The organism is Vibrio sp. 3-2(1) (assembly GCF_963887575.1).
Taxonomy (GTDB): domain Bacteria; phylum Pseudomonadota; class Gammaproteobacteria; order Enterobacterales; family Vibrionaceae; genus Vibrio; species Vibrio anguillarum.
In genome coordinates this window covers 1-106,356 of sequence record NZ_CAWPGB010000066.1, presented here as the reverse complement: position 1 = coordinate 106,356, position 106,356 = coordinate 1, and the positions used below count along the sequence as shown (strand labels likewise).

91 protein-coding genes, 1 tRNA gene and 2 pseudogenes are annotated in these 106,356 nt (G+C 43.7%); 36 read left to right on the top strand and 58 right to left on the bottom strand.

Annotated elements, in window-relative coordinates; all coding sequences use genetic code 11:
* Nucleotides 1-1,624 precede the first annotated feature (1,624 nt).
* The 12 genes from AACQ79_RS18340 to AACQ79_RS18285 all read right to left on the bottom strand — a co-directional run bounded on the left by AACQ79_RS18340 (nucleotide 1,625) and on the right by AACQ79_RS18285 (nucleotide 11,915).
* Nucleotides 1,625-1,945, bottom strand: a complete 321-nt coding sequence (locus AACQ79_RS18340; RefSeq protein WP_170899511.1) for a hypothetical protein — start codon at nucleotides 1,943-1,945, stop codon at nucleotides 1,625-1,627.
* A 148-nt stretch (nucleotides 1,946-2,093) separates the two neighbouring features.
* Nucleotides 2,094-2,900: a DUF5677 domain-containing protein gene (locus tag AACQ79_RS18335; protein WP_170899510.1), complete on the bottom strand. Its 807-nt coding sequence runs from the start codon at nucleotides 2,898-2,900 to the stop codon at nucleotides 2,094-2,096.
* 133 nt (nucleotides 2,901-3,033) lie between these two features.
* A complete protein-coding gene (locus AACQ79_RS18330; RefSeq protein ID WP_170889259.1) occupies nucleotides 3,034-3,612 on the bottom strand; it encodes a DJ-1/PfpI family protein in 579 nt (192 codons plus the stop codon).
* A 139-nt stretch (nucleotides 3,613-3,751) separates the two neighbouring features.
* Nucleotides 3,752-4,168: a VOC family protein gene (locus AACQ79_RS18325; protein WP_017045395.1), complete on the bottom strand. Its 417-nt coding sequence runs from the start codon at nucleotides 4,166-4,168 to the stop codon at nucleotides 3,752-3,754.
* 150 nt (nucleotides 4,169-4,318) lie between these two features.
* Nucleotides 4,319-4,828, bottom strand: coding sequence for a ClbS/DfsB family four-helix bundle protein (locus AACQ79_RS18320; RefSeq protein ID WP_094128444.1), 510 nt, complete (start codon nucleotides 4,826-4,828; stop codon nucleotides 4,319-4,321).
* A gap of 663 nt (nucleotides 4,829-5,491) precedes the next feature.
* Nucleotides 5,492-6,040 carry a hypothetical protein gene (locus tag AACQ79_RS18315; RefSeq protein WP_249339217.1) on the bottom strand — a complete coding sequence of 183 codons (549 nt, stop codon included), beginning with the start codon at nucleotides 6,038-6,040 and terminating at the stop codon, nucleotides 5,492-5,494.
* Nucleotides 6,041-6,774: 734 nt separating this feature from the next.
* Entirely contained in the window at nucleotides 6,775-7,401 is a 627-nt protein-coding gene (locus tag AACQ79_RS18310; RefSeq protein ID WP_170899509.1) for a DUF2971 domain-containing protein, read from the bottom strand.
* Nucleotides 7,402-7,537: 136 nt separating this feature from the next.
* Nucleotides 7,538-8,032 (bottom strand): hypothetical protein, encoded by a 495-nt coding sequence (locus AACQ79_RS18305; protein WP_170899508.1) that lies wholly within the window; start codon nucleotides 8,030-8,032, stop codon nucleotides 7,538-7,540.
* Between the two features lie 1,195 nt (nucleotides 8,033-9,227).
* Entirely contained in the window at nucleotides 9,228-9,926 is a 699-nt protein-coding gene (locus AACQ79_RS18300; protein WP_170899507.1) for a hypothetical protein, read from the bottom strand.
* Nucleotides 9,927-9,967: 41 nt separating this feature from the next.
* Nucleotides 9,968-10,429: a hypothetical protein gene (locus tag AACQ79_RS18295; protein WP_170899506.1), complete on the bottom strand. Its 462-nt coding sequence runs from the start codon at nucleotides 10,427-10,429 to the stop codon at nucleotides 9,968-9,970.
* A 134-nt stretch (nucleotides 10,430-10,563) separates the two neighbouring features.
* Complete coding sequence (locus AACQ79_RS18290) at nucleotides 10,564-11,097, bottom strand: shikimate kinase (protein WP_170899505.1); 534 nt, start codon at nucleotides 11,095-11,097, stop codon at nucleotides 10,564-10,566.
* Between the two features lie 146 nt (nucleotides 11,098-11,243).
* Nucleotides 11,244-11,915, bottom strand: coding sequence for a hypothetical protein (locus tag AACQ79_RS18285; protein WP_170899504.1), 672 nt, complete (start codon nucleotides 11,913-11,915; stop codon nucleotides 11,244-11,246).
* 244 nt (nucleotides 11,916-12,159) lie between these two features.
* Between AACQ79_RS18285 and AACQ79_RS18280 the strand changes: the two are divergent.
* Nucleotides 12,160-13,122 (top strand): annotated as a pseudogene (locus AACQ79_RS18280) (integron integrase).
* A 70-nt stretch (nucleotides 13,123-13,192) separates the two neighbouring features.
* Here the strand turns inward: AACQ79_RS18280 and rplT are convergent.
* From rplT to AACQ79_RS18255, 5 genes are all read right to left on the bottom strand, one after another.
* Complete coding sequence (rplT, locus tag AACQ79_RS18275) at nucleotides 13,193-13,546, bottom strand: 50S ribosomal protein L20 (RefSeq protein ID WP_010319590.1); 354 nt, start codon at nucleotides 13,544-13,546, stop codon at nucleotides 13,193-13,195.
* Between the two features lie 41 nt (nucleotides 13,547-13,587).
* Nucleotides 13,588-13,782 (bottom strand): 50S ribosomal protein L35, encoded by a 195-nt coding sequence (gene rpmI / locus AACQ79_RS18270; protein WP_010319591.1) that lies wholly within the window; start codon nucleotides 13,780-13,782, stop codon nucleotides 13,588-13,590.
* Nucleotides 13,783-13,885: 103 nt separating this feature from the next.
* The gene (gene infC / locus AACQ79_RS18265; RefSeq protein ID WP_080569453.1) at nucleotides 13,886-14,437 is read right to left on the bottom strand and encodes a translation initiation factor IF-3; all 552 of its coding nucleotides are present in this window, start codon (nucleotides 14,435-14,437) and stop codon (nucleotides 13,886-13,888) included.
* Nucleotides 14,438-14,440: 3 nt separating this feature from the next.
* The gene (gene thrS, locus AACQ79_RS18260; protein ID WP_010319593.1) at nucleotides 14,441-16,369 is read right to left on the bottom strand and encodes a threonine--tRNA ligase; all 1,929 of its coding nucleotides are present in this window, start codon (nucleotides 16,367-16,369) and stop codon (nucleotides 14,441-14,443) included.
* 213 nt (nucleotides 16,370-16,582) lie between these two features.
* Nucleotides 16,583-18,595 (bottom strand): DEAD/DEAH box helicase, encoded by a 2,013-nt coding sequence (locus tag AACQ79_RS18255; RefSeq protein WP_170899503.1) that lies wholly within the window; start codon nucleotides 18,593-18,595, stop codon nucleotides 16,583-16,585.
* 362 nt (nucleotides 18,596-18,957) lie between these two features.
* Here AACQ79_RS18255 and rnb point away from each other — a divergent pair, with 362 nt between their 5' ends.
* Nucleotides 18,958-20,967, top strand: a complete 2,010-nt coding sequence (gene rnb, locus AACQ79_RS18250; RefSeq protein ID WP_170899502.1) for an exoribonuclease II — start codon at nucleotides 18,958-18,960, stop codon at nucleotides 20,965-20,967.
* 61 nt (nucleotides 20,968-21,028) lie between these two features.
* Here the strand turns inward: rnb and AACQ79_RS18245 are convergent, their stop codons facing one another.
* Nucleotides 21,029-21,379 (bottom strand): DUF3024 domain-containing protein, encoded by a 351-nt coding sequence (locus AACQ79_RS18245; protein WP_026027345.1) that lies wholly within the window; start codon nucleotides 21,377-21,379, stop codon nucleotides 21,029-21,031.
* 174 nt (nucleotides 21,380-21,553) lie between these two features.
* Between AACQ79_RS18245 and AACQ79_RS18240 the strand changes: the two genes are divergently transcribed.
* The gene (locus AACQ79_RS18240; RefSeq protein WP_170899501.1) at nucleotides 21,554-22,375 is read left to right on the top strand and encodes a phosphate ABC transporter substrate-binding protein; all 822 of its coding nucleotides are present in this window, start codon (nucleotides 21,554-21,556) and stop codon (nucleotides 22,373-22,375) included.
* 53 nt (nucleotides 22,376-22,428) lie between these two features.
* On the opposite strand, the gene AACQ79_RS18235 is transcribed toward AACQ79_RS18240, so the two are convergent.
* Entirely contained in the window at nucleotides 22,429-23,106 is a 678-nt protein-coding gene (locus AACQ79_RS18235; protein ID WP_013868538.1) for a MaoC family dehydratase, read from the bottom strand.
* Between the two features lie 315 nt (nucleotides 23,107-23,421).
* Here AACQ79_RS18235 and AACQ79_RS18230 point away from each other — a divergent pair.
* Nucleotides 23,422-23,512, top strand: a tRNA-Ser gene (locus AACQ79_RS18230).
* Nucleotides 23,513-23,701: 189 nt separating this feature from the next.
* Here the strand turns inward: AACQ79_RS18230 and AACQ79_RS18225 are convergent.
* Nucleotides 23,702-24,244: a GNAT family N-acetyltransferase gene (locus AACQ79_RS18225; RefSeq protein WP_013868537.1), complete on the bottom strand. Its 543-nt coding sequence runs from the start codon at nucleotides 24,242-24,244 to the stop codon at nucleotides 23,702-23,704.
* 174 nt (nucleotides 24,245-24,418) lie between these two features.
* Between AACQ79_RS18225 and AACQ79_RS18220 the strand changes: the two genes are divergently transcribed.
* Nucleotides 24,419-25,546: an acyl-CoA desaturase gene (locus AACQ79_RS18220; RefSeq protein WP_017050757.1), complete on the top strand. Its 1,128-nt coding sequence runs from the start codon at nucleotides 24,419-24,421 to the stop codon at nucleotides 25,544-25,546.
* Nucleotides 25,547-25,843: 297 nt separating this feature from the next.
* Complete coding sequence (dcuC, locus tag AACQ79_RS18215) at nucleotides 25,844-27,211, top strand: anaerobic C4-dicarboxylate transporter DcuC (RefSeq protein ID WP_170899500.1); 1,368 nt, start codon at nucleotides 25,844-25,846, stop codon at nucleotides 27,209-27,211.
* Nucleotides 27,212-27,278: 67 nt separating this feature from the next.
* Here dcuC and AACQ79_RS18210 read toward each other — a convergent pair whose 3' ends face one another.
* Both AACQ79_RS18210 and narQ read right to left on the bottom strand, forming a co-directional pair.
* Nucleotides 27,279-27,911 (bottom strand): response regulator, encoded by a 633-nt coding sequence (locus AACQ79_RS18210; protein ID WP_013868534.1) that lies wholly within the window; start codon nucleotides 27,909-27,911, stop codon nucleotides 27,279-27,281.
* Nucleotides 27,898-29,622 (bottom strand): nitrate/nitrite two-component system sensor histidine kinase NarQ, encoded by a 1,725-nt coding sequence (narQ, locus tag AACQ79_RS18205; protein ID WP_094131740.1) that lies wholly within the window; start codon nucleotides 29,620-29,622, stop codon nucleotides 27,898-27,900. The genes AACQ79_RS18210 and narQ overlap by 14 nt, the downstream gene beginning before the upstream one ends.
* A 215-nt stretch (nucleotides 29,623-29,837) precedes the next feature.
* Here narQ and napF point away from each other — a divergent pair, with 215 nt between their 5' ends.
* From napF to AACQ79_RS18175, 6 genes are all read left to right on the top strand, one after another.
* Entirely contained in the window at nucleotides 29,838-30,332 is a 495-nt protein-coding gene (gene napF, locus AACQ79_RS18200; protein ID WP_017045373.1) for a ferredoxin-type protein NapF, read from the top strand.
* Between the two features lie 2 nt (nucleotides 30,333-30,334).
* Entirely contained in the window at nucleotides 30,335-30,640 is a 306-nt protein-coding gene (locus AACQ79_RS18195; RefSeq protein WP_013868531.1) for a chaperone NapD, read from the top strand.
* Nucleotides 30,637-33,126, top strand: a complete 2,490-nt coding sequence (napA, locus tag AACQ79_RS18190; protein WP_170899499.1) for a periplasmic nitrate reductase subunit alpha — start codon at nucleotides 30,637-30,639, stop codon at nucleotides 33,124-33,126. The genes AACQ79_RS18195 and napA overlap by 4 nt, the downstream gene beginning before the upstream one ends.
* A 72-nt stretch (nucleotides 33,127-33,198) precedes the next feature.
* Nucleotides 33,199-33,654: a nitrate reductase cytochrome c-type subunit gene (locus AACQ79_RS18185; protein WP_170899498.1), complete on the top strand. Its 456-nt coding sequence runs from the start codon at nucleotides 33,199-33,201 to the stop codon at nucleotides 33,652-33,654.
* Nucleotides 33,655-33,686: 32 nt separating this feature from the next.
* Nucleotides 33,687-34,265 (top strand): NapC/NirT family cytochrome c, encoded by a 579-nt coding sequence (locus AACQ79_RS18180; protein ID WP_017050038.1) that lies wholly within the window; start codon nucleotides 33,687-33,689, stop codon nucleotides 34,263-34,265.
* Nucleotides 34,266-34,277: 12 nt separating this feature from the next.
* Nucleotides 34,278-34,412: a TIGR02808 family protein gene (locus AACQ79_RS18175; protein ID WP_013868527.1), complete on the top strand. Its 135-nt coding sequence runs from the start codon at nucleotides 34,278-34,280 to the stop codon at nucleotides 34,410-34,412.
* Nucleotides 34,413-34,512: 100 nt separating this feature from the next.
* Here the strand turns inward: AACQ79_RS18175 and secF are convergent, their stop codons facing one another.
* The 9 genes from secF to AACQ79_RS18130 all read right to left on the bottom strand — a co-directional run bounded on the left by secF (nucleotide 34,513) and on the right by AACQ79_RS18130 (nucleotide 44,977).
* Complete coding sequence (gene secF, locus AACQ79_RS18170; RefSeq protein ID WP_017045371.1) at nucleotides 34,513-35,415, bottom strand: protein translocase subunit SecF; 903 nt, start codon at nucleotides 35,413-35,415, stop codon at nucleotides 34,513-34,515.
* A 2-nt stretch (nucleotides 35,416-35,417) separates the two neighbouring features.
* Nucleotides 35,418-37,256, bottom strand: a complete 1,839-nt coding sequence (secD, locus tag AACQ79_RS18165) for a protein translocase subunit SecD (RefSeq protein ID WP_170899497.1) — start codon at nucleotides 37,254-37,256, stop codon at nucleotides 35,418-35,420.
* A 97-nt stretch (nucleotides 37,257-37,353) separates the two neighbouring features.
* The gene (locus tag AACQ79_RS18160) at nucleotides 37,354-37,857 is read right to left on the bottom strand and encodes a hypothetical protein (RefSeq protein WP_019281633.1); all 504 of its coding nucleotides are present in this window, start codon (nucleotides 37,855-37,857) and stop codon (nucleotides 37,354-37,356) included.
* 92 nt (nucleotides 37,858-37,949) lie between these two features.
* Nucleotides 37,950-38,627, bottom strand: coding sequence for an SH3 domain-containing protein (locus AACQ79_RS18155; RefSeq protein WP_249339215.1), 678 nt, complete (start codon nucleotides 38,625-38,627; stop codon nucleotides 37,950-37,952).
* A 186-nt stretch (nucleotides 38,628-38,813) separates the two neighbouring features.
* Entirely contained in the window at nucleotides 38,814-39,614 is an 801-nt protein-coding gene (locus AACQ79_RS18150) for a TrmB family transcriptional regulator (RefSeq protein ID WP_029189831.1), read from the bottom strand.
* 208 nt (nucleotides 39,615-39,822) lie between these two features.
* Complete coding sequence (locus AACQ79_RS18145; protein WP_170899495.1) at nucleotides 39,823-41,607, bottom strand: glycoside hydrolase family 13 protein; 1,785 nt, start codon at nucleotides 41,605-41,607, stop codon at nucleotides 39,823-39,825.
* Between the two features lie 18 nt (nucleotides 41,608-41,625).
* Nucleotides 41,626-42,459 carry a sugar ABC transporter permease gene (locus AACQ79_RS18140; protein ID WP_013868520.1) on the bottom strand — a complete coding sequence of 278 codons (834 nt, stop codon included), beginning with the start codon at nucleotides 42,457-42,459 and terminating at the stop codon, nucleotides 41,626-41,628.
* 2 nt (nucleotides 42,460-42,461) lie between these two features.
* Complete coding sequence (locus tag AACQ79_RS18135) at nucleotides 42,462-43,745, bottom strand: carbohydrate ABC transporter permease (protein ID WP_047691248.1); 1,284 nt, start codon at nucleotides 43,743-43,745, stop codon at nucleotides 42,462-42,464.
* 2 nt (nucleotides 43,746-43,747) lie between these two features.
* Nucleotides 43,748-44,977 carry a sugar ABC transporter substrate-binding protein gene (locus AACQ79_RS18130; protein WP_013868518.1) on the bottom strand — a complete coding sequence of 410 codons (1,230 nt, stop codon included), beginning with the start codon at nucleotides 44,975-44,977 and terminating at the stop codon, nucleotides 43,748-43,750.
* A 408-nt stretch (nucleotides 44,978-45,385) separates the two neighbouring features.
* On the opposite strand from AACQ79_RS18130, the gene AACQ79_RS18125 reads away from it, so the two are divergent.
* From AACQ79_RS18125 to AACQ79_RS18105, 5 genes are read left to right on the top strand one after another with little or no spacing between them, the layout of a single operon-like run.
* Nucleotides 45,386-46,420: a porin gene (locus AACQ79_RS18125; RefSeq protein ID WP_047691245.1), complete on the top strand. Its 1,035-nt coding sequence runs from the start codon at nucleotides 45,386-45,388 to the stop codon at nucleotides 46,418-46,420.
* Nucleotides 46,421-46,439: 19 nt separating this feature from the next.
* A complete protein-coding gene (locus AACQ79_RS18120; protein ID WP_094125752.1) occupies nucleotides 46,440-47,450 on the top strand; it encodes a UDP-3-O-(3-hydroxymyristoyl)glucosamine N-acyltransferase in 1,011 nt (336 codons plus the stop codon).
* A 46-nt stretch (nucleotides 47,451-47,496) separates the two neighbouring features.
* Nucleotides 47,497-47,979: a glycosidase gene (locus AACQ79_RS18115; protein WP_047691240.1), complete on the top strand. Its 483-nt coding sequence runs from the start codon at nucleotides 47,497-47,499 to the stop codon at nucleotides 47,977-47,979.
* Nucleotides 47,980-48,011: 32 nt separating this feature from the next.
* Nucleotides 48,012-49,139, top strand: coding sequence for an ABC transporter ATP-binding protein (locus AACQ79_RS18110; RefSeq protein WP_115340076.1), 1,128 nt, complete (start codon nucleotides 48,012-48,014; stop codon nucleotides 49,137-49,139).
* Between the two features lie 40 nt (nucleotides 49,140-49,179).
* Nucleotides 49,180-51,153 (top strand): alpha-amylase family glycosyl hydrolase, encoded by a 1,974-nt coding sequence (locus tag AACQ79_RS18105; protein WP_115340075.1) that lies wholly within the window; start codon nucleotides 49,180-49,182, stop codon nucleotides 51,151-51,153.
* Between the two features lie 104 nt (nucleotides 51,154-51,257).
* On the opposite strand, the gene AACQ79_RS18100 is transcribed toward AACQ79_RS18105, so the two are convergent.
* From AACQ79_RS18100 to srlA (AACQ79_RS18060), 9 genes are all read right to left on the bottom strand, one after another.
* Nucleotides 51,258-51,614 carry a PTS glucitol/sorbitol transporter subunit IIA gene (locus AACQ79_RS18100; protein ID WP_013868513.1) on the bottom strand — a complete coding sequence of 119 codons (357 nt, stop codon included), beginning with the start codon at nucleotides 51,612-51,614 and terminating at the stop codon, nucleotides 51,258-51,260.
* A gap of 6 nt (nucleotides 51,615-51,620) precedes the next feature.
* Entirely contained in the window at nucleotides 51,621-52,592 is a 972-nt protein-coding gene (gene srlE / locus AACQ79_RS18095; RefSeq protein WP_272870524.1) for a PTS glucitol/sorbitol transporter subunit IIB, read from the bottom strand.
* Nucleotides 52,589-53,152 (bottom strand): PTS glucitol/sorbitol transporter subunit IIC, encoded by a 564-nt coding sequence (gene srlA / locus AACQ79_RS18090; protein ID WP_017045367.1) that lies wholly within the window; start codon nucleotides 53,150-53,152, stop codon nucleotides 52,589-52,591. Before srlA (AACQ79_RS18090) ends, srlE (AACQ79_RS18095) begins: the two co-directional genes overlap by 4 nt.
* Before the next feature lie 192 nt (nucleotides 53,153-53,344).
* Nucleotides 53,345-54,121 (bottom strand): glucitol operon DNA-binding transcriptional repressor SrlR, encoded by a 777-nt coding sequence (srlR, locus tag AACQ79_RS18085; protein WP_013868510.1) that lies wholly within the window; start codon nucleotides 54,119-54,121, stop codon nucleotides 53,345-53,347.
* Nucleotides 54,122-54,203: 82 nt separating this feature from the next.
* Nucleotides 54,204-54,560: a transcriptional regulator GutM gene (locus AACQ79_RS18080; RefSeq protein WP_013868509.1), complete on the bottom strand. Its 357-nt coding sequence runs from the start codon at nucleotides 54,558-54,560 to the stop codon at nucleotides 54,204-54,206.
* Nucleotides 54,561-54,655: 95 nt separating this feature from the next.
* Nucleotides 54,656-55,435, bottom strand: a complete 780-nt coding sequence (gene srlD, locus AACQ79_RS18075; protein WP_013868508.1) for a sorbitol-6-phosphate dehydrogenase — start codon at nucleotides 55,433-55,435, stop codon at nucleotides 54,656-54,658.
* 58 nt (nucleotides 55,436-55,493) lie between these two features.
* A complete protein-coding gene (locus AACQ79_RS18070) occupies nucleotides 55,494-55,856 on the bottom strand; it encodes a PTS glucitol/sorbitol transporter subunit IIA (protein WP_064626695.1) in 363 nt (120 codons plus the stop codon).
* A 12-nt stretch (nucleotides 55,857-55,868) separates the two neighbouring features.
* Complete coding sequence (gene srlE / locus AACQ79_RS18065; RefSeq protein ID WP_019281637.1) at nucleotides 55,869-56,861, bottom strand: PTS glucitol/sorbitol transporter subunit IIB; 993 nt, start codon at nucleotides 56,859-56,861, stop codon at nucleotides 55,869-55,871.
* A gap of 13 nt (nucleotides 56,862-56,874) precedes the next feature.
* Nucleotides 56,875-57,423, bottom strand: a complete 549-nt coding sequence (gene srlA, locus AACQ79_RS18060) for a PTS glucitol/sorbitol transporter subunit IIC (RefSeq protein ID WP_038148604.1) — start codon at nucleotides 57,421-57,423, stop codon at nucleotides 56,875-56,877.
* Between the two features lie 673 nt (nucleotides 57,424-58,096).
* Here srlA (AACQ79_RS18060) and AACQ79_RS18055 point away from each other — a divergent pair.
* Nucleotides 58,097-58,441 (top strand): helix-turn-helix domain-containing protein, encoded by a 345-nt coding sequence (locus AACQ79_RS18055; RefSeq protein WP_026027796.1) that lies wholly within the window; start codon nucleotides 58,097-58,099, stop codon nucleotides 58,439-58,441.
* On the opposite strand, the gene AACQ79_RS18050 is transcribed toward AACQ79_RS18055, so the two are convergent.
* The 3 genes from AACQ79_RS18050 to AACQ79_RS18040 are packed head-to-tail and all read right to left on the bottom strand — an operon-like array spanning nucleotide 58,442 to nucleotide 61,961.
* Nucleotides 58,442-59,170 (bottom strand): hypothetical protein, encoded by a 729-nt coding sequence (locus AACQ79_RS18050; RefSeq protein WP_094164809.1) that lies wholly within the window; start codon nucleotides 59,168-59,170, stop codon nucleotides 58,442-58,444.
* On the bottom strand, nucleotides 59,167-61,098 hold the full coding sequence (locus AACQ79_RS18045; protein ID WP_094164810.1) for a lipase family protein: 1,932 nt from the start codon (nucleotides 61,096-61,098) through the stop codon (nucleotides 59,167-59,169). The genes AACQ79_RS18050 and AACQ79_RS18045 overlap by 4 nt, the downstream gene beginning before the upstream one ends.
* 2 nt (nucleotides 61,099-61,100) lie before the next feature.
* Nucleotides 61,101-61,961, bottom strand: coding sequence for a DUF4123 domain-containing protein (locus AACQ79_RS18040; protein ID WP_094164816.1), 861 nt, complete (start codon nucleotides 61,959-61,961; stop codon nucleotides 61,101-61,103).
* Nucleotides 61,962-62,470: 509 nt separating this feature from the next.
* On the opposite strand from AACQ79_RS18040, the gene ylqF reads away from it, so the two are divergent.
* The 6 genes from ylqF (at nucleotide 62,471) to AACQ79_RS18010 (ending at nucleotide 69,273) form a co-directional block, all read left to right on the top strand.
* Entirely contained in the window at nucleotides 62,471-63,415 is a 945-nt protein-coding gene (ylqF, locus tag AACQ79_RS18035; RefSeq protein WP_013868498.1) for a ribosome biogenesis GTPase YlqF, read from the top strand.
* Nucleotides 63,416-63,639: 224 nt separating this feature from the next.
* Entirely contained in the window at nucleotides 63,640-64,785 is a 1,146-nt protein-coding gene (locus tag AACQ79_RS18030) for an efflux RND transporter periplasmic adaptor subunit (protein ID WP_013868497.1), read from the top strand.
* Complete coding sequence (locus tag AACQ79_RS18025; RefSeq protein ID WP_094124340.1) at nucleotides 64,775-66,061, top strand: TolC family protein; 1,287 nt, start codon at nucleotides 64,775-64,777, stop codon at nucleotides 66,059-66,061. The genes AACQ79_RS18030 and AACQ79_RS18025 overlap by 11 nt, the downstream gene beginning before the upstream one ends.
* Nucleotides 66,058-67,275: an ABC transporter permease gene (locus AACQ79_RS18020; protein ID WP_170899494.1), complete on the top strand. Its 1,218-nt coding sequence runs from the start codon at nucleotides 66,058-66,060 to the stop codon at nucleotides 67,273-67,275. Before AACQ79_RS18025 ends, AACQ79_RS18020 begins: the two co-directional genes overlap by 4 nt.
* A 2-nt stretch (nucleotides 67,276-67,277) precedes the next feature.
* A complete protein-coding gene (locus AACQ79_RS18015) occupies nucleotides 67,278-68,561 on the top strand; it encodes an ABC transporter permease (protein WP_170899493.1) in 1,284 nt (427 codons plus the stop codon).
* Nucleotides 68,554-69,273 carry an ABC transporter ATP-binding protein gene (locus AACQ79_RS18010; protein WP_017045357.1) on the top strand — a complete coding sequence of 240 codons (720 nt, stop codon included), beginning with the start codon at nucleotides 68,554-68,556 and terminating at the stop codon, nucleotides 69,271-69,273. Before AACQ79_RS18015 ends, AACQ79_RS18010 begins: the two co-directional genes overlap by 8 nt.
* A 117-nt stretch (nucleotides 69,274-69,390) precedes the next feature.
* Here the strand turns inward: AACQ79_RS18010 and AACQ79_RS18005 are convergent, their stop codons facing one another.
* Complete coding sequence (locus AACQ79_RS18005; protein WP_010320211.1) at nucleotides 69,391-70,377, bottom strand: CobW family GTP-binding protein; 987 nt, start codon at nucleotides 70,375-70,377, stop codon at nucleotides 69,391-69,393.
* Between the two features lie 491 nt (nucleotides 70,378-70,868).
* Here AACQ79_RS18005 and clcA point away from each other — a divergent pair, with 491 nt between their 5' ends.
* From clcA to cqsA, 3 genes are all read left to right on the top strand, one after another.
* Nucleotides 70,869-72,266 carry a H(+)/Cl(-) exchange transporter ClcA gene (gene clcA / locus AACQ79_RS18000; protein ID WP_013868492.1) on the top strand — a complete coding sequence of 466 codons (1,398 nt, stop codon included), beginning with the start codon at nucleotides 70,869-70,871 and terminating at the stop codon, nucleotides 72,264-72,266.
* Nucleotides 72,267-72,414: 148 nt separating this feature from the next.
* Nucleotides 72,415-73,389, top strand: coding sequence for a TDT family transporter (locus AACQ79_RS17995; RefSeq protein ID WP_013868491.1), 975 nt, complete (start codon nucleotides 72,415-72,417; stop codon nucleotides 73,387-73,389).
* Between the two features lie 199 nt (nucleotides 73,390-73,588).
* Complete coding sequence (cqsA, locus tag AACQ79_RS17990; RefSeq protein WP_017050024.1) at nucleotides 73,589-74,770, top strand: alpha-hydroxyketone-type quorum-sensing autoinducer synthase; 1,182 nt, start codon at nucleotides 73,589-73,591, stop codon at nucleotides 74,768-74,770.
* Between the two features lie 86 nt (nucleotides 74,771-74,856).
* On the opposite strand, the gene AACQ79_RS17985 is transcribed toward cqsA, so the two are convergent.
* From AACQ79_RS17985 to cra, 4 genes are all read right to left on the bottom strand, one after another.
* Nucleotides 74,857-76,908 (bottom strand): ATP-binding response regulator, encoded by a 2,052-nt coding sequence (locus AACQ79_RS17985; RefSeq protein ID WP_170899492.1) that lies wholly within the window; start codon nucleotides 76,906-76,908, stop codon nucleotides 74,857-74,859.
* Nucleotides 76,909-77,046: 138 nt separating this feature from the next.
* On the bottom strand, nucleotides 77,047-80,088 hold the full coding sequence (locus AACQ79_RS17980) for an SbcC/MukB-like Walker B domain-containing protein (RefSeq protein ID WP_170899491.1): 3,042 nt from the start codon (nucleotides 80,086-80,088) through the stop codon (nucleotides 77,047-77,049).
* Nucleotides 80,088-81,230: an exonuclease SbcCD subunit D gene (locus AACQ79_RS17975; protein WP_170899490.1), complete on the bottom strand. Its 1,143-nt coding sequence runs from the start codon at nucleotides 81,228-81,230 to the stop codon at nucleotides 80,088-80,090. Before AACQ79_RS17975 ends, AACQ79_RS17980 begins: the two co-directional genes overlap by 1 nt.
* A gap of 142 nt (nucleotides 81,231-81,372) precedes the next feature.
* Nucleotides 81,373-82,503 (bottom strand): catabolite repressor/activator, encoded by a 1,131-nt coding sequence (gene cra, locus AACQ79_RS17970; RefSeq protein ID WP_170899489.1) that lies wholly within the window; start codon nucleotides 82,501-82,503, stop codon nucleotides 81,373-81,375.
* Between the two features lie 223 nt (nucleotides 82,504-82,726).
* On the opposite strand from cra, the gene fruB reads away from it, so the two are divergent.
* The 6 genes and pseudogenes from fruB to AACQ79_RS17940 form a co-directional block, all read left to right on the top strand.
* Nucleotides 82,727-83,869, top strand: coding sequence for a fused PTS fructose transporter subunit IIA/HPr protein (gene fruB, locus AACQ79_RS17965; protein ID WP_115340062.1), 1,143 nt, complete (start codon nucleotides 82,727-82,729; stop codon nucleotides 83,867-83,869).
* Between the two features lie 10 nt (nucleotides 83,870-83,879).
* The gene (gene pfkB, locus AACQ79_RS17960) at nucleotides 83,880-84,833 is read left to right on the top strand and encodes a 1-phosphofructokinase (protein ID WP_013868484.1); all 954 of its coding nucleotides are present in this window, start codon (nucleotides 83,880-83,882) and stop codon (nucleotides 84,831-84,833) included.
* 18 nt (nucleotides 84,834-84,851) lie between these two features.
* Nucleotides 84,852-86,594: a PTS fructose transporter subunit IIBC gene (gene fruA, locus AACQ79_RS17955; RefSeq protein ID WP_170899488.1), complete on the top strand. Its 1,743-nt coding sequence runs from the start codon at nucleotides 84,852-84,854 to the stop codon at nucleotides 86,592-86,594.
* A gap of 141 nt (nucleotides 86,595-86,735) precedes the next feature.
* Entirely contained in the window at nucleotides 86,736-87,113 is a 378-nt protein-coding gene (locus tag AACQ79_RS17950; protein ID WP_234912201.1) for a hypothetical protein, read from the top strand.
* Between the two features lie 53 nt (nucleotides 87,114-87,166).
* Complete coding sequence (locus AACQ79_RS17945) at nucleotides 87,167-87,850, top strand: DedA family protein (RefSeq protein WP_026028609.1); 684 nt, start codon at nucleotides 87,167-87,169, stop codon at nucleotides 87,848-87,850.
* Nucleotides 87,851-88,135: 285 nt separating this feature from the next.
* Nucleotides 88,136-90,673 (top strand): annotated as a pseudogene (locus AACQ79_RS17940) (M16 family metallopeptidase); the annotation flags it as partial.
* 75 nt (nucleotides 90,674-90,748) lie between these two features.
* On the opposite strand, the gene AACQ79_RS17935 reads toward AACQ79_RS17940, so the two are convergent.
* From AACQ79_RS17935 to AACQ79_RS17920, 4 genes are all read right to left on the bottom strand, one after another.
* A complete protein-coding gene (locus tag AACQ79_RS17935) occupies nucleotides 90,749-91,843 on the bottom strand; it encodes a S1 family peptidase (protein ID WP_170899487.1) in 1,095 nt (364 codons plus the stop codon).
* Between the two features lie 128 nt (nucleotides 91,844-91,971).
* A complete protein-coding gene (locus tag AACQ79_RS17930) occupies nucleotides 91,972-92,958 on the bottom strand; it encodes a trypsin-like serine protease (protein WP_094126800.1) in 987 nt (328 codons plus the stop codon).
* Nucleotides 92,959-93,035: 77 nt separating this feature from the next.
* Nucleotides 93,036-94,169 carry a glycine cleavage system aminomethyltransferase GcvT gene (gene gcvT, locus AACQ79_RS17925; protein ID WP_170899486.1) on the bottom strand — a complete coding sequence of 378 codons (1,134 nt, stop codon included), beginning with the start codon at nucleotides 94,167-94,169 and terminating at the stop codon, nucleotides 93,036-93,038.
* 291 nt (nucleotides 94,170-94,460) lie between these two features.
* On the bottom strand, nucleotides 94,461-95,084 hold the full coding sequence (locus AACQ79_RS17920) for a helix-turn-helix domain-containing protein (protein ID WP_010320321.1): 624 nt from the start codon (nucleotides 95,082-95,084) through the stop codon (nucleotides 94,461-94,463).
* 392 nt (nucleotides 95,085-95,476) lie between these two features.
* Here AACQ79_RS17920 and AACQ79_RS17915 point away from each other — a divergent pair, with 392 nt between their 5' ends.
* The 3 genes from AACQ79_RS17915 (at nucleotide 95,477) to gcvP (ending at nucleotide 100,183) form a co-directional block, all read left to right on the top strand.
* Complete coding sequence (locus tag AACQ79_RS17915) at nucleotides 95,477-96,784, top strand: serine hydroxymethyltransferase (RefSeq protein ID WP_088729426.1); 1,308 nt, start codon at nucleotides 95,477-95,479, stop codon at nucleotides 96,782-96,784.
* A 57-nt stretch (nucleotides 96,785-96,841) separates the two neighbouring features.
* Complete coding sequence (gene gcvH, locus AACQ79_RS17910; protein WP_013868476.1) at nucleotides 96,842-97,222, top strand: glycine cleavage system protein GcvH; 381 nt, start codon at nucleotides 96,842-96,844, stop codon at nucleotides 97,220-97,222.
* A gap of 81 nt (nucleotides 97,223-97,303) precedes the next feature.
* A complete protein-coding gene (gene gcvP, locus AACQ79_RS17905; protein WP_170899485.1) occupies nucleotides 97,304-100,183 on the top strand; it encodes an aminomethyl-transferring glycine dehydrogenase in 2,880 nt (959 codons plus the stop codon).
* Between the two features lie 163 nt (nucleotides 100,184-100,346).
* Here gcvP and AACQ79_RS17900 read toward each other — a convergent pair whose 3' ends face one another.
* The 6 genes from AACQ79_RS17900 to AACQ79_RS17875 all read right to left on the bottom strand — a co-directional run bounded on the left by AACQ79_RS17900 (nucleotide 100,347) and on the right by AACQ79_RS17875 (nucleotide 106,078).
* Nucleotides 100,347-100,775, bottom strand: a complete 429-nt coding sequence (locus AACQ79_RS17900) for an N-acetyltransferase (protein ID WP_017049057.1) — start codon at nucleotides 100,773-100,775, stop codon at nucleotides 100,347-100,349.
* A gap of 84 nt (nucleotides 100,776-100,859) precedes the next feature.
* Nucleotides 100,860-101,720 carry an AraC family transcriptional regulator gene (locus tag AACQ79_RS17895; protein WP_017049058.1) on the bottom strand — a complete coding sequence of 287 codons (861 nt, stop codon included), beginning with the start codon at nucleotides 101,718-101,720 and terminating at the stop codon, nucleotides 100,860-100,862.
* A gap of 78 nt (nucleotides 101,721-101,798) precedes the next feature.
* The gene (locus AACQ79_RS17890) at nucleotides 101,799-102,617 is read right to left on the bottom strand and encodes a GNAT family N-acetyltransferase (RefSeq protein WP_017050940.1); all 819 of its coding nucleotides are present in this window, start codon (nucleotides 102,615-102,617) and stop codon (nucleotides 101,799-101,801) included.
* Nucleotides 102,618-102,847: 230 nt separating this feature from the next.
* Nucleotides 102,848-103,444 carry a tyrosine-type recombinase/integrase gene (locus tag AACQ79_RS17885; protein WP_017050941.1) on the bottom strand — a complete coding sequence of 199 codons (597 nt, stop codon included), beginning with the start codon at nucleotides 103,442-103,444 and terminating at the stop codon, nucleotides 102,848-102,850.
* Between the two features lie 247 nt (nucleotides 103,445-103,691).
* The gene (locus tag AACQ79_RS17880; protein ID WP_170899484.1) at nucleotides 103,692-103,877 is read right to left on the bottom strand and encodes a hypothetical protein; all 186 of its coding nucleotides are present in this window, start codon (nucleotides 103,875-103,877) and stop codon (nucleotides 103,692-103,694) included.
* Nucleotides 103,877-106,078, bottom strand: a complete 2,202-nt coding sequence (locus tag AACQ79_RS17875; RefSeq protein WP_170899483.1) for an AAA family ATPase — start codon at nucleotides 106,076-106,078, stop codon at nucleotides 103,877-103,879. Before AACQ79_RS17875 ends, AACQ79_RS17880 begins: the two co-directional genes overlap by 1 nt.
* Nucleotides 106,079-106,356: the final 278 nt, after the last annotated feature.

The following is a 106,356-nucleotide window of genomic DNA, read 5'->3' as shown; positions in this document are numbered from 1 at the left end:
GAATTTACTGCTCAATTTCAACTCGATTTAGCTGATAAAAACTCACCTTGCCTAACGCCCGGCTAAGGGGTTGACAACGCACCGCCGAACTTAAAAAACACACCGTAAACACTGAACTTCAATTTTGCCCTAAAGTCGCCAAGCGTTGGCAATCCCTCTTGAGCCGTTTGTTAGGCCAACCAATTGACACCGACACTTTCACAACCAAAGAACGAGCTTTTTTGTAAACTTGAAACAAACTAACCGATTCATTTATAAACCAAAACGCTAAATCAGCAAAGAAACAAAAAACTCAAATTGAGCGATTTGGAAGAAAAGTGACGAGCGTAGCATGCTCGGCGGACGTTTGGATGCTGAAGGTTATTTTGCCGATGGATTCACAGCGAAAAGCAACCCAACGCGATCAAGAAACAACAAATATGTGATGATTATTCATTGCTTAACTTAAGCCAGAAAACATGGAATTTACCGTTCAATTCCAACTCGATTTAGCTGATAAAAACTCACCTTGCCTAACGCCCGGCTAAGGGGTTGACAACGCACCGCCGAACTCAAAAAACACACCGTAAACACTGAACTTCAATTTTGAACTAAAGTCGCCACGCGTTGACAATCCCTCTTGAGCCGTTTGTTAGGCCAACCAATTGACACCGACACTTTCACAACCAAAGAACGAGATTTTTTGTGAATTTTAAACCAACTAACCGATTCATTTATAAACCAAAATGCTAAATCAGCAAAGAAACAAAAAACTCAAATTGAGCGGTTTGGAAGAAAAGTGACGAGCGTAGCATGCTCGGCGGACGTTTGGATGCTGAAGGTTATTTCACCGATGAATTTACAACGCTAAACAACCTAACGCGATCAAGAAACAGCAAATATGTGATGATTATTTATTACTTAAATTCAGCCATGAAAACATGAAATTTACTGTTCAATTTCAACTCGATTTAGCTGATAAAAACTCACCTTGCCTAACGCCCGGCTAAGGGGTTGACAACGCACCGCCGAACTTAAAAAAACACACCGTAAACCCTGAACTTCAATTTTGCGCTAAAGTCGCCACGCGTTGGCAATCCCTCTTGAGCCGTTTGTTATGCAAATTCAATAAGATAAATCGACTTTACACGACCAAAAGCCACAATTGCAATGGTTGAGTGATTCAAGAATCAACCCAAGCCAGAGCCGTGATAAATAAGCCGCCAAAACAAAGTCCACCTTTCAGCGACAAACCAAGCTTTTGAATCAGACAAACTCAACGAGCGAAAACTTCAGCAAAAGCAAAATGCTCGATTAACGTGCCCTTTCCACACTTTGCACCCGCTAAATTGACAACGCACCAACGCTAAAACTGATTGAGGCAAACAAAGAAATTTGCCTGTTTTACGGTTTGAGTTAACCACGAATTTGAGGGTAAAAATGCTCATTTGCCGACAACACAAAACCAATGGCCGGAGAAATCCAAAAGATTGAACCCCTAAATTTACCTGAGTTGCATAACGCCCAATTAAGGGGTGAGCAACGCTACCACCCAAACCTAAAGCATTGTGCCATAAACACTATATTTGAAGTAGAAGCAAAAATGCCAAGCGTTGGGAATCCCTCTTAAATTGTTTGTTATAACTCAGTATTCTGACTGCAATTTCTTATGTAGCTTCAATATATCCGCCGCAATTTTGCTCGCTGTTTTATTTTGGATCTTAGTCATTGTATGAGCGACAGCACCTTCAACCATTTTGCCTTCAAAGTTAGTTCTAGGACCACTTTTAGTCATACGTTCTTGTATTGATCGCCAGTCACCAAGCAACTCTTCGGGAAAGTGAATATCTAAAAGACTTGAAGTCGCCTCATTGGCACTAAGCAAGCGACTTCTCGCATCACCAGCTCCAATACACAACTCTTCTACTGCATCATCAATACGACCTTTAACATATTGGTATTTCATGTATAAATTTCCTCGGAACTTGAATGAGTTATAACGCCCGCTTAAGGGGCAGCCAACGCTACTACTAACTTAACGCATAACACCGTAATCACAAAAACCAACGCATAATATAAATGCCACGCGTTGGCTGTCCCTCTTGAAGCGTTTGTTAGGCATCTTTTACCGCTAAACTCTGGTTATCTTGTTTGAATTTTACAATTTTCATATACGTCAACATATACTGTTTATCACCTGTGCAAATAGCATCCCTAATGTGGTCGATAAAATCATAAAGAACAGCACGCCATTGGAGCGAACTACAATTGAACACATTTTGAGCAATCATTGTTGTTGTCAAAATAGAATTGTGAATTACAGCAATTTGTGAGGGGAATTTATCTACAGATTCAATTCCGGTAATAGTGAAAAAATCTTGTTGCCCGTCATTTGACATCGGATGAACATGTATAGATGCAAGGTCATAACCAAATTTATATAAGAAATCCATTCCTATATCCTTTGCAACACTTTCTGCCTTCGGGCGATTCCATTTAGGTTTTGCTCTTTGTACGGACTTTACCTTTGCAGCAAAATTGTCATTAAAACAATACACTTGGGATGTTTGTTCAATTGGAAATCTCTTGTCACTTTTTGCTAAGTTGTGCGCTTGAAATTGCCTATATGTAGACCAATCATCAAATAACTCAAATTCATCGTGTTTAGCAATGTGCTCTAAATGAAAAAATCGGTCCATTTGTGCTCGATAAATAGCCCAACAATCTTGATAATTTTCGATTTCCCATAAAGCAAAAATGCCCTTCAAGCTCATAGATGTTTTGGCAAGAAAGTTACGCAATATTGTATCTTTGACACTTAAATCGGGTTCTTTTGCGAATTCAAAAAGTAGCATGCCGCACATAGTTACTAAAGCATCTTTAACATCGTTATATTCTTCAATCGTTCTGTATTGGTCCATATAATTTCCTGATGCCTAACGCCCGGCTAAGGGGTTGACAACGCACCGCCGAACTCAAAAAACACACTTAAACACTGAACTGCAATTTTGCACTAAAGTAGCCACGCGTTGGCAATCCCTCTTGAGCCGTTTGTTATGTGCATTTTTGCCAGTTGTACTCCATTTGATGGGCAACTAACTCAGCATGGCTTTGACTATGAAACTTTGATACCAAGAACAAACTCATATCAATGCCCGCAGATATACCACCCGACGTGGTGTATTTGCTTGTTGTTACCCAACGTTTGTCTTCCACAGCGACTAAGTCAGGAAACCGTTGTTTCAGCTCAGATATATCCTCCCAATGAGTCGTAACAGCAAGTCCTTTCAGCAAACCCGCATTAGCTAATATGAATGCTCCGGTACAAACTGATGCAATATGTTTAGCGTGCTTATCCACTGATGCAACCCAATGAAGCACATTGGTCTTATTCATTTCGTTCGTATGGATACCACCAACAACGATTAATAGGTCAATTTGAGGGTGATGCAGGAACGAATAGTCGGGTAAAACAGTAAAACCACCTCTGGCTTTCACTGGTTCCAAGTTTTCTGAAACTAAAAATACATTCCAGCTTTCTGCACCTAATCGTTTAGCTGTACTGAAAACTTCGAAAGGTCCTGAAAAATCGAGAACTTCGGCCCCATCGTAAATATAAATACCAATGTCCATTAGTGCCTCCATGCACATAACGCCCGCTTAAGGGGCAGACAACGCTACTACCAACTTACCGCATAACACCGTAACCACCGAAACCAACGCATAGTAAAAATGCCACGCGTTGGCTGTCCCTCTTGAAGCGTTTGTTATGCTACCTTTTTGCCATTGGATGGCTTGGATTCAATTGAAGAAGATCCCACAAGTTTCCATACAAGTCTTCAAACACTGCTACCGTTCCATAGTCTTCTTCTGTTGGCTCGCGGACGAAGTTAATACCAATCGATTTCATACGCTTAAAGTCACGCCAGAAATCATCGGTATTTAGGAACAGGAATACTCGACCGCCTGCTTGATTCCCAATGAAATCATGCTGCTCTGGCTTCGAGGCTCTGGCAAGTAATAACGTAACACCATGAGAATTTGGTGGAGCCACAACCACCCAACGTTTGTCTTGTTCAGGTTGATGAGTATCTTCAATAAGTTCAAATTTGAGTTTGTTTACATAAAAATCAATGGCTTCATCATAATCTTTTACAACTAAAGCAATATGGACAATGTTCTGTTTCATAGTATTCCTTATTGAAGATTTCGATTGGTAGCATAACGCCCGCTTAAGGGGCAGACAACGCTACTACCAACTTACCGCATAACACCGTAACCACACAAACCAACGCATAGTAAAAATGCCGCGCGTTGGCTGTCCCTCTTGAAGCGTTTGTTATGTGAATTCTCGATTGAAACGCCGAACTTTTGTACGCACATTTTTCATAGGTGATGACGTATTAAACTGAATCATGCGCCCCAAAGTCCATTGTTCATACCACGCAACACCATATAAGTCATGATTACTTAAGCTTGAAATGAGTAAAAGTATCTCGTTAACCGTAGACTCAAGTTCAATGAGTAAATCATTGTATTTCCACTCACGATACTCTTCGTGGAAACTTTCAGCGAGTGAACCTAATTGGTTCCATTTATAACCAGTTTCCGGGAAATCTACATGTTGGTGTCGAGATCTTAGCTGATGCCATTTAAGAACCAGTTTTCCCCAACCAATCAAGTAGGCTACTGTATCACTAACACTAATGACTGTACCTTTGACGTTTCCCTCTACTCCAGATTTGCGAGCTTTACTTTCCGGAATTGAACGATAGTCAGCCATGAGTTTCGGAAATATTGAGTTTATAGCTAACTCTAATTCATCCTTATTTTTTGGCACAGAAGACATTTTGATCTCCATTCACATAACGCCCGGCTAAGGGGTTGACAACGCACCGCCGAACTTAAAAAACACACTTAAACACTGAACTGCAATTTTGCACTAAAGTCGCCACGCGTTGGCAATCCCTCTTGAGCCGTTTGTTATGCAAATTCAATGAGATAAACTGAATTTACACGACCAAAAGCCACAATTGCAATGGTTGAGTGATTCAAGAATCAACCCAAGCAAGAACTGCGATAAATAAGCCGCCAAAACAAAGTTCACCTTTCAACAACAAACCAAGCTTTTGAATCAGGAAAACTCAACAAGCAAGACTTTCAGAAAATGCGAAATGCTCGATTAACTTGCCCTTTCCACACTTTGCGCCCGCTAAATTCACAACAAACCAGCACCAAAACTCATTGAGGCAAACAAAGAACCTTGCCTGTTTTACGGTTTGAGTTAACCACGAATCTGAGGGTAAAAATGCTCATTTGCCGACAATACAAAACGAATGGCCGGAAAAATCCCAAAAGATTGAATCCCTAAATTTACCTGAGTTGCATAACGCCCGGCTAAGGGGTTGACAACGCACCACCGAACTTAAAAACACACCGTAAACACTGAACTTCAATTTTGCACCAAAGTCGCCATGCGTTGGCAATCCCTCTTGAGCCGTTTGTTATGGCACTATTTATTGAGTAGATACTCTACTTTATTTAATAACGCTGAATATCTCTTTAGAGTATCACTAACCCCAAAATTGATGAGCCATGAATCTTTTGACGGCACGTCGTCTCCCATGTAGCTAACACCAAAATCAGCCTGAGGATCTTGTAATAACAACCCACGATTGAAAAATTCTTGCACATATGCATATATTTCATCAACTTCGAATTCAAAATTGGCCTCATTGTAATTATGACTTCCAACCGAATATATCGGATAGACTAATTCATAACTAATCGGCCTCAACGCACACAGTTTCATAAAGAGTTTAATTTTTCGATCACTTAAGCCCTTTGTACACAATACAAATCGCTCAATTTGTACATTTGTAAATAAAAATTGAGGATCAGATAAGAAAAGTAATGAATAAGCCCCTAGTATAATTTCACTTGGTGTTTCTGTTACAGCTAAAGCAAAATCAGCTGCCAATTTTTGCCCTTCTTTACTTAAACACTTATTTTTAAACTCTACTCTCTCTTTTTCCGTCATTCGTTCAGTATTTAATTGCACACTCGTTAAAAAACTTTCAACTCTAAATTGTTAGTATTCAAACCTAGCGTTTTTTAAAATTGAAAACAAATCAATAACCAAACTAACCTCAGAAGAGCAAGCCGCAATTATTTTCTTCATTAATACCACCAAACCTTTTGATTACCGGTGCCATAACGCCCGGCTAAGGGGTTGACAACGCACCGCCGAACTCAAAAAAACATACTTTAAACACTGAACTTCAATTTTGCACCAAAGTCGCCATGCGTTGGCAATCCCTCTTGAGCCGTTTGTTAGGCCAACCAATTGACACCTGCACTTTCAAAACTAAAGAACAAGGCTTCTTTGCAAACCAAAACAAACTAACCGATTCATTTATAAACCAAAATGCTGAATCAGCAAAGAAACAAAAAAACTCAAATTGAGCGATTTGGAAGAAAAGTGACGAGCGTAGCATGCTCGGCGGACGTTTGGATGCTGAAGGTTATTTTGCCGATGAATTCACAGCGAAAAGCAACCCAACGCGATCAAGAAACAACAAATATGTGATGATGATTTATTGCTTAAGTTCAGCCATGAGAACATGGAATTTACCGTTCAATTTCAACTCGATTTAGCTGATAAAAACTCACTTTGCCTAACGCCCGCTTAAGGGGCAGCCAACGCTACTACTAAGCTTCCGCATAACACCGTAATCACATAAACCAACGCATAGTAAAAATGCTGCGCGTTGGCTGTCCCTCTTGAAGCGTTTGTTAGGCGAACTCGTCATAAGCTTGGTTTCGTACGATATTGAAGGATTTAAACGCAGCCCTAGCTTTGAAAATTTCAACGCCAACATCATCTCCAATAGATTCAATAACCTGTCGACGAGTAGCCTTGGAACAAGCTCCAATGATGACCTGTTTTAATTTAATATCAGAGCTAAACGGTGCGTAATACAAACCATCTTCTCTAGTATTTAGCTCAACAAACACTCTATATTCTTCTTCATATGACCAATGTGCAAACTTTGTTGTTAGAAGCTCAAGCATATCCGCTTCAGTGAAGCCATTCGGATACTCGATACGTTCATCAACGTAATTTACTTTACTTAGCAAGCGATCAGGAATATCAAAACCTAGACAAATACCTTTATGACTATCAGCATAATGTGCCCATTGAACAGGGTTACGCCAGTTCCGACTAAAGCATATTAACCCTTTAGATTTTGCTAATTGATTTTTGGTCTTTTTCATAGCCTTGCGAAGAACAGGATCGGCTAAGTTCATCCCCAAAAACTCAAATGGATCGTTCAGGCGATTTAGTTCTGATACTTTTAGCCTCTTTTCACGCAAATCTTTATACGCAAATTCTGTACTTAAAAAATGATAAACTCTCATCACTCTACCCTTGTTCGCCTAACGCCCTGTTAAGGTGTGAGCAACGCAATACCGAAGCCACCGCATACTACCTTAAACACTAATCGCAACGCATAGTAAAAATGCCACGCGTTGCGAATCACTCTTAAACAGTTTGTTATGTGATTTTTACTCCAGATACTTCCGAAATGAAATACAAGTCATCTTCAGAGAAGTCTGTAAACGAACCTGCATTTTTTGAGAATACTGAGTTTTGGGTTATCTCATTAGTAAGCTCAATGAGCTTACCTAAGCATTCTTTAGCATCCTCGCAGTTCAGATGAAACATGTTCATAAGATCGGTAGTAAACGCTAAAGTGGTTACTTCACCATGCTTGAAGCTATCTTTGATAGAAACAGTTGCTAGCCGCTCAAGCGGATTTACTGAAATGACGGGCTCATCAATGTTCCCACACCATCTAACTTCTCCATAAAAACCAGCAACCGGATTATCAATAATCGATGCAAACAACTCCGTAATAAATTCTTTTGTTGGCTCTCGATCTTGAATTCTTGCCAACGCACCAACTAAAAATGGAAAAGTAAGTCCGTACACCCCTCTTCCAGAGTCTTTCCATTGTTTTACTAATTGGAACCAAACTTCGTTATTCAATTCTGACCTCTTACTTAATAAATCACATAACACCCAATTAAGTGGTGAACAACGCACTGACCAAGTCGCCGCATTGCACCGTAAAACACTTTACTCAACGCATAGTAAAACTGCCACGCGTTGAGAATCCACTTGAATTGTTTGTTATGCAAATTCAATAAGATAAGCTGACTTTACTCGATCAAAAACCATAATTGCAATGGTTGAGTGATTAAAGAATCAACCCAAGCAAAAGCCGTGATAAATAAGCCGCAAAAATGAAGTCTGCCTTTCAGCGACAAACTAGGCTTTTGAGCCAAACAAACTCAACGAGCAAAGCCTTCAACAAATACAAAATGATCGATTAACTTGCTCTTTCCACACTTTGCGCCTACTAAATTGACAACACGCCAACGCTAAAACCGATTGAGGCAAACAAAGAAATTTGTCTGTTTTACGGTTTGAGTTAACCACGAATTTGAGGGTAAAAATGCTCATTTGCCGACAGCTCAAAACGAATGGCCGGAGAAATCCCAAAAGATTGAACCCCTAAATTTACCTGAGTTGCATAACGCCCGGCTAAGGGGTTGACAACGCACCGCCGAACTTAAAAAAACACACTGTAAACACTGAACTTCAATTTTGCACTAAAGTCGCCAAGCGTTGGCAATCCCTCTTGAGCCGTTTGTTATGCAAATTCAATGAGATAAACCGAATTTATACGACCAAAAGCCACGATTGCAATGGTTGAGTGATTCAAGAATCAACCCAAGCAAGAACTGTGATAAATAAGCCGCCAAAACAAAGTCCACCTTTCAACAACAAACCAAGCTTTTGAATGAGACAAACTCAACAAGCAAGACTTTCAGCAAGTAGAAAGGCTCGATAAACTTTCACTTTCCACACTTTGCGCACGCTGAATTGCCAAGAAACCAGCACCAAAACTGATTGAGGCAAACAAAGAAGTTTGTCTGTTTTACGGCTTGAGTGAACCACGAATTTTAGGGTAAAAATGCTCATTTGCCGACAACTCAAAACGAATGGCCGGAGAAACCTAAAAAGATTGAACCCCTAAATTTACCTGAGTTGCATAACGCCCAATTAAGGTGTGAAGCACGCTACCACAAAACTCAATTTGAACACCGTAAACACTGAACTAGACCCAAACCAAAATTGCCGAGCGTGCTGAATCACTCTTAAATTGTTTGTTAGGGCTCTAGTTGAAGTCTAACGATGGAATTGTAAACAGCACGGATTTCATATGCCCGATTGTGCCTTCTTGCTTTTCCTTACGTTCACCTGTTCTTTCCCACGTAAAATAGTTAACCATAAAGTCTTCGTCATCAGATATTTCTGTCACAATACATCGTTTATCCCTCGGATGTTCAACCACAGCGGTGTGATTTAACTCCAAGACCTCGCGATCAACCCTCTGGCACAAAGACCCAAAGTATATCTCGTTCTCTACGTGATCACAGACAGCAAAGTTACTTCCACAAATCGAGCACTTACCAACCGTTTCAATAAAGCCGGGACTATTAAATAATGCCCAACCTGGAAACACGGCTTCCTCGATGGAAAGAAGTTGACTCTGAAAGTTGATTATTCCTTCATATTCTTTAGTTTTTAAAGCAACTGAAGTGTACTCTTGAGCATCTATTAGATGCGACCATGATTTTTGAAAGTCTTCGTCTTTTAATGTTACCCACATAAGTAAAACGGAGCGCAACCCATTAACAACACATTGCATATGGAAAAATTCATTAGCCATTTCTTCACTGCCAAATTCAATAGCCTGTGCTTTATACCCTTTAATGCTGCTAATAAAATGATCACACTCGCTGATCTTTTCGTTTTGCAGCTTTTTAGAGCGTGTAAAAAAACTTAATCGAGCACAAGAATCTACGAAATCCATAAATGACTCGCTTACGGATTCAAATGAAATTCTATCTCTTTTCATTGTCCTTTTTTCACCACTTCTAAAATCGACTGTTCTAGTCTTTCAATGCCCTGAATATCGCCTTCATAAGAAATTTCAGTAGTTTTTGAGGACTTAGTTTCTTTATAAAGAACCTTTAACTTAACAATTGGCTCATCAGTTTTGCCTTTGAAAAAATCAGTTAGATAATTAGAGACTACTCCACATAAGACAGACACCAAAGCACTATTCCCTGACAGTAACGATGATGTAATCAAAATCATTGGACCAAACCATTCTCCAGAACGCTGTTCGACCAGCGTTTTAGGCTCGGAGAATAATTCAATATCAATGTTTCTTCGAGCATACTTCCAAAACGATAACGCTGTAGAAGAGTAATTATGCAAGTCACTTTCATTTGAGCTGACAGGTAATACTGTCACCACGTTTTCATTGAAATCAATTTTCATGATCTCTGTAGTTTCAATTTTTATACTCAATTTGACCTCCTGAGCCCTAACGCCCGCTTAAGGGGCAGACAACGCTACTACCAAGCTTCCGCATAACACCGTAAACACAAAAACCAACGCATAGTAAAAATGCCGCGCGTTGGCTGTCCCTCTTGAAGCGTTTGTTATGTGCGTAGCCCATCAATGAACGCCCTAGCCTTTTTAGGGCTAGTTACCCTAACGAACTTTATGTGGCTGTACCTCGGGTCATTCAGTAACTCTTTGTAACGAATACGATTTGTTTTATACGTTTTCAACGTCCAGAGAATAATCGAATCTTTGCTAAGAAACGACTTTTTGAATGACTCGACATTACCTGCTTTACCCCAAAGTTCCTGTTTAGTCACAATACGAGTTAACGCTCGTTTCACAGCTTGGAATAGCGTCCTAGGAAAGGAATAGTCCACCCAAATGATGGTGTCGGCCCTAACCCACTTGATTCCGGCCGTCCGGTTATAGTTGCCATCAAGTACCCATTGTTCGCCATTTAGACTCTCAGTTAGATTTGCGAAGAACTCTTCATCTGTAGACTCTTGCCAATTTGGCTTCCAAAATATCGCATCCATTTCCAAGTATGGGTATTTGAGCTTATTCGCAAGTTGGCGACTGAAAGTACTTTTACCACTACCACTTGTACCTATTACATTAATTCTTTTCATCACCAAACCTGATTTTTTTCCCTAGCACATAACGCCCTGTTAAGGTGTGAGCAACGCAATACCGAAGCTCACGCATACCACCTTAAACACTAAACGCAACGCATAGTAAAAATGCCACGCGTTGCGAATCACTCTTAAACAGTTTGTTAGTTTTTGTCCATTTCGATACGTGAACGAAGCTTTTTTACGTCCGCATCTAGTTGGTTAAAGAAATCTTCCATTTCTTGGTATGTTTCAACAGCGAGCTTATTATAGACTCTAGATAGCTGTTCTTGGGTAATATTAGGATCATCACCATCTCCAACACTATAACCTTCCGTCATATCTGCTTCTTTAATATACTCAGCAGCGTTCATTCGAAGAAATGAAAACTTTTGTTCAAGTTCATTTGAGATATACAGCTGATTTTCGATAACCAACTTTCGCAATGAGGAGTAAATTGAGTAGTATGCATTTCCCCAATCTTCAGTTGTCTCAGTTACGAAATCTTCATTCATCTTGGTAGTATAAGCATTTTTTATTTTCAATAACTCGAGGTAAGTTGACACTCTATTCTTAAAGAAACCTTGGTACACTTCCAAGGATATTCCATTAAACTCTTCTCTATTTTTCAATTCCGCATCAGCTTTAGTTTTAAAGCTAGAAAGTGCGAATTCAGACTCGGATTTAAGTGCTAACAACTCCGCGTCATACTTTGCTGCAGTTTGCTTTGAGATTCGATCTAACCAAATTTTTCCTAAAAAGTGAGCAAAGCCCGCAATAACGACCGAAGCACCACCAAGTGATGCTAATACTGAACCAATCAATTCCCAATACATTCTGATATTTCCTTAAAACTAACGCTATCTATACAACAAAATGCGACCTAATTTACCATGCTACCGCCACTTATCATGAACTTTGATAATTAGAAATCTATCATATAAATCTTTTTTATCAGATTGTTAGTTGAATAAAAACTGCGTCAGACTTCACATTAGACGACTTTATGTAACTTAGTTTGTTGACTAAACCAAAAACAACAATACTGTATATAAAAACAGGCAATTTTGTTGGGAAAATATGAAATCACAATTTATTTTAAGCATTAAAGAGTATATGCAAGCGCGACACTATGCAAAGAAAACTATAGAGGCATATTTGCACTGGATAACACGATTCATCTACTTCAATAACAAAACACATCCAATGAGAATGGGTAGTAAAGAAGTTGAGATGTTTTTAACTGACTTAGCTGTTAATGGGAAAGTAGCCGCGAAAACACAAGCGTTAGCGCTTAACTCTCTCCATTTTCTGTACCGTGAAATCATTAAAGAACCGCTATCAATTAGCATGAATTTCAAGAAATCTCAACTTGCTCAGAAATTACCAGTAGTGATGACAAGAACTGAAATTAAGCGGTTTTTAGAACATATTGAGCCACGATATCAATTGCAAATTATGCTCTTATACGGATCAGGGCTGCGGCTGATGGAATGTGTCAGACTCCGAATACAGGATATTGATTTAGATTATGGTGCGGTTCGGGTATGGCAAGGAAAAGGAGGAAAAAACCGCACCGTCACACTTGCTAAGGAGCTTTATCCACAACTAGCTGAGCAACAAGCATTAGCTAAGCGTTACTATGATAAAGATATGCAAACCAAAGGTTATGGAGGAGTCTGGTTACCCAATGCGTTGCGAGAAAAATATCCTTCAGCTCCTTATGAGTTTAATTGGCACTACTTGTTTCCATCTAATTTACTTACCTTAGATGAGAATAGTGGGTTGAAACGAAGGCACCATATTAATGAGTCGGCATTGTAGCGAGCAGTTCGGAAAACCGCTCATGATGCTGAGATACAAAAGTCAGTTTCATGCCATACGCTAAGGCATAGCTTTGCGACACACTTGCTAGAAGCGGGAGCGGACATTAGAACAGTACAAGAACAATTAGGGCATAGTGATGTAAAAACCACTCAGATTTACACTCACGTACTGGATAGAGGCGCCAGCGGTGTATTAAGCCCACTGTCGCGCTTATAAAGCTTATAAATAAGCGCAATAAAAAAGGAGAGCATACTTGCCCTCCTTTTCTTAAACCTTCACTGCTAAATTAAAGAGCAGTTTTTGCTTTTTCAACAAGCACTGCAAATGCAGCTTTGTCGAATACCGCGATATCAGCAAGGATCTTACGATCGATCTCAATAGATGCTTTCTTAAGACCGTTAATGAAACGGCTGTAAGATAGACCATTTTGACGAGATGCTGCGTTAATACGCGCAATCCATAGCTGACGGAACTGACGCTTTTTAGTGCGACGGTCACGGTAAGCGTATTGACCAGCTTTGGTTACAGCTTGGAAAGCTACGCGGTAAACACGTGAACGTGCTCCGTAGTAACCTTTAGCTTGTTTTAGAACTTTCTTATGACGTGCACGAGCTTGTACACCACGTTTTACGCGAGGCATTATGCTTCTCCTAAACTAAACGATAAATAAACTAAAAAGAATTAAGCGTATGGCAACATGCGCATAACACCAGCCACTTCACATTTTGGAAGGATTGAGTTAGGGCGTAGTTGACGCTTGTTCTTAGTAGTACGCTTAGTCAGGATATGACGTTTTGTAGCGTGCTTAAATTTAATACCGCCAGCAGTTTTCTTAAAACGCTTAGCTGCACCTTTGTTGGTTTTCATCTTAGGCATGATGAATAACTCCGCATTGTAGTAGTTTAAATAACATGTAATTAGGGCGAATAACACCCCACCGTCTTTCAACGGCGAGGTCTCATTACTTGTAAGCCGTTAATTACTTCTTTTTAGGGGCAAGCATCATGATCATCTGGCGTGCTTCAATTCGACTCGGGAAAGACTCAACTACTGCAATTTCAGCAGTATCCTCTTTCAAACGATGAAGAACATCAACACCGATGTCTTGGTGCGCCATCTCACGGCCACGGAAGCGAATAGTAACTTTCACTTTGTTGCCTTCTTCTAGGAAACGGGTCAGGTTGCGTAGTTTTACCTGATAGTCTCCAATATCAGTCCCAGGACGGAATTTAATTTCCTTAATCTGGATCTGTTTTTGCTTCTTCTTCTGCTCTTTAGCAGTCTTGCTCTTTTCAAAGAGGAACTTGCCATAGTCCATCACACGACAAACTGGTGGCTCGGCGTTAGGGCTGATCTCTACAAGATCCATACCAGCTTCTACAGCAGCTTCTAATGCTTCGTTGATTGATACAACACCAACGGATTCACCATCTGCGCCAGTTAAACGAACTTCACGAACGCCACGAATTTCACCGTTTAAACGGTGCTGGTTTGGTTTGGCCGGCTGTTGGCCACGTCTTCCGCCTTTAATAGTTTATTCCTCCAGATTGAGCTTACGGCTAGAAACCTCGGCTTGGATATACGCAATAAAGTCATCCAATTTAAATTTACCTAAGTCCTTGCCCCTGCGGGTACGTACTGCGATCTCTCCGGCTTCCATCTCTTGGTCACCACAAACAAGCATATACGGTACACGCTTTAAAGTGTGTTCGCGGATTTTAAAGCCAATCTTCTCATTTCTCAAGTCTGCTTTGGCTCTAATTCCACATTTTTGTAGTTTTTGTGCTACTTCCTGAGCGTAAACTGACTGTTTATCAGTAATGTTCATAATTACCGCTTGTTCCGGCGCTAACCACGTAGGGAAGAAACCTGCATACTCTTCGATAAGGATACCGATAAAGCGCTCAAGTGAACCCAAAATTGCACGGTGAATCATAACCGGAACAAGACGCTCGTTACTTTCGCCAACATATGTCGCGCCTAAACGAGCAGGTAAATTGAAATCCAGCTGCACTGTACCACATTGCCACGCACGATCTAAGCAATCATGCAAAGTAAATTCAATTTTAGGGCCGTAGAATGCGCCTTCACCTTCTTGAATTTCAAATGGGATATCCATTGCCTGCAGTGAAAGCTTTAATGCTTCTTCCGATTTATCCCAAATTTCATCACTACCAACACGTTTTTCTGGGCGTGTAGACAGTTTAACAACGATGTTATCAAAACCGAACGTCGTGTAGGTGTCGTAGACCATCTTGATACAAGATGTCACTTCTTGTTGAATTTGATCTTCGGTACAGAAAATATGGGCGTCATCTTGAGTAAAGCCACGAACACGCATAATACCATGTAATGAACCTGATGGCTCATTGCGGTGGCAAGATCCAAACTCAGCCATACGCAATGGCAGATCACGGTATGATTTCAAACCTTGATTAAATATTTGAACGTGGCCTGGGCAGTTCATCGGTTTAATTGCGTATTCACGGTTTTCAGATGACGTCGTGAACATGGCATCCGCATATTTATCCCAGTGACCAGAACGCTCCCATAGAACTCTGTCCATCATTAATGGACCTTTTACTTCTTGGTAATCGTACTCACTGAGTTTTTGGCGAATGAACACTTCAAGATCACGGAATATAGACCAACCGTTATGGTGCCAGAATACCATCCCTGGAGCTTCTTGCTGCATATGGAATAGATCGAGCTGCTTACCAATTTTACGATGGTCACGTTTAGCCGCTTCTTCTAAACGCGTTAGATGGGCTTGAAGTGCTTTCTTGTCATGGAATGCCGTACCATAGATGCGCTGTAGCATCTTGTTATCGCTGTTACCACGCCAGTACGCGCCAGCGATGCTAAGCAGGGTAAAGTGTTGGCAGAAGCTCATGTTAGGTACGTGAGGGCCACGACACATATCAATGTATTCTTCATGATGGTATAGACCCGGTCTGTCATCACGAGCCACGTTCTGATCCAAGATTTCCATCTTGTATGTTTCACCGCGAGCTTCAAAAGCATCACGGGCTTCCTGCCAACTGACTTTCTTTTTGACAACTTGATATTTTGTCTTAGCAAGCTCTTTCATGCGCTTTTCGATTTGCTCTAAATCATCTTGCGTGAGTGATTGCTCAAGATCGATATCATAGTAGAAGCCGCTATCGATCGTCGGACCAATCGCCATTTTGGCTTGTGGATAAAGTTGCTTTAATGCATGGCCAAGTAAGTGCGCACAAGAGTGGCGTACGATCTCTAAACCATCAACTTCATCTTTTGTCGTTATAATTTCAAGGCTAGCATCATTTTCGATAAGATCGCACGCATCGACGCGCACACCATCGACACGGCCTGCGATCGTTGCTTTTGCAAGACCAGGGCCGATAGAAGCTGCAACTTCCATTGTCGATACAGGGTGTTCAAAATGACGTTGACTGCCGTCAGGAAGAGTAATAATAGGCATGTATAATCCTTACAGTGGTGTTGCATACCAAGCAACACGTGTTGAGTTTGATTGAAAATAACCCATCGAAGCTCACTCGGTAACACGAATACCGGAACTTCAATGAAGCGAAGATTTTAACTAGCTCACGCTAGAAATGCAAAGATCGAATTATATAAATCAAAAGAAAAAGCCCATGATAAATATCACGGGCTTTGGAGTTTCAATAATTGATTATGTTTCAACGCGACGAGGACGACTTAACGTACCCGCATTGGCATTGGCACTAGCATTGCCGTGACCACGTTCACCACGGAAGTTACCACGATGGTCGCCACCACGGTTGCGGTCAAAACGACGCTCACCATCACGACCAGTCGCCGCTGCACCGTCACGGTTGCCACGGAAGCCACCTTCACGGCCACCACGACCTGCGCCAGCAGCAGGAGCACCGCCTTCACGATTACGGAAGCCACCGTTTCCGCCTTCACGACGGGCACCACCACCGTTACCACCTTCACGACGACCACGAGACTCGCGGAAGTCATCAAAGTCACATACAACGGCACCGACTTCTTTTTGGCGAATACGCAGTTTACGCAATTTGCCTTCAACATCTGAAGACATTGATTTAGGAAGCTGTACGAATGTATGGCCTTGAGCAAGTTTAATTGCACCAATTGAACCTTTGGTTAAACCAAGTTCATTAGCTAAAGCACCAACGATGTCTTTCACTTGCACGCCTTGCTCACGGCCGACTTGTAACTGATAAGTATCCCAGTCATTGCTCGCAGTACCATATTCGCGGCGACCTTCGCGTCCATCACGGCTATCGCGACCGCCTTCACGACGTTCACCACGCTCACTACCCTCTTTACGATCACGACGACGTGATTTTTCACGCTCGATCGCGTCGACCATTGGATCTGGGCCGACATAGAACAGTGGACGATTGCCTTGTTGGCGCTTCAGTAAAATGGCCGCCAGTGTTGTGGCATCAATCTCTAGGCTTTGTTGAAGTTTTTCAATGAGCTCAACAAATTTGTCTAAAGCAGTATGACCTTTGTCAGCTTCTAGCTCTGCACCCAGTTTGATGAGACGAGCTTCAGCAACTTTGTCACGCATTGGAAGTTGAATCTCTTCCATTTGAGAACGAGTTACGCGCTCAATCGTACGCAACATACGAATTTGGTTTGTGCGAACTAGAAGGATCGCTTTACCTTTGCGTCCAGCACGGCCAGTACGGCCAATACGGTGGATGTATGATTCTACATCGAATGGGATATCATAGTTGAACACGTGTGTAATACGTGGAACATCAAGACCACGAGCAACAACGTCTGTCGCAACAAGAATGTCGATTACACCCTGTTTGATATGATCAACCGTGCGCTCACGCAGTGATTGCGGAATATCACCATGAAGCGCTGCCGCTTTAAAGCCACGAGATAATAACCAATCAGCTAAACGCTCGGTATCTTGACGAGTACGTACAAAGACGATTGACGCATCGGTTTCTTCTGTTTCAAGAAGACGAGCCATCGCTTCATCTTTTTCAACACCTTTAACAACCCAATATTGCTGCTCTACTTTCGCAACAGTTTGGTTTGAACCTGCTACGTCAACACGAGCTGGATCACGTAGGTAACGGTCAACAATCGTCTTCACCATAGGAGGCATAGTCGCAGAGAACAGCACGCGTTGAGCGGTGCCAGGTGCTTGTTCCATGATCCAAGTTACGTCATCAACGAAGCCCATTTTGAGCATTTCGTCAGCTTCATCAAGGACGAAGGTATGACATTCGTCTAAATGAAGGCGATCACGAGTGATCAAATCTTTTACACGACCAGGTGTGCCAACCACAATATGAGCACCATTTTTCAGAGCGCGCATTTGGTCAACAATAGAAGCACCGCCATAGATCTCAAGTACTTTAAGGCCTTGAATCTTTTGGCCAAGGTTTTTGATTTCTGCCGCAACTTGGATAGCAAGTTCACGAGTTGGTGCCATCACAATTGCTTGTGGCTTGTGTTGAGAAAGGTTTAATTTGTTCAGTAGAGGTAGAGAAAACGCAGCCGTTTTACCTGTACCTGTTTGTGCTTTACCTAGCGCATCTCTTCCTTCAAGAAGAAATGGAATAGCAGCAGCTTGGATAGGAGTTGGAGAAACGAAACCCATTTCATTTAGAGCAGAAAGGATTGAGTCGTTTAGGGCTAATTCACTAAATTGAATTACAGAGTCTTGCATGGAGATCCCACTAGATTAATTAACAAAAGGTCCCACGTGCTCTACCAATTCCAATACCGATCCATTAAAAAGAGCTGAGTTCCGTTCAGATGCGGATAAGTCTTAAAACGCATCAAGCCGCTAGGGACATATAAGGGACGCGGATTATTCCCTAAAAGCATAAAAAAAGCTAGTAAAAATTGAATTACATCACAAAAATTCGTCATAAATGACCATTAAGCTCATTAATTCACCCAAAACGAACACAGAAGCTGCGTTTACAGCGCACTGTTAAAGCAGACTAGCAAAAATAACGCTTTCGGTAGTAATCATCCCGCTCAATGATTATAGTGTGCCCAATCGCATTTGTTAGAAAAAGAAACATGTTTCAAGATAATCCGCTCCTTGCTCAACTCAAGCAACAAATCCAAGAGAACTTGCCTAAGAAAGAAGGCACGATAAAAGCCACTGAAAAAGGCTTCGGCTTTTTAGAAGTTGACAGCAAGAACAGCTTCTTTATTCCGCCTCCGTATATGAAGAAATGCCTACACGGAGATAAAGTGGTGGCCATCATTCGCACCGAGAATGAGAAAGAAGTGGCTGAGCCTCAAGAGCTGCTTGAGCCTTCATTAACTCGCTTCATTGGCCGTGTAAAGCTGTACAAAGGTAAGCTGAATGTCACGCCTGATAACCCACAACTAAAAAGGCAATCGCTGAAAGCCAAGGTGCAAAAAGGATTAAACCCTGAACATTTCTCTGAAGGTGATTGGGTTGTTGCACAGCTTATTAACCATCCACTGAAAGACGATAGCGGTTTTATGGTTGAAATCACCCATAAAATTACGGATGCCAACGATAAGATTGCACCTTGGTGGGTGACTTTAGCTGAAAATGACCTGCCTAACAGTGAGCCGGCTGGTATTGAACATTGGCAGCTCAAAGATGATGCCGACCTACAACGCATCGATATGACCCACCTTCCTTTCGTGACCATCGATGGGGCATCAACTAAAGATATGGATGATGCACTGTTCGCCCAAAGAACCGAGAACGGTGACTTCACATTAACCATTGCCATTGCAGACCCAACCGCATACATCACGCCAGATGACGAGATGGACAGTGTCGCGCGTGAGCGGGGTTTCACTATTTATCTCCCTGGCCGCAATATCCCAATGTTGCCACGTGATTTAGCCGATGATTTGTGTTCGTTGATGGAAAATGAAGTTCGCCCTGCCCTTTGCTGTACCGTAACAGTGACTAAAGAAGGTGTGATTGGCGATGACATTACCTTTTTTGCGGCCAACATTAAATCGCATGCTCGATTGGTTTATGATCATGTATCAGATTGGTTAGAGACGGGCACTTCTGCCGATTGGCAACCAAGTGACCAAATCGCTTCCGTTGTGCGTGATTTGTATGATTTTTCATTAGCGCGCGCACAATGGCGCGAAACATACGCGGTCGTGTTTCCTGATCACCCTGATTATCGATTTGAACTGAGTGAAGACAACGACGTAGTGGCAATTCATGCGGATCTTCGCCGTAGTGCTAACCGTCTTGTTGAGGAAGCGATGATAACCGCGAATATCTGTGCGGGAAAAACGCTCAAAGCGCATTTTGGCCAAGGCGTGTTCAATACGCACGCGGGGTTCAAACCCGAAAAAATTGCCGATGTTGTCGAATTAGTCAACCCAACGGGTGAGCTTGAATACACTGCCGATAACTTAGCGACTCTAGAAGGCTTTGCCTCTTTACGTCGCTGGTTATGTAAGCAAGAGACCCGCTATCTGGATAATCGTATCCGCAAGTATCAAGCTTACAGTGAAATAGGAAACCAACCTCTTCCGCATTACGCAATGGGTTTGGATATCTATGCCACTTGGACTTCTCCTATCCGTAAATATGGCGATATGATCAACCATCGTATGTTGAAAGCACATATTTTAAACAAAGAGCCCGTACAAACACCGGATGGAACCGTTGGTGAAGAGTTGGCACTACACCGCAAACACCACAAAATGGCCGAACGTAACGTAGGCGACTGGCTCTATGCTAGAACGCTAGTAAACGAACCGAGCAAAGGCACCCGTTTTACGGCTGAAATTTTTGATATCAATCGAGCTGGCATGCGCGTACGTCTTTTGGAAAATGGCGCAGCCGCATTCATTCCTGGTTCTTTAATCTTAGACAACAAAGAACGTATTGAATGTAATGCGGAAAGTGGAACGCTGCTTGTCGATAAAGAAGTCGTCTTTAAGCTCGGTGATACGCTCGAAGTCGTGCTCGCAGAAGTGAATATGGAAAACCGCAGTCTGATTGCAAAACCGACTCAGGTTTTCGAACCGTTACCTATACCTTCAGAAGCTAATACCACTATCCAAGGGGAGTGATTTTAGCAGCATAGACATTTCTATCAGGCATTCTTCGGAGTGCCTTTTTATTGCTTATTGATCACCAAAAGTAAGATTTAGGATCTTTTTCAATTTCGCGGATCAACGCCGTCAAATCCGTTGTTTTAGGGAGAAAAGGATACGGCAACCAATCTTCAATTTCTTTATCGGGATCCGTATTGGGAATATACAGCGCCCATTTAGCTTCTTCCCAAATCACTTTCGCCACGATACTTGAATAGTCGCAATGCGTTGAATCTAATTTGTAATGGTGTTTGATGAAGTGCACACCGTTAACGATCGGCTCAAAACAGGATTTGCCTAATTCAACAGACACACTTTGGTTACGATTATGGCAAACAAGCTCTGCTCTTCGTTCTAGTTGACGTTGCAACAAATTCACTACCGCCATTTTACCCTCGCTCAAACACGGCTTCCTGACATCTCGACTATAGCTGACTTCGCTTATCTCTGATATGAAAAACCGTAAGGCTACAAACCACTTACCTTTGTGGTTCACAAAAGTGTCATCTATACGACATATTATGGTGGCTCAATTTTTCTAAATAACCATATTGGAGCCACTATGTTTCGAGTCGCGCTTGCTACACTGCTTTCAACTTTGCTACATACCCAGTTTGTCTTCGCAAGCGAAGTTAATATTTCTGGCTCGACCTCGGTCGCTAGGATCATGGAAGTATTCGCCGAGGACTACAATACCGCACACCCTGAAACTTATATCGCGGTTCAAGCCGTAGGTTCGAGTGCTGGCATCACATTACTGAAAAAAGGTGTCGCAGATATCGCTATGAGCTCGCGCTACCTCACAGAAAGTGAGCAAGATGAGACGATGAGCACCCTACCGATTGCCTATGATGGGTTGGCTGTTGTAATCAATCGCTTAAACAGTATTGAAAATCTGACTCGTGAGCAGTTATTTGAGATTTATAAAGGGAAAATAACCAACTGGAAACAAGTCGGTGGTGCTGATCAAAAAATCGCAGTTGTGACCAGAGAAGCATCATCAGGTTCCCGCTATAGCTTTGAAAGCTTATTAGGCCTGACTCGTGTGATTAATGATCGCTTAGTGTCAGACATCAGTTCCAATAACTTAGTGGTCAATAGCAATAGTATGGTTAAAACACTGATTAACCATAACCCTCAAGCGATCGGTTTCATCTCTACGGGATCGGTAGATAAATCGATTAAAGCGATAAAATTTGAGGGAGTAGAAGCCACTGCAAAAAATATTGTCACTCATGAATATAAACTTTCTATGCCATTTTTAGTGGTCTATTACCCTGAAAAAATCACTAAAGAGACTCAAGCTTTCATTGCATCTTTAAAGTCAGCGGAAGCAAAGGCTCGCATAGAAGAATATGGTTATATTCCTTTGAAAAACAAATAAACACAAAAAAGGAGAGTGATCGACTCTCCTGTTTCTATGTCATTTTTCTAAAGTTAAAAATGGAGTTGGATCACTGACACCACGACACAGCCCGGGCGACGAATACCTTCAATCTCAACTTTAATTTCTCTCTCGATCTCCAAACCTTTTTTGATTGGCGTAACTTTCAATAGAGTACTAATCGCTCTTACTCGGTTTCCTGATTTCACTGGATACGGGAAACGAACTTCATTTAACCCGATATTCACCACCATTTTTGCGGTCGGAAATATTGGTTTGTCAGGATCAACGCTATCCGTCAATTTAGGTAACAAGGCCAAGGTCAAAAAGCCGTGCGCAATTGTGGTCCTAAATGGAGAATCAACTTCCGCTTTTTGAGGGTCGGTATGAATCCACTGCATATCCTCAGTTACTTGACCAAACTGGTTAATGCGCTCTTGATCAACCACCAGCCATTTACCCGTATGAATAACTTCACCAATCTGAGTCTGGAGCTGTTTATACAGACGTTGCGCTTCAGGTTTGAGTATCAAGGGTTCGGCAATAGGAGCATCTTCATTCACTGCTGGTTGGTGAAAATCTCTAACCCAAGAAAACAACTGGCGACTGTTTGTTTTATGTAGAAGCTCGCCCCAGTACTCACGTACTGAAGGTGATACCCACTGCATAAGCTCAGAGGAGTACTTGTTCATTGAATCGCCACGATGCTTAAAAAGATTCTCGACTTTCATCTAAACCTCGGTGATTAGTTAGAATGCCCTTGGATTGAGGTAATTTTGAAGTACTTCACACTTAGCTGCAAACACTTTCGAGCGTACAACCGTTCCCTGAAACACACAAATTACATATAAATCAATCAAATAAAAATAAAACACCATTTTATTAGATAACTAGGTTGTAGAGTATATAGCTCATAAAATCAAGGGAAGCGGTAAAAACAGTGCTTTACTGTAACTGAAAACGTTATTGCGGTTAGCCAAACCGAGTCGATGACTCAACTTATTGCTTTACAATATTATGGTGGCTATCTATTATGCGCACCATACGGAGAGATGGCTGAGTGGTTTAAAGCACCGGTCTTGAAAACCGGCGATGGTTAATAGCTATCCTAGGGTTCAAATCCCTATCTCTCCGCCAAATATCAAGAAAAAGCCTTTGATTATCAGAGGCTTTTTCTATTTATAGCATTTGGAAACTTTAGATGATTAAAAACTCATGTGTCTGGAAGATGCAATCATGTTTGGTCATCGCCTCTTCCTCAATACATCAAGAACGAATCACACGAATACCGATAGGTAAGAAGACATAGCCCGCGCACTATGCATTTCAATCAACCGTAGAAGAGACCGAAGCCAGCAAATCTGTTGGGCTGGTCCAAGTATAAACCCACTCTTTAATATCTTGCCCACAGGGAGACCGCCATAAACGCTCTCCTTTAGGTCGACCAGCTAAGTAGTCGTAAAATTCGATGGCTTGCTTATTGTCTGCCATCACTTCCAAATACACACCGCTATTAGGGAAATACTGCTCAAACCATGCCGCCATCTCTTGAATCAACTGGCGACCAATCCCCCTTCCTCGATAATTTTCATCAATGTGCAGAGACTCGATAATGCTGCCTTTGTCAAAATCGTGGTTACCAAAGGCGCAGATAAACCCACACAGCAGCCCCCCCTCTTCAATCAGTAGGACATGTTGATTAAATGGTGGATTGATTAAGCGAGTTTGCCAAATCAGTAAACGGTCTTCTAGAACGTCGTTATCAAGGTACTCTTTGCCTAATATGCCTTGGTAGTGAGTTCGCCAACTTTGAGCGTGTAGCTGAGCAATTCTTTCAAAATCGCAATATTCAGCTGCTTTTATTTCCATATTCTAGTCCTTATTACTTCCTGTAAGGATTAACATCGTCTTTCATACTATTCGGTTCAAATAGAAAAGCAAAATATACTAGTCACAATCCCTTAAAAGAATCATTAAACCTCTTTGACTTACAGTTGTTCGCTGATATTCTAGCGAACAACTGTAAGCTCAAGGACTTTAATCATGGAATCGGCATCAAAACCACCACTTATTTGGATAAACATCGTCATTTTTAGCTTCAGCTTGGGCTTAGCGACGATTGCAGCCCCTTTGTATGGATGGCAATTTGGCTACGGCATGGAGCATTGGCTTTGGTTGATGATTTGTTTTTCCTTTTGCAACCTTTCCATTACCGCGGGCTATCACCGTTTATGGTCACATAAAGCCTATGAAGCACATTGGGCACTGAGATTATTGTTTGCATTAGGTGGGGCGTTTGCACTGCAAAACAGTGCGCTACATTGGTCTTCTGATCACCGAGTTCATCACAAGCATGTAGACAATAATGACAAAGATCCTTATTCAGCCAAACGTGGATTCTGGTTTTCACACATAGGTTGGATGCTGCGTCACTACAATAAAACCACGTACGATGACTACTCCAACTGCCGTGACCTGCAAAAAGATAAGATCGTCATGTGGCAGCATAAGTATTATGTGCCTTTGGCACTCGCAATGAACTTGGGCGTTCCTCTGATCCTTGGTTTTATTTATCACGATATACTGGGCATGTTACTGATCGTGGGTGCGCTGCGTTTAGTGCTCAATCATCACACGACATTTTTCATCAATTCGCTGGCTCATATATGGGGTAGCCAGCCTTATACTGATAAAAATACAGCCCGCGATAACGGTATTTTGGCTTTCTTCACTTTTGGCGAGGGCTACCACAATTATCACCATATTTTTGAAAACGATTATCGTAATGGGATTTATTGGTGGCAATACGACCCAACAAAATGGCTGATCAAGCTGTGCTCGTGGCTTGGGTTGGCTGGTAAACTGCGCACTTCGCCTCCCCTTAAGGTAGAAAAAGCGAAAGCGTTAATGGCATTAAGCCATGCGCAAAAACAGATCGCCGCGTTACCCAATCAGCAACTCGTTATGGCCAGCATACAACGTGAATTTGACGCTTTAGTCATGCAGTTGCAAGAGTATTATGAATTAAAGAAACAGCTGATCGAAAGTAAAAAAAACAATATGGTTCGTAGATATGAACACTCCCTATTGATGCTGCGCTATCGACAAGTGAAGCAACAATTAGCACTACAAAAATCCAATTGGCAGCTTATTGTGCGTCAGTACTCCTAAATTCATACTTTACAGATTTGATGAAGCCATGCCTTAAGTGGCTTCATTTTTCTTAGCTTAAATTATCCCCCCCTCTAACAGAACTTCTAGCCGCATATTTGCTAAATGAATAGTTAGAACGACTAAAACATATTCAAAGTTAAAGAATTTTCAACTAGGTTATCAATTGATAATTTTATTGTTTTAGATCATCTAAAGCTCAACTTGCTCTCGTGCTACAGCATTCTTTTCGGTAAATTCCTTGTCATAAATTGATACACGTTTTTGCAATATTGTTCATAATTTCAGGAGACTTAAATGCTAGAGCTTTTAATTGGCTTGGCGGTAACAGTAGCGGTGGGTTATTTCATTGTTAAAGGTTACAAGCCAGCCGGTGTGTTACTCACCGCAGGTATCGTTTTACTGCTATTAACTGGTGCACTTGGCTATTCAGTGCTGCCAGCCAAAGTACCCTCAACCGGTAACACAGTAACGGATGCACTCGAATTCGTGAAATACATGTTGCGTTACAGTGGTGGCGGTTTAGGCATGCAAATTATGTTGCTGTGTGGTTTTGCTTCGTACATGACACACATCAGCGCCAACAATGTGGTTGTAAAACAGTTTTCTAAACCTCTTTCGGTTATTACATCCCCTTATATCTTGCTGGTTGCTGCTTACATTGTGGCGTGTTTGATGTCTTTAGCGGTGAGCTCAGCAACGGGTCTTGGCGTACTGTTGATGGCCACTTTATTTCCGATGATGGTAGCGATGGGGATCTCTCGTCCGGCCGCAGTTGCGGTATGTGCATCTCCTGCTGCGATCATCCTTTCCCCGACATCCGGTGATGTGGTTATTGCGGCGGAAAAATCAGGCCTACCTTTACACGTTTTTGCCGTGGAAACGGTTCTTCCTGTTTCGATCTGCGCCATTATCGTCATGGCGATCGCGGCCTTCTTCTGGAACAAGTATCTCGATAAGAAAGATAATACACCGATGGAAAAAATCGATGTTTCCGCCATCGAAGTAAAAGCACCGGCTTACTATGCGGCTCTTCCATTCTTACCTATTGTGGGTGTGTTCTTATTCAACGGAGAAACCATTCAAGGTTTGAGCCTTGATATTTACACCATTGTGGTCGGATCCATCTTCATCGGTGCATTGGTTGACTTCGTGACGAAGCGTTTTAAAGGAAAAGAGACGTTAGAAGATCTAGAATCGTGCTACGCAGGCATGGCCGAAGCATTCAAAGGCGTGGTCATGTTGTTGGTTGCTGCGGGCGTATTCGCACAAGGTTTGATGTCGATTGGGGCGATTGATAACCTGCTTCATCTTGCAGAAACCGCAGGCGCAGGCGGCATAGCCTTGATGCTGATTTTGACAGGCCTTACCGTAGCAGCCGCTATTGCGACGGGTTCAGGCAACGCTCCGTTCTACGCCTTTGTTGAGTTAGCGCCATCGTTGGCGGCTAAATTGGGCGTGAATCCAGCCTTTCTCATTATCCCGATGCTGCAAGCTTCAAACCTTGGGCGCACCATTTCACCAGTATCAGGCGTCGTTGTAGCAACAGCTGGTATGGGCCATATCAGTCCATTTGAAGTGGTAAAACGCACTTCCGTTCCTGTCATCCTCGGTTTAATCACTGTCATTATTGGTACAGTAATCCTTGTACCGATGACAGCATAACGTTGACAAACAATCAGGGCGTTCAACAGGACGCCCTTTTTTTCAAACCGCTATTTCCAAATAGGTGTTATTTACTCTCGCTATAGCGTTCCAAGTATAAAATCGTTGCTGCCGTGCGCGATGGGACGCGTAGCTTCTTCAGTAAACTCTTCATGTGCACCTTTACTGTCGACTCAGAAATGAACAAACGATCCGCAATTTGTTTATTCCGATACCCTTTCGCGACCTCTTTTAAAATCTGAGTTTCACGGTCGGTTAATGCCTCAAAAAGATCTTCATGCGTATGACGTTCGGCGAGGTACTGAGTAACAAACTCGCTGTACGCTTTTACACCCGTTGCGGCCTGTCTAAGCAGTTCCACCAGCTCATCTGGTTCTGTATCTTTAAGAAGGTAACCATCAGCCCCCGCTTTCACCATAGCTTCAATATCGAGCGCACTGTCTGATACGGTTAAAATAACGATGGTAGCGGTTGATTCATCGGCACGAAGCGCTGTTAACGTATCGAGCCCTGACATGCCTTTCATATTCAAATCAAGCAGAATGAGATCCGGCTCGATATCATGCGCCAAAGCAATGGCTTCACTGCCGTTACAAGCTTCAGCAACCACTTCAAAGTCATCTTCAAAACTCAATAGCTGGTTGATACCACGTCTCATCAAAGGATGGTCATCTACCAGCATTACTCTACATCTCGTCAAAATTTGTATCCTTTGAACGTTTATATTTCAATATAACTTCACACCCAGCATTGGGTGCGGAGGTTACTGACACTGCGCCATGCAGCCGCGCCGCTCTTTCTTGCATAATGCTTAATCCATAGTGATTGAGCCTAGCACGCTGTTGATCAAAGCCAACCCCATCGTCTTTGACCGTCACCATCACCTGATCGTCTAATTCATCACAGTTGACTTGAATGGCATTAGCTTGAGCGTGTTTGATAGCATTGATAGTCGCTTCTCGGATCAATTGCAGTAAATGCACTTGTTGATGCGCATCTAAATCAATCGATGACAAATTATTATTAAGCACTATCTCCGCCGTAGTTTGCTCGCCAAGTTCCTCTAGCATGCCCTTAAGCGCTTGACCAAAATTGCCTTCTTTAATCGTTAGCCTAAAGGTGGTTAATAACTCTCTTAACTGGGTGTAAGCGCCCGACAAACCTTGATCAATATCTAAAATGATTTGCTCTTTTTTCTCTGCAGCGTGCGGGGTCTCTGCTCGGCCAATCACGCGTTTTAGTAATGATACTTGTATCTTCAGATACGAAAGCGATTGAGCCAACGAATCATGCAGTTCCCGAGCGATGGTGGCGCGTTCTTCCATCAAGATCAACTGTTCGGCTTGTTTCTGTGCTTGATTATAATAAATGGCACGCGACAATATTTGTACGAAGTTATCAATCAAGGCGCTATTTGGACAAGGCAAGCTGTATTGCAGATACAAGTAACCCAGTTGCATCCCATCTAAGCTCAGCAAAAGCGGTGAAAGGGAGAATCCATTGCTCTCACCTTCGGATAAGCGCGTACTTTTACCCGCGTCATCACCAATTTCTAACTGGGCAAATGTGACCCCTTCAATGGTGACCAAGTGTTGCAAAATCGCTTGAAAATTATCTTGGCTAATGCGCGATGCGGTTAACTCTTGCGAGCAGTCATACAACACTTGCAGTGCTTGGTTGGCATTTTGCAACTTATGGGTTTTCTCATTCACCGCTTGCTCCAAACCGAGGTACAGCTTACCAAGGTCGGTGGCCATTTTATTAAACGTGCGGGTTAAGATCCCCATTTCATTATGGCTGGTGACATTGAGCGATACATCGAATGAACGGTTTTGGATCTGCTCACTGGCGGTCACTAGCGAACGCAATGGCCCCACCACTTCCTTACGAATAAAATGCACCACAAACAATGAGATACACAACACACCACCCAACCCCATGCCGCCAAACCAAGCCAGTTGGATCAGCTTTTGTTCTGAGAAGTGCTGCAACTTAAAGACAAAACGGTCGATTTGGCTGACAAATTTCGCTACCTCATCAAGATAGCGGTCTTTGTTCTCGCTATTTAACAAGCTTTTCAGTTCGTGCCAACGAATGATCAACTGATAATAATCTTTGGTGATGTCGTTTGGCACAGGCCAACGCTGCAATGCTTTCATTGATGGTGAATAAAGCGAACGTTCAAAAAGATAAATGTGAGATGAATAATCCACCGAGTTACTTTGAATATCATGTGCCAATCGATAGCTTTGCATACGCATTGAACCAGCAACGTTCACCGCTTCCGCATCATTGAGTGAGGAAGCGAGTGTAAAAATGGCGTACCCTGTGATGGCAACCGATAACAGTAAAATCGACACCATGGCTTTGGCAATGGTGCTGGTGACCGACTGTTTGGATCGTTTTCTCAAAACATCTCTCCGTGAACCTCTCCTTGCCTATTGTATCTGATTGGGCGCCGCTGTCGTTAAAGCCATTCAATATGTGATCACTCGCGCTTGAATTTATTGATCTAAAACAACATGACTAGCCAATTACCTCCTTGGGGGTATTTATAGAAATAGGACAAAAACTACAATTTGTGTATGGATAAATGAAGATTTGTTAACAAATACAGGAATGCACTTTGGTTGATCTCTCGAAAAGGCGTTTTTTTTCTCGTAATCAGGTCGATGACACCATTGTCCGCTTGCCTTGGATTGCTCACCCCCTCTCCTTTTCAGATGAGTGCACTCGCTGCGGCCGCTGCCTAGACGCGTGCGAAACAAAGATCATCACTTTAGGTGATGGCGGCTTCCCAACCATAGATTTTCATATTGATGAGTGCACCTTTTGTTATCAGTGCGCGCAAAGCTGCCCAGAGCCAATTTTCGCACCGCGCTCAACACAACCGTGGCTGGCTAAAGCAAAGCTCGAAGAAAGCTGCTTGGCTAAACGCAATGTGGAGTGTCGTAGCTGCGCTGAGTCATGTGAAGTCAGCGCTATAACGTTCAATTTAGTGATCGGAAAAGTGGCGCAACCGAATGTCGATATTGATGCCTGTAACGGATGTGGCGCGTGCGTTTCCATCTGTCCAACCTCAGCCATCCGTGTGAGCAATATTAATAATAATGAGAGATAAACATGTCACTCAATGAAGTACATATTTCAAGTTTGATCGTTCACGTCGTACCTGAACATTTAGCAGCGCTCAAAGCGACAATCGAATCGTTTGAGAACGCCGAAGTGTATGGCCAAAGCAACGAAGGGAAAATGATCGTCGTTTTGGAAACGGAAAATCAAGGCTTCGTTACTGACACCATCGATGCGATTAACAACTTACCACATGTTCTCAGCACCGCTTTGGTTTATCACCAAATAGAAAGTGGGCTGGATGACACGGATACCAACACTGGAACACAACATTCCCACATTGAGGATGACGTATGAAAATGACAAGACGCGCGTTTGTGAAAGCAAACGCAGCCGCATCCGCAGCCGCTATCGCTGGTATTACTCTACCCGCCAGCGCTACAAACTTGATTGCCAGCTCAGACCAAACAAAAATCACTTGGGATAAAGCGCCTTGTCGTTTCTGCGGTACGGGCTGTTCAGTATTAATCGGTACTCAAAACGGCAAAGTGGTTGCCACACAAGGTGACCCTGAAGCGCCTGTTAACAAAGGGTTGAACTGTATTAAAGGCTACTTCCTTTCAAAAATCATGTATGGCAAAGATCGCTTAACACAACCACTGCTGCGCATGAAAGATGGCCAATACCATAAAGATGGAGAGTTCACGCCAGTGTCGTGGGATCAGGCTTTCGATGTGATGGCTGAAAAGTGGAAACAAGCTCTAAAAGCGAAAGGGCCAACCAGTGTTGGCATGTTCGGTTCAGGCCAATGGACCGTGATGGAAGGTTATGCCGCCGTTAAACTGATGAAAGCGGGTTTTCGCTCTAATAATATTGATCCGAACGCTCGCCACTGCATGGCTTCAGCCGTTGTTGGATTTATGCGCACCTTTGGTATTGATGAACCGATGGGCTGCTATGATGATTTTGAACACGCTGATGCCTTTGTGCTTTGGGGTTCAAACATGGCCGAAATGCACCCGGTTCTTTGGACTCGTATTACCGATCGTCGTTTAAGTCACCCACACGTTAAAGTAAATGTCCTTTCGACTTATTATCATCGTTCGTTTGAGCTGGCCGACCACGGTTACATTTTCCACCCACAAAGTGACCTTGCCATCGCCAACTTCATCGCCAACTACATTATTCAAAACGATGCGGTGAACTGGGATTTCGTCAACAAACACACTCATTTCAAACAAGCGACAACAGATATTGGTTACGGTCTGCGTGACGAGCACCCACTGCAAGTTAAAGCGAAAAATGCCAACTCCGGTGATGTGACTGCGATTGACTTTGAAGCTTATAAAGCCTCTGTTGCACCTTATACGGTTGAAAAAGCCGCGCAAATGTCAGGCGTTGCCGAAGATAAACTGATCGCGCTTGCAAAACAGTACGCTGACCCTAACACCAAAGTGATGTCACTGTGGACTATGGGCATGAACCAACACACTCGCGGTGTTTGGATGCAAAGCTTGGTCTACAACCTGCACTTACTGACGGGCAAAATTGCCACACCTGGCAACAGTCCATTTTCATTAACAGGCCAACCATCCGCTTGCGGCACAGCACGTGAAGTCGGAACCTTTTCTCACCGCTTGCCTGCTGACATGGTGGTGGCAAACCCCAAACATCGCGCGATTGCTGAAAAAACATGGAAGCTTCCGCAAGGCACCATTCCTGAAAAACCGGGCTTTCACGCCGTACAGCAAGACCGAATGCTCAAAGATGGCAAACTCAACGCTTATTGGGTGCAGTGTAATAACAACATGCAAGCGGGCCCGAATATTAACGAAGAACGTTTACCGGGTTACCGCAACCCAGAAAACTTTATCGTCGTGTCTGACCCGTATCCAACAGCCACAGCGCAAGCGGCCGACTTAGTGCTCCCTACCGCAATGTGGGTGGAAAAAGAAGGCGCTTACGGCAATGCTGAACGCCGCACTCAAGCTTGGTATCAACAAGTTGGTACTGTGGGCGAAGCAAAATCAGACTCATGGCAAGTGATGGAGTTCTCTAAGCGCTTCAAAATGGAAGAAGTGTGGACAGAAGAATTGCTCGCCAAAGCGCCACAATATCGCGGTAAAACCCTGTTTGATGTGCTGTTCAGAAACGGACAGGTTGACCAATTCCCGCTTGAAGAAGCGCGTGAACTGAACGATGACGCACATCACTTCGGTTTCTATGTACAAAAAGGGTTATTTGAAGAGTACGCCAGCTTCGGACGCGGTCACGGCCACGACTTAGCTCCTTATGATACCTACCATAACGTTCGCGGCTTACGTTGGCCGGTTGTGGATGGCAAAGAAACGTTATGGCGCTTTAAAGAAGGCTCTGACCCTTATGCGAAAAAAGGATCTGATTGGGATTTCTACGGCAAACCGGATGGTAAAGCGTGGATCATCTCCGCTCCTTATGAAGCGCCGCCGGAATCACCTGATGCCGAATTTGATATGTGGCTGTGTACGGGCCGCGTGTTAGAACACTGGCACACCGGCACTATGACGCGGCGCGTGCCTGAACTTTATAAAGCCGTACCCGATGCGCTCTGTTACATCCACCCAGATGACGCCAAAGCGCGTGGGTTACGACGTGGTGATGAAGTATTGATTTCCAACAAACGCGGCGAAGTTCGTGTTCGTGTGGAAACGCGCGGCCGAAATCGTCCACCGCATGGTTTGGTCTTTATCCCATTCTTTGATGCTCGCATTTTGATTAACAAGCTGATTTTAGATGCTACGGACCCACTGTCGAAGCAGACAGACTTCAAAAAATGTCCGGTAAAAATCACTAAAGTAGCGTAAGCCAGTTAATGAATGCATCGGCTGCCCTGTGGGAGCCGATCTCAGAATGAGCCATTAGGCGGAGAATTTAAGATGAAAAAACTACTGATCGCCCTTTTATCTTTTGGGGCTTTATTTGGCCAAACGGTACAGGCGGAACTGAATAGCCCCGGCGGAAACGGTGGGCTGGAATCGCTGCGTGGCGCAACGCAACTTGAAGAGACTCGTCCTGCAGACGACTTTAAGAAGTACCCAAGAGATCAAGCGCTTGAAAGCGAATACGTCTATCAGCCACCTTTGATCCCGCATAACATTCGTGGCTACGAAGTGTCGCTAAACGCCAATAAGTGCCTTGCTTGCCACAGTTGGAAAAATGCCAAAGAGATGGGCGCAACCAAAATCAGCGTGACCCACTATGTTAACCGTGAAGATGCGGTGCTCGCTGACGTCTCACCGCGCCGTTACTTCTGTTTACAGTGCCATGTACCGCAAGCCATTGCGAAGCCTTTGGTGGAAAATGAGTTCAAATCCGTTGATTCACTTCGCTAATCGTAGCCAGATAATAACTTAAGAGGCTATTTATGAAATTATTAAAAGCGTTTTGGAAAAGGCTCACAAGCCCAAGTAAAGCGGCCGTTGGCATCGTATTGTTCATGGGGTTTGCAGGTGGTCTGCTATTTTGGGGCGCATTTAACACCGGTATGGAAGCAACAAACTCAGAAGAATTCTGCTCAGGCTGTCATGCACCGATTGTGGCAGAGATCCAAGAGACGATTCACTATTCTAACCGTTCCGGCGTACGTGCTATCTGCTCTGATTGTCATGTTCCCCATGAGTGGACAGACAAGATTATCCGCAAAGTGCAAGCATCCAAAGAGTTGTTTGCTCATGTGATATTAGGCACCATTAGCACACCCGAAAAGTTTCAAGCACGTCGAGCACATCTCGCGGAGCGTGAGTGGTCACGATTGAAAAATAATGACTCATTAGAGTGTCGTAACTGCCATGAGTTCGAATACATGGATTTTTCAGAGCAAGGTCCACGCAGTGCCAAACAGCATTCAACCGCCCTTGCTAGTGGTGAAAAAACCTGTGTCGATTGCCATAAAGGTATTGCACATAAACTGCCAGACATGCAAGGCGTTGAAGGCTGGCAATAGGAGAATTAACACATGAGTACATTAGAATCGGTGATTTGGCATATTCTTGGTTACAGCGCGATGCCTGTTATTATCTTCGGCGGCTTTGCGGTGGTTGCCGCCGTTTCACTTTGGTTGCTGTCACTGAGTAAAGATAAAGAACTATAAATCACACTTCCTACCGTAATTTATAGTCAACTCCCAATAAAAATCCGCCTGTGCATAAGGCGGATTTTTTACTTCACTTTAAATGACATGCGCAGAAATACTAAGGCGCGGAATCCACCACTACAGGCAAGTAATGTTTAGGTTCAAGTTTCAACCACTCTGGTAACACAGTCCCGATTGAAATTGAAGACCAAGTTCCAGAAATAATACCGATGAACATTGCAATGGCAAACCCTTCAAGCGGCTCCCCGCCCATTAACCACAATGCGGAAACGGTGAGTAATGTCGTACCCGAAGTCACCATAGTGCGTGAGAACGTCGCAATCACGGCTTGGTCGGTAATCTCTTTGGTTGGCGTACTTTGCTTAGCCACGAGCAGTTCACGAATACGGTCGGCAATGATAATGGAGTCGTTCAATGAATAACCCAATACCGCCAGTACCGCCGCAAACACGGTTAGGTTGAACTCCATCTGTGTCAGAGCAAAGAAACCGAGCACTAAAATAACGTCATGCAGCAAGGCCAATAACGAGCCGCTCGCTAAACGCCATTCAAAGCGGAAACACAAGTAACCTAAGATACACAGTAAGCAGATCATCAACGCTAAACTACCTTGCTCCACCAGATCTTGTCCCACTTGCGAGCCGACCATACTGTTGCTCACCACCGTCACATGTTCAGAGACGTCGCTGAGCAAAGTTGGAATGTTAGGGGTCTCTTGATCGCTTTCAGGAAGAGCGTAGCGGATAACCCAACGTCCTTCTTCACCTGCTTTGGTGAGCATCGTTGAATCTCCTAATGTAGGTTTCAACGCTTGCAGTAACTCTTTGTTGGTGAGGGTTTTATCGACCGTGACTTCGGTGACCATCCCACCGGTAAAATCCAAACCCATGTTAAGGCCTTTCACACCAAACGCCACTAACGAGATCAGCATCAATGTCACAGAAAGTACGCTCGTGATGTAACGAATTGGACGAATATGGTTTTTCAAATAATCAATCATGTTTATACCCTTACATCACGACGAGCATCTCGTCCCCAAATAAGATTGATAACCGCACGCGAAGCAAACACACCGCTGAACATACTGGTCATAATGCCGAGCCCTAAAGTCAGCGCAAAGCCTTGGATTGGACCATTACCGATCGAATACAGAATCACGGCGGTGATCATAGTGGTGACGTTGGCGTCAAGAATAGTACTAAAGGCGCTACTGAAGCCTGTATCAATCGCTTGGGCGAAATTACGCCCTTCCGCAATTTTGTCTTTGATACGTTCAAAAATCAGTACGTTAGTATCGACAGCCATACCGACCGTCAAAACCAGACCTGCAATCCCCGGCAAGGTCAGCACAGCACCCGGCAATAAGGCAATCAGACCAATGAGACACACCATGTTAAACAGCAACGCCGCGTTCGCCACCCAGCCCAAACGGCGATACCAAAGCGCCATAAAAGTCAGCGTTAATGCCATACCTAAGGCTAATGCGGCAAAACCATTTTGAATATTTTCTGCGCCCAATGAAGCGCCGATGGTACGCTCCTCTACGATAGTCACAGGCGCGGTTAATGAACCAGCACGCAGCAATAAAGCCAGCTGCTGTGCTTCTTCCATCGAACCTGCACCAGTGATTCTAAATTGGCTACCCAGCTGCGATTGAATGGTCGCAACACTGATCACTTTTTCGCTACGCTCTGTTTCGCCACGAGCATTGGTGGTGTATTCACGGTACACGGTCGCCATCGGCTTACCGATATGCTTGGATGAAAAATCACTCATGATTTTGCCACCAGCGTGGTCAAGCGAGATGTTGACCTCAGACATTCCCACTTGGTCAATACCTGCGCGCGCATTAACAATGTGATCGCCGGTTAATACAGGGCGTTTAGTAAGTACAACATTGCGGCCATTTTCATCTTTTAGCACAATGTCTTGCGACGTAAACGCTTCGCTGGGTGATTTCGCCTCATAAAAAGCAAGGCTCGCCGTCGCACCAATCACGTTTTTCGCTTGTGATGGGTCTTGCACGCCCGGTAATTCGATACGAATGCTGTGTTCACCTTGGCGCTGAACCATGGCTTCAGTGATGCCTAGCTCTTCAATGCGATCACGCATAATCTTGAGGTTCTGTTGCAGCGTCGTTGATTGGAAATCGACTCGATTCTGTTTTGAAGGCTTGATCAACAGTTGATCAGAAGAGCGTTGGATATCCCACCCTGAATAAGTCTCTTTAAGAAATGCATTGATTTTATTGAGATCTTCCGCTGAATTGCTCATTACTTTGAAGCCATCAATACCTTCAGAGCTAACTTTCACGCTGCGAAGACGCTCGTCACGCAGCTTATCTTTCACGGTATCGATCATGCTGTCACGTTGCTCTTGGAACGCTTTATCCACGTCAACGTTCAGCAAAAATTGCACACCACCACGCAGGTCCAATCCTAGTTTAATCGGGTTAAAACCTAAATTTGTCAACCATGTTGGTGCAACCGAAACGTAAGAGAACGTAATACTGTCTTCTTTTTCAATCATGCCATCGAGTAATTCTCTGGCGTGCGTTTGCTGGACTTCCTCAGCAAAGACTAAGGTCGTTTTCCCACCTTGCTGCTGTATGTTTTGTACCGCAATATCGTTTTTTTCGAGTAGATGAGTTAATTCCACGACTGAATTAAGCGTCTCATTTTTAGAGGAGACTTGCAGTTGAATAGACGGCTGTTCGCCGTACCAGGTGGGTATAGCGCTCAAGGCAAGCACAACCAAAGTGGCGGCCAATACGATATACTTCCACGCAGAATAGTGATTAATAAGACGTGCTGACGCCTTTTTATTTTGTGTTTTTTTCATACCAATCCTCTCAGCAAAGCTGAGTTGTTATTACTTTAAATAAACAAGTTAAATGAACAAGCGAGTGACTTTGTCACTTGATATAAAGTAAGAGGGATCAGTACTGGCTATTTAACGCCACATACATGGCATTCGTTTCTTTCCAACCAGAAATTCTGTGGTTAGAACTATAGGGGCGAGCTTGCCATGCCGCCAACTCAGCGACAGGAAAAAGATAAAGCCTAAAGGGAGCGACGGTGACGTCGTAATTGGGTGTGTTATCGACAAAAGTGGGGCCATCGTATTCAACGACTCGGGAAGTTACCCCCCAACGAGACGCGGTGACGATTGCAGCAGAAGTGTCTGAGTGAAGCGATTTTGATACGGGTGGAGCCGTTTGTTTATCTTGTTGATCAGAGATAGGTTGTTGAATAGCAATAGCTTGAGGCAATGTTTGCTGATGAACAATCGCCGTGAGCGAGGTTTTTTCACCATGTTGTAGGATAACTTTACGTTCAGCGTGGCTGTGCGTTTCACTCTCAATTAAATAGCCGAACGCTTGCGAAGGCAGAACCACCGCAAAAAGCGTAAACCAGACATATTTAATAAAGTGCCAATGCATGAAAAAATCATTCCTCTCAACTCAAGCAGGCATCATATTCCTGACAACCATAAGCCTCAAGTAAAAAGATCTAAATGCTCTTATCACTTTAGCTAATGAGAAGCGTAAAATATTTCTTTGCTTTGTATATCAAAGTAAATTTTGTTGGCTAACTTGCGGCCACCACAATACACAAAATAAACCTCACGTTCTTGATATTTGAGCGACTTTACCCAGCCACCAAGCTCTTCAAAATCTTCTGGTACGCAGGTTTCATTTTTCAGCAACTCATTGGTTTTCTGCACAAAAGCCGTTTCATAGAGTTTAAAATCATCCGAATTCGCAATGTACTGCGTGACCGTTTTACGGCGCTCCTCTGCTGTGATCAGCGGGGCTTGTTCCACTAAACCATCCAAAGGTATCCACTCCGCGACTTCAGGCCCGTTTTCCTCATAGACAAAATAATCGGTAATACGGCCAAAACCCGATTTACGTTCCAAGATTTTCACCTTATCACCACGGTATAGAACCCGCTCAACAAACGCTTGTGCATCGGGCTTTTCTCTTACTCCGAGCCTTGCTAAATCGACATATAAATCATTAACAAGCGGTTTTGGTGGCAAGGCCGTTTTAGGAGCCGTCTCAGTGGTTGGCACTTGCTCTTCATCGTTCGAACTCGACGAATCGGCCTGCAGTGCTTCTTGCTCAGGAAGATAATAAAGAAAGTAATAGCCAGCCCCCGAGCCCGCCAGCCCAAGCAGCAATAATAGAAACATCAGCATTTTTTTCATCTTGCTGCTCATTCCTTTCTTGTTGTGCGCAACCTTATTCGGCGCGGCACGCTTTAATTGTTCGTTAATTATAGTTGAAATCTCCGAATGTCATTTTTACTCACTATTCGAACCAATAGCGATACTAACGACAGCCTAATCCTGAACTTGATGCTATGCGTCAATCTTCTGCAAAATCAGTCCCTTTTATTGGGTGAAGCTCCCACTATCATCATGAACCATATCATTATCAAGCTCATGAATCGTACCGATACGACAGCGCTTTTCTGGAGCTAGTTTTTCATATTCGGTGAGATAAATATCGCTATGTATATGCTCTGCAATCATTTTGACCAACAGACGATTATTAGAATACAGACCCAACGCTTCTTGACGATGAGAAAACATTACTGCTTGTTTCATATCCACAACCAACATAAAACGATGCGAGGGATAACGTTGCTCCTGCTGGTCGGAGCGAGAATATAGCTCCACTTTAGGATGTGGTACCGATAATTTATTAAAGGAAAAGGTAATGACTCGAACACCTCTTTCGATAGCATCACAAATTTCTTTTTCTAATAGCTCTAGATGAAAGTCAGTATTTAGGTACACCTCCACCTGCGCGAGTGCCAGCATCTCTCTCGCTTTTTGAATGAGGTTTTCAAAACCCGTCACGTTATAAATAAACTCTTTCTCCTCTTGGAGCATCATGCGCGATAGCTCTTTTTTAAGGATCTGAATATTGTCGATCGTCTGTCTTTCTATTTGGCTGAAAATGAGTTCGGGCGATTTTGCTTCATACTCTTTTGTGTCTCCATCCGACATAAAAATACAACCATTTTTGTATAAATTATCGATTGAAGAATAAACCGATGAGCGGGACAAAGAGATATCTTTGGCAATCTTATAGCCGCTTGATCGACCATTTTTAAGTAAATTGATGTAAACCAATGCGTCTGTCTTAGTAAATCCAAACCCCATCAATTTCGTTACCAGTTCAGTCACAGGTTCTCCTCGCTTTTTATTCACAGTTGAATTCCTAAATGTACCTACACCATTTGAGGCTGCCGATAGCTAACAAGTGAAAAAAGATCACGAGCAAACCCAACGAAAAACCTCAAATTGGATAGGTATAGAGATTATCACTCCTTACGCAGTGAATGTAGACGAATCTATTGAGATTCAGGGTGAACTAAGCTTATCGCCACCAAGCCTAAGCGGTGCATAAGCCCAAGATGTTAAAACCGAAAGCGGTTAAATGCATAAGCTGCTCTTGCCACATAAACGAAATAGCACTATCACTGTTATTAATAAAAAACGTTTGCTCACCTCGGGAATAGGCCAACACGGAAGGATGCTCGACGGTATGCCAATTAAGTGAAGGTTCATTCCAGTGTGGATGATTTTTACGCAATTCAATGAGCCACTGAATAAAGGCTTTGAAATCGAGATCTTGTTCAGATTCATCCCAAATCATACACTTCCGATTATCTTCTCTACCCATACCTTTACGCCCATCCATCCCTACTTCTCCACCATAGTAAATACAAGGTGAACCAACCTGTGTGAACATGAATAAATAGGCTAGCTTAGCTTTATGCTTATCATTGGCACATAAGCTAAGTAAACGAGTCGTATCATGACTTTCTAGTAAATTAAACATCACTTCGTTGACGTTTTTAGGATACGCAAGATATGAACGAGTCACTGCATACATGAAGGTTTCTTTATCATAAGCCTGCAGTGCAAAATAATCCGTAGTGGCCTGAGTCAGTGGGTAATTCATTAAAGAATCGTATTGATCGCCACGTAACCAAGGCATACCCTCGTGCCAAATCTCGCCCAAAATGTAGCAATCAGGTTTTATGCTTTTCACCGTACGACGAAAATCTCGCCAAAACTCATGATCGACTTCGTTTGCAACGTCTAAGCGCCAACCATCAATGTCAAATTCTTCAACCCAATGTCGTGCCACACTCAACAGATACTGGCGACATTGTTCGTTTTCGGTATTCAATTTGGGCATTTCGATCACATTGCCAAACGTTTCGTAATTGAAATCCCAAAAATCCCACTCTTCTTTCGGCGTATCTGGATAGACTGGGAAGCGGTTAATCCAAAACCAATCTGCGTAACGCGACAGAGCTCCATTTTTCACCACATCCAGCCAAAATGGGTGCTGATCACCAATGTGGTTAAACACTGCATCTAACATCACTTTCATATTGCGGCGATGTGCTTCTTTAACCAAAGCCCGAAATGCCTCATTACCACCAAAATGTGGATCCACATTAAAATAATCAACAGTGTCGTATTTGTGATTCGCATTGGCAGTAAATACTGGACAAAAATACAACCCATTCACCCCCAGTTCTTGGAGATAATCCAGTTTTTCAATCACACCCCATAGGTCGCCCCCCATAAAGTTATGCGAACTAGGCTGGCTACCCCACGGCTGAACATCGAAAGGAGAAATATCCGGCATTCCATTATGGAAACGTTCAGGAAAAATTTGATACCAAATAGTTTCTTTGACCCAATTTGGCGTGCATAACACATCTCGCGGATTAAGGTACGGAAAACAGAAAAAATTGCTCAAGTTACTTAATTCCATTTCCGCAATATTAGGATCACGGATATCAACACATCGCTTTTCTCCAAACAGCAGTTTTTCACCTTCACGACCATGAAGAATGAAGCCATAACGACTTCGACGTTTCGGTGGCTGAAACTGCGCAAACCAATGGTCGTGATACTCAGTTTGTCCCTCAAATAACATAGGCACCGTGTTACCGCCAACCCAACCATGTGCATCACTGCCGCCTAGGTTACCGCCGTCTAAACCACCTTCAGCCCAGTGATATGGATCACCGATCCACAAGGAAACATTATCCACCTCTCCTTTGGCCGTACGGAAACGAATATGTAAAGTTGCATTGTCATAAGCGTAGCTATCTGCACTCTTTGCGGAATGCATCAGTGAACTTTTTGTGATCATACTAAATGTACCTAAGAATTATTCTTTTACCGCACCGCTAACAAGGCCCGTGGTGATGTGTTTTTGAGTTACTACGAAAAGCAACGTGATAGGTATCGCTACCAATAAAGATCCTGCGGCAAACAGCGTAAAGTTCTCGGCTGAGTTTGATGAAATCCAACTGAAGATCCCAATGGCTAAGGTCATTTTTTCTTCACTACGCAAAATCAACGTCGGCAGAATGAAATCCATCCAAGGACCGGTGAATGATACCAAAGCAACAAATACTAAAATGGGGCGGGCTAATGGTAGAATAATTTCTAGAAAAATCGTCATATGCCCTGCTCCATCAATTTTTGCCGCTTCATCTAATGAGGTTGGTAACGCATCAAAATACCCTTTCACGAGCCAAGTCATAAATGGTAACGACCCGGTTACATACACAAACAGTAAGCCTGCGTAGGTGTCAATTAAGTTCATTTTTGATAATAGAATGTAAATTGCCGTCATCGATAAAAATGCGGGGAACATTTGCAGCACTAAAATCCCCATCATCACATTACGTTTACCTTTAAATCGATAACGCGAAAAAACATAAGCCGTCATGGTGACAACAATGAGTGAAATTCCCATATTGGCGGTGGCTAATATCAACGTATTGATATACCAATCTAAATAAGGTGTATCAGTAAATAACGCACGATAATGGTCCAGCGTAAACGTAATATCACTAAATGAGGTACTAAAGAGATTATTGCCACGCTTAAACGATGCGAGGATAGTCCAGGCAACCGGCCCTAACACTAACAAAGCATTCAGTAACAAGAACAGATAGACCAATAGCGTCCCTAATTTTTCAGCAAGTCGATTCATCGTTACATCCCCACATCATCTTTAAAGGATTTCATTCTGCGGAACTGCCAAATAGCAATTACGGACAGGAACAGGAAGATTACAATCGAAATAACAGAAGCAATCTGGTATTGCTGGAAGTCCAAGGTCAATTTGTAAATCCAAGTGATCAAAATATCGGTATGTCCAGCAAAACGGTATTCAGGATTGATCGGACCGCCTTCAGTCAACAAGAATATCGCTCCAAAATTATTGAAGTTATGAGCAAATGTCATGACTAGTGAGGGGGCGACTTGGTGCAATACCATCGGCAACGTTATCTCTTGAAACTGCTGGAGTTTACTTGCCCCATCGACTTCACTGGCTTCATAGAGATCACGAGGAATGTTGGTCAATGCCCCAGCAATCAACAGCATAAAATAAGGTGCCCCAACCCAGACACTGACGGCAATTACTGTTATCTTGGCAGTAAATGGATCAGATAAAAATGCAATAGAATCGACTCCCCAACTATTTAAAGTGGCGTTTACCGGGCCAATTCCATTCAGTAATAAGCGAAACATTAGTAAGGTAACAAATGCGGGAATGGCATAAGGGAGAATAAAGACAAACCGCCAGAGTTTTTTCGCTTGAATGTTCCGATTCTCTAAGGCGAGAGCGAGCAAGAAACCAAAACCGCAAGTACAAATTGTTGCAGTGACTGCCCATCCAACCGTCCATAAAGCAACACCAAAAAATGTATTTGACCAAATTTTCAGCTCAAACAGTGTCCAAAAATTTCTTAACCCTACCCAGTCCACTAAATTCTTAGGGGGGATATGATGAGGTGCTGAATAGTTCGTAAAGGAAACCAGTACCGTAATTGCAATAGGTAGAATAATAAACGCAATAGTCACTATCAAAGCGGGAGAAAGTACGATGAATGCAAAATGTTTATTATAAATGGATTGAATTTGCCCACGAATATTCAGCTTACACAATGCACAAGATTGGGCATCTTTGACGTTCAGAATATAGGTAGTTATGAAACAGAGCATAAGAATGACTGCAATAACACCTTCCACCAACATATGAATGGAGTTATCACCTTGGATAACTTGAAAACCTTGCCGAACTTGTACCACATCGCCTAAAGAAACCAAGCCTTTGAGCGCCAAAATAAGGTTAGGTAGCGCAAACAAAAACAACACATTAACCGTAAAAAGAAAGATGCCTTTCACCCAATGTTTATGAACAAGTTGCGTTGTACCCATGATCAACATTGAGCTGAGGAAATGGAGTCTATTTTGAGTTTTGGCTAACAACATGCTTACTCCTGAAATGCGATCTGCTCTTCAATGATTGCTCGAGCATGGTCCAGCACTGACTTTGGCTCTTTACCATTTACCCACATTGCGGTGATAGCACTGGCCATGGGAGACCACAAATAACCCATTTCAGGAATCGATGGCATCGCATCGGAATAGAATCCCTGAGCGATGATGGCGTAAGTGGCTTCATCTGCATCGACAATGATCTCTTCCATTAACGATTGAACGGGTGGAATGGATTTCGTCATCTCATATCGCTTCATCAGCATCTTGTCAGACGCAATGTAATCAGCAAACAGTTGCGCTGCTTTTGGGTATTCACTGTATGTCGATACCACTGCAAGCCTAACTGTTGAAAAAGTACGTAATTGCTGACCTTCTAGAGTGGGAATCGGCATGACCCCATAGTTTACGCCGCTCGCGGCATAGCCTTGAATTGCCCAAGGACCATCAATAATTGCGGCCACTTTACCCTCGGAAAATAAACCACGGCGAACTTGCGGGTTACGCATATCAATCGGGTTTGAACTATTAGCCGCTTGCAATGTTTTCATGGCCAAAAGACCTTTTTGCGCTAATTCAGAATTGATCCCGATATCTTTAGCATCTGTCCCTTTATTCCCAAATTCATAAGCGCCATAAAGGGTTAAAAACATTCGAGATTCATAATAATTTTGCACATCCCACAATAAAGCGTATTTGTTCTCTTTTACATTATTAAATATCTCGCCAAAGCGAATCAGTGCTTCAAATGTTTTGGGTGCTTCAGGTAACAAATCTTTGTTATAAAAGAGCGCCAACGTCGCATAACTGACAGGGAAACCATAACTGGCTCCACCATATTGCATTGCAGAAATAGCATTTGGCATAAAGTTATGTTTCATACGATCAACTGAAACTAAGTTTTCCATCGCCCCACCAGCAACTACTAACCTTCCTAATAAGTCATGCTCTATTTCCGCCACATCCGCAACGCGTGCGGATCCGCCGTCTTGAATCATTCGCGATGCAGCGTCTATCGGAGCTAAACCACGAAATGTAAATTTAACTTTGTAACCAAAATCTTGATTGAATTGGTCAGCGGCATATTTCATATAGTCGAGCGTCGTGTTATCTGTCCAAATCAATAATTCAGAGTCTATTTCCGGCGTAATCGTCTCAGCAGAAACAATAGAAGCTGAGCAAATCAAAGTTGCAGCTAATACTGTTTTCATCCATCTATTTCTCATATCAACACCAATGGTAGTACAAAAGATACTACTAGGTTAAATGTCGCCGATTTTAAGTCAACCACTATCATCTTCATACCACAGGAAATTGTGATTTCAATCACCAAACCTTATTTAAAAACACTTGAATGGGCGTATGCGAAAACCTAAACAAGACGTCACCAAGTAGAGCCACAAGGCAAAAACGCGTAAAGACCTCCCTTAAACTAATCGACAAAGAAGTAAATTCGTGATCTAAATCTCTATAATAAGCAATTAAAAGTGACCAACTTCTCACTTATAGAATGCTTAGGAGGAAAAATTTATTAATATGCAGAACAATATTTAGGCGTTCACAGTGAACTACTAAACATTCATCTATATTATAACTACGATTTACAACCTTAAATAGGTTGATAAGGACCTGTCGTGAAAAGAACGTTACTTGCTATATCCGTAGCAACAGCAATCGCTGTTTCTACTCCCGCTTTCGCTGCCAGTGAGCATGGTTTAAACCCTGAAGATAGCTTTTTTGACCAAGCGCTTCAGTTTGGAGGCCATGTAGGAACTTCTCTTGAATACGAAGACAAAATTACCAATGGCTTTACTGGCATAGATAAAAAGGAAAAAACGACCACCCATGAAGCCTTTGGCGTGTACTACAACAATGCCAAATGGAATATGACCGCTTTGTATGCCCTTAAAATAGAAAATAGAGAGCAACATGAGGGCAGTTACCACGAAAATGAAGATGGATTAAAGCATCTATTTTCACTCAATAAGGGTTACGACTTAAGTAACGGTTGGGCGACAGGCTTAATTTATGAATTGGAATATACAGACAGCAAAGTTTATTCACCTTATGTAAGTGGTTTACGTAAAAATTTAGCAGAACACAGTTTACGACCTTATTTGACCTACTGGAATAATGAATACAGTTGGGGTTTTTATTCAAATTTGGAGTATCTCTATAGCAAAGAAGATAAAAGCGAATGGGGTGAACGAACAGAAACTGGGTATAGCATTTTATTCAGACCCTATAAACGGTTTGGTAACTGGGAACTTGGCTTGGAAATGTACTACCAAATCAAAGATAATGAAGATTACCAATCTAACGGAAATATCAATGAGATCAGTGATTTTACCGAGAAATATATTGAACCCGTCGTACAATATAGTTTTGATGACGCAGGCACGCTCTATGTAAGAGCTCGTCTCGGTGACAATGAAACCAATAATGCCAGCAACAGCGGTGGTGGGAACGCTAATGTTGACTACTTCAAAGATATTCGTAAAGCCACTTTAGGCTATGAACAAGCTGTAGGTGACAGCTGGTTAGTTAAAGGAGAATACGAATTTGCTAATGAAGTAGAAGAAAAAAGTAAACTGGCGGGTTGGGAAGCAAAAAATGAAAGCGAGCTAACACAGCACACTATTTATCTTCAAGCTCTATATCGTTTCTAATCCATTCAAAGAGGCTAAAATGATCCATGTTTCAGAAATTGCGCAGTTGATCTCCGGTAAAATTGAAGGTGATGCGTCTATATCGATTGATACAATTCGACCAGTAAATGCGCCACAGATAGCTGGCGGATTAGCGATTGTTTTTTCTAAAAAAGACATACATTCAATTTCTGAAACTACAGCAGATGTTTTAATTGGTCCGGCCGCGATTTGTAGCAGCACTGTCAAAACCAAAATTATTATTGAACATTTAGATGCAAATACTCTCAACAAACTGCTGCGTTATTATAAAGTACAGATGTATCAATTATTTGATCAAGGGAACACCGCAACCATCGACGATGTCTATATTGGAAAACATTGTCAAATTGGTGAAAACTGCCATTTCATGCCTGGTGTGAAGATTATGAATGGTGTGACTATCGGTAATAACGTCGCTATTCATGCTAATACAGTGATCAAAGAAGGCACAATTATTGGAAATAATGTCACTATCGATTCTAATAACTCTATTGGCAATTTCAGTTTTGAATATATGGCAGTGAAAGATGGAGCCTACCAACGCGTTGAAAGCATCGGCAGAGTAGTTATTCACGACAACGTAGAAATTGGTTGCAATAATACCATTGATAGAGGAACACTCGGCGATACCGTTATTGGCCAAGGAACCAAGATCGATAACCAAATCCAAATTGGGCATGACTGCCAAATAGGTAAACATTGTCTGCTCATCTCACAATCTGGATTTGCAGGGCATACCACTCTTGGTGATCACGTCGTGGTTCACGGCCAAGCGGGTACTGCTGGGCACGTCACCATTGGCAGCTACTCAGTAATTAAAGCCAAATCTGGCGTAAGTCATTCTTTTCCAGAGAAAAGTGACTTATTTGGTTATCCCGCGAAGGAGGCAAAAGCCTATTACAAGAACCTTGCGGTTCTCAATAAAATAACCCAGCACTTTGAAATTCATAAATCTAAATCAACACACCGAGGTTGGCTTTCTAAATTACTGCAAAAAAAAATCTTATGATCATCTGTCACTCAAATATTTTACATTACCAATGAAGGAATTTACGATGAAAAGCTCTCTACTTATCGCAGCAACACTGGCTGTATTGCTCGCTGGTTGTGCCAGCACCACTACCCAACAAAACGACTCAGTACAAAATGTAGACCCTAGATTCTCTCAATGTGACTTACCTACATTAGAAGAACGAGGCCCTATCCGCCCATCCATATTTGTTGTTGGAACCTTTGCTGATGGGCAATGGCTTCATATGGATAACCGCCAGATGGGTTACAAAGGTGACGGCATTTATCAAGTAGTAAGTAACGAAAAGGCAGGAAACGTGAGCTTGCAATTCGCCACAATGAGCTGGAACCCTCAATATACAGCCGCAGGATTAACGCTAACGGTAGGGCAAGTCAAAGAACTCAAGCGTGCTGGCTTTGCCAAAAATACAGTCGTCATGCTACCGAAAGATGGACAATACGTATGGACGGTACAAATAGCCGACGATAAAACACCACGTTTAGTCATGATTTCTGAATGTAAATAACTGCTTGCACAACACAATACACGGAGAAATTCATGGCTACTGTTAGCTTACGAAAAATAGAAAAAGAGTATGAGAACGGTTTTAAAGCCGTTCACGGAATTGATCTAGATATCCATGATGGCGAATTCATGGTGTTTGTTGGACCATCAGGCTGCGCAAAGTCAACTACACTCAGAATGATTGCTGGGTTAGAAGGGATTAGCGGTGGGGAAATTCGTATCGGCAACCAAATTGTTAACGACTTACCTCCTAAAGAACGTGGTATCGCTATGGTGTTTCAAAATTACGCCCTATACCCTCATAAAACAGTTTTTGACAATATGGCCTTTGGATTAAAAATGCAAAAAAGGCCTAAAGATGAAATTAAACAAAGAGTAGAAGAAGCGGCAGAAAAATTAGAAATTACCGAATTGCTCTATCGTAAACCCAAAGAAATGTCGGGTGGACAACGCCAACGAGTAGCAGTAGGGAGGGCAATCGTTCGCAAGCCTGATGTTTTTCTTTTTGACGAACCACTATCCAATTTGGACGCAAAGCTTCGGGTTTCAATGCGTGTGAAAATTGCCCAATTGCATCAATCACTCAAAGAAGAAGGCACACCCGCAACGATGATCTATGTCACTCACGATCAAACTGAAGCCTTGACGTTAGGTGATAGAATTTGCGTATTAAACCAGGGCCGGATTATGCAAGTTGATACGCCAGCCAATCTTTATAATTATCCAGCCAACAAGTTTGTGGCCAGTTTCATTGGATCACCTGCCATGAATTTAGTCGACACTGTGATTCGCTCAGAAAACGAACAGCTTTATATAGACATTGCCGCCAATGTTCGCATGTTTATTCCACATGAGAAGCAAATCGCCTTACAACAATATATCAATAAACCTGTCTGTTTTGGCATTCGCCCTGAGCATATTCATTTAGCAGCAGAACACGACACTATCAATACCGTTGAAGGCACATTGACGGTTGTTGAAAATATGGGGAACGAAAAATATCTCTATTTTACTGTGGCAGGTAAGGAGTTGATAGCAAGAGTCAACGATCAAACAATTACAACTGCTCATATTGGCAAAACAATGCGTTTTAACCTCAATACCACATTTTGCCATATTTTTGATTTCTACAGTGAACAAAGTTTGACCAATAGCCAGTAATAATTACTGGTTAATATTCACAAAAATGAAGGGATCTCCAATGAAAAAAAACACCATACTGTGTACGGCAGTACTCAGTGTTATTGCACTTAATGGATTATTGAATAGCCAAATATTACTAGCCGCGGAACCAACTATTCAATCCGGAGAAAATACATACCTCGATTTTCGTAAAGAAACAATTTACTTTGTATTTTTAGACCGTTTCAGCGATGGTGATCCAAATAATAATACTGGTAAAAATGCAGAAACTTATAACCCTAACAATCTTAAAAAATATATCGGTGGTGATATTAAAGGCTTAATTAATAAATTGCCCTACCTCAAATCGTTAGGAATTACTGCCATTTGGATTACACCACCAGTCGATAATGCTGACAATACAGATGCTAATGGTGGTGCAGGTTATCACGGTTATTGGGGAAAAGATTTTTTCCGCGTAGATGAGCATTTAGGCAGTATCGAAGATTTCAAAGAACTCACGACTAAAATGCATTCTCCTGAATACAACATGAAATTAGTTCTAGACTATGCTCCTAATCACTCAAATGGCAATGATGAAAACGAATACGGAGCACTCTACCTAGATGGACAACTGATCACTGATTATAATACCGATGTTGCGGCGGGTACTAACTGGTATAACCATAACGGAGGTGTTACTGACTGGAATAATTGGTATCAAGTCCGTAATTATAACCTATTCAACTTATCTGATTTTAACCAAACCAATCCCGATGTTTATCAGTATCTTTTAGACGGTGCTAAATTTTGGATTGATGCTGGAGCTGATGCAATACGTATTGATGCTATAAAACATATGGATAAAACTTTTATCCAACGTTGGACTACGGACATTTATAATTACAGTAAAGCATTAGGTCGTGAAGGATTTTATTTCTTTGGTGAATGGTTCGGAGCAAGTGCAAGCATCACGACTGGTATTGATGGGTATGCCATTGACTACGCCAACTCTTCTGGTTCAGCTTTACTTGATTTCGGCTTTAGAGACACCTTAGAAAGGGTACTAACTAACCGTCCCGGAAATAACATGGAAACATTAAATGGCTACTTAGAAAAAAGGAAAACTGTCTTCAGTAGTGATGATTGGCAAGTTGTTTTCATGGATAACCATGATATGGCCAGAATATCCACCGCTCTAAGGTCAAATGCATCGACATTTGGCCCTGGTAATAATGAAGCTGGTGGCAATCAAAATGAAGAGTTTGCCAAACAACGTCTCAACCTAGGACTAGTTATCACAATGACAGTACGTGGGATACCCGCCATTTACTACGGAACTGAACACTATGCAGCTAACTTTACGACAAATGATTTCGGACAAGTAGGAAGTGATCCTTACAACCGAGAAAAAATGCCAAGTTTTGATGAGGATACCGAGGCATTTAAGATCATCCAAGCACTAACATCACTCAGAAAAAATAGCACAGCGATACAAAAAGGAAGTTACATACAACGCTGGAAAAATGACGACATACTGGTATATGAACGGCAAGATGGTTCAGATACTGTTACCGTTGCACTAAACCGTGGTCCAGCAACAACCATAGTAGTGAATAACTTAGCGATTGGTGATGGATCCCACCTCAACTTACTTAACAACGAAACAATTGCCGTTAACGAAGGAAAAGCAACACTCCATCTAAATCAAAATGAAGCTATCGTTTTGCACAATAGTGAGGGTGCCGAAGAACCAAGACTGAGTACCATCTCTTTTTCCTGTAATCAAGGATATACAATTACAGGACAAAGTGTTTATGCCATTGGCAATGTGACACAGCTAGGAAACTGGGATCTAACAAAAGCAGTCAAGCTTTCACCTAATTTATATCCAACTTGGAGCGCCGATATTGCAGTACCGGCAGGAGAGGCTATTGAATGGAAATGTGTTAAACGCCATGAATCTATCTCAACAAATCTAGTCGAATGGCAATCGGGAGGCAATAACCAATTTAATAGCTTAAATACTCAAACAACTAGTGGATCTTTCTAACCGCTTCTTTTCTCCATAGCTAACACCAGCTATTTGGCTCCTTTTAAAACAGGAGCCTTTTTTCTTAGATATGCCTAATCACAATCAAGCCACATTCCACCATTTTAACCAAACATCAGCACATCACCATGTTGAAGCACTTCTAATTTAGGACCGAGTAAATGGATGGTACCCGGCAATTCTGGGATTCGCTGACCGTCAAATTTAAGTGTTACATGCCCAAGCTCCGCAAGATTTTGGTTCGCCACACTGCCGACTGCCGTCACAACAAAACCGAGATCCCCAATTAATAAAGTGGTGTTGTGGTCAATCAATCCATACAACGAAGATCCAGAGTGTATGAAGCAATATTCCTTCACCGCATCAGGGGCGCTCGGGCCGAATAAAATCACCATATCATCATGCAGTGAGTCTTTAGCATAATCGCCAGCGGACAAAATCGTCGTTTGATACTGAAGCATATGCCCTCACTGATAAATGAAGAATGAGATAAGCCAAGCAATCAGCACCGTTGGCGCACCTGTAAGAAAACGAGAGTAAAGTACCGAAGGCACACCGACCTGTACCGTTTCGGGCTTAGCGTCTGCAAGGCCAAGCCCTACAGGGATGAAATCACAAGCAGCTTGAGCATTTATGGCAAACAAAGCGGGTAATGCTAAGTGCGGTGGGATATTTCCCATACCGATCTGAGTCCCGATAAGTACACCGATCACTTGCGCAATCACCGCACCTGGTCCAAGAAAGGGTGACAGAAACGGAAATGAACAGATCAAGGCAATCGTCAGTAAACCGATCGGGTTCCCTGCTAATGGCTCCAAAGTATGAGCAATGAAATCACCTAACCCAGACGCAAGAATAACCCCAATCAACATTGAAACAAACGCCATAAAAGGCAGAATAGTTTTAAGTACGGTATCAATGGTTTCACGCCCAGCCTGATTAAAGGTCGCCATCACCGAGCCCATACCGATCCCCACTTTAGCCAGTAAGCTATCTGTTTGTTGGCTAAGCTTCTTCGTCGTGTCAATGGATTGGGGCTGAGATAGGATTGGCTCACAAAACGTGGTTTTGTGATCATCTACCAAGGAAAAACAACCACTGCGTATGCCAGATGCATAAATATCTTCCTGAATATATTGTGCCAAAGGGCCACTTTGACCTGTAGCATGGATATTTAATGTCGGAATACCTTTTTTGGGATAAAGCCCACAACGCAATGTGCCACCACAGTCAATCACTACACAAGCGACTCGTTCATCGGGAACAAAATGTTCAAAGCCGTTAACCGCTTGCATGCCCGTCAACGCCACCATCTCATCAATAAAATGGGGACGAGTCCCTGCTGTGATGTAGATGATCTTCTTGTCAACCTCAACCGGAATGAATAGCGGGCCACCCCATCCACCCTGCCCTCGGTTTACTTTCAATACCGTCATCATTTTTCCTCAACCACGTTAAGATCGACTTTATCGCTGAATACTACACCTTGTTGTCTAGCCACAAACATAGTCGTCATATCGGTTACCCAACCGCGTAAAAAGTTGGTCACTAAGCCAACCAGCAAATAGGAAATAGCGAGAGGACCGAGCGATAAGCCCTGTTGAGTGATCCCAGCGGCAATGCCTAGATAAATAAACAATTCACTAGGATTTACATGAGGGAACATACCATTCATGGTGTGGCAACTGTAGGAGGCAGAGGCATAATAAGAAGGTTTGTACTTTTCAGGTAAGAAACGCCCTAGGCTGAGCACCATGGGATTACAAAAAACAAAGGTTCCTACTGTCGGCAAGAGCAAATAGCGAGATATAGGATTAGACGCACTTTTCTGAGCTAACACTTCTATGCGCTGTTGGCCAATAAAACGGATCAACGCATTCATGGCAACTAATAAACAGATCAGCACTGGGAGTACTTGTGCCACCATTTCGCTAAACACTTCACCGCCTTTCTCAAACAGACCAATAAACCATTCCGCTCCCTCGATTATCCAATCCATACCTTCGGCTCTTAAATTATGTGGGGATAGTTGGAGTGTTTCCGTTATTGATATATTGAAAAAGAGGCAAAAGAGAAAAGCGTGAATTCAATCACCGATAACTTTTATTTTAAAAGTAAAAAATTGAAATCGGCGACAAAATAAAAAGAAAGCCAACTAGCCTCCTTTCATAAATGGGGTTTATGGAGTGACTTAGGAGCCAACGGTGATCACTTGGATACCTTTCTCTTCCAAATACGTCCGATCCTCTGCTGCGATAAGGTTATCTGTGACAACTATATCGATTTTATCTAGCGGAACCACCACGTTAGGGCTACGACGGCCAAACTTACTTGAATCGGTCACGACAATGATCTGATTGGCTGCTTGGCACATCGCCTGGCTGACTTGATACGCTTCGTTGTAGGTTGTTGTTCCCTGCGCAAGGTCAAAACCATCAGCACCAATAAAGAGTTTATCGAAAGAAAACTGTTTAAATGCTTGCTCTGCCAGCGTGCCATGGAAAGACGCTGATTTTCGGCGATACGTTCCGCCCGGAACCAATACAGTATGTTCCGCATCCAAATTCGCTACTGCGTTTACGATGTGAATACTGTTCGTCATCAATGTCAGTGACATCACCTGTTCAAAATGCGGCACCATCTGCAGTGTGGTACTGCCACAGTCCAGAATGATCGAATCACCATCCTTGACCAGTTGTGAAGCGGCTTTAGCGATTAAGCATTTACGTTCAAGGTTCACCGTCTGCTTTTCATCCATCGAACGGTCTTCCAAAATGACGCTATTAGCGATACAAGCTTCAGCTGCTCCGTAACGGCGAATAACAAGCCCTTCTTCCTCTAACGAACGTAAATCACTGCGTATTGTCGCTCCTGATGTTTCAAAGGTATCCGCCAGATCGTTCACTGACGTTTTCCCATTAACACGCAGATAATCCAGCAACTGCGCTCTTCTGTTATCTAAATTCATAGCATCAACTTCATTATTAAACTGATAGCAGTTTATAACAGTTCCCTTTCAACTTAAAAGGAAAAGGGGGAACATTCTTTCATTACTGCCTAGAAATTGCGACGTTTAACGCTTCTTGAACATTAGAATCCAGTTGAAATATGAGTGATTCAGGGATAGGTAGTGATTGACCAATGAGTTGATCTAGTGTCTTTGGTCTAGCAAATACAGAAATACCCTTCATCACTTGGGCATCTACAACATGCTGATCTTCATCTTCAACCAACACCAGTACGGTACGCGGTTTCCATCGGCTTTGGGTGCGGCCTATCTTGACTTTCCCTTTATGAGTCATAGATTGAAGCATCCGATTAAAAGATCGAATCTGCAAATAACCTAAGACGATCTGTATCATCCAAGCTCCTGCAGCAAAATAAATAAGTACCGTTGTTGAGTCCATCTCATACCTCTTGTCAAAAAGGGGCAAGCATAACGCCTGCCCAATATAAGCTGCCCTTATTCTAGGAGCATAGGGCTTAATCCATGGGGGATGGATTAGAACATTACCTGACCACCCGTGATATTGATCGATTGACCAGTACAATAGGCGGCTTCATCGCTGGCGTAAAACTTCAGTACATTGAGAACATCCTGATATTCACATCCTGCCTTAAGTGGCACTTTATCGATATAAATCTGTTCAACCTCTGATTCCGGTACACCCAATTTTTTCGCATACTGAGGTAGCAGTGATTGGAACATAGGGCTTTTCAACAAGTTACCCAACATCAAAGAATGCACCGTGATTTTGTGTTCCGCTAAATCTAACGCAAGTGACTGAGTCAGACCAACCCCACCAAATTTGGCCGCTGAGTAACCACTGTTATGCTTTGAACCCACTTTACCCGACTTTGAGTTGATCTGAATAATGCGCCCACCACGTTGTTCACGAATCATTACTTTTGATACTTCTCGTGCACAGAGGAAATACCCCGTTAGGTTTACGTCAATCGATAGCTGCCAAGCAGTCAGTGGGAAACCGTCAATCTTGCCAGCCTGAGCCACACCAGCGCTGTAAACCAGCAGATCAATCCGTCCAAAAAATTCATCTATTTGCCTAACCATATTCACTACACTTTGCTCTTTGGTGGCATCTACCTCCACACCCAGTGCTGTAGCCTGGCCGTATTCTTGATTAATTCTATTAGCCACCTTTTCAGCACTGCAACCATTTAAATCGGCGACCGCAACTCGGTAACCTTCATTAGCCAAACCTAAGCACAGAAATTCACCTAGAGTCTGACCACCACCAACCACTAACGCAACTTTACTCATAACTTACACCTTACTTAGAGGGTGCCCCATCGTAGGCATAGAGCACCCATACTGACTATTAATTTAAAAAGACAATTTCATCACCGCAGCGCACTTGCTGAGGTCGATCACCATTGACATGAAGACAACCCGGATATTCAGCTTCAACTAAGGCATCAAACCGTATGGTAATGTGCCCAAGCTCTGCAAGGTTTTGATTGACCACCTCACCAACCGCTGTAATCGGATACTGATACCTTCCCAATTGCATCACACCACCGGGTTTGATATTCCCCTTGAGTGCGTCATGCGTGTGGATGAAGCAATACTCTGCCGCATCTTTTGGGGCAATATTACTGAAGATGATCATCATATCGTCTTCCAACGCACTATTGGCAAACTCACCAATGCTCTCGATCTTGACTTGATATAGTGGCGACATTGCTCTCCCCTCCTATTGATAGATAAATAGAGACACAAACCAAGCCAGTAGAACGGTAGGTGCGCCCGTAAGGAAGCGTGAATACAGTACCGAAGGAACACCTATTTCAACGGTTCTCGGCTTAGCTTCCGCCATACCCAACCCAACCGGGATGAAATCACAAGCCGCTTGAGCATTGATGGCAAATAAAGCGGGCAACGCGAGATGTGGTGGTATATTGCCAAGACCAATTTGGGTGCCGACTAATACACCAATAACTTGAGCGATAACCGCACCGGGGCCAAGGAATGGAGAAAGCAGCGGGAACGAGCAGATCAACGCGAGCGTTACTAACCCTAGTGGATTTTGCGCCAAAGGCGTCAATACATGCGCGATCACATCGCCCAAACCAGAGGCAATGATCACCCCAATCAGCATTGAGACGAATGCCATAAACGGCAAAATCGTTTTCAAAATGGTATCAATGGCTTCACGCCCAGCTTGGTAGAAGGTCGCCATCACCGACCCCATCCCAATGCCAATCCGAGCCAACAAGCTGTCACTTTGCTGAGTTAGTTTTTTACTCGTATCGTATTTGTTTGTCGCCAGACTCTCGTTAGAGAGTTCATCTCTTAGTGGTGGTTGCATTGATCCACCCTCGCTACCTACTAGTTGAATGTCACACTCACGCACACCCGATACATAAATATCTTCAGTGATGAATTCAGCCAATGGTCCACTTTTACCCGTAGCGTGAATATTAACTGTCGGTATCCGTTTTTTGGGATACAAACCGCAGCGCAATGTTCCACCACAGTCGATGACCGCTACGCCAATGTCTTCATCGGGCACACTAGTTTTAAAACCATCAACCGCTTCATAACCGGTAAGCTCAACAATACGGTCGACAATTGCAGGGCGAGTACCACCCGTAATGTAAAACACCTTTTTATCGGCTTCGATCGGCAACTCCAATGGGCCACCCCAACCGCCACTACCTTTCTGTATACGTAATACTTTCGTCATTTTTATTGCCCCATTAACCTACGTGAACCTGACGCTCTAACTGAACACCCTGTTGACGTTCAACCATAGTTGTAGTGAAGTCAGTGACCCACCCACGGAAGAAATTAGTCACCATACCAACCAACAAATAGCTAACCGCAAGAGGTCCAAGCGGCAGACCGAGCGTTGTCAGGCCACTAGCAATACCTAGATAGACAAACAACTCACCAGGGTTAATGTGCGGAAACAAACCATTCATCGAGTGACAGCTATATGAAGCCGCCGCGTAATAGGAAGGTTTATAACGTTCAGGTAAAAAACGACCGAGACTCAATGTCATCGGGTTACAGAAAATGAAGGTGCCGATAACTGGCAATATCAAATAGCGAGAGATCGGATTGCCAGCACTACTCTGTGCCAGTTTCTCCACTCGTTCTTGACCCACCAATCGGATAAGCGCATTCATCGCCACCAGCAGTGCAATTAATAAAGGTAAAATACCGGTTACCATCCCCGTAAACACCTCTCCTCCTTTTTGAAATAGTCCGATAAACCATTCCGCTCCGTGAATTATCCATTCCATAATCAAACCTCATTGTTGTTATTGGCTTAGTGTCAAAGTACGTATTTATACTTCCACTTTAAATTTCAAATTAAAAGAATTGGCTTTCATTTTAATGACGATGATCACGAAATAATTTTCATAACGAAAACAACAACAACGAAATAACAAGGGATGAAAACGAATTAACAACCAGAGGCATCACCCATTCCTGAGCGACTTTAAACACTAAAAATCAATAACCCCAAAACCCAAGAAAAACATAACTTATTGTATTTTATAGAAATTAAATACAATAAGCTTTTATTAGGCCGTATTCGACAGGTATTATCTGACCGTAAAAACGCCACGACTCATCAGTGTAATGATTAAAATAACTACAGAAAATCCTTAAAGCAGTTTAATCAGAGCCACGCACTAATTTTCAAACCAAAAGAAACAACAGGAATATTACAAACCTGCTTTCAGTATAAAAACCCATAAAGCAGGCTGTAAGCGCTACTGAATCACGCTTTACATTTTTTGAGACGGTGGCTCGATATCAAACAGGAAGAATCCGAGAGCAAGAAAGAGTTTTGGTAGGGAAATTGATTAAAAATTTAAACTGGCCTTAACCTCTCATTGACACTACCTCAACTCGTTTTTGTCACTCTGTACACCACCAATAAAGGTGATAACAAAAAGAGGATGGACTATGGTGTTTAGCGAAGAGGATCGCCAAGCCTTATACAATGTATGGATGTCACAAAAGGCTAAAATGCATTTGACTCAGATGGAGATGGCTAAGCGACTTAACCTTACTCAACTTGAGTTCTCACATCTTTTACGAGGGGATAGCTCTTTATCGATGACGTTTATCAGTCAATTCTGTCGTCATCTACATATTGAGCCGCACAGGGTACTACCGAGTTTGAAACAGACCGCCACCAGCGAGGTAAAAGCGATCTGTTTAAAAAACCGAATAAGTGTTGATGGTGATATCCAGCATGTTTCTATAGAAGGTAATCAGGTGATCATTGAATACATTCATTATGCCTAATTATTGCGCTACAGCGACTTGTTCTTGCACTAACGGCTCAGAGCGGTAATTCTCACCGGCTAAAATATCGTAATGAATCACGGTGTCATTATTGAATTTCGAGAAATCATAATAAGCGCTGTAGGCGTTGAATTCTTGATCTTGACTTTTTCTCTTACCATCAATGTAGTAATAACAACCAAAACCATTTGTCCATTGATTGAACTTTTCAGAGTAATATGCGCCACAATCCTTTGCGACAATTGATAAATCAGGCTCAATTGCTCGATTATAATATTCTTTTCCTGCCTGTGAAACGCGCAACTGAGCAAAGCCAGCACTGCCAAATGAGTTATAAGCCTGAATAGAAAAATCTCTTAATTCCACTATACAATTTTGTGAATTTTTATACGTTTTAAAAGGGATCCTAAATTCATAGTTTGAATCATCTTTAGCAAAATCATGCGTAATTTTCTGGCTTATCTTTCCTCCTTTATGGGCTTTTTGACCAAATAAATCGTAGGAATAAGCCTCACACTCATCTCCTGTCACCCAAAAATGAGTCCAAACTTCTAAATAAGCATCTATAGGCTTTTTGCCTGATATAGTAATATAGGACTCATCAGGTTCATCGCCCCAAATATTCGGTTGAGAAGTCTGGTAATAATCATACCCAAGAAAAAACAATGCGATAAATAGTACAACAATTGATATTCGCTTTTTCATTGTGAGGTTATTCAATAACTTCATTGTAGCTGTTCCTTAATTTCATCAGGTAATGTTTTCTGCGCTATTAATAGTTTTGCTAAAGGTAAACGCTCAGGGTCAGAGACTATCTGCTTGAGCTCTCCTCTTATTTTATTGCGATTCTCTATTAGTTTATTTATAGAATTCATCTCATTCATCAAACGTCCGATGCTCAACGCTGGTGTAGCATTTCCTAAAGATTCAGCCCAAGTTTGTTTAACGGTGAGATAATTTCCCTGTAAAGTAGCAATTTCTTGGTCGAGAGCTGATATTGCTTGTTGGTAATGCACCATTAAACTTTCATTACTTAAAGAATACATTTGTTGCCACAAATTAGGGATATAATATTCCATTCCATGTTCTGCAATTGAAGCATCGGACAAGCTATTTACCAAAGTAACAGAATCATTGCTGGCTAATTTTGCCAGATCTAGCATAGTGATTTGTGTTTGCCTTGGCGTCAGTAAAATCTGGTCAGAATCATTATAAGTTAATAACTGCGATAAATGACCATGGTGGAGATAATTATCATCGTCGTTATCGGTGAGCATTTTCTTAATCAATGTTATACCACTACTAAATACATCCCATTTATCGAGTCCCTCTGTAAGATCGGTATTTGCCCATATCATGGGGATTTGAGCAACTAAATCGTGGTTATTAACATGACGATAATGCTGAATATCTTGGTAGCGAATAACAAAACTGCGCGTTCCCGTACGTGGCATTCCATATGTATATAAACGCAATACTGAAGGATGATAACGATCTTTAATCAGTGCACTTAGTAACAATGCACCAGCACCACCTAAACTATGACCACAGAGATAAAATCGTTTAGTAGAGTGATTTTTTAAAATATCATCAGCTAGTAGTGTATTTTTCCACAACGCCATCGAATATTGATAAAACCCTCGATGGACATACGTTCCACCAAACTCTTCGGGGGCGATTTGAGCGGCATCAAGGTCCGTTATAATAAGGTCTTTCATTCCTGGTGAATCGGTAGCACTTTCTACCTTATCCGCAATCACAGCCGCCATACCTGAAGCCGCTTTTATAATTTTAAATTTAGTGTTATTAACAGGTGGCTTCTTACTCTGGAAATAAGGCTCTGTACCTCTCACACCTATAATCGCCAATTCATCGTTAAAGATGATGTAACCTTCACTGCCGACATCATCCTCGGCATAATATTGAGCACTTAAAGCTCTGCTGTATGGTATTTCTTCTAGTAGCCATTTCGCCTGTAAATCCCCAGAATAAGCAGGTCTTTCTTTTCGCTTTAACTGAGAAATTACCGTACTAATCGCACCCTGATTATCTGTTGTCTTACCATCATCCCTACTAAAATCGTTAGTCGCATAAGCCAATTTGGACAACAACGCAAAGGTATAACTATTCACCAAACTAAATTCATCGGTATCAATAATCACTGGCATATAACTGCGCAGTGCTTTGATTTCGAAAACGTAACTTTGGTTGTGGCTAAGGCTGAACCCTGCTTTTTCCGCAGAGGCATTGGTATCTATCCCTTTATGATGCTCTTGTAAAAACTCATCTTGCGGGGCTTCATCCCAAAAATCACCGATGGTAGTGCTGTGATACCGTTTCGGGCTTTGCTCAGCAGCATCACGCTCTGCCGATGCGCGGGTTTTCACTGGCGACTCTTGCCCTTCTTTACGGCTGGCGTACTTTTCGACTTCGCTTAACAAAGAGGCTTGGCTGACACAAGCGCGCCATTCACCTGCGGCAATATTTGCAAATAATACTTTACCAGCGCTGGTGGTTTGCGTGTGTGTGTTGGAGGTAATTTTGTTCGTAATGGTGACGGCAAGGCCATCAATCGGTTCATCGTTTTCACTCATGAACTCCAGTTCCAACCAGTTTTTCTCTGGGTTGCACTGCACGCAATGGTTAAATGAATCCATGATTATCCCTCATGTTGTAATTGGCGACTTAAGGCATGCAGAGCGTATTTAATCTCTTCATTTTGATTGTCTTTGATCAGTTCTATCATGCTAGGCTGAGCCAAGTATTCGTTGCCCATAATCGCCGCGATGGCCGCACTCATCACACGATACGTTAAGGTTTGCTCAGCAGCAGAGAGGAACGGTGTGAGCATGGAAGCGATATCACTCCCTTGCGTAAGATGCTGGTCCATTGCCTTGGGGAAATGCTGCCATAACCAAGATTCAAGGTTAGCTTTTAACAAAGGTAAGTTCTCTTGTTTATCAAGATGATGTGCTTTTATCACCCACCAAGAACCTTGCTGAGCATTAAATGGCGCGTGCGAGGTGTTGTCAAACGTGACTAAGTGGCCTTGATCACGATCGTGGCCTTGGTCTCCATTATCTAATGCAGCCAATTGATTGATATTACCCAAAAACTGGTTCACTTCTGATTGGTCCATTCGCGCTAACATAGCAATAATGACCGACCTATCGTAAAAGCGAAACATTACTTCCTCGCCCTCTAATCCGGCAATTAATAAACTGCGAAGATGCTGCAAAACTTCATCACTCACGGCATGGCTTGACAGCCCAATACCCTTTTCAAGTAACGCTTCAGGGAGCGACAATACCGATTCAGAAACAGGGATTAACCATGGAGAGAGTGGCATCACCTCAGTAAACATTGCACCATAAAACAGAGGCACGGCTTCTTCAAATCCAAAGCCCCCATTTTGCTGTAAGGCCTGCTTATGAAGCTTACGATCAACTAACCAATAGCGATGATTTTGCTGCTGTTGAAACCAAGAGAGGATCATGACGGTTTCCCCTGCGTAGAGCATAATCTTACGGCTGGCATATGGGCTTGCTCTGCGTTTAATAACGCTTGGTAAGAAATGGTTCGAAGAGCGGCTGGCATGGTTTGGTCCTTTTTCGTGAATCACATCGCATAATGTAATGCCTCACTAAGCAAAAGCAATGCCAGTGTTAAATTATTATATTTCAATAGGTTAACTTTGGATTTCTGACTACTTGAGCAATAAATTGCTCCGCTGGGCAAAAACTTGCTTAACCAAGCACGATCTGACCGAATTTTTGCTCGGTTCAGTGCTCTCTCACCGACAAGAGATGTAACTGCACGAGCGTCGTCAATCCTAAGTCATCTCATCATTGACAGAACACGTAAAGTTCACCGCACAGCTTAGATTCCAGCCTCGCCAATTAAATGTTAACATCATCACATCTAAAACTGCGGTGGTTATCAGTAAACCTTGTTGATGATTCTCATAAACATCAATAAAAACTCTCTTCCTCCACCAGCAGAATTTTTACATTAAAAGGCAGTTTTCAAATGGTTAACAACACAATTCAATGGTTTCCGGGACACATGCATAAAGCACGTAAGGAGATCGAAGAGGTCATTCCGCAAGTTGATGTGATTATCGAAGTGTTGGACGCTCGTATCCCGTTTAGCAGCGAGAATCCACTTATCTCCCATTTGCGTGGTAATAAACCGTGTGTGAAGGTACTCAATAAACGTGACCTAGCAGACCCTGAAATGACGCAATTGTGGATCGACCATTTTGAGAAAGAACAAGGGGTGAAAGCAATGGCGGTAACCACGTCTAACCCTCAAGAAGTGCATAAAATCATGGAGCTTTGCCGTAAGTTGGCACCACATCGTGAAGAAGTGGGGAAAAATATTCGCACCATGATCATGGGCATCCCGAACGTCGGTAAATCAACCATCATCAATACGTTAGCCGGTCGCGCTGTGGCTCAAACAGGTAACCAACCCGCCGTTACTCGCCGCCAACAACGTATCAATTTGCAAAATGGCATTGTGCTGTCCGATACTCCGGGAATTTTATGGCCTAAAGTGGAAAACCCACACAGTGGTTTTCGCCTAGCTGCTACTGGCGCGGTAAAAGATACTGCAATGGAATATGAGGATGTAGCCTTTTATACTGTTGAGTATTTAGCGCAAGCTTATCCTGAGCGTTTGCAAGAGCGTTATCAAATCGATGAGCTACCTCAATCTGATGTGGAATGGATGGAAGAAATTGGCCGCAAACGTGGTGCTCTGCGCCCCGGTGGCCGTATTGATCTGCACAAAGCGTCGGAGATCCTACTGCATGAGTTACGCCAAGGTATTCTCGGCCAAATTACTCTTGAACGCCCTGAAATGATCACCAAAGAGTTAGTGGAAGTGGAAGAACGAGCGGCTAGGGAAGCCGAGGAAAAAGCAGCCAAAAAAGTAGAGCGTCGTAAACGTTATTTGCGTAATAAGCGCTAAATTCCTCTCGGATCCCTTCTACGCTACACCTCATTTCTACTATTACCATCAGGGCGGTCAATGATCGCCCTTTTCATCAGAACAGACAACTGCATGCTGTTTGCTATTTCTAGCTGACATTATCATGACAAATCAATACAGGTTTTTATGCGCTACTTCTATAGCATGAAGGAACCTTCTGATGACACTCAAGTCATACCACCATTGTTTATTTTCTCCTTGATATGGAATTGTTCATGAAAAAGCGTTGGGCCATCGCGGTAATTAGCGCCGCCTTAATCAGCGGGGGCTATTACCTAACTACCAATAGCAATGAATCTCTCTCGGCTTTCCCCACTCTGACGGTCGAACAGGGAAATATTGCCAAACAGGCAATCGCTGTTGGCCAAATCGTGCCAGCTCACTCGGTATCTATAAAATCGCAAATTGAGGGGATTGTCGGTGAAATTTATCATCGGGTCGGTGAACAAGTTACCTTGGGCACGCCTTTGATCAAAGTGCGTCCAAATCCAACACCGCAAGCGTTAACCGACGCAACCACTGCCTTAATGCAAAGTGAGGCGAGCTTAGATTCCGCCAAACAGACGCTGGCAAACTTGCAGCAGTTAGTTGAACAAAAGATTGTGCCGGAAAACTACGGTGAGCTAATCCAAGCAAAATCAGAGCTGAAATCAAAACAAGCCGAAGTGCAACAAAAAAGGCAGAACCTTGAGCTGATCCGCAGCGGTGAAGCATCGGTTGGCGATTCGAAACTCACGTCCACACTCGTCGCCCCCATTGATGGCACCATTTTAAACCTAAAAGTGGAAGTAGGAGAGCCGATCATTTCCACTGCCTCAAGCCAAGCGGCAACTGAAATGATGTCGATTGCTGATATGAATGACATGATTTTCAAAGGCAGTGTCAGTGAACATGATGCGGCACAACTCGCCGCAGGGATGGCCGTCAACTTAACGTTAGCACCATATCCAGAAGCAGAAATCAGCGGCGTATTAAGCAAAGTTGCGGTTCAATCTGATAAGTTGAATAACCCTAGTGATACTAAAACGACTAGCTTTGATAATGGATTTGAAGTGGAGATTAACCAGATTCGCTTTCCTGACAATATGGTGATTCGCTCGGGCTTTTCTGCTACCGCACAGATCACATTAAAGAGCGTGGAAAACGTCATCACCATTCCAGAACGCGCATTACGATTTAGCGGTGAAAAACCTGAAGTCTTGATCCCAGATCAGTCAGAACAAGGTTACCAAGTGCGTGCCGTAACCTTAGGTTTGTCCGATGGCATTAATGTGGAAGTGATTGCGGGTTTATCAGCGGACGATGTGATCATCGACAACAGTTTATTCGGAGGCAAAGATGACCACTAAGCGCCCTTTTCAACGTAATGCGCTAGCAGCCGCGCTAATGACGTTCTGTGGCGCGGTGACTTTTTCAGCTCACGCCATCACTATTGAACAAGCTTGGCAAGCCGCAAAAGCTTTTGACCCTACTTATTCACAAGCGCAGATCCAATCTCAAATCAGTGAAACAGAGGTCCGAAGTACCAAAAGTGCCTTGCTGCCTTCTTTTAGCCTCAGCGCGGATACCTCATGGGATGACGATGGCAACAACACTAAAGGCTATGGTGCCACATTAAGCCAAACCATTTGGGATAGCGCTAATTGGGCACAGCTCGACCAATCTCAAGCAAGCTATGTGGCATCACAATTAAAAGTGAAGACTGCACATAATGAGCTGGCTGCAACATTACTGTATGCCTATCTCGATCTCGCCAGCGCACAAGGCGATCTACAACTTGCTGAGCAAAAGTTCGTAGAAGGTGCAAAACTGCTGAAGATTACCGAGCAGCGCTACAAAGCAGGAAAAATTCGATCAACGGCATTGGAAGACATGCGTGCTAACCACGTCGATGAGCAAGCCGATATACTCAGTGCGCAAGCCGCTCTAGAAGAGAAAAAGTCAGCCCTTATCGCGCTCATCAATCAAGACCCACAGCACATTGACCAAATTAAAACGACCGACCTCATTGAACCGCCAATGCAGGTCAGCAGCGAAACTGAATGGTTAAAGCTTGCGCAGAATAACAGCCCTGAGTTATTGGCTGCCCAGCAGGAAGTCGCCGCTTCTGAATTTGGCCGAGATGCAGCCAAAGCCAAATATTATCCCACCTTATCTGGCAGTGTTTCTTACCAAGACAATGATCAGGGTCGAGATGGAGATCTCAGTGCAGGTTTAAGCTTAAAAATTCCGTTGGATTTGAATGGTTCCACGCGCGCCACGGTCGATCAGGCTGCGCTGCAAGTCTTAAGCGCCAAGCAAGTACTGCGCAAGGTAGATATCGAGATTAAACGCAAAATTCAAAGTGGCTTTAGCCAAATCCATCTGGATTGGCGACAAGTGGAGATGGCTCAGTTACAAGTCCGCTCAAGAGAGCAAGCTTTAAAAAGTAAACAAACCGTTTATGAGTCAGGAATGACCGAAGCTTCTGATTTGATTGACGCCCATAACGCTCTGTTTAACAGTAAAAACAGTCTACAACGGCGATTGTACCAATATTGGAAGCAGCGGATTGGCCTGCTGCAAGCTGCTGGGCAGTTAGATGATGACGTGATCGCTTCGCTCTCTCAGGCTCTGCACTCATGATCTCAAGCCTACAGCAAGTCGTGCAAACGCTGCTTGCCCATCGGCTACGCAGCGCCCTCGCGGTCATTGCTATCGTTTGGGGTATTGTTTCTGTTTTAGTGCTCGTTGCCTTAGGTGAAGGATTTTATCGCGTCAATACACAATCTTTCGCGCTGTTAATGAGCGATACACAAATGGCTTTCCCCAGTCAAACCACCAAACCTTGGCAAGGCCTTGCGGCAAGACGAGCGATTACCCTTTCAGAGCCGGAAATGCGCGCTTTGGCACAGCACCCAAACATCAGCGCATTATCAATTATCTACGGAAAATGGGATGCTAAAGTGACGAATGTAAAAGGCCGAATGCTTCCCGGTTATGTCAGCGGGATCGACTCTCAATTTTTAGCATTGCGCAACTTGCAACTGACCGCGGGGTCACGCGGCATTCACGCCAGCGATCAGAAAAACCATTCCCGAATTGCGGTGGTTGGTTGGCAGTTGGCACAAGTTGGTCAGCTATCTATTGGTGATACGATCAAAGTCAATACCATTCCCTTCTCGGTTGTCGGTATTACTCAGCAGCAAGAAGGGGGCATTTCTATAAACAATGAAAACAGCCAAGTGATGATCCCAAGCAGCGCTTTTACTGATCTTTGGCAAAGTGAGCCTGAATTTTTCCTTGTGCAGCCCGCCGCAGGGATACCAGCAGCGGTATTGCGCATGAACATCCTCTCTTTCTTCGCCAAACAGAAACATTTTGATCCGAGCGATACTGAGGCCATAAACCTACCTGACTTCAGCAGCGGCGCTCAATTTTTCAATGCCTTGTTTCGAGGTATACAACTATTTTTAGGGGCAAGTGGAGCGATGACGCTTGCGGTCGGCGCTTTGGGCGTCGCCAATATCATGTTCCTTTCTGTCACGGAAAGAACGCGGGAAATTGGTGTGCGTTTAGCCATTGGCGCAACACCGAAGATCATTTTGCGCCAGTTTATTTTAGAAGGTGGGTTGCTAGTGGTATTAGGTGCAGTGTTCGGAATGCTCCTCTCCTATCTGGTGGTGCTATTACTGAATTACATCGGCTTACCTGATTGGCTCGGCGAACCAGTCATCACTGTGCCAGCTCTAGGCTGGTCACTGCTCGTCACCACGTTGTTTGCACTGCTGGCTGCTTATTTCCCAGCAAAGCGTGCCGCCAATCTCACCCCCGTCATCGCCTTAAGTGCGAGGGCTTAATAATGATGTTACCTATCAGGCAAATTTATCAAGAGATGGCGGCCGAAAAACTGCGCTTGCTACTCACTATTTTAGCGGTGGCTTGGGGCACACTTTGCATCGCCACCATGCTCGCAACAGGCGAAGGATTACGCCAAGGGCTGACACGCTCATCACAAAGTGGCAATGGCAATTTACTCTATGTGACCGGGGGTTATGCCAGCCAGACCGCCGGACGCTTTTTTGAAGGGAAAGCCCTCTCTTTGCAAGCGGATGATGTTGAGCTTGTTCGCGCACTGCCCTTTATCCAACGCGCTGAAGTCAGCGCACAATGGGATAAACGCGTCAGCAATCAAGACAATGGCACCTGGCAGCGCCCACTAGCGGTTAACCCAGAATATCAGTCTTTAACTGGTATTGAGATAGCCAAAGGAGGGCGATGGATCAACCCGCTCGATAATCAACAGCAGCGTAAAGTGGTTGTACTCGGTTATAACGCCGCAGTGCAATTGTTCAATTCTGAGGATGGTTGGAGTTGGCTGGAACCCCAGACGCTGAGCATAAACCCTGTAGGTCAATTGATAAAAATAGGTGATGAAAACTTTACCGTTATCGGCGTGATAGCGCAGACAAGTGCAGAGGTAGAACAAGGAACCCCTATTGACTACGCGGTATTTGTGCCTTTTCGCACTTGGCAACGTTTTAACCCCAACGCAGCGATTGCAGCGATCAATGTGCAGCTCAATGCCGCGGTTGATCGCGAAAAAGCCGCGCAAGTGATTAAGCAAGTGATCGCCAGAAAGTACGGTGCCAGTGCTTCAGACACGCAGCTCTTGCAAGTCGAAGACATGCTATTGAGGCAAAAAAGCATGCGCCGTTTCTTATTCGGTCTACAAGGCTTTTTGGGCATTATTGGGCTTATTACCCTCGGCGTAGCAGGCATTGGTATTGCCAATGTCATGTACGCCACGGTAAAACGATCCACGCGAGACATCGGTGTACGAATGGCCGTCGGAGCTACGCCAACCACTATCAAACTCCATTATTTAGTGCAAGCCTTGCTCACGATGTCACTTGGCGGTTTAGCTGGCTTAGGATCCACTTACGGGCTGATCACCTTATTAAGATACGCTCCCTTAGAAGGCAATATGCTGTTTGAGCAATTAGGGAAACCCTTACCCGAACTGTCGTTTTCGATTGTCTTTCTTGTGATCGCGGCGCTGGCGATTGTCGGTGTGATTGCCGCGTGGTTTCCCGCCAATCGCGCGGCTAGCATTACGCCATTAGAGGCATTACAAAGTGAATAAACAAAACTTACCAAACCTTGTTCAATTGACCAATATCAGCAAGCACTATCGCAGTGGTGAAGAGTTGGTCAAAGCATTAGACGGCGTTTCGCTATCGATTCAAAAAGGCGAATTTCTCTCTATTCTAGGGCCATCAGGCTCGGGTAAATCAACCTTAATGAATATCCTCGGTTGCTTGGATGTTCCTACATCGGGTGAATATCAGTTGGACGACAAGGCGGTCGCCTCGCTCAGCAGCCATCAATTGGCTCATATTCGTAATCAAAAAATTGGCTTTGTTTTTCAAAGTTTCAACCTGCTCGAATACGCTAATGCTCTCGATAACGTCGCCCTACCCTTGGTCTATCGCGGAGTAAAATTAAAAGAGCGCCGAGCACGTGCAGCAACACTATTAGAAAAAGTGGGGCTTGGCGATCGCATGCAGCATAAACCCAACCAGCTCTCGGGGGGGCAAAAACAGCGGGTGGCGATTGCACGCGCGTTGGTCAATGATCCGCAAATTATCTTAGCCGACGAACCGACAGGTGCGTTAGATTCAAAATCAGGCGCTGAAATTGAAGCCCTGTTCAATGAGCTTCATCAAGAAGGACGAACACTTATTGTCGTCACTCACGATCTCGCATTAGCGAAGCGAACTCACAGAATAGTGAATATCAAAGATGGGCAGATTTTATCTGATGAACGCGTTGATCACGCAACAAGACAGCCATAAATAGCTCAACGCATTATAAGAAGTTATAAAGTGAACGAGAAAGACGAAGCCGTTCCAGTTCGCCTTTCTTAGTTCATTTTTTCTTTGTTCTTTCTTTGTTGGTTTTTTCTTTGGATCCTATTGAGAGATACCCGCCAATTTCAGCAATACCGCTTCGAGTTGATCCCATGGCATGAGCTGTGAGTCAATCACTTCTAAGCGTGATTCAAACCCTTCTAAGCTCATCTCATTCACTGAAACGACTCCTTGGTTGATGTTGAAGGCGTAGCATCCTTTATCGGTATTGACGACCGCCTTAACACGCTCAGCGGTCAGGGCACTCAGCATAGAAAAAAGCTCATCAAAATCAAAATGGTATTCAGCGCCGATTAACCAACCACAACTGAAATAACCTTGACCCCGATTTTCTTTGCGCACAAACGCTTTACCCGGCTGTAACGCAAACTGTGGTTCTAACGAAGCATGATGATGGTGATGCGCTTCAATATGAGTAGAAGCTGCGCCGTGAAGACGTTCAATATCTAATAATTCTAAAGGCAACTCACCTTGCTTGACTAACTTGCTAAAAATCTTCGCGGGTGATTGATCAGTCACCCAGTCATTAAATGCATCCACATCAGCACTAGTGCATTGATCCACTTTATTGCCAATCACCACATCACCACTGGCCAATTGGTCATTAAAATTTTGGTTGGATGTGTATTTTTCATTACGCAAGTTGCGCGGATCCACTAAAGTGATCGTGGCTTTTAAATCGACATACGGTGCATATTGATCAGAAGTTAAAGTTGCCACCACTTGCTTAGGGTGCCCAAGCCCTGTTGGCTCAATTAATAGACGATCGGGCTTTTGCCTAAGTAAGGCGTTAATTCCAACAGACATAGGAACACCCGCGGTACAGCACATACAGCCGCCCGGTACTTCTTTGATCAGCGCGCCTTGGTCAGACATCATCGCCCCATCAATACCAATTTCTCCAAACTCATTGACCAACACCGCCCACTTTTCATCAGCAGGTTTATTCTTCAATAAATTCAAAATGGCCGTCGTTTTTCCTACACCAAGAAAACCGGTAATAATGTTAGTTGGTACTTTTTTTGTCATGTCAGCACTCCTTTTGCGGCAGTATATACCGAAATAAGAAGCCAGTGCATGGTTTGCCAGTTAGAGAGGAACAATGAGCCGAGGTACATAAACGACAAAAGGCGCACTACGGTGAGCGCGCCTTTCCCCTCGTAACTCAATCGTGAGTTCGCGAATCGGGAGGACTATAGATGCAACCCGATCATAAACGAGGACATAGAATTGAAATATTGCTGATTCCATCCAAATTGTAGGTAAGGCTTGAATTCCTCCCTGTACGATATCTGAATCTGCCTTACGCTTTAACTATGGTTCATTTGGCTGGCTTAGCAAGGTTCAATCTCTGTTTTTTTAACTCATTTTAAACTCAGATCTCGTTTTTAGTAGAGAATCTCTCCATCTTCCAGATATGGAAATCAACATTGCAGCTTTGACGCTATAGTTAATGGCTTTGGCGCGTATAATTCTGTAACAAAATATGTTCACATTTACCAATCGAGGCCCTTTTTTACATGACCAAAAGAGAGAGATTGAAACAGTCACTGCTTGCAAAAGTTCCAAAAGATACGATTAACCAATTTCTCTCTAAGGACAAAACACCACTCTCAATCCTTTTTCTTTCACTCATTGTCGGTATTCTTGCTGGGATTGTTGGTACTTACTTTGAGGCCGCTGTGCACCTGGTTTCTGAAACACGCACCGAGTGGTTAAAAAGTGAGATTGGTAATATCTTACCCTTGTGGTTGGCCGCTTTTCTTATCAGTGCAGCGTTGGCGTTTATCGGTTATTTCCTTGTGCACCGGTTTGCGCCCGAAGCCGCTGGTTCTGGCATTCCTGAAATTGAAGGCGCGATGGATGGTATGCGCCCCGTTCGTTGGTGGCGAGTACTGCCTGTGAAGTTTTTTGGCGGTATGGGCGCGTTAGGTTCTGGGATGGTTTTAGGACGTGAAGGGCCTACGGTTCAAATGGGGGGAGCAATTGGCCGAATGGTGTCGGATATTTTCCGCATCAAAAATGATGATACCCGCCACTCACTCTTAGCGTCTGGTGCGGCTGGAGGCCTAGCTGCCGCATTTAATGCGCCGCTGGCGGGCATCATGTTCGTTATTGAAGAAATGCGCCCGCAGTTTCGTTATACCCTCATTTCAGTACGTGCTGTTATTGTCTCTGCGGTAGCGGCAAATATCGTCTTTCGTGTGATTAATGGCCAACATGCTGTGATCCAGATGCCGCAATATCAAGCACCAGAGCTGGCTTCACTGTGGCTGTTTCTGCTGCTTGGGGGACTGTTTGGTATTTTCGGTGTGCTATTCAACCGTTTAATCACACTATCACAAGATATTTTTGCCAGAATTCATCGCAATGATCGTAAGCGATATTTACTCACGGGTTCATTATTGGGAGGCTGTTTTGGCTTAACTTTATTGTATATTCCTGAATTGACTGGGGGTGGCATCTCACTGATCCCTAATATCACCAATGGTGACTACGGTGCCGCTATCTTGCTGCTTTTGTTCATTGGTCGTATTTTTACCACCTTGATCTGCTTTGGTTCTGGTGCTCCGGGCGGGATTTTTGCACCAATGCTGGCATTAGGCACGCTGTTTGGCTACGCCTTTGGCCTGATTGCGCAAGAACTGTTACCACAATTAGCGATTGACCCAGGAATGTTCGCCATTGCAGGCATGGGTGCACTGTTTGCCGCAACGGTTCGCGCACCCATTACAGGTATTTTATTAGTTATTGAAATGACCAATAATTATTATTTAATTTTACCGCTGATTATTACTAGCCTTGGCGCGGTTATTTTCGCTCAATTACTTGGCGGCCAACCCATTTATAGCCAGTTGCTTCATCGCACCTTGAAAAATGCCAAGCTGCAACAACAAGATCTTCCACCAAAAGAGTAATTGTGAGACTCATGAATATTGACTCCGCTGCGAATTGTTATGTCTAAGTAACAAATTAGAAGGTGAGATGTTGCACCACAACTCGATAAACTTGATAATGCGCTCGTTTGCTGGCTGCTAGAAATACATTATTCATTTTCTAGAGCAAATGATGACATGGAGTTTATCGTTGAACTGGAAAAGGTTAATTCAAGTACAAAGCACACCGCCCTCTCAAGCGGCGCTAGCATTAGGTGTGATCAGCCTCGGGCATGCGTGGGCGCTTTATATTCCCTCGGTCGGTCTCATTATTCGCCCCTATTTGGCACTGCTCGGTGCATTATTACTGCTGCCTGTCTTGCTAAAATACCTCACCAGCTTCAAGACATTCATGGAGGACATTCGCCACCCTCTTTCCGGTAGCTTGATGGCTCCAATGAGCATGACTTTACTGATCTTAAGTGATTATCTCGCTTTAATTTCACCGCTCATTGCTTATCCTATTTGGTTTACCGCGCTCTTGCTGCACTTCACCATGATGCTGCTTTTCTTCAGTTTTCAGGCCATGAACTTTAAAATCAGCCATATTGTACCAAGCTGGTTTCTTTATCCGGTTGGGTTAATCAGTAGCTCGCTCGCTGGCACGCAATTTGGCCACACTGTCTTTTCAGAAACACTCGTCTCTGTCTGTATCGCTATCTATTTTTTTATGCTGCCGTTAGTGTTATATCGTTTGGTGTTTGCTGGAATGTTACCTAAACGCGCACGCCCAACACTCGCGATTATGGCTGCACCTATTAACCTCACCCTCGCGACGTATTTGGTCAACTTCCCTCATCCTGATCCAATATTAACAGGCGCACTGGCTGGCATTGCCATCACCATGACACTGCTTATTTACCTTTGCTATATCCGTCTGCTCAGGCTCAAGTTTCAACCGTCTATTGCTGCTGTGACCTTCCCTTCTGTCATCAGTGCTATCGCCATGCATCGTTTAACCACCTTCTTTGAAGGACAGTACCCGCAATGGCACTGGTTACATCAATTTGGGTTATTTGAATTGACTATTGCTACTTTCTTAGTCGTTTGGGTTTCTATTGGTTATATAAAAATGTATTGGCCTGAATTATTTGCTAATAAATAAAAACCTAATATTTATCTTTAATTAAAAATTAATTAGGGCTGGATAAGCCTAGGCAATGACGAACAATATAAAAGACACTATACCTTAATTTGCAATAGCAGCCAAAATAATAAAAACTCACTCGTGACAATTTTAAATTAATATTCAATATATCCTTTGTCAGCTGGCATTTAATTAAAAACATATAAAGGATATAACCATGAATTCACGTAAGTGGAAACACGAACTACCGGCTTCTATACAATCTAGAATTGACTATTTTATCAATGATTTGATTAATGCAAATGCTAACGGAAAACACCTAGTCCTGGGGAAAAGGCCAACAAAAAACGATATAGTGTTACAAAGTAATGATTATTTAAGCTTGGCTGATCATCCATTAATTAAAGCACGGTTGAAAAACGCCATCGATAAAACACATGATAGTGTTTTTATGTCCGCTATTTTTCTACAAGATGAAGAGTCTAAACCTTCATTAGAAACGAAATTTGCAGAATTTGTAGGCTTTGATAGTTGCCTTCTTTCTCAATCAGGATGGAATGCTAATACTGCCTTGTTGCAAGCCGTGTGCGGGCCACAAAGTAACGTCTACATTGATTTTTTTGCTCACATGTCAATGTGGGAAGGTGCTCGTTACGCTAATGCCAATATTCACCCATTCATGCACAATAATTGTGATCATTTGCAAAAACTAATCGCTCGACACGGCCCAGGGCTCATTGTGGTTGATTCGATTTACAGCACTATAGGTACGATTGCACCACTCACCGATTTGGTCACTATCGCCAAAGAGTATGGATGCGCCATTTTAGTTGATGAGTCGCATTCACTTGGCACACATGGCGAAAAAGGTGCAGGACTTGTCAGTGAATTAGGGTTAACAGCAGAGGTTGACTTTATTACAGCTAGCCTTGCGAAAACGTTCGCGTATCGCGCTGGCGCTATTTGGGCGAATAATAATGTGAATCACTGTATCCCTTTTGTGGGTTATCCCGCTATTTTTAGTTCAACTATTTTGCCTTATGAAGTCGAAGCGTTAGAAGCGACATTGGACATTATCAAATCAGCCGATTCTAAAAGAACTCAGTTGCACCGCAATGCACACACACTGCGTCGTGGACTAAATAGTATAGGGCTAAGCGTACGAAGTGAGTCCCAAATCATAGCGCTAGAAACCGGAGATGAACGAAATACAGAAAAAGTTCGCGATTATTTAGAAGAGAATCAAATATTTGGTGCTGTTTTTTGCAGGCCTGCCACTTCAAAGAATAAAAACATTATTCGGCTTTCGTTAAATAGTAATGTCACTGACTCACAAATTGATACCATATTAACTGTGTGTGAAAGGGCCCAAAATGATAGCAGTCTCTATTTCAAGTAAGTCACGCATCGACATACTAAACCAATGGTACAATCTCAAATAAGAAGGATAAGGTAAGGAATAACCCTAGGGTTTACCTAGGGTTATTAAATCCAGTGACTTAATTTTTTTAACAATAGCGTTTTATCCGCTGGTTTTAAAACGTAATCATTCATTCCTGATGTACGGATTTTTTCTATCGTTGAAGGGCTATTGTCACCCGTATGCCCAATAATAGGCACTTTACTGTAAGAAGCGGTGGATGAACGGATAGATAAAGTGGCCGAAATACCATCCATAATCGGCATTTCAATATCCATTAACACCAAGTCAATTGAATTATTAGCCAACATTTGTAATGCTAATTCTCCATCGCTCGCTTGCAGTACTTCATACCCTTGCTTTTCTAGCAGCAGAGCGGTGAAGCTACGTAAGGAGTGGTTATCGTCGACCAACAAAATTCGTTTTTCATAATCATATTGTTTTAACGGGATAACATTTTTATCGGCAATAAGCTCTTCCGTTTCAAAGAGTAGTTCATCAATAATCGCCGATCCATCCAATAACAATTTGTGCTTTTCAATTGGGTAAATGGTTAAATGACGCTCCATCGTCAGCGCGTAACGCTGATTTTGGTCATATAAATAGCAAACTTTTGCTTGTGTAAAATGCAGTTTAGGTTCCAGTTTGGTTAAGTAATCCGGCGTTTCATCCAACGTTTGCAGATCCACAAAGATCAGATCAAACTCAAATTCAAACTCTTCTCGACGCAAAGCACTCTCAGGCTCTAAGACATTAAGCTGGAAACCAAGATAGAACGATTTCTCACTGAGATAACGATTCACTATGCTCGTTTTGCCAATATAAAGCAGAGATTTCGCCTTCATTAGATCAAGTTTAATATTAGCAACGGCTTGCGAATCATACTCGGGAAACGTTAAGGTAAACTCCGTCCACTCTCCAAGTTCAGAACGGCAGATAATATCCCCTCCAAAAGCATGCATTACTTTACGGCAAAAGGGTAACCCCAGACCATAGCTGCCATTTTTACCGAAGGTATAAAAGTCTTTAAAAATATCGTCTAGCAAATGAGGTTCAATACCAACACCATTGTCTTTCACTGTAATTTGGTGGCAATTCTCACTTGATTTCAAGGTGATATGGATATTAAACATATCGTTATTTTGATAGTAGAACGCATTCTTGAGTAGATTATAGAGCACGTATTTTAACAGTGTACTGCTGCCTAAAAAATCAAAGTCATCCACCACCTTAAGAGTCACTGCCTGCCTGTCTTCTGGTCTTTTATAAGAAAAACTGCGCAGTGCCTCTTCTATAACAGGCTTTACAGCATGCTTTTTAAAGGTCGATGTTGAGACCCTATTTTGATCAATCGAGGTTAACAGCAAATCAATGGTCTCATTACCGGAGCGAATGACTTCATCAGCATCTCTTAATAGCCCAGCAATCAGCTCTAAATCTTTAGACGGTAGCGTATAAGATTCTGATTTGGATGCAGTAGGATTGGGCAATACTGAACCCATTACTTCAATTGACGCTTTTAACGCACTTAATGGATTTCTCATTTCATGCGCAATCCCTGCGCCAAAAGACTTGGCAATCGACACCTTCGCTTCATGTTCAATTTGGTTACGAAAATAAAACAGGTTGCCAAAAATGTAAGTAAATAGAAAAATCGGTACATACGGCCATTCCACCATCACTCGCAGTTCCGCGTTCATTACGCCATAAGTCACAAAGTAAGCACATGCTAATGCAATAGCTGCTTGAATCAGCATGACTTTTGTTTCGTGGACTAGGAGAATATGGAGGAAAATAGACGCCATGAACGACATCGCCCAGATCGTTGACCAATCGTTCATCAGCATCATGTAGCCAAAAAAGAATGGCAAACAAAATCCTATTGAAAACAAGTAATAGTAAGGTAAGTAGTGCTGTAAATGTTTCGGCGTTGAATTGCGAAAAATAATCCCCGCAAATAAAATGGCGCAAATCGCCCGTAACTCCATACTTTCATAAGGTTGTGGAAAGAGATAAGTCCACACGTAATAATAAAGGGGAAAACCAATGAACCCCATCCATCCCACAAGGGTGAGGTTCGGCTCAGCGTACTGGTATATTTTTTTTACTACGTCCATGCAACCTTACCAAACTGATACATTCATTTTTATAATCATCATTATGCATAACCTAGTCTTTTAAAACGCCGAAGTGAGTCACACTCGCCACGCTATGCTTATTAATAACTAGCACAAGATAGACCACATTCCCATTCATTATGCAACAAGTCTTATTGAGCTGCCGTTATTTCTCGCCACATCGACATCAATGCGTAAGGCTATTTGCTCTTTCAGCTCGCTCACGTGAGAAATGATGCCGATCGTTCGGCCTCCTTGTTGTAAGTCGACAAGGGTTTGAATCGCCAAGTCCAATGACTCAGGATCTAAACTGCCAAAACCTTCATCGATGAACAGTGTATCCAGTTTAATACCACCGCTATATGATTGCACCACATCCGATAACCCCAGCGCTAATGACAACGCCGCCATAAAAGATTCACCACCAGACAAGGTCGCCACATCTCGCCATTTTCCGGTGTAGCCATCTTCGACCATCAGATCAAGCCCTGAACCCACATTACCTTTGGCGCGATCTTCTTTACGCTTGAGCAGGTAACGCCCCTTACTCATGATCTGCAGCCTCATTGAGGCTTGGATCAGCACATCATCTAACAGCACGCCAAGAACAAAGCGGTGTAAACTCACTTTAGCGCCTGTTTTGCCGTTGGCGATATCGCTCAAAGTCCCAAATACTTGGTACTCTTGCTCTAAGGCTTCATTTTTTATATGTAAAATAGCGATTTTTTCTTTCACACTGGTTAAGGCATCCATTTTAGACCGTAACGTGCTCCATTGATCCAATGCGCTTTGCTGTAACATGGCTACAGCCTCGACCGCGCTTGCATACTCAGCAAGATTGGGCTCACTTTTTTCACTCAGCTCACTGGCTAATGTTTGAAGCTGGGCGTTTAACGTCGTACTTCTTTCGTCAAATTGTTTGATCTGCTTTTCAAGCTGCTCGATCTGCTGCGAAGATAAACGCGCCTGTAAATAGTGCTCAGTATCGTCGAACTGGCTCTCAATCAGCGCACTGTGCCACTGCTGCTGTGACTGCGTAAACGCATTTTGCCAATGTATCTGGTGTTCGACCGCCGCCGCCAACGCCGCTTTCGCACCAGAAAAATCGGCGTTCGCTTGATTGAAGCGCGCTTTGGTTTCCGCATCTAAACGGTTGAGATTAGCCAATTGCAGCTCTAACTGGGTTAAAGATTCGTTCAAATGCAAACTGTCTTGATACGACTCCGGGATCCCTTGGCTTAAGGCAGAAACTTCGGTCTGCTCTTTGGCAACCGTCAGGGTGGCCTGTTCGACTTTATGCTGCTGCGTTTCAGCATTTTGCTTAGCTTGTGCTAACTGCAGTTCTAATTTTGCCAATTGTTGAGCTAATTGCTCTGGATTGAGCGATTCAAGATGAGCAATGGAATGTTCAAGATCGCTTTGAGTTTGCTGCAGTTGTACTAAACTTTGCGTATTTCCAGATAATGACTCCCTCAAACTTGCCATCTCTTGTTCAAGCCGTGCGTATTGGGTCGCTCGTTGCTGTTGCTGTTTTAGCGTTTCTTGCTCTGTGGCCAGTTTGTTTTGCTGTATCGCTCTTGCCTGCTGCACTTGCGCCTTAGTCACCGTTTCTCCGGCATAACGCGCTAATTTAGGATGATCGCAACTGCCACACACCGGGCACTCGTCGCCTTGCTCCAAGGTTCGAGCCAGCTCGGCGGCTTGGTTGGTGTGCCAAATCAGCTCTAATTTATCGGCTTGCTGCTTCGCGTCCAACGTTGCGTGCTGTGCCAAATCAAACTGCTGCTGACTATAGCTCAGTGCAGCTTGCTCTATGGCTAAACGCTGTTCAAGCTGCTGCAGCTTTAATAAGCGATCAATCTGCTGTTTGATGGTTTCAAGCTCTAAGCGCTGTCCTTTTAACTCAGCCAACTGTTGGTTGACTCTTTCGCACTCTTGACGCTTAAGCATAATTTGCTGCTCAAACTGCTCAACAGCGGCGTGCAAGTTGTGGCGATTTTGCGTCGCGATCTCCACTTCACGTAAGGCTTGTTGCAGCGCTTTTTGATGATGCTCCCGTTCAACAAGCTTAGTTTTGATTAGGTTTAAGTCATAAATTTGTTGCATCAGATTCGGCACTATTTTGACTTTTTCTGCCGCGTCTTCTTGAGCCGCTTTGGCCTGTTGCCACTGCTGTTGTGACTCCGTAATCGCTTGCTCTTTTTCGGCTCTTGCTTGGTTGGCCACTTCTAACTGACGCTGTGACGATTGTAATTCGTAATAGGGTGAATCTAAGCGCGTAGCTTGCAAGGCTTGATGCCTTTGAGCTTTTACCGCATCGATGACTGACGATTGTGCATCGTGATCGGCTTTAAGTTGCACGAGTTGACGCTGCTCTTGAAATTGTTTAGCAAGGGTTTGCGCCGCCTTTTGCTCGCTACTCGCTGCATCAAACTTTTGCTGGGCATCTAGGTACGCGGCGTGAGCGGCCGTCAATTGCGGTGACAGCTCAGCAATGCACGTTTCAAGGTGTGACTCGCTAGTTGCGTTCACGACGTCCAATGCGCCTTTAATTTGGTGATCAAATTCTTCTTTCGCTTTGCGGATCCCCGCCGCTTTCTCAAACAGCGCTCGTTCAATTTGGCTATAAATGTGAGTTTGAAACAACTGACCAAAGATTTGCTCCCGCTCTTTGGAGTTGGCAGTCAGTAATTCACGAAATTTCCCTTGGGGGATGACCATCACTTGGCGAAACTGTTTTACATCTAAACCGATCAATTCCACCATTGCTTTACCGACGGGATTGGGTTTGTTAGCAAGCAATTTCATTTCGCCATCGACCCATTCAAACAAGCTCGCGGCATGGGATTTTTTTGTTGAGCCTTCACCGCGTTTTTTCGGCACTTCTTGGTCGGGCGAGCGATCAACTTGGTAGATTCGCCCGCCAAGCTCAAACTGGTAGCTGATTTCGGTGAGCGTGTGCGGGTCCGCGTAGTCGCAGCGCATTTGATCACCAGTGCGCTCACTGCCTGTCGTTTCACCATACAAAGCGTAGCAAATGGCATCGAGCAGTGAACTTTTGCCCGCTCCGGTTGGACCATTAATCAAAAATAGCGGCGAGGCGCCCAAAGCGGTAAAATCCACCACTTCTTTATGAGCAAAGGGGCCAAATGCTTGCAGAGTCAATTGTATTGGACGCATTAGGCTTGGGCTCCCGGCTTTAGTTCTTGAATGACGTCGATCACCGCTTGCTCTTGCGCTGCGGTTAACGCTTCTTGCTTAGCTTCTAAGAAAAAATCGCGGAACATATCCACCTCACCGCGTGCCAAACGTGCACGCCCCATTGCTTGATCAACTCCCACCAACATGCCCGGTTTTTCTAAATGCAGTACGTTGGGGTAGGATTGACGCAGTTTTTCCATTGGGTCCAGTATCGCGTGTTTGTCGGTAAGACGAACCAACAGATAATCGTGGTTGTGTGGGTCTGTTTTGCCTTGCTCTATGATCTCCAGCAACTCACCTTCAATAATACGCATGCTATGAGGAGCAGTCAGTGGCACATGCGTGGCGCTGGCAAAACCTTGTTCATCAAATTCAACCAAGGTCGCTCCTTTCTTGTGGTGCTGCTCTGAAAAGCTGTATTTCATTAGAGAGCCAGAGTAACGGATATACTCTTCCCCCTTTTTCTGCGGTTGGTGCAGATGGCCGAGCGCAACATAATCAAAAGGTACAAAGTGTTGATGACTGACACGATCAGAGCCGCCAATGGACAAAGGACGTTCAGAGTCAGATTCGATAGCGCCATCAACAAAGCAGTGGCTAATCATAACGTGACGTTGTGACGAATCCCACTGCGATGTAATCTGCTTAATGAGGTATTGATGGGCTTCATCATGACTGGTTACGGACTCTCCAAAGTGGTGGCGAACGACTTCAGGGTCGTTATAAGGCATACCATAAAATGCCACTTCACCAGCAATGGCTGATTTTAGCACCACAGGCTGCATCATCTGTTCAAAATTGCTAATAATGTGCAAGCCCGAGTGTTGCATCTGCTTGGCCGCAAAGCCTAAACGCTTCGCCCCGTCGTGGTTACCGGGGATCATAATTAAGGGGATGGAAAGCTCGTTGCACACGCGGTTGACTATATCATCCATCAATTCAATGGCTGCCGTCGGTGGAACTGAACGATCGTAGATATCTCCGGCGACGATTAAAGCATCGACTCGATTGCACTGCAGATACTCAATCAATTGATTGAGTACTGCGCGCTGATCATCCAATAAAGAAACGTTATGAAATTGTCGACCGAGATGCCAGTCAGAGGTGTGAAGAAACTTCATTCCAACCCTAAAAATACCGAAAATCAAAGTGCTTCATAATACGCGATTAACCAAGAAAAGCGACGTAAGATCTAGCAAAACAGAGCTTAGGTTACGTGAATTTTCTTGATGACTTTATAAAAATTAAGCTAAAAAGTGGCCATCAATAGATACGAACTTTCAGTTTACGAGGCACCAATTCGATCCCAGCTTGATAACGTTTTGCCGAAGCGTTGAGTGCTAACGCGAGTGCGCTGTCGGCAATCAGTTCAAACTGTTGCGGCAACGAGTTGATTTTAATCGGCAAGAAATCAAGTAGACGGTTGTCACCAAATGTCGATAACTTAACCTGATTCATTAAACTTGGGTTTTCAAACAATACATCTAAAATCCCTTCAAGCAGAGTGTAAGAAGTCGCGACGATCGCATCTGGCATACTGTTATTGGCGATCCATTCATTCACCACTCGTTTGCCCTCTTCACGGTTAAAGTGCGCGCCATAACCGATGATACTGTGCAGATTTTTCGCTCTCAGCGCGGCTTCAAAACCCAACTGGCGTTCTTGCGAAATATTAAGCTCTGGTAATGCACCGACCAAACCAACGGTTTTAATCTCCGGCGTTAATAGAGAGTGAGTCAATTCAAACGCGGCGTTGAAATCTTCACTGATCACACAGGCGAAAAATTCATCATCTAACGGGCGGTCAATCGCAATAACCGGAGTACCTGAATGTTGCAACTTGAGATAAAACTCACTGGCGTGAGGAATCGCGCTGGCAACAAACAGTGCATCGATGCGGCGTGAGACCAAGGCATCCACCACCGACATTTCGGTATGCGGGTCATCGTCCGAACAGGCGATGAGAATTTGGTAACCCGCTTGACGAGAGTTCTGCTCTAACAATTTGGCAAGACGCGCGTAACTGGTGTTCTCAAGATCAGGGATGATGAGCCCAAAAGAGCGGCTATTTCCTGCTCGCAAAGCAGAAGCGGCGTGATCGGGACGGTAATTATGGGCATCCACCACCGCCATCACTTTCTGCTGGGTTTTTTCACTAATGCGGTACTTCTGCGCTTTGCCATTGATTACATAACTGGCGGTGGTTTTAGAGACTCCCGCTAACTTCGCTATCTCATCTAGTGTCATATCAACCACTCTTGTTCTGTGCGTCGGATCATAGAACTCATTTTTTGATCCTTGATGAAGTTGAATTATACGCTGAATCGATTCAGTATAAAAGCTGAAAGGATTCAGCAAAATTACAAAATGATAACTAAGGCTACATTTGACCATCACTTCATCGATGTAAAGATCACCAAATGTGAGTGTTATAAAAAATGAGCAGTGCGAGTAAGTTGAACAGCGCCATTTTTCGTCAAAAATAGGTTTGCTGAATTTTTTTGGGAAAAAAGCTGAAACGATTCAGCTTGAATAAGTCATATTAATAAACTATCACTTAGGTGAAATCTATACTTCAAAGTGATAACGAATTAAGCCGTAAGGCAAAGAGGCCAAAATGCTGCAACTCAATTCCAACAATATTACTTTGGGCCAATCACCCACGAACAAGCAAGAGGCGATTCGAGCTATCGCAGCGGATCTAACCAACAAAGGGTTCGTCGAAGCAGGCTATGTCGATGGCATGCTTAACCGTGAAGCTCAGAATTCGACCTTTCTTGGTAATGGTATCGCGATCCCACACGGTACAACCGATACACGTCAACTGGTTAAGCAAACGGGTGTTGCTGTTCACCACTTCCCCAACGGCGTTGACTGGGGTAACGACACAACCGTTTATGTCGCGATTGGTATTGCAGCGAAATCCGATGAACATTTGGGCATTCTAAAACAACTGACGCAAGTGTTGTCCGCCGATGGCGTTGAAGAGAAACTGAAACAAGCGTCCAGTGCCAATGATGTGATTGCACTCCTCAATGGCGAAGTGCAATTTGAGCCTGATTTTGATGCTTCGTTGATCCAACTGCTTTTCCCTGCCAGTGATATGGTACAGATGAGCGCCGTCGCTGGCGGTTTGCTACGCAATACCGGCTGTGCCGACAATGAATTTGTTGCCGAACTGGTCACGAAAGAGCCAACCCACCTAGGCAAGGGATTGTGGTTAATCAGCAGTGACAAAGCGGTCAAACGCACGGGCATTTCGTTTGTGTCAACCGCCAATGCGTGTGAATACAATCAACTCAACGTCAAAGCCTTGATCGCGATTGCCGCTTGTAATAATGCTCACCAAAACATTCTGGATAAGCTCACGCAGCTTGTGCTTCAGCAACAGCAAGAAACCTTGCTCAATGCGAATGCTGCCCAATTATTGGCTTTCTTCAGCAATGACAATGAGCAAGCTCCGGCAAAAGATGAGAGCGCAGCAAGCAAGGTTGCGGTATTCAAAATCAAAAATGCACATGGTCTGCACGCTCGTCCAGGAGCGATGTTGGTGGCCGAAGCGAAGAAATTTGAAGCCAATATCAAAGTGTCTAACTTAGATGGCGACGGAAAAACAGCCAACGCGAAAAGCCTGATGAAAGTCATTGCGCTGGGCGTAAAACATGGCCACCAGCTTCAGTTTTCAGCTGAGGGGGCAGACGCCGAGCAAGCATTAGAATCGATCGGTAAAGCGATTGCTTCTGGTCTAGGTGAAGGGTGAGGATTAAGCCATGACAAATAAAGTCGTCACTATCACGCTCAACCCAGCGCTTGATTTAACAGGTAGCTTGGATGTGCTGAATGTTGGCTCAGTGAGCCTAGTCAAACAAGGCTCGCTTCACGCCGCAGGTAAAGGGGTTAATGTTGCGAAAGTACTGAGCGATCTCGGTGCAAAGGTGACTGTGACCGGATTTCTTGGCCGTGATAACCAAGAGTTGTTCTGTCAGCTATTTGATCAAATGGCCGCAATTGATGAGTTTGTTCGTGTTGATGGTGCAACCCGTATTAACGTGAAATTGGTGGAGCAATCGGGCGAAGTGAGCGACATCAATTTCCCCGGAGTTGAAGTGACGCCGCTTGCCATTGAGCAGTTCGAACGCACTCTCGAGAGATTAGCCGCTGATCACGACTATTTTGTGCTCGCTGGTAGCTTGCCACAGGGCATCTCCCCAGCATTATGTGCTTCGTGGATCGAAAAACTGCACTCGATGGGTAAAAAAGTACTGTTTGATAGCAGCCGTGATGCTCTCAAAGCGGGCCTTGACGCTAAGCCTTGGTTGATTAAACCAAACGATGAAGAGCTTTCTCAATTTGTGGGGCGTGAACTACACACTCCTGAGCAATGCCAAGCGGCCGCCGCGCAACTGGCCGAAAAAGGCATCGAAAATATCGTGGTGTCGATGGGAGCAAATGGCGTGATGTGGTTGAACCAACATCAATGGCTGCATGCAAAACCACCACGTATGCAGGTCGTTAGCACTGTTGGCGCAGGCGATACTTTAGTCGCTGGCCTTTGCTGGGGACACATGCAGCAGATGGAAAAAACAGAACTGCTTACTTTTGCCACTGCCCTCTCTGCGTTAGCTGTTACGCAAGTCGGCGTGGGTATGTCAAACCGAAAACAACTAGAAACCCTACAACAACAAATCCAATTACAACCCGTTAGCTTAAGCGCTAACTCATAAGGACAGAAGGTCGTAACTATGAAGATTGCTATTATTACCGCATGCCCCAGTGGCGTTGCAAACAGCATCATTGCTGCCGGGCTGCTTGAACAAGCGGCAAAATCGCTCAATTGGACCGCTGTGGTTGAATGCCATTCCAGCATCATTCAAGGCCATACGCTCTCTAGCAGTGAAATCGACAACGCAGATGTGGTGGTTATTGCTCGTAATACACCAATAGATACCACCCGCTTTATCGGCAAAAAAGTGTACCAAAGTGACATTTCAGCCTGCACGTCTGATCCCGTTGCTTTTTTGAACAGCGCGATAAGTGCAGCGACTATCCTAACTGAGCAAGAGGCAAAAACGGTATCTGCGCCAGTCGTAACGCAAGCCGCTAAAAAAATCGTGGCGATTACCGCTTGTCCAACGGGTGTTGCACACACCTTTATGGCGGCAGAAGCGCTAGAAAACCATACAAAACGCCTTGGCCATCAAATCAAAGTAGAGACACGTGGTTCTGTGGGCGCGAAAAACCAACTCACGGCGCAAGAGATTGCTGATGCGGATTTGGTGATCATTGCGGCCGATATCGAAGTACCACTCGATCGTTTCAACGGCAAAAAACTGTACAAAACCAGTACAGGTCTTGCACTGAAAAAAACCGAGCAAGAGATCACCAACGCGTTTAACCAAGCGTCTATTTATACGCAATCGTCAGCGTCTAATAACAATCAAACCGAAGAGAAAAAAGGGGTGTACAAGCACCTGATGACTGGGGTATCTCACATGCTTCCTGTCGTAGTCGCGGGTGGTTTGATCATCGCACTCTCTTTTGTGTTTGGTATTGAAGCGTTTAAAGAGCAAGGCACATTGGCGGCAGCGCTGATGACCATTGGTGGCGGTTCAGCCTTTGCATTAATGATCCCTGTCATGGCGGGTTTTATTGCGTTCTCGATTGCTGACCGTCCGGGGCTTGCTCCTGGTTTGATTGGCGGGATGTTGGCAAGCTCTACCGGAGCCGGTTTTCTTGGCGGTATTGTGGCCGGTTTCATTGCAGGTTACGCCGCTAAATTCATTGCAGATAAAGTCTCCTTACCTCAATCGATGGAAGCGCTAAAACCGATCCTCATCATTCCATTTGTGGCGAGTCTCTTTACTGGCTTGGTGATGATTTACATCGTTGGTGGCCCTGTATCGAGCATCATGGCTGCAATGACTGAGTTCTTAAACAACATGGGCTCAGCCAACGCCGTACTTCTGGGTGTAATCCTAGGCGCGATGATGTGCTTTGACTTAGGCGGGCCGATTAATAAAGCAGCGTATACCTTTGGTGTTGGTCTACTTGCTTCGCAAACTTACGCACCAATGGCCGCTATTATGGCTGCGGGTATGGTGCCAGCGTTAGGTATGGGCCTTGCGACTTTCCTTGCCAGAGACAAATTTGAAGCCGGTGAACGTGAAGCGGGTAAAGCCTCATTTGTACTAGGTTTATGCTTTATCTCTGAAGGGGCAATTCCATTTGCAGCGAAAGATCCAATGCGCGTTATCCCAGCTTGTATGGCAGGCGGCGCGTTAACGGGTGCACTGTCTATGTTGTTTGGCGCGAAATTAATGGCTCCGCACGGCGGCTTATTTGTCCTACTGATCCCAAATGCGATTACACCTGTACTGATGTACCTAATCGCGATTGCGGCTGGTACGGCGGTGACTGGCTTTGGTTACGCCTTCCTTAAAAACCGCGCAAAAGCGAGCGAGAGCTCAACCGCGGCAGCAATATAATTTGCATCATTAATATCTAACCATCATGAGTGAGCAGCAGCGCTGCTCACTTTTTCACGCTTTTCCAGGGCTAAAATTCCTTTACACGCACCGCTGACACGCCGCATACTCACCCTCAGTTTAAGTAGCCTCGCGATAGTTATGATCCAGTCATTGATGTTTGCCTTCTTGTTTAGCTTATTGAGCCTGTTCTCCTCGCTCAACCTCAATGCTACACAAAGCTTTTCTGCGAGTGAGTCTACGACAATCCAGCATGTTCATTTTTCCAGTCATCCATTTTTTGTTGATCGTGATGCAGCGATATTAACCACAAGGCATGAGTCGCCACGAGTCAGTGGGCTTCGGTTAATCTCAGATGACGACGAAGAGACGAGCGCAGAAACTACCCTACTTTTTTACACTCTCAGTACCACTGCGTTTGTCGTCATTTGTTCTCTGTATATAGGTCAATCAACTCACGTTTTTGTGCGTAAAGCACTGCAATTTTCCAACCTGTATTCACGCTTCGCCCACGCTTAACACCTTTTTCAATCGGACCAATTATTACTATTTACTGATTGAGGAAGCTTGTTATGAATACTTTTTTGTCTATTTTCTCTGCCTTATGGCATCAAGATCTGTTTGCGCTACAACAGGTCGATCTGTCGTTACTTTACCTCTGCATTGGGTTACTTATCTTCGTTGAAAGTGCATTTATTCCAGCAGCGCCGCTGCCTTGCGATAGTGTGATTGTACTGTGCGGTAGCCTTGCGGCCGTTGGGGTACTCAACCTTTATGCCATTATTGGCGTGTTGGTTTTTGCTGGTTGGCTGGGCAGTGCGATCGCCTTTTATCAAGGACACCAACTTAAAGAGTGGCGATTAGTCTCAACTTGGCTCAACAAAGTCTCAGAAAAACAGTGGCGCACTACCGATAACTTGATCCAAAGGTATGGGCTACTGGCCATGTTCATGGGGCGCTTTCTGCCGGTAGTTCGTTCTTTGCTGCCTATGGTAATGGGGCTGCGTAATGCAGTAACACCAACACGCTTCCTGCTCGTCTCACCACTGAGCGCGCTGGCGTGGATTCTGTTTTTGGTCGGCTCAGGCTTAGGTATTTCTCTTTTGCCCGATAAGCTTGCCAAAATAGCCAATCATGCGTTGATATTAGCACCACTGATGACACTGTTGATCGCTATCTCAACGGTACTGGTGGGTTGGTTAATGCGTAAACGTTCACTGCAAAAAGCCCCTCGTATCAGTGAAGAAAGCCAGTAGATCACCGAACTAATCTCTCAGCAGTGTGAAGCTAATGCTTCCACTGTTGAAGAAATTAGCCAGCCTCTCTGTTTTATGGTGTTAGCTGACGTGTTAGAGATATCCAATACAAAGGTGGGTAAACTATTCAAAACCTAACACTACCGTTACACAATGTAATTAATAACATTCATTGTTACGAAAAAATTGAAACTTCTTTCTCAAAACCTGAGTTGACAGTCACATTCCCCAAAATAATTCAAACCTCATGACGTATATTGCCACCAAATACATGTCGAGGTTGTTATGAAAATATATCGTCTACTATTCGTTAGTTGCTTATTTCTGTTGGGATGTGCTTCAAATCAAGCGTTCACTCCGATCAAAGAAGATCCCTATTGGGCGAGCGCCGAGCTGGCCAATGGCATGAAATACCACATTTATCCCAATCAAAAAGAACCCGTTTCCATCCGCTTGATTGTTCACGCAGCCGCATTTCAAGAAAACAATCAGCAACAGGGCTACGCTCATTTTCTTGAGCATATGGCTTTTAATGGCAGCGCTCATTATGCCGGAAATGATGCGATCAAAACCTTTGAGCAATCAGGTGTCAGTTTTGGCCCTGACATCAATGCTTATACTGCTTATCAAGAAACGGTTTACAAACTGGATTTACCCGATAACCAAGCGGTAGAGCCAGCTCTGGTCTGGTTTAGAGATATTGCCGATGGTATAGAGCTTACTCCCACATCGGTTGAAAATGAAAAACGCGTGATCATGGGCGAGTTTCGTTTTTCACGTAAAGAGGAGAAGAGCTACGCTCAAAACGTTTATGAGCACATGATTGCTAATACTTTATATGCGCAGCATGATCCCTTGGGCACCAAAGAGAGTGTGAACCAAGCGACAGCCGAAGGGATTGCCGATTTTTACCGCACTTGGTATCAGCCACAGCTCACCGAAATCGTTATCGCTGGCAATATCACATTAGAACAAGCCACGGCACTGATAGAAAAACATTTCGCGAGCTGGGAAAAAGGCAGCACGCCAATGCCGACTAGAAATCACAGCATTACGGCCAATAATACAGATTTTGTGGGTTACATTGGTGCCAATGACTCACCGAACATTAGCCTGTTTATCGACCGTGGCGAGCAAAAAATAGCCAGCCGTGAACAGCAAGCCCAATGGTGGCTCGATGATATCGCCCAGCAACTGATACAACAGCGGTTATCCAGCAATTTTAGTGATGCCAACCTTCCAGCACTTTGGATTTATTCCCAAACTATCCCGTTTGAAACCCAGCGCTATTCGTTTGCAGAGGTCGGGTTTCCAGTGGACTCAAGAGAAGCATCGCAAAATCTCTTCTTCTCCACACTTGCTGCACTGCGTGATCATGGTGTGAGTGAGCAAGAGTTTCAGGCGATTTTCCGTCAGTATCAAGAGATGCTAGCGAACTTCGATAACAATTGGCAAAAAGCCACCGCGATAGATTTAGTCGAAGAAAAAACGCTGGCGCGCACATTGGATCAACCGATCCAGTCGCATTTAGACCGACGGTCGACGTTAACCGAATTTATCTCGACCACCAACAGTGCCATGCTCGATAAACACCTTCGCAAATTATTGTCTAGCGACTACCAGATCAATATTGGGTTGGATAAAAGTGAAGACAACGAATCCGTCGTCGCGACACTGCCAACACTCAAAACCCTGTTTGCCCAAAAAGGGCGGCCACCGCTACTACAAGAGGTCAATCAAGCTTTTGTAACACCTACGCAGATAGGTGCTATTTTGTCGGAATCTCAACCTCAAGAGCCGATGGATATCACCACTTGGATGCTAAGTAACGGTGTTGAAGTGTGGTATCACAGAGACACTAACGCAGGGGAAAAAGTGTATACCTCTTTGGCAAGCCTTGGTGGTAAAGCAAGCTTAGAGCCCGATTTGCGTAAAGCTTCTGAAGTGCTTATTCCGAGTGCCATACGCGGTGGAATTGGTAACTTTAGCGGCTCTCAGTTGGATAATCACCTGAGAAGACACGGCATCATATTGAATCCCTACATCGACTTTACGTCGCATGGTATCAGCCTTGAATCATCTAAAGATGAGTTAGCCGAAGCGTTTGCGGCCCTTTATACGGCGATGACAGCCATCAACATCGACGACAGCCATCTGCAGTTAACAAAACAAGAGTTTAAGCAAAATCGTGATACTTTTCTTCGCTCACCCATTGGCCAGATGGCGCTCGCCATTAATCGCAATAGCTATCTGCCGGACACCACTCATTGGTTATACGAAGGATCGGACATCAATACGGTGAGTGTTGAGCAACTGATGCAAACCCATGATGATCTCTTTAAGAAAAATAGAGGCTTTAAACTCTTTATTACCGCAGACATTAAACCTGCCGAACTGAAACCGCTATTGCGTACCTATGTAGCGTCATTAACCTTCAGCTCTGCACCTGAGGTCGATTATCGCATTGATTATCGCGCAGACTTTCAGCCTCGAATCGACATGGCGATCAATGACGAAAAAAGCAGTGCCTATCTTGCCAGAGTGATCAGTAACGACCCGGAACACAAATCGGCTACTACTATCTTTATGGATGATATGTTGTGGCGTGTGGCAAACCGCCGCATGGTGAGTCAGGTGCGTGAACAGCTAGGGCTGGATTATGCTCCTAATACCTTTGCAGTTTCAGCCGATAGTGAACCACACAACGATTGGCTATTTAGCGTTGAGATTTCATCCAATGATGTCGACACCGCAGAGCAAGCCATTGATAAGCTGATTGACGGTTTATCCGTCGAAATAACGGAAGAGGAAACGCTCACCGCAGCAAAACAATTGATTGCCGATCTCAAACCACTCACAGACGACCCCAAGCAGATGAATTGGTTTATTCAACGTTATTCACTGCACGGGTACGGCATCGATGCGTTGTTTAACATAGAGCAAACGGCAAACCGAATCACCGCACAAGAGATGACGTTGAGAGCCAAGCAAATTTTTAATCACCACAACAGACGAACCAAAATTATTATGCGCCCGAAAGCGAAATAACAGCAGTAGAGTCAACCCTAGGATACTCAAACTGCCACCGCTCTCCTCTTGAGGGGCAACAGTTTGAGTATCAATCAGAACACGTACCCCATTTTGAGTGGCAACATAATATTTAGGCGCCTCTGCCCCTGTAAGAACGCGCTGAATCCAGCTCTGATAATCATAAAGCTCCGTAAATACCGAGGTGATCGGTTGGTTAGTATCGCCACATAGTGAAGGCCCAAAGCTGGTTAAACCAATTTGAATGTATTGCGAGCCATTAAACCAATAGACAGGCCCACCGGAATCGCCAGAACAGGTGGAGTTTTTATATGCACCGCTTACCGCACCATCAAAACAGATCTGCTTTGAGGTCAGTGCCGAGCCATAAAAAGCGCTACAGACGGCATTACTAACAAAAGTGAGGGTCGTTTCTTGCAACTGCTTATTAGCATTCGGGACATTACCCGCCACGTAGCCATGCCCAATCGCTTTGTAATTATTGCCAGCAGGGTAATCATTATTTGACTGAGTATTGAGTAGCGCAGAATAGTCCGCCACATTGAGCGGTGTTTCGAGCTTGATAATCGCAATGTCATCACGCCAGAGTGCGCTGGACGAATTGATGTAAGTACTGGGGTAATAAAAAGCCGCCGCGCGCGATATCTGGATATTCCCGTAGGGGAAATCGGCCACATTATCCAACTGAGGCACTACCACCGTATAAAGCATGGTATCTTTTTTACCGTAAATACAATGAGCTGCCGTCAAAATAAACTGTGAATTGATAATACTCGCCCCACAAAAACTGTTGGTACTATACTGAGCGCTGCTTTGATATAAAAGGCTAGCAAAAGAAGGGTAAGTGGCACTGCTGGTATCCGAACCATTCACAATGTAAGGCTGGAAATCAACCGCATAAGCATTTGCTGATAGCATCGCACTGAACAGTATCCATTTGTACATCCATCACCTCGTCACTCATCTAGAAAGATACGCGTGTATCACTTTCAAGTTTAGCGCCCTAAGTGGAACCTGCTCAAAAAAGGCAATAAAAAAGCGACCTAAACAGGTCGCTCGAGATCAATAAGGGTTCAACGTCTACGAATGAAGGGGATAAACATCAGCAGTAAAGACCACCAGCCGAATGAACCGCCACTGTCAGAAGGTGGGTTTAAATAAGCTTGGCGTTTCGCTTCTGTTGCGACAAATTTTGGTGGTTCAGAACCAAGCAGAACACTCTCAATCCAAGTAGAATAGTCAAGGATTTCTGTAAATACAGACGTTGAACCAATTAGCGGATTAGGGTCTCCACACTTGGTAGTTGGCCCGAAGCTGGTTATACCAACTTGGATATAGTTACCGCCAATATGCCAAAATAACGGCCCCCCAGAATCGCCCTGACAGGTTGCATTTTCAAGCCCCGTAGAACCTATCACTCCTTCCATACATAAATTAGTGTCCGTGGTGGAAGTGTAATTGCAATATACATTAGGCACATAGGTTAAATTAGTTTTCTGTAGATACGTTTTAGTATCAATATTAGAAGAGGTATTACCATGCCCAACGGCAATAAAGGTTTCACTTGATGAACGATAAGTACTATCAGAATTTGCGGTAGGCCGCGTTAAGTAGTCAGCAGACGACACCATTGTCAAAGGTGTTTCAAGCTTGAGGATCGCAATATCATCCAATAAAGTGGTGTTGTTATAAGTTGATGGGTAATAGATCTCCGCCACTCGCGCTTTTTCTAATATGTTGTATGGAAAGTTTGTTTCAATTTGCAGCTTAGGTACAACAGAGGTGAAAAGCTGATTTGCACTATTACCATAAACACAGTGCGCAGCCGTCAATACGTATTGGTTATTGAGCAACGAAGCACCGCAATAGCTTCCTCTTCCATACGAACCGTTATAATCAATTTGATCAAAAAACAAGCTCGCTATAGAAGGAAACTCCGTCACGCTTGCATCCGTACCGTTTACTATGTAGGGCTGAGCATCAACGGCGAACACATTGCCAGAGACGGCGAGCGAAGATAAAAGTACTACCCATTTGTTCATCATGTCATTCCTTATCACTTTGAACCCAGATAGTACTTAATCCGTTATCGATATGAAACATCTTTAAATGCGCTTTTATTACATTTTATGATGCTTTAGCCGCGATAATAACGCTGAGCCACAAACGGCATTTTCTCAACCACCATAGGCAGCATTTTTCCGCGCACATCAGCAAAAATTTCTGTGCCTATCGCTGATAAATCAGCTCGGATATAGGCCATAGACACGGGCTTGCCAGCCGTCGGTCCCGCTGTACCACTGGTCACTACGCCTATATGCTGGCCATCGGCATCAAATAGCTCCGTTCCTTCACGTACTGGCGCTTTAGTTAACCCCACTAAACCTACACGTTTACGTGCAACATCTTTGCTTTCGATCTGCCCAAGAATGATGTCTGCACCCGGGAAACCACCCGCACGCTCACCTTCAGCACGACGCACTTTGCTTATCGCCCATAACAAGCTCGCTTCAACTGGCGTTGTGGTGGTATCAAGATCATGCCCGTAAAGGCACAAACCGCACTCTAAACGCAGTGAATCGCGCGCGCCCAGACCAATCCATTCCACTTCTTCATAAGAGGTCAGTTTACGCGCCAATGCTTCGGCCTGCTCTGCTGGTACAGAAATTTCATAACCATCTTCACCGGTATAACCACTTCTGCTGACAATGCACTGGGCTCCATCGATGTCCATTAGCTGAATATCCATAAAGTGCATCGTCATCACTTGCGGTTGCAGGCGAGCTAGCACTTCAGCGGCTTTTGGCCCTTGCAGCGCTAACAGCGCGCGATCGTCAATGACTTCGAGCTCAACACCTTGTGGCAAATGTGCTTGTAGATGAGCAATATCTTGTGCTTTACAAGCCGCATTAACCACAACAAACAGATGATCATCAAGGTTAGCAACCATCAAGTCATCCATGATGCCACCTTGTGCATTGGTGAAAAAAGCGTAACGCTGCTTGCCTGCTGGTAAGTCAATAATGTCGACCGGAACCAATGACTCCAATGCTTGCGCGGCATTGGCTCCATGCAAACGAAGTTGGCCCATATGCGAAACATCAAACAAACCAGCCGCCTCGCGAGTATGCAAATGCTCGTTCTTTACCCCTAATGGGTACTGAACGGGCATGTCATAGCCAGCAAATGGCACCATTTTCGCTCCAACTTCGATGTGCAGCGCATGTAAAGGAGTAGTGAGTAATGTTTGATTTGCATGTTCTTGAGTCATTTTTATCTCCATTTCAGCCGACCCAGCAGGGAATTCACCACCAAATTTTGGCTATTATGTCCAAAGAAGAGGAAACCATGTTTCCAATAGTGAACAAGAATGCGCCCGTTCGGACGGATTAACAAGTTCAAAACAAGATGAATTGTCAAAATTAACAACCCAATCACAATTAAAAGTCGCGAGATGCTTACCATCGCCTGAGCTAAAAGTGATTAAAAGCACACTACAGAGGGCAAAGCCAACAAATAGCAAACGATTGCTGTCACTATAAGAAACTTCGCGTTTTCACACTCATTTTGCAGTAACCCACAAAATCAATGCATCCTCTTCGCTGACAGAGACCAGCATGTGCCCCATGTTAGCGTCGTAATAAACGCTATCACCTTCCGCCAATCGAACCGGTTCATAAAATTCGCTATAGAACAAAACTTCACCCGTGAGGATCAACAAAAACTCCTCACCATCGTGACGAACCCAGTCACTGTACTCTTCAAATGCACGAGCTCGCACTCGGCTTTTAAACGGCATCATTTTCTTATTAGAGAGCTGCGTGGCGAGCAATTCATGCTCGTAAGTTGGGGTGGGATGCGGCTTTCCCTGACCAATACGAGAAATATCCCTACGACCTGTTGCCACAATTTTCTTTGGTGGCTCAAATAGTTGAGGCATATCTATCTGCAATCCATGAGCGAGTTTTTGCATCGCTTGGTAGGTTGGAGAAATCTGTTCGTTTTCGATTTTACTCAATGTAGATCGAGCTAATCCTGTCCGCTGGCTCGCCTCTTCTAGCGTAATCCCAAGCTTAGAGCGGATCTCTTTAATACGTTGCCCAAGCTTAAGCGGTTCGATCGTTTGTTCACCAGTTTCCTTGGCCAAGGTCAACGATGGGTACTCATCATAAATGTCTTCAGACATGCTTTCCCTCGATTATTATCTTCCTGATTTCGGCCATCATTGTGGCATAAAGCCAACGCAAGGTTAAAGAGGCTGCACGTAAATAAAGCGTGCTCTTGCTTACAAAAAAAGAAACCATGTTTCCTATAGGAAATTTTTGATTGATTGTTTATAAGTCAAAGAGTATGTTACTGACTTGTTAGATAAAGAGATGCAGTTTACCACTTATTGCGGTTAGGGATTTAACAAGGTTTAAGTGGCTTTTCACCCCGTATTGTTGGGGTTGCAATCCAGTTTAAGGATAACTGACACTCTGCTTTGTTGTCGCCTAACGGCTTAACGATAAGGCAGCCACTAAAAAGGAATGACGGAATGTTTAGCCAATCCGTCGGATTATTGGAAGGTCATCTACCATGAATGCCAACGTGAACAAAAGTTACCCCAACCACTGCCTTGAGAGCTTTTTCTCAACCAACCTTGCTGCCACTGATGATGCTGTCTTTGCGGGTATTCAAGCCGAATACGTGCGCCAAAATGAACAAATTGAGCTGATCGCCTCAGAAAACATCGTTTCAAAAGCCGTTATGCAAGCGCAAGGTACTTGTCTCACCAATAAATATGCAGAAGGCTACCCCGGCCGTCGCTATTACGGTGGTTGCGAACACGTTGATACCGTCGAAACCATTGCGATTGAACGTGCAAAATCCCTATTCCATTGTCAATACGCCAACGTGCAGCCGCATTCAGGCGCACAAGCTAATGGCGCGGTGATGCTGGCTTTACTGCAACCGGGTGACACGATTTTAGGTATGTCTCTGGATGCCGGAGGCCACCTCACTCATGGCGCTCGGCCTGCCCTCTCTGGTAAATGGTTTAATGCTATTCAATATGGTGTCGATAGCACGACCTTAGAAATCAATTATGATGATGTACGCAGCCTCGCGTTAGAGCATCAACCAAAAATGATCATTGCGGGCGGCTCTGCCATTCCTCGGGTGATTGATTTTGCCAAATTCCGAACCATTGCTGATGAAGTGGGCGCGCTCTTAATGGTCGATATGGCGCATATTGCCGGGTTAGTCGCCACTGGTGCTCACCCAAGCCCATTGCCGCATGCCCACGTTGTCACGACCACCACACATAAAACCTTGCGCGGCCCACGAGGCGGTATGGTTTTGACCAACAGCGAAGAGATCAGCAAAAAAATTAACTCGGCGGTTTTCCCCGGCCTGCAAGGTGGCCCGTTAATGCACGTAATTGCGGCCAAAGCGGTAGCACTAGGCGAAGCGTTAGGCCCTGAGTTTCATCGTTATATTGATTCGGTGATCGATAACGCAAAAGTTCTCGCCGAAGTATTGCAAACTCGCGGTTGTGACATTGTGACTGGCGGGACTGACACTCATCTCATGCTTGTTGATCTTCGCCCTAAAGGGCTGAAGGGGAATATCGCCGAACAAGCATTAGAGCGTGCAGGAATCACATGTAACAAAAATGGCATCCCATTTGATACCGAGAAGCCTATGATTACTTCGGGTATTCGTTTAGGTACGCCAGCTGGAACCAGCCGTGGTTTTGGTCGTGAAGAATTCAAACTCATCGGTGAGTGGATTGGCGATGTTCTTGATGGCCTTGTTGTGAGCCCAGAAGGAAACAGTGATGTTGAGCAACGTGTGCGCAAACAAGTTAAAGCGCTGTGCCAACGCTTCCCACTCTACCAATAGCCTTTTTAAATTAAACACAAGTTCAAATCAATACGATACTTTTTTGGAGATAAAGCAATGGACAATACACTGAAGTTTGCAGATAGCCACGAGTGGGTGCGCGACAACGGTGACGGCACAGTGACCATCGGTATTTCTGAGCATGCGCAAGAGATGCTTGGTGACGTCGTGTTTGTTGACCTACCTGAAGTAGATACAGAAATTGATGCTGGAGACAGTTTTTCTCTGGTTGAATCTGTCAAAGCCGCTTCAGATATTTACGCACCGATTACAGGTGTCATCGTTGAAATCAACGAAGAGTTAGAAGATAGCCCAGAACTCATCAACGAAGAACCGTATGAAGGTGGCTGGATTGTGAAAGTGAAGATGTCTGATGCTTCTGAACTCGACAATCTAAAAAATGCAGAAGAGTACCAAAACTCTATCGAAGAAGATTAATTAGCCCATCACGGATCAAAGCTGCCCAGCATGGGCGGCTTTTTTTTAAGGTCGCACACGATCTTTGAAAAGGTAAAGGAAATGACTGAATTACTTCACAGCCCACTGCTTAGCCAGTTAAGTACCGAAAATGAGTTTGTTGCACGCCACAACGGACCCAACCCAGCCGATCAACAAAAAATGCTCAACGCGATTAACGCCGAAAGCTTAGCCGCGTTAATCGAGCAAACCGTTCCTGCGCAAATTCGTTTAGAAAGCCCAATGTCTCTTGCTGCGCCTAAAAGCGAAGCCGATATGCTCAGCGCGATGAAAGTATTTGCCAATCAAAACCAGATTAAACGCACGTTCATTGGTCAAGGTTACTACAACACCTTCACGCCGAACGTCATTTTGCGTAACGTACTGGAAAATCCCGGTTGGTATACGGCTTACACGCCCTACCAGCCAGAAATCTCTCAAGGTCGCTTGGAATCACTGCTTAACTACCAACAAATGGTGATGGATTTAACAGCGATGGATATTGCCAACGCGTCGCTGCTCGATGAAGCAACGGCCGCTGGCGAAGCAATGACACTGTGTAAACGCGCAGGAAAAAGCAAAAGTAACGTCTTTTTTGTGGCGGACGATGTTCATCCACAAACCATTGAAGTGGTAAAAACTCGCGCTGAATTTATCGGTTTTGAGGTACAAATCGGCGCACTCGACTCATTGCCTGAACAAGATGTGTTTGGCGCGCTGCTGCAATACCCAAGCACCACAGGTGAAGTGCGTGATTTAAGCGATCTGATTGCTAAAGCGCAAGCCAATAAAATCTTGGTCACTGTTGCCACGGATTTACTGGCCAGCACCTTGCTGAAACCAGTGGGTGAAATGGGCGCGGATGTCGTGATTGGCTCGGCTCAACGTTTCGGTGTCCCTATGGGTTATGGCGGCCCACACGCCGCCTTTATGGCAACGCGTGAAGCGCACAAACGCACTATGCCCGGCCGCGTGATCGGCGTGTCGATTGACGCCAAAGGTAACCCAGCACTGCGCATGGCAATGCAAACTCGCGAGCAGCACATTCGCCGCGAAAAAGCAACCTCGAACATCTGTACCGCGCAAGCTCTGCTGGCTAATATGGCCTCGTTTTATGCGGTCTATCATGGCGCAGAAGGGTTGCGCACCATTGCGCGCCGTACTCATCATATGACAGCAATTCTAGCGGCAGGCTTAACTCAAGCGGGTTACGAATTGGTGCATAACAGCTTCTTTGACACGATTACCTTAAAGAGCGCCGCTCAAACTCAAGCTCTGTACGCAAAAGCGCAGCAAGCCGACATCAACTTACGCCGATTTGATGACCAATTGGGCATCAGTTTGGATGAAACCACCACCACAGCTGATCTTGAAACCCTGTTTGCGGTTTTCGATATTAAGCAATCGGTAAGCGCGCTGTCGGCAGAAATTGCCGCCAACGAATTTGCAGCGATTCCAGAACAGTGCCGCCGTCAATCTCGCTTCCTAACGCATCCTGTGTTCAACACCTATCACAGCGAAACGCAAATGATGCGTTATTTGAAAAAACTTGAGAATAAAGACTTTTCATTAACTCACGGCATGATCCCGCTTGGCAGTTGCACCATGAAACTGAACGCCGCAGCCGAGATGATCCCTGTCACTTGGCCTGAATTTGGTTCAATCCACCCATTTGCACCGAAAGAGCAAGCCGCAGGTTACGCCGCTCTCGCTAAGGATTTAAAAGAAAAGCTCTGTGAAATCACAGGCTATGATGCCTTCTCGCTACAACCAAATTCCGGTGCTTCTGGCGAATATGCAGGACTTGTAGCGATTCAGCGCTACCACAAAAGCCGTGGTGAAGGGCACCGTAACGTCTGCTTAATTCCGAGCTCAGCACACGGTACCAACCCTGCAACCGCTTCAATGGTTTCGATGAAAGTAGTGGTCGTGAAATGTGATAATAACGGCAACGTTGATATCGCAGACCTCGCAGACAAAATTGAGAAGCATAAAGAGAACCTCTCTAGCATCATGATCACTTATCCTTCAACGCACGGCGTTTACGAAGAACAAGTTAAAGAAGTCTGTAACATGGTTCACGCCGCGGGCGGCCAAGTTTACCTTGATGGTGCCAACATGAACGCGCAAGTTGGTTTAACCAATCCGGGCTTTATTGGCTCTGATGTTTCTCACCTCAACCTGCACAAAACATTCTGTATTCCACATGGCGGCGGCGGCCCAGGTATGGGGCCGATTGGTGTAAAATCTCACCTAGCGCCTTTCCTACCGGGACATATTGAAGGGGGAGTTGAAGGCAGCGATCACGCCGTATCTGCGGCCGATTTAGGCAGCGCTTCTATTTTGCCTATCTCATGGGCTTATATTGCCATGATGGGTGCAGAAGGCTTAACCACGGCTACTCAAGTCGCTATTTTAAATGCTAACTATGTGATGGAAAGACTGCGCCCACACTACCCTATTCTTTACCGTGGTAGTAACGGCCGCGTAGCGCACGAATGCATTATTGACATTCGTCCGCTTAAAGAAGCGACAGGTATCAGCGAAGAAGACATTGCTAAACGTTTGATGGATTATGGCTTCCACGCACCGACGATGTCATTCCCTGTTGCTGGCACCTTGATGATTGAACCAACCGAATCGGAAGACTTAGCCGAATTGGATCGCTTCTGCGAGGCGATGATTGCGATTCGCGCCGAAATGGAGAAAGTTCAATCAGGCGAATGGCCATTAGCCGACAACCCGTTAGTGAATGCGCCGCATACACAATCGGATCTCGCGAGTGAAGCATGGGCTCACCCATATTCTCGTGAAACGGCTTGCTTCCCATCCGCTCATACTCAGGCATCAAAATACTGGCCAACCGTGAGCCGCGTCGATAACGTTTACGGTGACCGTAACCTTGTCTGCTCATGCCCAAGTATCGATAACTACCAAGAGTAGGTGCTGATGTTGATGGCGCGTCGTCACAGTTTATGATCATCTTTTAGGTTGTGACTGACTTTGTTATCAATATTCAATAATAAAGGCGAACTGAGAAGTTCGCCTTTTTGTTATGCTGTAAAACGATTTTTGGACAAAAGTGAGCTAACAACAACTCCAGTGACTAATATCGATCCCACTTCATCATGCACTCAGGATGTCCCGTATGCTCATCCAACTGCTCACTGATGGTGATAAACCCTTGCTTTAGATAGAACTGATAGCTTGCGTGATTGGCTTTATATACAGAAAGAGTTAGAGTATTTCTTTGAGGCTTAACATGAGCGATTAACTCTTTACCAATACCTTTACATTGATGCTCTGGTGCAACAAAAATTGCCGCTAACATGTCTTCGTATAGCGAGTAGAACCCTACAATCTCACCATTTTTTTCATATACATAAGTCTCTGAGGCAGGGATGTAGATATCACGCATGCTGGGAACTTGTGACTTCCAGAACTCTGGCGATACAAAACCGTGAGCCTTGATGGATGCATTAAGCCAAATTGTTAAAATGCGTTCAATATCTGTTGGCTTGAGTTTTCTAATCATTCCGATATTCCGTTGGTAAATTGTTTGGTATTGCCTGATATTATCCAAATTAAACGGTTCTGAGATTGAACATTTCCGACAATCTCAATCGTTGCTAGCTGTGATACCACCATAGACATCAATTGTTAACCCTCGCTCTTTTTCATAGGTTTTCGGCGTTAATCCTAACTGCTTTTTTAGGTAGCGGATTAAATGGGGTTGGTCACTAAATCCAAATCTGAACGCAATATCTACCCAGTCGAGTGCGTCTGAGTCTCGCTGATAAATATACTCTAACATCACCTCTAATCGATTCATGGATTGGCACTGCTTCAGCGTCATTCCAGTCACACGCTGAAAGCTTCTCTCTAAGGTTCGTTGTGAGCAAAAAAGCCGCTCTCCCAAATCAGAGATGGGGGTATTATCAAGATGCTTCAAAGCTTGCCGAGTAAGTTCACTGTGCTTATCTTCAGAGCACAGTTTGAGCCACGGTGTTAATTTCGTATCGAGTTGATCAACACAATTATTCGGGTCACTTTGAGCAAGAGTAATTAACTCATCTAAATCCAATAGATTATAAAGCCTGTCACCGCTTGCTACCTCTTCAACTTGATCGAGTAACATGGATTGCTCTAAAAGAGCCACTTGCTTCGAAAATTGGGGCAAGCTATACAAGGCTCCAGTATGAAATTTAATCCCAAGATGAACGAACGGATTGGTATGATCTAGTGCAACGGTTTGTTGATGGGGATAGAGCCAATGACTTCCTAATCCTATAGAAGCAGCCGAATTGAAATCATAACGATAGCGTTGATTTTTGGGCGAAATGATTAAGTGAGCACAAGGGTCAGGGTTAAGCTTCGGGAATGGATAGCTCTCGGCATTCGGTTGTTTTTCAATCAGCCAATAGCATTGAACATACTTAGCGACAGTTGGAGCTTTCGGTGATAATAACCAATGGAGCATCTAGAATTCCTATAACTTGATGAGGGACGCCCATTTCAGAGCAGCCTAGCATAGCCAGAAATAGTTTGTGATTCGTTACTATAGTTCGAATTCAATCTGGACAATACGATTGACTGCCGTGAGACCCGCTCGTTTTATTGCCTTTTGCGCACCTACATTACTGCTCTCGGTAGAACAAATTGGCGTTAAGTTACGCTCATTGGCGCTTTTTACGAGCCAGTGAAGCACTTGAGTAGCAATGCCTTTCCCACGTTGTGACTGCGCGACAATCATGCCCAGATCGGCATATTCCGTTTGAAATTCGTCGAATAAGCGGCATTCACCTGCGGCAAGTAGTTCTGTTCCCTGCCAGTAACCAAATAGTTCTTTGCAATTGATTAGGTTGTTGTAATAGCCAGTTAACCATTCTTTGGGTGCTCCAATGTTAGCCGCAGCAAATTCAACAAACTGCTCCAATTGATCAGTGGATGCTTGCTGTAGTTCAACGTTACATTGGACGTTTTCATCGCTTTTTTCCATCTGCTGATACATCAACGCATTGACTGTAAACTGTAAAGAGTTATCCATGCACAGCGATAGATATTGAGTCTCAGCTGTGCTAACAAAAGCGCCTTTAACGTCACCAATGACAGAGCTGTTTCCATCAGTAATTAACGTAAATAAATCTCTTTGATCGGTGTTCGCCTCGGTGGATAGATAAAATTGCAGCATATAACCATCACTGTTGATACAGCAGTATCCTACAAGAGCACCTTGTTCATAGAACCCGTAGTGAGTCGCCATTGGTACAAAACCGAAATGCCACATACCGTCTAAGGGTGCGGTGGATTGAGCAAAGTACACTTGTTTTAGGGAATGAATCTGTTCTAGGTTATCGATTGGTTTAATGTTTAACATCGTTTTTATCCTGCATGCTATACAATGACTCTTCAAGTGAGCATTGCTTTTCGATGTCACACATCATAGTTCTTGCTCTTAGCTAAAGATTGAATAAAAACGACAGTTTTCACTACGTATCATCAAAGCTTTGTGCAGCCTTACCTATCCAAAATAAGAGAAGCTCTGAATTGTTTTGGGCCACAGGCTTTTCAGAAGAAAAGCCTGTGGCAGCTCCTGTCTCCTGTCTGTCAGCAGTCTGTTTTCTCAGACAACCTCAGAGCGTCTTCTAGCTCAACGCCAAGGTATCGAATTGTGTTATCTAGCTTCGAATGTCCAAGTAAGATCTGTACGGCCCTGATGTTTTTCGTTCTGGCATAGATTAAAGTGGCTTTGGTGCGGCGCATGGAATGAGTGCCGTAATAGTCAGCATTCAGTCCCAGTTTTGCAGCCCAATTCCTGATAATTGAACGATAGAATGAGTAGCTGATAGGTTGCCCAGTGCGTCGGCTACTCGGGAATAGAAAACTGCTTGCCTCTAGAGATGCTGCAAAAATCCATCGGCTAATACTTTGCTGTGTTCTCGGAGTAATCTCATAGTGGACATCGGTGCCAGTTTTTTGCTGGATGCACTGAACCCTTTCATAGATAACTCCTTGCGAAGAAACATCGTAAACGTGTAGTTTTAGCAAATCACTCGCTCTTAACTTGCTATCTATAGCTAGGTTCAGTAGTGCGAGCTGCATCAGATCATTTTCAATCTCTAGCCTAGTTCTGATCCGCCAGATCTCTTCAAGCTTAAATGGCCTTTTGATGCCACTGCATTTTCCAGATGATAACTTTCTCATGATGACCTCCTCTCAGTGTTTTTGGTCAACATGAAGTTTGGCAGTAACATTTAGTAGGGTTCAGGAAGATCTGAAACGTCGGTGGACAAAAGCGCGTTTGTTCTGTTCCCTATCCTACATAACTCAGATTTGTGAGAGTTCTACATCACTCAAACTATGTAAGCGATTTACACAAAAATAGAAGTATATTAAACTTGTTTCGTTACCACTTAGGTAATTCTCCAGCCTACTGAACCGAAGTAGCTTATTACATTGTGTGATGAGGCTGCCTGTGGCAAGCACAGGCACTCAGTGGAGATTTTGCCGATGAGACCGAAAATTGTTGATGTACGTCAGTACGTTCGATTTCGTCTAGGCAAGCTTGAGGTAGTGTGTAAGCACCGCCGATCGCTGCCAAGACGCTAAGTTGATTGAATACCTCAGTGGTAACCACTATATCTCCATCATACAGTTGTAATGTTCCTCGTCTTGACTCTCAGTAAATATAGACTTGAATCGTTCCAAATATGCTTGAGGTTCAACTTCGACCATCAAACCAATGTTCGTAGGATCAGAGTGTGAACTCCTATTAATGTAGCGATAAAATGCCTTATGTCCTTGTTCTGGCTCTTTTTCTGCTAACTCATTTAGTATGTCAGATAGCTTGTCTCTCTTGTGTACAAAGCCGAAATAATACTCAATGATATTTCGCATTACATTAGGTAAAACAACAGGGTTAGCACTCCCCTCAATTACATCTTTGATTATCTGCCATAAAGACTGATAATCATTTTTTAGCTCATCCTTATTCATTGGCTGTAGATTAGTGTATTGCTTTTTGTTTAAGCGATATAGTGAGTATTTATCATTGAACTTGTCTTTACCTTGTGGCGCCAACTTCAGTAGCTCTTGATAAAAAAACAAACTATGGGTTAGCACAATAACCTTTTTGAACCTATTGCCTTTGATGATTTTGGTGTGAGTAAGAGAGGCTATATCATAGATATAGTTTTGAGAGAGGCTAGAAATTGGATCATCAATAACGACTAGTTTTTCTTTATCGGCAATATCTGAATCCTTACTCATACTGCCGTTGCATTTCTCGATAAAGTACAAGAAGGTTATCAGTGTTTTTTCTCCTTCACTGAGAGATTCAAACACTTCTTTCCCTTCTGTGGCCTTTTCACCTCGGCTAAGTACAAAGTAATTTGGTAGTTCTGGGTCAGTTGATGCAACAATTTCAAAGCTTATTAGACCTAGACTCTTTAAATTTACATTAATTCTTTCAATAGTATCGTCGATATTTGACGTTTTGGATCGAAGGTAGCTGATTCTACTAGCAACTTTTTGACCAACCTGTTTTACTCTTTCTAAATATGCATTTAGTTGTTCTATCTCATTAGCTTTTTCATCTCTTAAACGCTTCTCCAATGAGAAAATAGAATCAGTATGGTATCTAACTGAGTTCCACATCCTGTTTTGGATGTCTTGCTTGCTTTCCTTGAATTTTTTTGCTTTGGTCACTACCGATTTTACAACTGCATTGATCTCGTCAGATATTTTCATTAAAGGATCTGATTTTTCTTTATAGTCAATGAGTTCAATGGATAAGCTTGGCTTTTCTACCTTAGATTTAATCAGGATGAGATTATCTTGATAGGTACGCTCTAGCAGTGCAATAACAGGGTCAATTTTGTGTAAGCTTGGCTCATATAGCGAGCAACTCACAAACGCATCTTTGATGGCGGTAATATAGTTAGTGACAGCATCAGCATAAGTCTTCGAGATAGCTTCTACTTTTTGAACGTTGGCGTCGTATGTTTTGTCAAATAGTGCTGCAAGCTCAGAGCGAAAGGTGTCATCTATAGTATCTTTTTGACAAAAAGGGCATTTTGTTTGAGTTTCCGCTAAGTAATTGTCTTTACCATTTTTAACCCAATTTAAATTGTTGAGTTCAGTAATAAACTCAGTGAGCTGACTACTTGATGAGCCTACAATTGGTTCGGAAAGTATGGTTGATTCTGCAACGCTCAGGCTTGGTGGAGGAGGCAGAGTAATTAGCGTCGGTAGAGTTTTATCAGACTCAGTTAGTGAATTGTACTCATCTTGAAGGCTAACAATTGAGTCTTGGGACGTTCCTTTTTGAGACTTTACTTTGTCGTAAAATTTACTTTTAGACTTTTTATACCCCTCAAGAAACGGTTCAAGGGAAGTTTTCTCGATGATATGCTTTTGTTTGAATACTTCTTCGATAGCTGAATCAGTTGCCTTTTTTTGATCCATTTTGGCGGCTGACATCTTAGTTCTGATACCGCTGTATAAGTCTAACAGTTTTCCCCTAAGTTTTGATTTTTCAGTAATTCTAGCTTCAAGATCTCCATTGTCTTTACTTAATGTGAATACACCTTCCTGCATTGAGCTTTTTACAAAGTTCTGATCTACAAAGGCTTGGTTGTACACAATAGGTGTAAAATGTCCTTCAACATTAAGGCTGCAACTATCGAACTTTTCTCTATCATACAAAAAATTAGAAATTGTAGACTTACCTGTTCCATTTAAACCGAAAATTAACGTATTTTGCTTTGATATATCGATAATTTGTGGTGTAGTCGGATGGTAACTAGTAACCCCTTTTATTGTTATAGAATCGTTCACTTTATCCTCGCTAGTTTTGACTAAATGCACCAATCTTTTAGTAGCTAATCTAAGCTCTAAATAGTCAATTAATTACATAATCATACATGAGAAAAACTTGGTCAAGTTATGTCTGTAGGCTTGGTGAATTGGAACAACACTAACTCATAATGGGGCGTGCGACGTGAGGTCGTATGAAGCGCTGTTCACCGCTTAATGTGTGAACCATCTGTATCACCAGATGAACCTAGGACTCTGAATAAAGTAGCGAGTCTGACAATGTAACGAAGACTGGTCAT

Bases quoted from the DNA above. Each gene is read 5' to 3' on its own strand.
- AACQ79_RS18220 (WP_017050757.1), top strand. From the start codon at position 24,419: ATGGAATCGGCATCAAAACCACCACTTATTTGGATAAACATCGTCATT.
- AACQ79_RS18180 (WP_017050038.1), top strand. From the start codon at position 33,687: ATGAAATTATTAAAAGCGTTTTGGAAAAGGCTCACAAGCCCAAGTAAA.
- rpmI (WP_010319591.1), bottom strand. From the start codon at position 13,782: ATGCCTAAGATGAAAACCAACAAAGGTGCAGCTAAGCGTTTTAAGAAA.
- srlE (WP_019281637.1), bottom strand. From the start codon at position 56,861: ATGACGAAAGTATTACGTATACAGAAAGGTAGTGGCGGTTGGGGTGGC.
- AACQ79_RS18110 (WP_115340076.1), top strand. From the start codon at position 48,012: ATGGCTACTGTTAGCTTACGAAAAATAGAAAAAGAGTATGAGAACGGT.
- AACQ79_RS18245 (WP_026027345.1), bottom strand. From the start codon at position 21,379: ATGGCGGTAGTGAATTTGTTGCAACGTCAACTAGAACGAAGAGCAGAG.
- AACQ79_RS18300 (WP_170899507.1), bottom strand. From the start codon at position 9,926: ATGGATTTCGTAGATTCTTGTGCTCGATTAAGTTTTTTTACACGCTCT.
- AACQ79_RS17980 (WP_170899491.1), bottom strand. From the start codon at position 80,088: ATGCGTCCAATACAATTGACTCTGCAAGCATTTGGCCCCTTTGCTCAT.
- AACQ79_RS18030 (WP_013868497.1), top strand. From the start codon at position 63,640: ATGGAATTGTTCATGAAAAAGCGTTGGGCCATCGCGGTAATTAGCGCC.
- AACQ79_RS18310 (WP_170899509.1), bottom strand. From the start codon at position 7,401: ATGAGAGTTTATCATTTTTTAAGTACAGAATTTGCGTATAAAGATTTG.
- AACQ79_RS18140 (WP_013868520.1), bottom strand. From the start codon at position 42,459: ATGAATCGACTTGCTGAAAAATTAGGGACGCTATTGGTCTATCTGTTC.
- ylqF (WP_013868498.1), top strand. From the start codon at position 62,471: ATGGTTAACAACACAATTCAATGGTTTCCGGGACACATGCATAAAGCA.
- AACQ79_RS17885 (WP_017050941.1), bottom strand. From the start codon at position 103,444: ATGAGAAAGTTATCATCTGGAAAATGCAGTGGCATCAAAAGGCCATTT.
- AACQ79_RS18025 (WP_094124340.1), top strand. From the start codon at position 64,775: ATGACCACTAAGCGCCCTTTTCAACGTAATGCGCTAGCAGCCGCGCTA.
- AACQ79_RS17890 (WP_017050940.1), bottom strand. From the start codon at position 102,617: ATGTTAAACATTAAACCAATCGATAACCTAGAACAGATTCATTCCCTA.
- AACQ79_RS18330 (WP_170889259.1), bottom strand. From the start codon at position 3,612: ATGGACATTGGTATTTATATTTACGATGGGGCCGAAGTTCTCGATTTT.
- AACQ79_RS17950 (WP_234912201.1), top strand. From the start codon at position 86,736: ATGATCCAGTCATTGATGTTTGCCTTCTTGTTTAGCTTATTGAGCCTG.
- thrS (WP_010319593.1), bottom strand. From the start codon at position 16,369: ATGCCTATTATTACTCTTCCTGACGGCAGTCAACGTCATTTTGAACAC.
- AACQ79_RS17920 (WP_010320321.1), bottom strand. From the start codon at position 95,084: ATGTCTGAAGACATTTATGATGAGTACCCATCGTTGACCTTGGCCAAG.
- AACQ79_RS18160 (WP_019281633.1), bottom strand. From the start codon at position 37,857: ATGCATTGGCACTTTATTAAATATGTCTGGTTTACGCTTTTTGCGGTG.
- AACQ79_RS18015 (WP_170899493.1), top strand. From the start codon at position 67,278: ATGATGTTACCTATCAGGCAAATTTATCAAGAGATGGCGGCCGAAAAA.
- AACQ79_RS18240 (WP_170899501.1), top strand. From the start codon at position 21,554: ATGTTTCGAGTCGCGCTTGCTACACTGCTTTCAACTTTGCTACATACC.
- AACQ79_RS17900 (WP_017049057.1), bottom strand. From the start codon at position 100,775: ATGATTAGAAAACTCAAGCCAACAGATATTGAACGCATTTTAACAATT.
- gcvH (WP_013868476.1), top strand. From the start codon at position 96,842: ATGGACAATACACTGAAGTTTGCAGATAGCCACGAGTGGGTGCGCGAC.
- AACQ79_RS18120 (WP_094125752.1), top strand. From the start codon at position 46,440: ATGATCCATGTTTCAGAAATTGCGCAGTTGATCTCCGGTAAAATTGAA.
- AACQ79_RS18130 (WP_013868518.1), bottom strand. From the start codon at position 44,977: ATGAGAAATAGATGGATGAAAACAGTATTAGCTGCAACTTTGATTTGC.
- secD (WP_170899497.1), bottom strand. From the start codon at position 37,256: ATGAAAAAAACACAAAATAAAAAGGCGTCAGCACGTCTTATTAATCAC.
- fruA (WP_170899488.1), top strand. From the start codon at position 84,852: ATGAAGATTGCTATTATTACCGCATGCCCCAGTGGCGTTGCAAACAGC.
- pfkB (WP_013868484.1), top strand. From the start codon at position 83,880: ATGACAAATAAAGTCGTCACTATCACGCTCAACCCAGCGCTTGATTTA.
- AACQ79_RS17995 (WP_013868491.1), top strand. From the start codon at position 72,415: ATGATGACATGGAGTTTATCGTTGAACTGGAAAAGGTTAATTCAAGTA.
- AACQ79_RS18055 (WP_026027796.1), top strand. From the start codon at position 58,097: ATGGTGTTTAGCGAAGAGGATCGCCAAGCCTTATACAATGTATGGATG.
- AACQ79_RS18135 (WP_047691248.1), bottom strand. From the start codon at position 43,745: ATGTTGTTAGCCAAAACTCAAAATAGACTCCATTTCCTCAGCTCAATG.
- cqsA (WP_017050024.1), top strand. From the start codon at position 73,589: ATGAATTCACGTAAGTGGAAACACGAACTACCGGCTTCTATACAATCT.
- AACQ79_RS18020 (WP_170899494.1), top strand. From the start codon at position 66,058: ATGATCTCAAGCCTACAGCAAGTCGTGCAAACGCTGCTTGCCCATCGG.
- AACQ79_RS18195 (WP_013868531.1), top strand. From the start codon at position 30,335: ATGTCACTCAATGAAGTACATATTTCAAGTTTGATCGTTCACGTCGTA.
- dcuC (WP_170899500.1), top strand. From the start codon at position 25,844: ATGCTAGAGCTTTTAATTGGCTTGGCGGTAACAGTAGCGGTGGGTTAT.
- srlA (WP_038148604.1), bottom strand. From the start codon at position 57,423: ATGGAATGGATAATTCACGGAGCGGAATGGTTTATCGGACTATTTCAA.
- AACQ79_RS18155 (WP_249339215.1), bottom strand. From the start codon at position 38,627: ATGAAAAAAATGCTGATGTTTCTATTATTGCTGCTTGGGCTGGCGGGC.
- AACQ79_RS17935 (WP_170899487.1), bottom strand. From the start codon at position 91,843: ATGTACAAATGGATACTGTTCAGTGCGATGCTATCAGCAAATGCTTAT.
- AACQ79_RS18235 (WP_013868538.1), bottom strand. From the start codon at position 23,106: ATGAAAGTCGAGAATCTTTTTAAGCATCGTGGCGATTCAATGAACAAG.
- gcvT (WP_170899486.1), bottom strand. From the start codon at position 94,169: ATGACTCAAGAACATGCAAATCAAACATTACTCACTACTCCTTTACAT.
- AACQ79_RS18255 (WP_170899503.1), bottom strand. From the start codon at position 18,595: ATGCAAGACTCTGTAATTCAATTTAGTGAATTAGCCCTAAACGACTCA.
- rnb (WP_170899502.1), top strand. From the start codon at position 18,958: ATGTTTCAAGATAATCCGCTCCTTGCTCAACTCAAGCAACAAATCCAA.
- napA (WP_170899499.1), top strand. From the start codon at position 30,637: ATGAAAATGACAAGACGCGCGTTTGTGAAAGCAAACGCAGCCGCATCC.
- cra (WP_170899489.1), bottom strand. From the start codon at position 82,503: ATGGTCAAATGTAGCCTTAGTTATCATTTTGTAATTTTGCTGAATCCT.
- AACQ79_RS17975 (WP_170899490.1), bottom strand. From the start codon at position 81,230: ATGAAGTTTCTTCACACCTCTGACTGGCATCTCGGTCGACAATTTCAT.
- AACQ79_RS18045 (WP_094164810.1), bottom strand. From the start codon at position 61,098: ATGGATTCATTTAACCATTGCGTGCAGTGCAACCCAGAGAAAAACTGG.
- AACQ79_RS17945 (WP_026028609.1), top strand. From the start codon at position 87,167: ATGAATACTTTTTTGTCTATTTTCTCTGCCTTATGGCATCAAGATCTG.
- AACQ79_RS17985 (WP_170899492.1), bottom strand. From the start codon at position 76,908: ATGGACGTAGTAAAAAAAATATACCAGTACGCTGAGCCGAACCTCACC.
- AACQ79_RS18145 (WP_170899495.1), bottom strand. From the start codon at position 41,607: ATGATCACAAAAAGTTCACTGATGCATTCCGCAAAGAGTGCAGATAGC.
- fruB (WP_115340062.1), top strand. From the start codon at position 82,727: ATGCTGCAACTCAATTCCAACAATATTACTTTGGGCCAATCACCCACG.
- AACQ79_RS18115 (WP_047691240.1), top strand. From the start codon at position 47,497: ATGAAAAGCTCTCTACTTATCGCAGCAACACTGGCTGTATTGCTCGCT.
- AACQ79_RS18080 (WP_013868509.1), bottom strand. From the start codon at position 54,560: ATGGACTCAACAACGGTACTTATTTATTTTGCTGCAGGAGCTTGGATG.
- AACQ79_RS17915 (WP_088729426.1), top strand. From the start codon at position 95,477: ATGAATGCCAACGTGAACAAAAGTTACCCCAACCACTGCCTTGAGAGC.
- AACQ79_RS18285 (WP_170899504.1), bottom strand. From the start codon at position 11,915: ATGTATTGGGAATTGATTGGTTCAGTATTAGCATCACTTGGTGGTGCT.
- AACQ79_RS18290 (WP_170899505.1), bottom strand. From the start codon at position 11,097: ATGAAAAGAATTAATGTAATAGGTACAAGTGGTAGTGGTAAAAGTACT.
- AACQ79_RS18175 (WP_013868527.1), top strand. From the start codon at position 34,278: ATGAGTACATTAGAATCGGTGATTTGGCATATTCTTGGTTACAGCGCG.
- secF (WP_017045371.1), bottom strand. From the start codon at position 35,415: ATGATTGATTATTTGAAAAACCATATTCGTCCAATTCGTTACATCACG.
- rplT (WP_010319590.1), bottom strand. From the start codon at position 13,546: ATGCCTCGCGTAAAACGTGGTGTACAAGCTCGTGCACGTCATAAGAAA.
- srlD (WP_013868508.1), bottom strand. From the start codon at position 55,435: ATGAGTAAAGTTGCGTTAGTGGTTGGTGGTGGTCAGACTCTAGGTGAA.
- AACQ79_RS18225 (WP_013868537.1), bottom strand. From the start codon at position 24,244: ATGGAAATAAAAGCAGCTGAATATTGCGATTTTGAAAGAATTGCTCAG.
- AACQ79_RS18105 (WP_115340075.1), top strand. From the start codon at position 49,180: ATGAAAAAAAACACCATACTGTGTACGGCAGTACTCAGTGTTATTGCA.
- AACQ79_RS18325 (WP_017045395.1), bottom strand. From the start codon at position 4,168: ATGAAACAGAACATTGTCCATATTGCTTTAGTTGTAAAAGATTATGAT.
- srlR (WP_013868510.1), bottom strand. From the start codon at position 54,121: ATGAATTTAGATAACAGAAGAGCGCAGTTGCTGGATTATCTGCGTGTT.
- AACQ79_RS18050 (WP_094164809.1), bottom strand. From the start codon at position 59,170: ATGAAGTTATTGAATAACCTCACAATGAAAAAGCGAATATCAATTGTT.
- AACQ79_RS18340 (WP_170899511.1), bottom strand. From the start codon at position 1,945: ATGAAATACCAATATGTTAAAGGTCGTATTGATGATGCAGTAGAAGAG.
- gcvP (WP_170899485.1), top strand. From the start codon at position 97,304: ATGACTGAATTACTTCACAGCCCACTGCTTAGCCAGTTAAGTACCGAA.
- AACQ79_RS18040 (WP_094164816.1), bottom strand. From the start codon at position 61,961: ATGCTCTACGCAGGGGAAACCGTCATGATCCTCTCTTGGTTTCAACAG.
- AACQ79_RS17895 (WP_017049058.1), bottom strand. From the start codon at position 101,720: ATGCTCCATTGGTTATTATCACCGAAAGCTCCAACTGTCGCTAAGTAT.
- AACQ79_RS18100 (WP_013868513.1), bottom strand. From the start codon at position 51,614: ATGCTTCAGTATCAAACGACGATTTTGTCCGCTGGCGATTATGCTAAA.
- AACQ79_RS18005 (WP_010320211.1), bottom strand. From the start codon at position 70,377: ATGACAAAAAAAGTACCAACTAACATTATTACCGGTTTTCTTGGTGTA.
- AACQ79_RS18185 (WP_170899498.1), top strand. From the start codon at position 33,199: ATGAAAAAACTACTGATCGCCCTTTTATCTTTTGGGGCTTTATTTGGC.
- srlE (WP_272870524.1), bottom strand. From the start codon at position 52,592: ATGATGACGGTATTGAAAGTAAACCGAGGGCAGGGTGGATGGGGTGGC.
- srlA (WP_017045367.1), bottom strand. From the start codon at position 53,152: ATGGATTGGATAATCGAGGGAGCGGAATGGTTTATTGGTCTGTTTGAG.
- clcA (WP_013868492.1), top strand. From the start codon at position 70,869: ATGACCAAAAGAGAGAGATTGAAACAGTCACTGCTTGCAAAAGTTCCA.
- AACQ79_RS18320 (WP_094128444.1), bottom strand. From the start codon at position 4,828: ATGTCTTCTGTGCCAAAAAATAAGGATGAATTAGAGTTAGCTATAAAC.
- AACQ79_RS18335 (WP_170899510.1), bottom strand. From the start codon at position 2,900: ATGGACCAATACAGAACGATTGAAGAATATAACGATGTTAAAGATGCT.
- AACQ79_RS18070 (WP_064626695.1), bottom strand. From the start codon at position 55,856: ATGTCGCCACTATATCAAGTCAAGATCGAGAGCATTGGTGAGTTTGCC.